This is a genomic window from Mesorhizobium sp. WSM4847, from assembly GCF_055811335.1.
In genome coordinates this window covers 112890-226071 of the sequence record NZ_JBVVPY010000008.1, presented here as the reverse complement: position 1 = coordinate 226071, position 113182 = coordinate 112890, and the positions used below count along the sequence as shown (strand labels likewise).

The window sequence follows — 113182 nt, the reverse complement described above, 5'->3', positions numbered from 1 at the left end:
GCCGGACGGACCCATGATGGCGACGAATTCGCCGCTGCGGATGGCAAGATCGACGCCAGCCAGCGCATGGACCGTGGCCTCGCCCTGGCCATAGCTCTTCCAGACCTTGTGGAAGGTGATGAGCAGCGAGCCTGACATTGATTTTCAGCTCCGCTGCTGCGCTGCGGTGATGACTTGCGCACCTTCTGCGAGACCGGAGGTGATCTCGGTCACTTCGCCATCGGTGGAGCCGACCTTGACGTTGACCGGCCGAGGCCGGCCATTCTCCAGGACGTAGAGCGTGCGCGAGCCGTCGGTGGGCTGTGCCGTCGCCTGGCGCTGGCGGTTGCCGCGTGGACGGCCCATGCGGCCCGTGAACAGGTCGCTCAGGCTCCACGCTCGGGCAGCAGATGCCGCCGGCCGGTAACGGAAAGCTGTCGACGGCACGGTGAGCACGCCCTTGGCCTCTCTGGTGACGACCGAAACGGTGGCAGTCATGCCGGGCCGCAACAGAAGCTCGTTGTTGTCGACCTCGAACCGCGCGTCGTAGGTGACGACGCCGTCGGTGGTGACCGAAGCATAGGAGATGTCGCGGATCTCGGCATCGAACGGCCGCTCGGGAAAGGCGTCGACGGTGAAGCGGGCATGCTGGCCGGGCTTGACCGCGCCGATGTCGGCCTCGTCGACCGCTGCCTTCAACTCCATGTTCCTCAGGTCGGCGGCGATGACGAACAGCACCGGCGCTTGCAGCGAGGAGGCAACCGTCTGGCCGGGATCGACCGAGCGCGTCAGAACGATGCCGTCGATGGGCGCATAGATGGTGCTTTTGGCGAAGTCCGTCTGCTGCGCCTTGAGATCGGCATTGGCGATGGCCAGATTGGCTTTGGCGCTGTCGAGCGCTGCCTTTGAGCGGTCGCGCGTCGCTGTCGCCGCTTCAAGCGACTGGTCAGTCGCCATGCCGCGCTTGGCGAGCGCCGCCGCGCGCGCAACCGCCCTTTCGTTTTCGGTGAGGGTTACGGTGGCGGTCTCGACATTGGCAGCCGCCGCCTTGGCGGAAGCCTCGGCGCGCTCGATCTGCACCTCCAGCTTGGCCGTATCGAGCGCCGCCAGCACATCGCCCTTCTTCACCTGCTGGTTCTCGTTGACCGCGACCGAGCGGACGACGCCGGACAGTTCGCTCGAAATGTCGACCTGGGTGAGCGGCTGCAGCGTGCCGGTCGCCGATACTTCGACCGTGAGGTCGGCGACAGCGGCCGGCACGGTGGTATAGTCGATCTTGGCGGGAGACGCGGCATACCATTGGTACCCCGCCAGGCTTGCGGCGACGACGACCAGCACAAGCAGGCCATAAAGCCAGCCGCGACGCCGTTTCTTCTTCAGACCCAGGCGGTCGAGCCCGAGTGCCGTCTTTATGTCGGAAGTGGATTCCGTCTTTGGCAGATTGACAATCTGGTCCACGCCGGACCCCTATAATACCAGTGATGTCCCAACCGGTGCACTGATCAGGCCGAATGGTTCAAATATCAAATTAAATTTCGCCCATGTTTGGGCCCCTGTTGGGATTGAGGCAGAAGGCTTTCTACAATGCTGACCCGGAATTACTTACTTTACGACGTGTTCACCACCGAGCGGCTGGGCGGCAATCCGCTGGCCGTCGTGCTTGACAGCAAGGGACTGGACACTGCCGCGATGCAGGCTATCGCGGGCGAGTTCAACCTGTCGGAAACCGTTTTCGTGCTGCCGCCCGACAATCCCAAGCACCGCGCCCGCATCCGCATCTTCACGCCCGACCATGAGATGCCGTTCGCCGGCCATCCGACGGTGGGCGCTGCGATTGCGCTTGCCGAAATGGCTGGCGATGGCGACACTGCCGGCATCTTCGTGCTGGAGGAAAACATCGGCCCGGTGCGCTGCGCCGTCAGCAAGCACGATGGCGCCATCTTTGCCGAGTTCGACCTGGCCAAGCTGCCGGAGCGGCTGGAATTGTCCGCCGACCCGGAAGCGATCGGGGCGGCACTTGGCCTGGGGCCGCACGAAGTCGGCTTCGAAAACCACCGCGTCTCGTTCTGGTCGGCCGGCGTGCCCTACGTGACCATTCCGGTCGCCGATCTGGAGGCGGCGGCCCGGATAAGGCTGGACAACCAGGCGTGGTCGGAACTGGCGCCCCGCAAGAGCGATTGGGCCCTCGCCAGCCCGTATGTCTATTGCCGCGAGACGGTGAACCACGACAGCGCCTTTCATGTCCGCATGATCGTGCCGGCCAATCCATCCTATGAAGATCCGGCGACCGGTTCGGCGGCCGCCGCCTTCGCCGGCGCGATCATGCATTTCGATGGTCCGACAGAGGGTGTTTCCCAGCGTTGGATCGAACAAGGGCTGGAGATGGGGCGGCCTTCGCGCATTCGCCTCGAACTGAATGTCGAAGGCGGCAAACTGGCCGCCGCCCGCATCGGCGGCCATGCCGTCAAGGTGGCGGAAGGCAAGCTGTTCGTCTGATCGCGATCGGCTCGAGCCGATTTGTCGGGAAATGAATCCGGCAGGGCTGGACATGGCGGATGGCGGCGGCTATATGCCCGCCGACGCTGGTTTTACCGGCGAGTGGGTGCGTAGCTCAGTTGGTAGAGCAGCTGACTCTTAATCAGCGGGTCACAGGTTCGATCCCTGTCGCACCCACCATTTAATCCGTTGATATTACTCGCTTTCTCGCTGCCTGAAAGAGTGTCGCGAACATAGCGGTTCCAAATCTGACGGTTGGTTTCCAATTCGCGTTCGGTTCCAGTTGCAGCCTCAGCCTTTGGGCGGCTTGGACACGTCTTCTTCCGACATGGGCTTTTCTGGTCCGGCGTTCTCGCCAATACCGGACTTGTGGGCAAAACTATAGAGAAGGCCTGCCGCGACCAGCACCAAAAGCGTGCCGAGTGCCGCCACTTGCCACAGACCGAGCCCGCAGGCCACGCCGATTGCCCCGGAGAGCCACATGCCAGCCCCGGTCGTCAGCCCGTGAACCTCGCCCTTCGAAAACAAAATCGTTCCGGCAGCAAGGAACGCGACGCCGGCGGTGACCGCTTCGACAACGCGAATCGGATCGACCCTTACGGAATCCTGCTGAAACATCGGCGCGTGAATAATTTCAATCGTCAGAATACCGAAGGTAGCCGCCGCCACGCAGACCAGGATATGGGTGCGAAGCCCGGCAGGCCGATTTCGCCATTCGCGTTCGAAGCCGATCGCCGCACCGAAGATCGACGCCAAGAGAAGCCTCGCCGCAATAACGGGGAACGGGACGTATGTCGGATGGCCGAATTCCTGGAAAAGCTGTTGCATGCGTAACCCGGGCTGACCGGCCACAACGTGCTCGGGCCGGCCAGGTTCCCCGATGCTGCCGTGATCCATCGAGCAATCGGTCAAGACTTGATCAGTTTGACGAGATTACTTCTCCGAAACACCGGCCTCGGCAAAGCTTGCCATGCGGGCATGGCATTCGAGCGCGGAGCGGACGATGTTGACGGCGAGGCAGGCGCCGGAGCCTTCGCCGAGCCGCATGCCGAGGTCGAGCAGCGGCGGCAGGCCGAGCGCCTCGAGCAGCCGGCGATGGCCGGATTCGGCCGAGACATGGGCGGCAAGCGTGTGGGCGAGGCCGGCGGGGTGCAACCTTGCCAAGGGCGCGGCGGCGGCGGTGCAGACGAAGCCGTCGAGCAGCACCGGCACGCCTGAATGGCGCGCCGCCAGCGTCGCGCCAAGGATGGCGGCGAGTTCGCGCCCGCCGAGGGCTGCTGCGATCCCCAGCGGGTCGGCAAGGGCCTCGGCGTGGCGCTTGAGGCCGGCCTCGATGGCGGTGATCTTGCGCACCAGGCCGGCATCGTCGACGCCGGTGCCGCGACCGGTCCATTTTTCCGCGCCGCCGCCGAAAAGGGCGGCCGAAATGGCTGCTGCCGGCGTGGTGTTGCCGATGCCCATTTCGCCGAAACAGACGAGGTCGAGATCTCTGGTCACCGCGCCATAGCCGGCCGAGACGGCAGCGAGGAAGGCTTCGCCGTCCATTGCCGGCACTTGCGTGAAATCGCCGGTCGGACGGTCGAGGTCGAGCGGAATAACGTCGAGTTCGGCGCCGGCGATGCGGGCGAGCTGGTTGATGGCGGCGCCGCCGCCGGCGAAATTCGCCACCATCTGCACGGTGACCTCCGACGGGAAGGCCGACACGCCCTGTGCGGTGACGCCGTGGTTGCCGGCAAAGACGAACACTTTGACGCGGTCGAGCTGCGGCATGTCGCGGCCCTGCCAGCGGGCCAGCCATGCGGCTATGGCTTCCAATCGGCCAAGGCTGCCTTGCGGCTTGGTCAGCGTGTCCTGGCGGCGGGCGACAGCATCTGCCGCGGCTTCGCTGCCGGCAGGCAGATCGAGGCAGGCCGCGCGCAATTCATCAAGCGATTTGAAAGGCATGGGGGAAAAATCTCCGAAACAGAGTCAGGAAAGGAAAACGGAAGCAACGAGCAGGATTGCGATCTCGCCAGACTGCTGCAGCGCGCCGACCGTATCGCCGGTATGGCCGCCGATCTGGCTGCGGCACAGCTCGCGGAAGGCGGCAAACAACAGGCCGAGCAGGATAAGCGCGGCGACCGCGCCACCGAACCCTAGCGCCGGCAGCGCGACGGTGCCGAGCGCGGCGCCGGCAATGGCGGTTTCGGCCGAGACGGGGCCTGCATCGACCGAGAGGCCGTCGCTGCGCGCCGCCGGCAAAAGATGCATGAAAGCGCCGAACAAGCCGCGCGAGGCGGCATGCGCGGCAATCAGAGCCCAGAACATCTGGGCCGGGCCGGCGAATTCCGAAAGCACGCTCCAGCGGATAAGCAGCGACAGGGCGAGCGCGCAGGCGCCATAGGCGCCGATGCGGCTGTCGCGCATGATCTCCAGTTTTTTCTCGCGCGTTTTGCCGCCGCCAAAGCCGTCGGCGACATCCGAAAGCCCGTCTTCATGCATGCAGCCGGTGGCGAGCAAGGTCGCGGCAAGGGCAAGTGCCGCTGCCGGGCCGGCGGCAAGGCCGAGCCAGGTCCCGACCGCGTAAACCAGGGCGCCAATCAGAGCGACGGCGAGGCCGGCAACGGGCGCTGCCCAGATCGCGGCAGCAAGGCTGCGGTCCCGAAAATCGACGACCGGCAGCGGCAGCCGGGTGAAGAAGACGACGCAGAGCGCGATGTCATCGAGCGCCTGGCGAAGCGAAGGGGGCATGTTCTCGAGTTTGAGCATCATCTATTCCGAAAACCGGTTCCCACTTTTCGCTGGCGCGGACCTCCGGTTCGGGATCATGCTCTAGCCTCTCGCGATGGCATGGAAGAACGTGCCGCTGACATGGCCGCGCCGGTAACCGGAGGCGCCGAGCGGATTGCCTTGGCCGTCAGCGAGGTCGGCCAGCGGTTCGTCACTGCCGATGGCAATCATCTGCGCATAGTGGAATTCGTGGCCGCGGATCAGCGCGCCTTGGGCTCCCAGCGGACAATCGGCGCGCAACCGCGCCTCGCGGTAGCCGAGGTTCATCTTTCGCTTGGCAAAGCTGGTCGAGTGGCCGAGCAGGCCGAGCATCGCGTGCGTCTCGCCCGATGCGTCCTCCAGCGCTTCGCCGAGCACCATGAAGCCGCCGCACTCGCCATGCACCGGCCGTGTTGCCGCAAACGCCTCGATGCCGGCCCTGAACGTCGCAGCCGCCGCGAGGCGGCCGGCGTGAAGCTCGGGATAGCCGCCGGGCAGCCAGCAGACATCGCAATTTTCGCCGGGCGCTTCGTCGGCAAGCGGCGAGAAGCGGATGATTTCAGCCCCTGCCTTGTGCCAATGCGCGGCGACATGCGGATAGAGGAAGGTGAAGGCGGCATCCTCTGCCAGTGCGATGCGTTGTCCGGGCGGTGGCAGCGCGTCGTCGAAACTGCCGGGAGTGGGCGCGAATGGCGCCGCCAGCGCCATGATGGCGTCGAGGTCGAGCGAGCGTTCGACCATGTCGGCCAACCGGTCGAGATGCGCCAATAAATTCTCATATTCGCCGGCCTGGACGAGGCCGAGATGCCGCTCCGGCAGGTTGAGCGAAGGATCGCGCAGGATCGCGCCGACCACCGGCAGGCCGACCGCCTCGATCGCGTCGCTGCAGAGACGGCGGTGGCGCTCGCTGCCCAGCCGGTTGAGCACGACGCCGGCCATGCGTACATCAGGGTCATAGCTGGCAAACCCCTTGGCGACGGCTGCCGCCGTGGTCGACTGTCCGGAAACGTCGAGCACCAGCAGCACCGGCAGGCCGTAGAGCCGTGCGAGATCGGCCGCCGAGCCGGTGCGGCCCGGAGCAGCCGGAATCCCGTCGAACAGGCCCATGGCGCTTTCCAGGAAGATGAAATCGGCATCTTCAGTTGCGTCGCCGGCCAGCGCGTTGAGCAAAGCAGGCGGCATCGCCCAGCTGTCGAGGTTGACGCCGGAAAGGCCTGTCGCGGCGGTGTGAAAACCTGGGTCGATATAATCGGGGCCGGATTTGGCGCCGCGCACCTTGAGGCCGCGCCGGGCGAGCGCGCGCAATATACCAATGGTGACGCTGGTCTTGCCCGAGCCTGAGCGCGGCGCGCCGATGATGATCGCGCGGGTCACGGCTCGCCCGCCAATGCCGCGCGCATCGCGACGATACCGCCGACGACGATCAGCGCCGGCGCGCTCAACCCGGCGGCGGCCGCCTCATCGGCGATGGTGGCAAGGGTGGCGACGACGATGCGCTCCTGCGGCGTCGTCGCGGCGACGATCACTGCAGCAGGCGTCGAAGGCGGCAGGCCGCCGCCAAGCAGCGAGGCTGATATCAGCGGCAGATTGGCCATGCCCATATAGACGACGACCGGCTGACCGGTGCGGGCGATTGCTGTCCAGTCGAGGTCGTCGTCGGTGCCGGCGGCGTGGCCGGTGGCCAGGATCACCGCCTTGTTGATGCCGCGCATGGTCGCCGGGATGCCGGCTCCGGCAAGCGCGCTGAGGCCCGAAGTCAGGCCGGACAGCACGCGGAACGGGATGTTTTGGCCCGCCAGCGCCAGCGCCTCTTCGCCGCCGCGGCCGAAAATATAAGGGTCGCCGCCTTTCAGCCTGACGACGCGGCGGCCTTCTCGCGCCAGCCGCACCAGCAAAGCGGTGATGTCGTCCTGCTTCATCGACGGTTGGCCGCCACGCTTGCCGGCGTAAAAAAGCTCGGCGCCCGACGCCACTGCCACGACATCGGGAGAGACCAGTGCGTCGTAGACGAGGGCATCGCACTGCCCAAGTGCGGCCAGCACTTCCAGCGTCAGGCAGCCGGGATCGCCAGGGCCGGCGCCGGCCAGCCAGACATGGCCCGGCTCAAGCTGGCGCGGCTTGAAGTTCAGCCGGGCCAAAGCCTGTTCGATCGTGGTGTTTCCGCTGTTGTTTCCGGTGCCGTCGTTCACAGTCCGTCCCGTCCGCGAAAGCGCCGCTGGTAGTGGGCGTCGTAAAGTGAGCTCTCGCCAAAGTTTTCCGCTGCCAGCGAGCGGCCGACGAAGATGATGGCCGTGCGCTCCATCGGATCGGCGGCCAGTTGCGCCTCGATCGTCGCCAGCGTGCCGGTCAGCACGCGCTCGTCCGGCCAGGAGGCACGGAAGACGACCGCTACCGGGCAATCGGCGCCATAGAACGGCGTCAGCTCGGCGACGATGCGGTCGACGGCGTGGATGGCAAGGTGGATGGCCAGCGTCGCGCCGGTGCGGCCGAAGCCTGCCAGCGTCTCGCCGGGCGGCATTTTGGACGCGCGGCCGGAGATGCGGGTCAGCACCAGGCTTTGCGCGACTTCGGGAATGGTCAGTTCGCGGCGGAGCGCTGCCGCGGCAGCCGCGAAGGAGGGCACGCCCGGCGTCAGCGTATAGGCGATGCCGTGCTTCTCCAGCCGGCGGATCTGCTCGGCGACGGCGCTCCACACCGACAGGTCGCCGGAATGCAGGCGGGAGACATCGTGGCCGGCCTGGTGGGCCGCCACATATTCCGCTTCGATCTCGTCGAGCGACATCGGCGCGGTGTCGATCAGCTTCGTGCCCGGGGCGCAGTGCTGCAACAGTTCCGGGGCGACGATCGAGCCGGCATAGAGGCAGACCGGGCAGCTTGCCAGCAGCCGGCTGCCGCGCAAGGTGATGAGGTCGGCCGCGCCCGGTCCGGCGCCGATGAAGTGGACGGTCATGCGGCGTCTCCGCTGATGGCGATGGCGCAGGTGACCGGGCCAAGCACGGTGCGCGGCCCGAGCAGTTTTGCGCCTTTGCCCGCGGCAGCAAGCGCCGAGGCTTCGGAAACCGACGGCGTGCCGGCACGCGCCTGCGACAGGTCGGAACGGCTGATTGCGCGCGGCGACGCGGCCTCGAGCGCAACGTCCTCGACAACGATCACTGGAAGAGCGAGTTCGCGGCCCGCAGAGAAGATTGCCTGCTCGTCCTGCTTCTGAGAAGCGGTGGCGAGCGCCGAAAGCGCCGTCATCGCCAGCCCATGTGCTTCCAGAGCGGTTTCTATGGCGGCAAGCACATCCCTTGCGCTGACGCCCTTGCGGCTGCCGATGCCCGCGACCATCATGGCTTGACCCAGCTCCATTGGGTGACCGGCATGGCCGGCCGCCAGGCCTGCATCGAGCCAACCGGCGAAGCGCGGGATAGTGCGATGCGGGTGAGATCGCCGCCGAGCGACGCGTGACGGGCGAGAAGCAGCGCCTCCATCTCCAGCGTCACCGCATTGGCAACCAGCCGGCCGCCAACACGCAGGGCCTTGATGGCCGCGCCCAGCACGCCGGTATCGCTGCCGCCGCCGCCGATGAAGATCGCATCGGGCGTGCCTAGGTTGGCAAGCGCCTTTGGTGCCGAACCTTCGACGACGACAAGGCCGGGCACGCCGCAGTGTGAAGCATTGCGGTGGATGCGGGCGGCGCGGCTTGGATCGGCCTCGATGGCAATGGCGCGCATCGACGGATGGGCGAGCATCCATTCGATGCCGATCGAGCCGGAGCCCGCGCCGATGTCCCACAGCAACTCGCCGCGCCTGGGGGCGAGGGCCGACAGGGTGATGGCGCGCACTTCGCGCTTGGTGATCTGGCCGTCATGCTCGAACAAATGATCGGCAAGGCCCGATGTCAGCGGCAGGATGCGTGCTTCCGAAGTTGAGTCGACTTCGACCGCCAGCACGTTGAGCGGATTGATCTTTTCGATGTCGAAGGCGTCCGCGCGCGCCAAGCGCAACCTTTCGTTCGGGCCGCCCAGCGCCTCAAGTGACGTCAGCTGCGAGGCACCGAAGCCGAGCTCGGTCAGCAGGCGCGCAATCGCCGCCGGTGCATCGCCGTCCGAGGTCAGCGCAAGGATGCGGCTGCCCGGATGCAGCAGCGGCCGGATCAGGTCGAGCGGGCGGCCGTGCAGCGAAATGGTCTCGATATCCTGCAGCGCCCAGCCGAGGCGGGCGGCGGCCAGCGAGAAGGCAGAAGCGGCTGAAATCACCTGCATCTCCTGGGCAGGAATTTTGCGAGCAAGGGTGACGCCGACGCCATGGAAGAACGGATCGCCCGACGCCAGCACGCAGACTCGCCTGCCGGAAAGCGCCAGCACGTCGCGCATCTCGGCCTCGAAAGGGGTCGGCCAGGCACGGGCTTCGCCTTTGGCGAGCGACACGACGAGCGCAAGGTGGCGCGTGCCGCCGAAGACGAATTCGGCCTCGGCGATCAGCCGCTTGGCCTCGTCGCCGAGACCCGCTACACCGTCCTCGCCGATGCCGACGATTGTGAGCCATTTTGGTGTTGGCTGTTTATTGTTTGACATGCCGCGCCGCCCCTCATCCGCCTGCCGGCACCTTCTCCCCGTATAGTGACGGGGAGAAGGGAACTGGCCGCAACGCTGGCGTCCCCCTCTCCCCGTCCTTCACGGGGAGAGGGTAAGGGTGAGGGGCAGCTCGGCGTGGCCTGACGTGGTGCCAATGAAGCGCATTCTGATCCTCGGCGGAACCACCGAAGCCCGGCAACTGGCGGGAAAGCTGGCCGCGCGTGCCGATCTTGCGATCACATTGTCGCTGGCCGGCCGCACCGGAAATCCCGTCGCGCAAGGCGTACCGACGAGGGTGGGCGGTTTTGGCGGCGCCGACGGGCTGTCGGCGTTTCTTCGCGACACCCGTATCAAGCTGCTGGTCGACGCCACGCATCCCTATGCGGCGCAGATCTCCGCCAATGCGGCGGCAGCGGCGCGAGAGGCCGGCGTGCCGATCGTCGCGCTCAGGCGCCCGGGCTGGGAGCCTGCCGAAGGCGACCGCTGGACGCTGGTCGACAGCGTTGCCAGCGCGGTGACGGCGCTGGCCGCTGCGCCACGCCGCGTTTTCCTGGCGCTTGGCCGGCAGGAGGTCGCCGCCTTCGAGGCGGCGCCCCAGCATCATTATCTGATCCGCAGCGTCGATCCGGTCGAGCCAAGGCTCGCTGTGCCCGACGCGACCTATCTCCTGGCGCGCGGGCCGTTCCAGGAAGCCGACGAACATGCACTGCTTCTGGAACACCGCATCGATGTCGTCGTGTCCAAGAACAGCGGCGGCGAGGCGACCTACGGCAAGATCGCCGCAGCGCGGGCGCTCGGCGTCGAGGTGGTCATGATCCGCAGGCCGACGCTGCCGGACGTTGCGTCGGCCGAAACCGTCGAAGCCCTTGCCGCGATGGTCGATCATTTTCTTGGGCCCGCCGCCGAACGCGGCGTGTAGACCAGCGCCGGTCTTTCGCCGCGCTTGATGATCCTGGTTTCCGGCGAGCCGATGATGATGCAGGTCGCCATGTCGGCCTTTTCCGCGTCGGCGTCCGCCAGCAGAAAAATCTCGATGCGCTCGTCGGGACGGCCGGCGGCACGGCCGAAGACGACCGGTGTGGTGCCCGGCAGGATCGCAGTCAGGCATTCGAAGGCGCGGCCAAGCTGCCAGGGGCGCGCCTTGCTGATCGGATTGTAGAGCGCGATGACGAAGCCAGCGCCGGCCGCAGCCAGCAGCCGCAATTCGATGAGCTCCCATGGCTTTAGATTGTCGGACAACGAGATGGCGCAGAAATCATGGCCGAGCGGTGCGCCGATGCGGGCCGCGACCGCGAGCATGGCGGTGATGCCGGGCAGCATCGAAACGTCAACGGCACGCCATTCGGCCGGGCCGGCCTCGATCGCCTCGCAGACGGCTGCCGCCATGGCAAAGACGCCGGGGTCGCCGCCCGAGACAACGGCGACATTGTGGCCCTGCGCAGCCATTGCCAGCGCGTCCTTCGCGCGGGACAGCTCCTCGCGATTGTCGGAGGCGACGCGGGTCTGGTCCGGGCGCAGGTCGAGCCGGTCGAGATACGGCTTGTAGCCGTAGAAGAATCTTGCCTCGGCGACGGCGCGGCTTGCCTCCGGCGTCACCTGGTCGGCATTGCCGGGTCCGAGGCCGACAACGGTCAGGCGGCCGCTCATGTTTCGGCTCCCAATGCGGCGGCCCGGCCTGACCAGCCGGCGACCAGCACGATGGCGAAGTAGGGCGCGTTGTCGTCCTGCTTGTCGGCCAGCCGCATCGAAACGCCGCCCGGCATGGTGCCGCGCTCGACATAGATGGCACGCGCCAGCTTGTCGGTCGCCTGCAGCGCGCGCCTGATCTTGGGCAGGTTGCGGCCAACCTTCATGATGACGGCAGCATCGGTGTCGGCGAGGCGGCGGGTCAGCTCGAATTCGCTCATCGTGCCCGGCAGCACGGTCAATACATCGTCGCCCTGGACGATCGGGGTTCCGGTGGCCGACCAGCAGCCGGACATGGCAGTGACGCCGGGAATGACCTCTGTTGGAAAGCGGTGCGCCAGCCTGACATGCAGGTGCATGTAGGAGCCGTAGAACAGCGGGTCGCCTTCCGAAAGCACCGCGACCATCCTGCCGGCGCTGAGATGCTCGGCGACCTTTTCGGCCGACTCCTCGTAGAAATCCGCTATCTGCGACCGATAATCGCTGTGATCCTTGTCGATTTCGGTGGTGACGGGATAGAGCAGCGGCAACTCGATCAAATCAGGACGAAAATGCGCGCCGACGATGGCGCGCGCGTTGCTGTTGTTGCCGCGCTTGGCGAAATGCGCCACCACGTCGGCCTCGGCCAGCGCGCGCACGGCCTTGAGCGTCAGCAGCTCGGGGTCGCCGGGACCGGTGCCGACGCCGACAAGCCTGCCTTTTACAATCGCGTTCACAGGCCCGGCCTCGCCAATGCGTTGAGCGCGGCGGCGGTCATGGCGCTGCCGCCCAGCCTGCCGCGCACAATCGCGTAGGGCACGCCGTAAGAATTCTCGGCCAGCGCGTCCTTCGATTCGGCAGCACCGACGAAACCGACCGGCATGCCGATGATAACAGCCGGTTTCGGCGCACCGTCGCGCAATCTCTCCAGCAGGTAGAAAAGTGCGGTCGGCGCATTGCCGATGGCGACGACCGAGCCGGCCATGCGCTCGCCCCACAGGTCAATGGCTGCGGCCGAACGGGTGTTGCCGATCCTTTTCGCTATGTCGGACGTCCGCGGGTCGCGCAGCGTGCAGATCACCTCGTTGCCGGCCGGCAACCGGGCGCGGGTGATGCCGTGCGAGACCATCTCGGCGTCGCAGAAGATCGGCGCGCCGGCCGCCAGTGCCGCGCGGGCGGCGGCAACAAAAGCTTGCGAAAAAACAAAGTTCTCCGCGGCCTCGACCTGGCCGCAGGCATGGATCATGCGGATGGCAACATCGGCTTCGGCATCGGAAAACCGCGACAGGTCGGCCTCGGCGCGAATGATGGCGAAGGAGCGCTCATAGATCGCCGTGCCGTCATGGATGTAGTCGTAGGGGGCGGGCATGTTCAATCCTGTCGGTAGAGTTCGGTGACACCGGCCGCGCCAAGCCTTGTCAGGCAGGCGGCGGTGGTCTCACCTCGAAATCGTTCTTCGCGGATCGCTGCGGCAATGCGGCCAACGCCGCGCGCGGCGTCATAGCCTGGCCTGTATCCGGCGGGAAGGGCCTTCGCCGTCCCGTCCACGACAAGTCCGGCCCCGTTTTCGCCGCCGACCAGTGTCAGCGCCGCCCGGCCGGGATGGGCACAGCCCTTGGCGCAGCCGGAAATATGGAGGGTGACGGAGGCATCGAGAAGGTCGCGGTTTTCTGCGGCGATGGTCTCGGCGATGTCGCGCGTCGCGATCCGGCCGGAAGCGCAGGCCGGCGCACCGGGGCAAGCGGCGATTTTTGTGCGCGGGTCGGCAGCGTCAATAACGAAGCCGAGGGTGGCGGCGGCCTGCTGGAGCGCGTGGCAGGCGGTCGGGGAGAGGCCGATGAAAAGCAGCGCGCGTCGTGGCGCCAGGCGGATTTCGGCCGCGCCAAGGGTGAGGGCGTGTTGCGTGAGGCCGATGAGTTTTTGCGCCGGCATGCTGCCGAAGGGCAGGCCGATGCCGAGGGCGGTGCCGGCTGTCAGATCGAAAACGCCAATGGGGAAGCGAGCCGCCACAGGAAGGCGCTCCACGGCGCCCCCCTCTGTCCTGCCGGACATCTCCCCCACTTGGGGGGAGATTGCGCTCTGATCTCTGTTTTCGCCAATCTCCGACGCTGCGGAGGAAGAGCCAACGACGAAACCGCCGATCTCCCCCCTTGAGGGGGAGATGTCCGGCAGGACAGAGGGGGGTAAGACGCGCCAACTTGCGAGAGATCTTAGCTGCCGGCGCGTCAAATCCCTTGCATGGGCTTCACGGCCCTTTTCGGCGACCATCCTCAGGATCGCTATGGCGATATCACGGGCAGCATCTTCCTCGACGATAACGAGCGGCTTCGCACTCTGACCGTCTCCGGCAACGGACATCTTCCACTGAATTGCCGCGTCCATCCGCGTTGCAACCAGCCGCACATCGGCTGTTACCGCATCCATAGCCAACTGTCCGCCGCCGTCGACGATCACTGAAACCTTCGGGCCAAAGGGTGGCGGAAAGCCTGCCTCCTCGATCGCAGCACGAATCCGCTCCGCCAACGGGCGCGGATCTGCGATCTCCTGCGGGTCCAGCCCCGCCAGCGGTCCGGTCTCGACCGGCACGCCGGTGCGCACTGCGATGCCGAGCGCGTCGACCTCCATTGCCAGCAGCCGGGCGCTTGCCGATGTCAGGCCGCGGATCTGCAGGCTGCCACGCGCGGTCACTTCCATGATGCCGTTGCCGTGCCGCAAGGCGGATTCACCGAGCCCGATCAAGGATTTCGGCGAGAGTCCTCCAGCGACCGGGTTGAGCCGCACCAGAAGCCCGTCGCCGGTCTGCATCGGCGCGGACAAAGCAGGGCAGGCGCCGCGTCGGGAGAAGGCGTTCATGCCGCCACCCCCAGCGCCTGGGCCTCGGCGATCAGTGCGGCGAGATCGTCATCGATGGAATTGCGCAGCGGATGCCAGAGACCGCGCCGCCGCGCCGACAAAAAACGCTCGGCGATGATTTTCGCGGCCGCCGGGTTTTCGCGCAGGATGAAGGCGCGCACCTCGGGATCGCCGAGATAGGCGTCGTGCACGGCCTCGATCAGCGTGCCCGGTATGGCATGGGTGGTCTCGGCGAAACCGACGAGACGGTCGACCGTCTCGGCGAATTCCGAAGCGCCGCGCGGTCCGTGCCGCATCTGGCCGGCAATGAAGCGCGGGTTGACGGCGCGGGCGCGAACCACCCGAGATACGGCTTCTCCAAGCGAGCGCGGCTTCGGCTTTTGCGGATCCGTGGTGTCGAGGACGATGACGTCGGCGTTCTTGCCAAGCGCTGCAAGCGCTGCCGAAAAACCGCCGATGAAGGCGACATCGGCGGAGCCTTCCAAAATGTCGCGGCCGGGGTCGTCTCCGGTATGGACGAGGAGGTCGGCCTCGGCGACGCGACCCTCGAACGCGCCGGGCGACGAAATCCCTTCGCCGTCAGCGTCGCCATAGGCATGCGAGGTGGCGTCGAGATAGGCGCGACCGATTTCTTCGCGCGCCGCCCAGTCGCCGCTCGACAGCAACGCCTCGATACCGGCGCCGTAGGTGCCGGGCGAGGTGCCGAAAATGCGCGGGCTGACCTTGCCATCGGCGCGGGTTTTTGCCGCAAGCGGATTTTCCAACGCATCCTCGTCGCGGGCGGCGACGGCGTTGGCGGCCGCATCGATCAGGGCGATCTGGGTCGGGAACATGTCGCGGAACAGGCCTGAAATGCGCCAGGTGACATCGACGCGCGGGCGGCCAAGGGTGGCCGGCGGCAGCACCTCGATGCCGGTGACGCGGCCGGTGGCGCAATCCCATTGCGGCCGGCAGCCCATCAGCGCCAGGCCTTGCGCGATCTCTTCGCCACCGGTGCGCAGCGAGGCCGAGCCCCAGAGGTCGATGACCAGCGAGCGCGGCCAGTCGCCATGCGCCTGCATGTAGCTGCGCAAGACCTCGTCGGACGCCGCCCTGCCGAGATCGAAGGATGTCGGCGTCGGCATGGTGCGTGGATCCGATGTGAACAGGTTGCGGCCAGTCGGTAGGACATCGCGCCGGCCACGCGCCGGCGCGCCGGCAGGACCGGCAGGGACATGGCGGCCGTCGAGGGCCGCGATCAATGCTGATTTCTCGGCCGCCGCACTTTGCTCGCGCAGCTGATCGGCCTCGCCCTCGGCTGAGCGGCCGTAGATGTGCAGCCCGTCCTTGATGGCGAAGTCCTTGAGGTCGCAGAGCCAGGCGTCGATGCGGCGCAGCGCTTCGTCGGGCGCGTCGGTTCCGGCGACGCCGGCCTCGTAGGCGAGCCCGGTCTTTTCAGCGGTTTCGACAATCAGCCTCGCCAGGCGGTCGCGGCGGCGGCGGTCGAGCCCGTCGGCCTGGGCATATTCGTCGACCAGCCGCTCAAGCTGGTGCTGGTTCTCGTCCAGCCCGGCGCCGGTCAGAGGCGGCGGCAGATGGCCGAGGGTGACGGCGGCAATGCGCCGCTTGGCCTGCGCTGCCTCTCCCGGGTTGGAGACGATGAAGGGATAGATGACGGGCAGGGGCCCGGTGACGATCTCGGGAAAACAGGTTTCGCTGAGCGCCACTGTCTTGCCGGGCAGCCATTCCAGCGTGCCATGGGCGCCGACATGGACGAGGGCATGGACATCGAGCGCCTTGCGCAGCCACAGGCCAAAGGCGATCAGCGCATGGCGCGGCGGCAGCGTCGGGTCGTGATAGTCGGCGCGACGGTCGACTGAACGCCCGCGGTCAGGGGCGAGCGCCACGGTGATGTTGCCGAAGCTGGTGGCGCGGAAGGGGAATTGTTTGCTGTTTGCCAGACTCGAAGGTTGGTGCTCCGTCGCGCCCCCCTCTGTCCTGCCGGACATGTCCGGCAGGATAGAGGGGGGTGCCTCGCACCAACCTGTCTCATCTTCAGCATTCCCCCATGCGGCCTCTACCACAGCCATTGCCTCAGCAGGCAATTCCTTCGAGAAGGTCAGATACTCCTTCAATGCCAACCCTTGATCGACCGACTCCAGCATCCCCAGCAATGCACGCGGCGTTTGCGGAATCCCTTCAACGACATAGCCCTGTTCGCTCAGGTCGTGCAGCATCGCCAGCACGCTGGACGGCACGTCGAGGCCGACGGCGTAGCCGGTGCGGCCGGGGGCGCTCGGATAGTCGGGGATCAGGATGGCGAGCTTGCGCTTTTCGCGCGGCGTGCGCTGCAGGCGCACGAACGCCTCGACACGGTTCGCCACCTGGGCGACGCGGTCCGGCTCCGGCCGGTTGGCGAAGGCGCGGAAAGCCAATGCGGGATCGACCTCGCTTTCGCCCTTGAAGGAAACGGCGCCCGCAAGGATGCGGCCGTCGAGTTCAGGCAGGACGACATGCATGGCGAGGTCGGCGGGCGCCAAGCCGCGCTGGTTGTCTTGCCAGATATCGCGGCGTGTCGTCGCGACGATGACCTGGAAGACAGGAACGCCGGCGCGGTCAAACAGGGTTTCGACGCCGGGCTCGGCACCCGAGGCGAAGGCGGTCGCGGTGATGATGGCGGCCGGCTTCAGCGTGGCAAGCGCGGTTTCGACAAAGGCGAGCGAGGCCGGGTCCTTGAGGCTGGAGACGAAGATCGGCACGGGGGCGATGCCGCGCTGCCGCAGCGCGTCAAACAATGCGTCGATCGGCGCGACGTCGGCGGCGAGCAGCATCGAGCGGTAGAAGAGAATGGGCACGACGTCCCCCTCCCCCTCGAGGGGAGGGTGGCCCGCAGGGCCGGGCGGGGTCGTTGCGGCAGTGCTCGACGTTGTTTGCTGTTGGCGCACTTCAGAGTGTTGGCGCACTTCACAGGCGACCCCACCCCCGGCCTGCGGCCGGACCCTCCCCTCGAGGGGGAGGGGGACGTCGCGCTCGACGACCCCCAGTCCCGGTTGATAGTAGCCGGCTTTTGGCACGCTGACAGGTTCAGCGACCGCCACATCTGATCCGGCGAGACTTGCCAACCTCTGCACCAGCGCCGTCATATTCTCCGGGCCGCCTTCGCGAAAATAGCCGAGCAGGCCGTCGAGCTCCTGGCGCGGCAGCGTCGAGCCTTCGATCAGACGCAAATCCTCGTCGCGGCATTCGCCGGGCAGCAGCGCCAGTTTTATGCCGTGCGCGCGGGCGGTCGAGGCGAGCTGATCGCAGCCGTAGCGCCACCAGTCGTAACCGCCGAGGATGCGAACCAGAACAACCCTGGCGTGCCGGGCGACGCTGTCGATCCACAGGTCGACGGACATCGGATGGCGCAGATCGCGCAAGGCGGCCAACCGCATCGACGGCAGGCGATCCGCGTCCGCCTGCCACGCCGCCGCCAGCCCGGCCAGATCGCTGTCGGTGAAGGACAGCGCCACGACATCCGCAGGCGTCTGCCTGAGATCGACAGGCTCGGCAAGATCGTCGAGCGAGGCGGATGTGGTGGTGAGGATGTGCATCGCGGCTCGTGCCTGAGGTCAGCCGGCGAGGATACGCTCGATCGCCGGGCGGTTCAGCCCTTTCAGGCCGATGACGACGAGGCGGGAGCGGCGATCGTCGGCGGCGGTCCAGGCGCGGTCGTAATAGTGGTTGACGCGCGGCCCGACTGCCTGCAGCAACAGCCGCATCGGCTTGCCGCCGACCTCGACGAAGCCTTTTACGCGCAGTACGTTTTCTTCTTCCGCCGCCGTGGCGACACGCAAAGCCAGCTCTTCGGGATTGGCAATCGACGGAATGTCGATGACGAACGAGTCAAAATCGTCATGCTCGTGATCGAGCTCGTCATCGTGGTGGGTCTTGCGGTTCTCGATGTCGTCCTCGACGGCAAGGCCGAGGCCGAGCAGCACGGAGGGATCGACCTTGCCCTGCGAGGCCGGCACGATCTTCACCGCGCGGGCGGCGTGCTTGCCGATGACGGCATTGGCGCGGGCCGAGCCGGCGGCGTCCATCAGGTCGCTCTTCGACAATATGATCAGGTCGGCGCAGGCGAGCTGGTCCTCGAACACCTCCTCGACCGGATCGTCGTGGTCGAGCGTCGCGTCCTGCGCGCGCTGCGCCTGCAGGGCGTCCATGTCGTTGGCAACGCGGCCTTCGGCCAGCGCCGGTCCGTCGACCACGGCAATGACGCCGTCGACCGTCACCCGGCTCTTCACCGTCGGCCACTGGAAGGCCTGGACCAGCGGCTTGGGCAGGGCCAGCCCGGAGGTTTCGATCAGGATATGGTCGACCCTGGGCGTCAGCGACAGGATCTGGTCGAGCGCCGGGACGAAATCGTCGGCGACGGTGCAGCAGATGCAGCCATTGGCCAGCTCGACGATGTTTTCCTCAGGGCAGGTGTCGATGCCGCATCCCTTAAGAATCTCGCCATCGATGCCGATGTCGCCGAACTCGTTGACGATGATGGCCAGCCGCTTGCCGCCAGCGTTTTCGAGCAGATGGCGGATCAGCGTCGTCTTGCCGGCGCCGAGGAAGCCTGTGACGACGGTGCAGGGCACGCGCGATGCGGAAGTGGTCATATCTGGTCCTTCAAAAGGTCGAGGGGAGGGATGCGGGCAACGAGGCCGCGCTTCAGGCAATCGGGGCGGCCGCGCCATGGCATGAGGCCGTCGGTCGAGGTGGCGAAGAGTTTTGCGCCGGTGATGAGATCGGCGCCGCTGGTCGCGGTCAGGTCGCCGAAGACATAGCTCCAGCAGCCGTCGCGCAGGATAGCGGCGCTGAGGCGGCGCTTGCAGTTGCCGAGGCATTCGACGCTGCGGATACGGATGTTTTCGCCAGAGGCGGCGCGGCGCGAGTCTTCGGCCAACAATTCGCCGGCGCGAGGATGGCCGTCGGAGCCGGTCTCGTCACGGCAGGAGGCGCAGACGATCACGGTGACGTCGGCCAGAGCATCATCATCGCCGGACAATACGCCCGCTGTCTCAGCCGAAAAACTGCTGTCGCGTTCCAAATCAGGCTCCTTGCCCGGAAAACCCGCCAGGCGATCGGATTCTTAAGTCCTAGACGGCAGGTCTCCTGGCTCGCGGGTCATCGCCTTCGTGCCGCCTTCCCGGGATTTTTCCCAGTGGTTATCGGCCTTGGCTCGTCGCTTACAGTTGCGGGGACAGCCGCGGATTTGAAATCGAGATTTCGCACCGCATTCCCTCTTGGCTCCTCCCTTTGCCGAGAGGAGACCGTCTGAACCGGATTTAGGCTTGTGGAGGCAGTCGTGTCAACGCATGCTTCCGACACGGCGAGGGAAACGCTTCAGAGCAATTTTCGATGTCGGCGCTGCCCCTCATTGCCCTGCCGGGCATTTCTCCCCGTATGGTGACGGGGAGAAAGAACTGGCCGCAACCGCGGCGCCCCCTCCTGCAACGCTGGCGATTGGCGAAACCATCGATGACAGCGTCCCTCTCCCCGTCTCTATACGGGGAGAGGATGCCGGCAGGCAGGTGAGGGGCGGCGCCGACATCGGCAATCCCTTACGAAACCGCGACTTCCGCCAGCGCCTGGCCCAGATCCCCTGCAGGCGTCACCTCGATGCGTTCGAGCCCGAGCCAGCCCTGCATCAGCTTCAATTCCTCAAAAAGTTCGGCGGCGGTTTGCGGCGGCGCGCCGGGTTCGGCATAGGCGGCATGGACGCGCAGCACGCCGGCCGGGCGGTCGGCCTTAAGGTCGATGCGCGCCACGATCCTTTCGCCGAGCAGGAACGGCAGCACATAATAGCCGTATTGGCGCTTTTCGGCAGGGGTGTAGATCTCGATGCGATAGCGGAAGTCGAACAGTCTTTCCGTACGCGCCCGCTCGAAGACTACCGGATCGAAGGGAGCGAGCAAGGCGCGCGCCTCGATCTTGCGCGGAAAACGGGCATTCCTGTGAAGATAGGCGGGCTTGCTCCAGCCTTCGACGGTCACCGGCAAGAGGTCGCCGGCGTCGACCAGTTCCTCAATGCGGCCTTTGATGTCGGCGGGGGAGAGGCGGAAATAGTCGCGCAGGTCGCCAGTTGTCGCGACGCCGTGGGCGCGGGCGGAAATGCGCAGCAATTCGCGGTGCGCATCCTCAGGCGAGGGCACAGGCAAGGCAAGTACTGCCGGCGGCAGCACGCGCTCCGGCAGATCATAAAGCCGCTCGAAGCCACGACGTGACGCCGTGGTTATGCGGCCGGCCCAGAACAGCCATTCGAAAGCGTGCTTGGCGTCGCTCCAGCCCCACCAGCCGCCTGAGCCTTTCTGGCCTTCCAGGGCGGAAGCGGCGATCGGGCCGCGTTCGACGACCTCGCGAAAGATGTCTTCAATGTAGGCGGTGCGCTCGCGGCCCCACTTGGCCAGCCCGTTATACATTTCCTCCCCACGTTCGGCCCGTTCCATGCGCCAGCGCATCAGCGGATAGGTTTCGACCGGCAGAAAGGAGGCTTCGTGCGCCCAATATTCGAAGACTTTGCGCTTGCGCGTCACGGCGGCGTTGTCGAGCAGAGCGAGCGGGTAGGGGCCAAGCCGCGAATAGAGCGGCATATAATGGGCACGCACCACCGCGCTGACGGAATCGATCTGCAGCAGACCGGTCCGGGCAAGCACACGGGCCAGATGGCGGCGATCGGGCGTGCCGTTAGGGCGAGGATCGGCAAACCCCTGTGCGGCAAGCGCGATGCGCCGGGCCATGGCGAGCGAGATTTTTTCCTTCATGCAGACGGCACTCTGTCGGCGTTTGACCAAAGGTGGGAGCGATGATTCCGCGCCATGCTAGCAGGGTTTTGGCGGCATCCATGTCAGGAGAGAAAAGTGGAGTGAACAGTGAAGGAAATCAAACAGGAGCGGATCGGACCAGTTTTTCCGGATATGCCGTCGAGCACCGTGTTTTGAACAAGGTTTGACTTGCTTCACCGAAAGCCCTGCGCTAACCCTCGCCGCGTTGCAGCATAGAGCCCCCTAAAACGGTTCAGTGGTTAAACTGTCACGCTTCCGCAAGTGGGTCCGGTGCTGTAATCAGAGTGGATTGGCCGCCAACGGAAAGCTGCAGCATGAACGCATTGTTGAGTTCGTACCTGCCCATCGTCCTGTTCATCGGCGTGGCGCTGGTCGTCGGCCTGGCGCTGCTTGCAGCACCCTTCCTGGTGGCCTACCGCAATCCCGATCCAGAAAAGCTTTCCGCCTATGAATGCGGCTTCAACTCGTTTGACGATGCCCGCATGAAGTTCGACATTCGCTTCTACCTGGTGTCGATCCTGTTCATCATCTTCGATCTGGAAGTGGCCTTCCTGTTTCCGTGGGCAGTGTCTTTCGGCCAGATCGGCATGCTCGGCTTCTGGTCGATGATGGTGTTTCTGGCGGTGCTGACCATCGGCTTTGCCTATGAATGGAAGAAAGGAGCGCTGGAATGGGATTGAGCGACAATTCCGGCACGCTCGTCGCGCCGAAGCCAAAAGGCATTCTCGACCCCAGCACCGGAAAGCCGGTGGGGGCGAATGATCCCTTTTTCCTCGAGATCAACGACGAGCTTGCCGACAAGGGCTTTCTCGTCACCTCGACCGAGGCGCTGATCACCTGGGCGCGCAGCGGCTCGCTGATGTTCATGACTTTCGGTCTTGCCTGCTGCGCGGTCGAGATGATCCATACCTCGATGCCGCGCTATGACTCGGAGAGGTTCGGCGTTGCGCCGCGCGCTTCGCCGCGCCAGTCCGATATCATGATCGTCGCCGGCACGCTGACCAACAAGATGGCGCCGGCGCTGCGCAAGGTCTACGACCAGATGCCGGAGCCGCGCTACGTCATCTCGATGGGCTCCTGCGCCAATGGCGGCGGCTACTACCACTATTCCTATTCGGTGGTGCGCGGCTGCGATCGCGTCGTGCCGGTCGACATCTATGTGCCCGGCTGTCCGCCGAGCGCGGAAGCGCTGCTCTACGGCATCCTTCTGTTGCAAAAGAAGATCCGCCGCACCGGCACGATCGAGCGGTGAGCGCGATGATGAGCCTGAATGAACTCTCGACCTATCTCGGCGAGAAGCTGAGCGGCCGGATCGGCGATGCGGTGCTTGCCTATGGCGAACTCACCATCTCGGTCGAGCCGCAGGATCTGATCGAGGTTGTGAGCTTCCTGCGCGACGATCCAAAATGCCAGTTCATCTCGATCATCGACGTCTGCGGCGCCGATTATCCATCGCGGGCCAAGCGCTTCGATGTCGTCTATCACCTGCTGTCGCCGAAGCAGAATATTCGCATCCGCATCAAGGTCCAGGCCGACGAGGAGACGGTGGTGCCGTCGATCACCGGTGTGTTTCCGGGCGCCGACTGGTTCGAGCGCGAAACCTACGATCTCTATGGCGTGCTGTTCTCGGGCCATCCCGATCTCAGGCGAATCCTGACCGATTACGGCTTCGAAGGCCATCCGCTGCGCAAGGATTTCCCGCTGACCGGTTTCGTCGAGGTGCGCTACGACGACGAAGCCAAGCGCGTCATCTACGAGCCGGTGGAATTGAAACAGGAATTCCGCAATTTCGATTTTCTCAGCCCTTGGGAGGGGACGGATTACGTCCTTCCAGGCGACGAAAAAGCCAAGACGAATTGAGACGCCAGAATGGCTGAAACCTCCGTCCGCAACTTCAACATCAATTTCGGCCCGCAACATCCGGCGGCGCATGGTGTTTTGCGTCTTGTGCTAGAACTCGATGGCGAAGTCGTCGATCGCGTCGATCCGCATATCGGGCTGTTGCATCGCGGCACCGAGAAGCTGATCGAAGCCAAGACCTATTTGCAGGCCGTGCCCTATCTCGACCGGCTCGACTATTGCGCTCCGATGAACCAGGAGCATGCCTTCGCGCTTGCCGCCGAGCGGCTGCTCGGCATCGAGGTGCCGAAGCGCGGCCAATTGATCCGCGTGCTTTATTGCGAAATCGGCCGCATCATGTCGCACATCCTCAATGTGACGACACAGGCAATGGATGTCGGCGCGCTGACGCCGCCGCTGTGGGGTTTTGTCGAGCGCGAAAAACTGATGGTGTTCTATGAGCGGGCCAGCGGCTCGCGCATGCATGCAGCCTATTTCCGGCCCGGCGGCGTCCACCAGGACCTGCCGCAGCAGCTGGTCGAGGATATCGGCACATGGATCGATCCGTTCCTGAGATCGCTCGACGACCTCGACGCACTGCTGACCGGCAACCGCATCTTCAAACAGCGCAACGTCGACATCGGCATCGTCTCGCTGGCCGATGCCTGGGCCTGGGGTTTTTCGGGCGTCATGGTGCGTGGATCCGGCGTCGCCTGGGATCTGCGCAAGTCTCAGCCCTATGAATGCTATGCCGAGATGGATTTCGACATTCCGATCGGCAAGAACGGCGACTGCTACGACCGTTATCTCGTGCGCATGGAAGAGATGCGCCAGTCGGCGAAAATCATGCGCCAGTGCGTCGACCTGCTGCTCGGCAAGGAAGGCAGCGGGCCGGTGTCGAACCTCGACGGCAAGGTGGTGCCGCCGAAGCGCGCGGCGATGAAGCGCTCGATGGAGGCGCTGATCCATCACTTCAAGCTCTACACCGAAGGCTATCGCGTGCCGGCCGGCGAGGTCTATGCGGCGGTCGAAGCCCCAAAAGGCGAGTTCGGCGTCTATCTGGTCTCGGACGGCACCAACAAACCCTATCGCTGCAAGCTGCGCGCGCCCGGCTTCGCGCATCTGCAGGCCATGGACTTTTTGTGCCGCGGCCACATGCTGGCCGACGTCACCGCCGTTCTCGGCTCCCTCGACATCGTGTTTGGTGAGGTCGATCGATAAATGTCAGTCCGCCGTCTCGCAGAAGCCAGCCTCCAGCCAGCCTCCTTCGCCTTCAACCGGGCGAATGCGGCTGCGGCCAAGCAATGGATCAACAAATATCCGAAGGGCCGCGAGCAGTCGGCGATCATCCCGTTGCTGATGTTGGCGCAGGAGCAGGAAGGCTGGGTGACAAAGGCGGCGATCGAGACGATCTCCGACATGCTCGGCATGCCCTACATCAGAGGGCTCGAGGTCGCGACCTTCTACACGCAGTACCAGCTCAACCCGGTCGGCACCCGCGCGCATATCCAGATCTGCGGCACCACGCCCTGCATGCTGCGCGGCTCGGAAGCGCTGATGGATTTGTGCCGCTCGAAAATCCATCACGACCAGTTCCACACCAACGATAAGGGCACGCTGTCGTGGGAAGAGGTCGAATGCCTTGGCGCCTGCGTCAACGCGCCGATGGTGATGATTTTCAAGGATACTTTCGAGGATCTGACGCCGGAGCGGCTTGCCGAGATCATCGACCTCTATGATGCCGGCAAGGGCGCCTCGGTGAAGCCGGGGCCGCAGAACGGCCGCATCACCTCCGAGCCGATCACCGGCCTGACGACGCTGAAGAGCGAAAAGGCAATCCTGAAGACCACCCGCGACAGGGAAGCCAAGGCGGCTGCCAAGGCCGCCAGGGCGGCTGCACCAGCGGCAATTGTCGCGACGCCAGCGGCTCCGGCCGTACAGGCACCGGCGGCCCCCGTTGCGCCGTCGAAAGCCAGCAAGCCGAAGACCGATGCGCCCGAAACCAGCCCGGCGCTGGAGACGCCTTCCCCGGCAAAGGTCGCACCAGAGACGGAAAAGGCGGCGAGCGTCAGAGCACCGCGGCATTCGGCGGCCAATGCCAACAAGGCCGCGCCGCAAGTCGAAAAAGTTTTGAAACAGCGCAGCGGTCCCAAGACCAAGGCTGAGCCGACGGCTGCTTTCAAGGCGCCGGAGTTGAAGGAAGCGCCGATCGGCGCTGCCGGCAAAAAACCCGTCAAGACGACCAGTGCCAAGACGGGCAAGCCTTCGCTCGAGGACAAGAACCGTCCGGCCGGCATCGCCAGGCCGGCACTGGTCGACGATCTCAAGCTGATCTCGGGCGTCGGCCCGAATATCGAAGGCACCCTGCATTCACTTGGTATCTTCACCTATGTGCAAGTCGCGTCATGGACCAAGGCCGAGCGCGCGTGGGTCGACGGCTATCTCAGCCTGCGGGGCCGCATCGAGCGCAAAGATTGGGTCAAGCAGGCCAAGGCGCTGGCCAAGGGCGGGGTCGCCGAATATATCCGCGTCTTCGGCAAGAAGCCGGTCTGAGGGACGAACAATGCTTCAGGACAGAGACCGCATCTTCAATAACATCTACGGCCGCTTCGACAAGTCGCTGGCCGGTGCGATGGCGCGCGGCGCCTGGGACAACACGCCCGGCATCATCGCCAAGGGGCGCGACTGGATCGTCAACGAGATGAAGGCATCAGGCCTGCGCGGCCGCGGCGGCGCCGGCTTCCCGACCGGGCTAAAATGGTCGTTCATGCCCAAGCAGAGCGACGGCCGGCCGAGCTATCTCGTCGTCAACGCCGACGAATCCGAGCCCGGCACCTGCAAGGACCGCGACATATTGCGCCACGATCCGCATACGCTGGTCGAGGGCTGCCTGATCGCCGGCTTCGCCATGGGCGCGATCGCCGCCTATATCTATGTCCGCGGCGAGTTCATCCGCGAGCGCGAGGCGCTGCAGCGCGCCATCGACGAGGCCTATGCGGCCAAGCTGATCGGCAAGAATAACACGTCCGGCTACGATTTCGACATCTACATGCACCATGGCGCCGGCGCCTATATCTGCGGCGAGGAAACGGCACTGCTCGAAAGCCTCGAAGGCAAGAAGGGCCAGCCGCGGCTGAAACCGCCGTTTCCGGCCAATGTCGGCCTCTATGGCTGCCCGACGACCGTCAACAATGTCGAGTCGATCGCGGTGGCGCCGACCATTTTGCGCCGCGGCGCGGCGTGGTTCTCGTCGTTCGGCCGGCCCAACAACGTCGGCACCAAGCTGTTCTGCGTTTCGGGCCACGTCAACACGCCGTGCACCGTCGAAGAGGCGATGTCGATCCCGTTCCGCGAGCTGATCGAGACGCATTGCGGCGGCATTCGCGGCGGCTGGGACAATCTGCTGGCGGTCATTCCGGGCGGCGCTTCGGTGCCGCTGGTGCCGGCGGATCAGATCATCGATGCACCGATGGATTTCGATGCGCTGCGCGACCTGAAATCGGGTCTCGGCACGGCGGCTGTCATCGTCATGAACAAATCGACCGATATCGTGAAGGCAATCGCCCGGCTTTCCTACTTCTACAAGCACGAGAGCTGCGGCCAGTGCACACCGTGCCGCGAAGGCACCGGCTGGATGTGGCGGGTGATGGAGCGGCTGGTGCGCGGCGAGGCGCAGAAGCGCGAGATCGACATGCTGCTCGACGTGACCAAACAGGTCGAAGGCCACACGATCTGCGCGCTGGGCGATGCGGCGGCGTGGCCGATCCAGGGCCTGATGCGGCATTTCCGCGGCGAGGTGGAGCGGCGTATCGACGAGTTTTCGCGCAATGCGCACCGGGCAGAGCCGGTGATGGTGGCGGCGGAATAGACGAGAGTTGAAAGACGGGCGAATGCCCGATTTGAGATACGGGCAAGAGCCCGATCTGAAATACGGGCGAATGCCCGATCTGAAATACGGGCAAGTGCCCGATTTGAGGAAACAGGCCGGGGCATACGGAAGAAACGACCAGGAGACTACCTATGTCGCTGAATTCGAGACCCGAACATTTGATGCCAGATTTGGACCCGTTCGAGAAGATGAACCAGGACCTGGCCAGGATGATGCCGAAGGAGATGGCCAGCGCCGTCAATCTCCTGGCGCACCCTGTCGCGGGTGCGGCAGCGATGTCGGCGCTCGGCATCGGGCTTGCCAATCATGCCTTTGGGTTGTGGATGGGCGTGCTCTCGGGCGCCGCCGAGGCCTCGCAGCGGCTCTTCCAGCCGATCGTCGACGATTTCGATGCCAGGGTAGAACGCTTTTCGCAGACAGGGACAAGCTCCTCGACCAAGGCGCGCGCGGCGACGAAAACCTTGATCGCCGAGGCGCAGTCCTTCGCCAGGAACGTGAATGACATAGCCGCGAACAGCATGGATGATGCACGCAGCGTGGTGGATGCGGCTGCCGCACCGGCCGGGTTGATGCCGGAGGATTTCAAGCAGCCCAAGGCAATGGATCGTCCGGAAAACCCGGCAGACCTCAAGGCAATATCGGGCATCGGGCCGAAGCTGGAACAGGTGCTGAACGGCTTGGGCATCTGGACCTACGGCCAGATCGCGACATGGACGCCGGAAGAGATCGCCTGGGTCGACGATTATCTGTCGTTCAAGGGCCGCATCGGTCGCGACAACTGGCTTGGCCAGGCAGCGGCGCTGGCCGCCAAGGCCGAGAGGTAGGCGACGCGATGGAGGTCCACGACAGGCGCGATGTTCTCGACGTGCGCAACGCCATCGTCAGCAATTCCAGTTTCGATGACGTCAACATGTCGAACACCCGGTTTCACGACGTCAACCTGTCGGCGGCCAGGATCCACCGCACCAACCTGAGCAACACCAAGGTGGAAGACGCCAATCTTTCAAACGCGTATTTCACCAACGTAAACATGAGCAACGTGAAGATAGAAAACGCGCAGGTTGCGGGCATGATGATCAACGGCATCAGCCTTGAAGACCTGTTCCAGGCATATGAGACGGCGAAGACCGCCGGGGGCAATTGATGGCAAAGCTCAAGGTCGACGGGAAAGAGATTACTGTACCCGACCACTACACGCTGCTGCAGGCAGCCGAGGACGCCGGCGCCGAAGTGCCGCGCTTCTGCTTCCATGAGCGGCTGTCGATCGCCGGCAATTGCCGCATGTGCCTGATCGAGGTGAAGGGCGGGCCGCCCAAGCCGCAGGCGTCCTGCGCCATGGGCGTGCGCGATCTGCGTCCGGGGCCAAATGGCGAAACGCCGGAAATTTTCACCAACACGCCGATGGTCAAGAAGGCCCGGGAAGGCGTGATGGAATTCCTGCTGATCAACCATCCGCTCGATTGCCCGATCTGCGACCAGGGCGGCGAGTGCGACCTGCAGGATCAGGCGATGGCGTTCGGCGTCGATTCCTCGCGCTATCACGAGAACAAGCGGGCGGTCGAAGACAAGTATATCGGGCCGCTGGTCAAGACGATCATGAACCGCTGCATCCATTGCACGCGCTGCGTCCGCTTCACCACCGAAATTGCCGGCATTTCCGAGCTCGGCCTGATCGGCCGCGGCGAGGACGCCGAAATCACCACCTATCTCGAAAGCGCGATGACATCGGAACTGCAGGGCAACGTCATCGACCTTTGCCCGGTCGGCGCGCTGACCTCCAAGCCCTACGCCTTCCAGGCGCGGCCGTGGGAACTGACCAAGACCGAATCCATCGACGTGATGGACGCAGTCGGCTCGGCGATCCGCGTCGATTCCAGAGGCCGCGAGGTGATGCGCATCCTGCCGCGCACCAACGAGGCGGTGAACGAGGAGTGGATTTCCGACAAGACCCGCTTCATCTGGGACGGCTTGCGCACCCAGCGCCTCGACCGGCCATATGTCCGCAAGAACGGCAAGCTGGCCCCGGCAAGCTGGGCCGAGGCTTTTTCCGCGATCAAGGAAGCGGTGTCGAGCACCGCGCCCGACAAGATCGGCGCCATATCAGGCGATCTCGCCACCGTCGAGGAGATCTATGCGCTGAAGCTGCTGATGGCCTCGCTCGGCTCGAAGAACACCGACTGCCGCCAGGATGGCGCCGCGCTCGATCCGTCGCTCGGCCGGGCAAGCTATCTCTTCAACCCGACCATCGAGGGCATCGAGCAGGCCGACGCGGTGCTGATCATCGGCGCCAATCCGCGCTTCGAGGCTTCCTTGCTCAACGCCCGCATCCGCAAGCGCTGGCGGCTCGGCAACCTGCCGGTCGGCGTCATCGGCGATGTCGGCGATACGCGCTACGACTATGAGCAGCTCGGCGCCGGACCGGAATCGCTGAAGGATTTGGCCGACGGCAACGGCAAATTCTTCCAGGTGCTGAAGCAGGCGACGCATCCGCTTGTCATCGTCGGTCAGGGCGCGCTGTCGCGCTCGGACGGCGCGGCCGTGCTCGGCCAGGCGGCGAAGCTCAGCCTGGCCGTCAATGCCGCGAGAGCCGACTGGAACGGCTTTGCCGTGCTGCACACTGCGGCGGCGCGTGTCGGCGGTCTCGATGTCGGCTTCGTGCCGGGCGAGGGCGGCAAGAACGTCGCCGGCATGCTGGGCGATATGGAGGTGCTGTTCCTGCTCGGCGCCGACGAGATCGACATGACCAGGACCGGCGGCGCCTTCGTCGTCTATATCGGCACGCATGGCGACCACGGCGCGCACCGCGCCGACGTCATCCTGCCGGGCGCCGCCTATACCGAAAAATCGGGCACCTACGTCAACACCGAGGGACGGGTGCAACAGACCAACCGCGCCGGCTTCGCGCCGGGCGATGCGCGCGAGGACTGGGCGATCCTGCGGGCGCTGTCGGATGTGCTGGGCAAGAGATTGTCGTTCGATTCGCTGCCGCAGCTGCGCGCAAAACTCTATGGCGAATACCCGCATCTTGCCCGCATCGACCAGGTCGCGGCCGGCAATGCTGACGATATCGCCAAAGTGGCGAAGCTTGGCGGGCGGCTTGGCAAGGGCAGCTTCACCTCGCCGGTCAAGGATTTCTACCTGACCAACCCGATCGCGCGGGCTTCCGCAGTGATGGCGGAGTGCTCGGCGCTGGCGAAAAACGGTTTTAGGCAGGCGGCGGAATAGCATGGACACCTTCTTCTCCTTCTACGTGCTGCCGGCGCTGCTCATCCTGCTGAAGTCAGTCGTGCTGATCGTCGTGCTATTGATCTTCGTCGCCTACATCCTGTACGCGGACCGCAAGATCTGGGCGGCGGTGCAGCTGCGCCGCGGCCCGAACGTCGTCGGCCCATGGGGCACGCTGCAGGCTTTCGCCGACCTTCTGAAGTTCGTGTTCAAGGAGCCGGTGATTCCGTCCGGCGCCAACAAGGGCGTTTTTCTGCTGGCGCCCTTGGTTTCGGCGGTTCTGGCGATCTCGGCCTGGGCGGTGATCCCGGTCAATGAGGGCTGGGCGATCGCCAACGTCAATGTCGGCATCCTCTATGTCTTCGCCATCTCCTCGCTCGAGGTCTATGGCGTGATCATGGGCGGCTGGGCGTCCAACTCGAAATATCCGTTCCTCGGCGCGCTGCGCTCGGCGGCGCAGATGGTGTCCTACGAGGTCTCGATCGGTTTCGTCATCGTCACAGTGCTGCTTTGCGTCGGCTCGCTCAACCTGTCCGACATCGTGCTGTCGCAGCAGGACGGCTTGGGCACAAGGGTTGGCCTGCCCAACACCTTCCTCGACTGGCATTGGCTGTCGCTGTTCCCGATGTTCGTCATCTTCTTCATCTCGGCGCTGGCCGAGACCAACCGCCCGCCCTTCGACCTGGTGGAAGCCGAATCGGAACTCGTCGCCGGCCATATGGTCGAATATTCGTCGACGCCGTTCCTGCTGTTCTTCCTCGGCGAGTATGTCGCCATCGTCTTGATGTGCGCGCTGGCCACCATCCTGTTCCTCGGCGGCTGGCTGCCGCCCTTCGACTTCGCTCCCTTCACCTGGGTGCCGGGGCTGATCTGGTTCGTGCTCAAGGTCTGCCTGGTGTTCTTCATGATCTCGATGGTGAAGGCCTTCGTGCCGCGCTACCGCTACGACCAGCTGATGCGGCTCGGCTGGAAGGTCTTCCTGCCGATCTCGCTGGCGATGGTGGTGATTGTCGCCGCGTTCCTCAAGATCACGGGGTTTGCGTGATGTCTGCTCTAGCCCAAGCCGCAAAATCCCTGCTGCTGCAGGATTTCGTCAGCGCCTTCTTCCTGTCGATGCGCCAGTTCTTCGCGCCGAAGGAGACGATCAACTATCCGCACGAAAAGGGGCCGACCAGCCCGCGCTTCCGCGGCGAGCATGCGCTGCGCCGCTACCCGAACGGCGAGGAGCGCTGCATCGCCTGCAAATTGTGCGAGGCGATCTGTCCGGCGCAGGCGATCACCATCGAGGCCGGTCCGCGCCGCAACGACGGCACCCGCCGCACGGTGCGCTATGATATCGATATGGTGAAGTGCATCTATTGCGGCTTCTGCCAGGAAGCCTGCCCGGTCGACGCCATCGTCGAGGGGCCGAATTTCGAGTTCGCGACCGAGACGCGCGAGGAACTTTATTACGACAAGGACAAGCTCTTGGCCAATGGCGACCGCTGGGAGCGCGAACTGGCGCGCAACATCTCGCTGGACGCGCCGTACCGCTGACATTTGACGCATGGACGGGGCGAGAGGCCTCGTTTAAGGAACACGCGGCTTCGGCACCGGAGGCGGAGCCAAGCCACACATCGAACAGGACGAACGTCCTGTTCGGACAGGAACCCGGGGGAACCCATGCTGAATGGACTAGAGGCGGCCTTTTTCTACCTCTTCGCCTTTGTCGCGGTGGCGTCGGCGTTCATGGTCATTTCGGCGCGTAATCCCGTGCATTCTGTGCTGTTCCTGATCCTGACCTTCTTCAATGCCGCTGGCCTGTTCATGCTGACCGGCGCCGAGTTCCTGGCGATGATCCTGCTCGTCGTCTATGTCGGCGCGGTCATGGTGCTGTTCCTGTTCGTCGTCATGATGCTCGACGTCGATTTCGCCGAGATGAAGGAAGGCGCCCTGCAATACGCGCCGATCGGCGCGCTGGTCGGGCTGATCCTGGCGGCTGAGCTGATCGTCGTGCTTGGCGGCTATACGTTCGCGCCGCAACTGGCGGCGACGGTTGCAAAACCCACTCCGGACCTTGCCGCCCGCTCGAACACGGCAGCGCTCGGCGACATCCTCTATACCGACTACCTCTATTATTTCCAGATTGCCGGCCTTGTGCTGCTGGTCGCCATGATCGGCGCCATCGTGCTGACGCTGCGCCACAAGCCGGGCATCAAACGGCAGTCGATCGCCGCACAGGTCGGCCGCACGCCGGCAACGGGGATGGAAATCCGCAAGGTCAAGACGGGCGAAGGAATCTGAGATGGTCGTCGGCATCGCACATTATCTGACCGTATCGGCTATCCTGTTCACGCTCGGCGTGTTCGGCATTTTTCTCAACCGCAGGAATATCATCGTCATCCTGATGTCGATCGAGCTGATCCTGCTCGCGGTCAACATCAATTTCGTCGCCTTCTCAGCAGCACTCGGCGATCTCGTCGGACAGGTGTTCGCGCTGTTCGTGCTGACGGTCGCAGCGGCTGAAGCGGCGATCGGCCTCGCCATTCTCGTCGTCTTCTTCCGCAACCGCGGCTCGATCGCGGTCGAAGACGTGAACATGATGAAGGGTTGACGGAAACCACCATGTATCAGGCCATCGTCTTCCTTCCTCTGCTCGGCTTCCTGATCGTCGGCCTGTTCGGCACGTCGCTCGGCGCCAAGGCGTCCGAATACATCACCTCCGGCTTCCTGGTGATATCAGCCGTGCTGTCGTGGGTCGCCTTCTTCGCCGTCGGCTTCGGCGAGGGCGAGGTGTTCACCGTGCCGGTGCTGCGCTGGATCCAGTCGGGCGGGCTAGAGGCGGCATGGGCGCTGCGCATCGACACGCTGACGGTGGTGATGCTGGTCGTCGTCAACACGGTGTCGGCGCTGGTCCACATCTACTCGATCGGCTACATGCATCACGACCCGAACCGGCCGCGCTTCTTCGCCTATCTGTCGCTGTTCACCTTCGCCATGCTGATGCTGGTGACGGCTGACAACCTCGTGCAGATGTTCTTCGGCTGGGAAGGCGTCGGCCTCGCCTCCTATCTGCTGATCGGCTTCTGGTACAAGAAACCGTCGGCCAATGCCGCCGCGATCAAGGCCTTCGTCGTCAACCGCGTCGGCGATTTCGGTTTCGCGCTCGGCATCTTCGGCGTGTTCGTGCTGTTCGGCTCGGTCAATCTCGGCACCATCTTCGCCAATGCGGCGACGTTCATTCCGGCCGAAGGCGCGCCGGAGGGCGCTGCCGTGCTGACCTTCCTCGGCTATGCGCTCGACAAGCAGGCTGCGATGACCGTCGTCTGCCTCTTGCTGTTCATGGGCGCCATGGGCAAGTCGGCGCAGGTGCCGCTGCACACCTGGCTGCCGGACGCCATGGAAGGCCCGACGCCGGTTTCGGCGCTCATCCATGCCGCCACGATGGTGACGGCCGGCGTGTTCATGCTGGCGCGGCTGTCGCCGCTGTTCGAACTGTCGCATTCGGCGCTGATCGTGGTCACCTTCATCGGCGCCTTCACCGCCTTCTTCGCGGCGACCGTCGGCCTCGTCCAGAACGACATCAAGCGCGTCATCGCCTATTCGACCTGCTCGCAGCTCGGCTACATGTTCGTGGCGCTCGGCGTCGGCGCCTATGGCGCGGCGATCTTCCATCTGTTCACGCATGCCTTCTTCAAGGCGCTGCTGTTCCTCGGCTCGGGCTCGGTGATCCACGCCGTCTCTGATGAGCAGGACATGCGCAGGATGGGCGGCCTCAGAACGCTCATTCCGAAGACCTACTGGATGATGGTGATCGGCACGCTGGCGCTGACCGGCGTCGGCATTCCGGTGACGGTCATCGGCACCGCCGGCTTCTTCTCCAAGGACGCGATCATCGAAAGCGCCTTTGCCGCGCACAATCCGGTCGCCGGCCTTGCCTTCGTGCTGCTGGTCGTCGCCGCCTGCTTCACCAGCTTCTATTCCTGGCGGCTGATCTTCATGACCTTCCACGGCCAGCCGCGGGCGAGCCACGAGGTCATGCACCACGTCCATGAATCGCCGCCGGTCATGCTGGTGCCGCTGTACATCCTGGCGGCCGGCGCGCTGTTGGCCGGCGTGATCTTCCATGGCGCCTTCATCGGCGAGGGCTATGCCGAGTTCTGGAAGGCGTCGCTGTTCACGCTGCCGGACAACCACATCCTGCACGATATCCACGAAGTGCCGTTTTGGGTGAAGCTGGCGCCGTTCGTCGCCATGCTGATCGGCTTTGCGATTGCCTGGCAATTCTACATCCGCGCGCCGGAGATGCCGAAGAACCTCGCGGCGCAGCATCGCGGGCTCTACGCCTTCCTGCTCAACAAGTGGTATTTCGACGAGCTTTTCGACTTCCTGTTCGTGCGGCCGGCAAAACGCCTCGGCCATTTTCTGTGGAAGACCGGCGACGGCACCGTGATCGACGGACTTGGTCCTGACGGGGTTTCGGCGCGCGTCGTCGACGTCACCAACCGGGTCGTCAAGCTGCAGACCGGCTACCTTTATCACTATGCCTTCGCCATGCTGATCGGCGTTGCCGCATTCGTCACCTGGATGATGCTCTGATGACCGCCTGGCCGATCCTCTCGCTGGTCACCTTCCTGCCGCTGGTTGGTGTGCTGTTCATTCTGCTGATCAATGACGACAGCGAGAATGCCCGCCGCAACATCCGCGCCATTGCCTTGTGGACGACTGGTATCACCTTCATCATCTCGCTGTTCATCTGGACCGGCTTCGACAATGCGGAGCCCGGCTTCCAGTTCGTCGAGAAGTTTGCCTGGCTGGATTCCGGCATCTCCTACCATATGGGCGTCGACGGCATCTCCATGCTGTTCGTCATCCTGACCACCTTCCTGATGCCGCTCTGCATCCTGGCTTCGTGGGAATCGATCGAGAAGCGCGTCAAGGCCTACATGATCGCTTTCCTGCTGCTGGAGACGCTGATGATCGGCGTGTTCTGCGCGCTCGACATCGTCTTGTTCTATGTTTTCTTCGAGGCCGGCCTGATCCCGATGTTCATCATCATCGGCGTGTGGGGCGGCAAGCGGCGCGTCTACGCCTCGTTCAAGTTCTTCCTCTACACGCTGGCCGGCTCGGTGCTGATGCTGCTTGCCATCATGGCGATGTTCTTCCAGTCCGGCACCACCGACATCCCGACGCTCCTGACGCACAACTTCCCGGCCTCCATGCAGACCTGGCTATGGCTCGCCTTCTTCGCGTCTTTCGCCGTGAAGATGCCGATGTGGCCGGTGCACACCTGGCTGCCGGACGCGCATGTCGAGGCGCCGACGGCCGGTTCGGTGATCCTGGCCGCCATCCTGCTTAAGATGGGCGGATATGGCTTCCTGCGCTTCTCCCTGCCGATGTTTCCGATCGCCTCGGAGATGTTTGCGCCGCTGGTCTTCGCGCTGTCCGTCGTCGCCATCATCTACACCTCGCTGGTGGCGCTGATGCAGGAGGACATGAAGAAGCTGATCGCCTATTCGTCGGTCGCCCATATGGGCTTCGTCACCATGGGCATCTTCGCGATGAACCAGGAAGGCGTCCAGGGGGCGATCTTCCAGATGCTGTCGCACGGCCTGGTCTCCGGCGCGCTGTTCCTGTGCGTCGGCGTCATCTACGACCGCATGCACACGCGCGACATCGACGCCTATGGCGGGCTGGTCAACAACATGCCGAAATACGCCACCGTGTTCATGATCTTCACCATGGCCAATGTCGGCCTGCCCGGCACCAGCGGCTTCGTCGGCGAGTTCCTGACCATGCTCGGCGTGTTCCGGGTCAACACCTGGGTGGCGTTCTTCGCCGCCACCGGCGTCATCCTGTCGGCGGCCTATGCGCTGTGGCTGTATCGCCGGGTGATCTTCGGCGCGCTGACCAAGGACAGCCTGAAAGGCCTGCTCGACCTGTCGACGCGCGAGAAGGTGATCATCTACCCGCTGGCCGTGCTGGTCATCTTCTTCGGCGTCTACCCGGCGCCGGTCTTCGACGCGACCGCCGCATCGGTCAAGGCGCTCGTCACCAATGTCACCGCATCCATCGACACCGCGCAGACCGCGGCGGCGAACTGACCCGAGAGGTTTGCGAACCATGACGCCGGACCTTCTCTCCAGCCTGTCGCTGTCGACGCCAGAGCTGATCCTCGCCGTCGGCGCCCTGGCGCTGCTGATGCTCGGCGCCTATTCGCGCGCCAACACCACCACCACGGTCAGCGGCCTTGCCGTCGCCGTCCTGGTGGTTGCCGGCCTCTGGACGATCCTTTCCACCGGGCAGGGCAACGCTTACGGCGAAGCCTTCGTCCAGGATCCCTTCGCCCGCTTCATGAAGGTGCTGGCGCTGATCGGGTCGGCGGTGACGCTGGTCATGTCGATGCGCTTCGCCAAGGCGGAGCATTTCGACAAGTTCGAGTATCCGGTGCTGATCCTGCTGTGCACGCTCGGCATGATGCTGATGATCTCGGCCAACGGCATGATCGGGCTTTATCTCGGCCTCGAACTGCAGTCGCTGGCGATCTACGTGCTGGCGGCGATCAACCGGGACAATCTGCGCTCGACCGAGGCGGGGTTGAAATATTTCGTTCTCGGCGCGCTGTCGTCGGGCATGCTGCTCTACGGCATCAGCCTCGTCTACGGCTACACCGGCAACACCGGCTTCCAGGAGATCGCCGCAGCACTTGGCGGCGGCGAGCGGCAGCTTGGCCTGGTCTTCGGCCTGGTCTTCGTGCTGGCCGGCCTTGCCTTCAAGATATCGGCGGTGCCGTTCCACATGTGGACGCCCGACGTCTATGAAGGCGCGCCGACGCCGGTGACGGCCTTCCTCGCTGCGGCGCCGAAGATGGCGGCGATGGCGCTGATCGTGCGCGTCACCATGGACGCCTTCCAGCCGATCGCCGCCGACTGGCAGCAGATCATCGTCTTCATCTCGATCGCCTCGATGCTGCTCGGCGCCTTTGCGGCTATCGGCCAGACCAACATCAAGCGGCTGATGGCCTATTCCTCGATCGGCCATATGGGCTACGCCCTGGTCGGCCTCGCCGCCAACAGCCAGGCCGGCGTGCGCGGCGTCGCCATCTACATGCTGATCTATCTGGTGATGACGCTCGGCACCTTCGCCTTCATCCTCGCCATGCGGCGCAAGGAAGGCAATGTCGAACAGATCGGCGATCTCGCCGGGCTGTCATCGACCAATCCGATCATGGCGACGATCCTGACCATCCTGATGTTCTCGCTGGCCGGCATTCCGCCGCTCGCCGGCTTCTGGGGGAAATGGTACGTGTTCCTTGCCGCCATCAACGCCAACCTCTACGCGCTGGCGATCATCGGCGTGCTGGCCTCGGTGGTGGGCGCTTATTATTATCTGCGGATCATCAAGATCATGTGGTTCGACGAACCGGTCGGCGGCTTCGTGCCGATGGCGACCGAGCTTCGCATCGTGCTTGGCGTCTGCGGCGCCTTCGTGCTGTTCTATGTGCTGATCGGCGGGCCGATCGGCACCTATGCCGAAGCCGCCGCCAAGACATTCTTCTGACGGGATGGCGTTTCGGCTGGCTCCAACAGCGGCCTCGGAAGGGTTCCGGCTCGAGGCACATGACACGGTCGGTTCGACCAATGCGCTGGCGCTCGACCGTGCGCGGGCGGGAGATCCGGGCAAGCTCTGGGTCGTTTCGAAAAAACAGGAAAGCGGGCGTGGCCGGCGCGGCCGGGTCTGGGCGACGCCCGAGGGCAATCTGGCGGCGACCCTGCTGGTGGTCACCAATGCCGAGCTTCGCTTGGCCGCGACGCTCGGCTTCGTCGCCGGGCTGGCGCTGGCCGATGCGCTCGACGCCGTCGTGCCGAAGGGCAGGATCGCAATCGGCCTCGACGGCGGCAGCGATGGAAAAAACCGTTTCGAGCTGAAATGGCCGAACGATGTGCTTGCCTCCGGCGCCAAGCTTGCCGGCATCCTGCTGGAATCGGCGATACTCGAAGGCGATCGCTTTGCGGTGGCGGTCGGCATCGGTGTCAATGTGGTGGCATACCCCAAGGATTTGCCTTATCCCGCGACATCGCTTGGCGCGCTGGGCGCTGCTTGCGATGCCGAGACATTGTTTCTGGCGCTGTCGGATGCCTGGAGCGAGAATGCGCGGCTGTGGAACGATGGGCGCGGGCTGGCCGCCGTCAGGCGGCGCTGGCTGGCGCGTGCGGCAGGGCTTGGCGGGCAGGTTGCTGTCAGAATTGACGGTAATGTGGTGCGTGGCACGTTCGAGACCATTGACGAGGACTGCCGTTTCGTGATCCGCGACGATGAGGGTTCGGTTCTGACGATCGCCGCCGGCGACGTGCATTTCGGTGCGGTCGCGTCGGCCCAGGTTTGACAGGCCCCCCAGGTTTGGCAGGCCAAGGTTTTGACAGGCCAAGTTTTTTACGGGCTCAGGTTTGACTGGCCCCAGAGTTTGACGGGCTTGGGTTGACCGGCCAGGAAAGGAATGATCATGGCGACAGCGGAAAACGCCGAACTCGTCTTCGTGCCGCTTGGCGGCGTCGGCGAGATCGGCATGAACTTCGCCCTCTATGGCTACGGGCCGGCCAATGCGCGCGACTGGATCGTCGTCGATGTCGGCGTGACCTTTCCCGATGCCAGCCTGCCTGGCGTCGACCTGGTGCTGCCTGACACGCGCTTCATCGAGGAGAACATCGCCAATCTGCGTGGCATCGTCATCACGCACGCGCATGAGGACCACTACGGCGCGCTGCTCGACACATGGCCGAAGCTCAAGGCGCCGGTCTGGATGACGCCGTTCGGCGCTGGATTGCTGGAAGCCAAGCGGCAGGGCGAGCAGGGCGCACCAAAGATCCCGGTGACGATCTACCGCGCCGGTGAAAAGTTCAGCGTCGGCCCGTTCGAGATCGAGGCCATCCCGGTCGCGCATTCGATTCCCGAGCCGATGTCGCTGGCGATCACCTCGCCGGCCGGCACCGTCATCCACACCGGTGATTGGAAGATCGATCCGGCGCCGACGATCGGTCCGCTGACCGACGAGGCGCGCTTTCGCGCCTATGGCGACAAGGGCGTGCTGGCGTTGATCTGTGATTCCACCAATGCGCTGCGGGAAGGGGTGTCGCCGTCGGAAGTCGCGGTTGGCGAGGGCCTCAAGGGCGTCATCCAGAGCGCCAAGGGCCGCGTTGCGGTCACCACCTTTTCCTCCAATGTCGGACGCATCGTCTCCATTGCCAAGGCGGCACGCGATGCCGGCCGGCAGTGCCTGGTGCTCGGCCGCTCGCTGAAGCGGGTCATCGATGTTGCCGGCGAACTCGGCTACATGGATGGGCTGCCCGAATTCATCGCCGAGGAGGACTTTGGCTTCATCCCGCGCGAAAACCTCGTCATCATCTGCACCGGCAGCCAGGGCGAGCCGCTTGCGGCGCTGGCGAAACTGTCGCGCGAGGAGATGAAATCGGTGTCGCTGACGGCAGGCGATACGGTGGTGTTTTCCTCGCGTACCATTCCCGGCAACGAGAAGGGTATCCTTGAGATCAAGAACCGTCTGATCGATCTCGGTGTCAAGATCATCGAGGACGGTGATGCGCTGGTGCATGTCTCGGGCCATCCGCGCCGCAGCGAGCTGCGCAAGATGTATGAATGGGTGCGGCCGCAGATCGGCGTTCCCGTGCATGGCGAGGCGGCGCATCTGGTGGCGCAGGGATCGCTGATGTCGGTGTCCGGCATCGGCCAGGTGGCGCAGGTGCGCAACGGCGACATGCTGCGGCTCTATCCCGGTGCGGCGGCGATCATCGACCAGGTGCCGTTCGGCCGCATCTACAAGGACGGCAGGCTGATCGGCACCGACCAGGCGATGGGCATTCGCGACCGGCGCAAGCTGTCTTTCGCCGGCCATGTCGCGGTCAATGTCGTGCTCGACGACAAATATGAGCTCGCCGGCGATCCCGATCTGGTCGCCATCGGCGTCGCCGAGGCCGATGGCCGCGGCGAGAGCCTGGAGGACCTGATGATGGATGCGGCAATCGGCGCCGTGGACTCCATCCCCCGTCAGCGCCGAAGAGATCTCGACCTCGTGCAGGAGGCAGTGCGCCGCGCCGTCCGTGGCGCCGCCAATGAAGCCTGGGGCAAGAAGCCGCTGGTGACGGTGTTCGTCACAAGGTAAGGGAATAGGGGAGTAGGGCAGTACGGCAGTAGGGGGAGAAAGTCGTTTTTCCCTACTCCCATATTGCCTTACTGCCCTGAGGAAAACCAATGCTTGGACGCCTGAACCATGTCGCGCTTGCCGTGCCGGATCTGGCTGCGGCGACAGCGGCTTATCGCGACACGCTCGGCGCCCGGGTGACCGCGCCGCAGGCGCTGCCGGAGCATGGCGTGACGGTGGTGTTCGTCGATGTCGGAAATACCAAGATCGAATTGCTGGAGCCGCTTGGTGAGGGTTCGCCGATCGCGGCATTCCTCGAGAAGAACCCATCGGGCGGCATGCATCATCTGTGCTATGAGGTCGACGACATTCTTGCCGCGCGAGATCACCTCAAGGCCAGCGGCGCCCGTGTCCTCGGCGACGGCAACCCGAAGACCGGCGCGCATGGCAAGCCGGTGCTGTTCCTGCATCCCAAGGATTTCTTCGGCACGCTGGTCGAACTGGAGCAAGCATGAGCTGGGTTTCATTTCTCGCCCTGTTCTTCGTCACATGGTGGGTGGTGCTGTTCGCCATCCTGCCGTTCAGCCTGAGGACGCAGGACGAGGATGAGGACGTGACGCTGGGCACGGTATCCAGCGCGCCGCGCGGACCGCATATGCTGCGCGCGGTGCTGCGGACGACGATCGTCACGCTGGTTCTACTTGGCATCTTTTATGGCATGACGCGGGGGCTCGGCCTCGGCATCGACGACATCCCGCACATCGTGCCGGATTTCAGCCGGAGTCCCGAAAACTAGACCGCCGGGTACGGCTGGCCACATCTTGCATGCGAGCACCAATCCGGGCTGGAAGCCGATGCAGGTTCCGAACCGGCTGTGCTGGCGCCAGGTAAAGCGGTTTAGCAATTTGTCGTGCTAACCAAATGATTGCACAAAAAAAATGCAAGGCACGAGGCCTTGCAATTAAACGCGTCCGATCTGTTTCCGGTATCCGGCGGCAGCGAGTAACCGCGCCTAGATCGCATCCTCCCAAGACTTTGACCGCGTAGGAGAGCAGATTTCTTTCCGCCCTCTCGTTTATCGGCGCACATTAGACCAAGCCGGGTGAAAATGTCACGCAGAATTTTGCCCGGAAATAAGCAATCTCGTGCTGCACTGCACAATAGTATGGCAGGCGTTGCTTGCGAAACGACCAGCAAGGCGAACGCGGCACTGCGGCGCCTTTGCGACGCCCCATCGGGCGCCCAGTTGCGCGGGGGCGGGTTTCCATTCCGTCATGAAATGGCTATGAAGCCGGGGCAAGCAAGCCTGCGCTGCGCCGATTCCGGTGCGGCAATCCTCTCTCTCACGGACCGGTCCATGCGTTTGTCGCGCTATTTCCTGCCTATCCTTAAAGAAAATCCGCGCGAGGCCGAAATCGTCTCGCACCGGCTGATGCTGCGCGCCGGCATGATCCGCCAGCAGGGGCAAGGCAGTTTTTCCTGGCTGCCGCTCGGCAAGAGGGTGCTGGACAAGGTCTGCCGGATCGTTCGCGAGGAGCAGGACCGGGCCGGCGCGCTTGAGATCCTGATGCCGACCATCCAGTCGGCCGAGCTGTGGCGCGAAAGCGGCCGCTATGACGATTATGGCAAGGAGATGCTGCGCATCAAGGACCGGCAGGATCGGGACATGCTCTATGGACCGACCAACGAGGAGGTGGTCACCGAGATTTTCCGCGCCTATGTGAAGTCCTACAAGGATCTGCCGCTCAATCTCTATCACATCCAGTGGAAATTCCGCGACGAGGTGCGGCCGCGCTTCGGCGTCATGCGCAGCAGAGAGTTCCTGATGAAGGACGCCTATTCCTTCGATCTCGACTTCGAAAGCGCCAGGGCGGCCTATAACAGGATGTTCGTGTCCTATCTCAGGACGTTCACGCGCATGGGGCTGCAGGCAATCCCGATGCGTGCCGATACCGGGCCGATCGGCGGCGACCTCAGCCACGAATTCATCATCCTGGCCGAAACCGGCGAGAGCCAGGTCTATTGCCATCGCGACTATCTCGCACTTGATGTGCCGGGGGCGGACACGGACTTCTCCAACGATGCCGAGATCGGCGACATCGTCAAGAAATGGACGACGCCTTATGCGGCGACCGACGAGATGCACGACGAGGCGGCGTGGGAGAAGGTCGCGACAAGCGACCGGGTCTCGGCGCGCGGCATCGAGGTCGGCCACATCTTCCATTTCGGCGACAAATATTCGAAGCCGATGGGCGCCAAGGTGACCGGGCCCGACGGCAAGGATCATTTTGCTTCCGGAGGTTCCTACGGCATCGGCCCGACGCGGCTGGTCGCGGCGATCATCGAGGCCAGCCACGACGACAACGGCATCATCTGGCCGGAGGCGGTGGCGCCTTTCGACATCGGCCTGATCAATATGAAAGCCGGCGACGCCGACTGCGACCGCATCTGCGATGAACTCTATGCAGCGTTTGTCGCCGTCGGCAAGGACGTGCTTTACGACGACACCGATCAGCGGCCGGGCGGCAAGTTCGCCACAGCCGACCTGATCGGGCTGCCGTGGCAGGTGATCGTCGGGCCGCGCGGCGTGGCCGCCGGCGAGGTCGAGATCAAGAACCGCAGGAACGGCGAGCGTGAGACGCTGCCGATCGAAGACGTGAAGAAACGCTTCGGTTTTGCCGGATGAGTGGAGCGGCAGCAGCTAAACCCATGGCCGCCGGAGCTTTTTCCGTGTTTGAACGCATGGTCGCGTGGCGCTATCTGCGCTCGCGCCGCAAGGAGACGGTGATCTCCGTCATTGCCTCGATCTCGTTCCTCGGCATCATGCTGGGCGTCGCCACGCTGATCGTCGTGATGGCTGTCATGAACGGCTTTCGCGCCGAGCTTCTGACGCGCATCCTCGGCGTCAACGGCCATCTGATCGTGCAGCCGCTCGACATGCCGCTGGAGGACTATGCGCAGATCGCCGGCCGCATCAACGGCGTGCCCGGCGTCCAATACGCCATTCCGCTGATCGACGGCCAGGTGCTGGCGCAAGGCAATGTCGGCGGCGGGTCGGGGGCGCTGGTGCGCGGCATACGCGGCGAGGACCTGGGCAAGATTTCAATCGTCGCCAACAATATCCAGCAGGGCTCGATCGCCGGCTTCGACACAGGCGAGGGCGTCGCCATCGGCAGCCGCATGGCCGACAATCTTGGTCTTGTGCTCGGCGACACCATCACGCTTATCGCCCCCGACGGCGATGTCACGCCGCTCGGCACGACACCGCGCATGAAGGGTTACCCGATCACGGCGATCTTCGAGGTCGGCATGTCGGAATATGACAGCTCCATCGTCTACATGCCGTTTTCGGAAGCGCAGCTCTATTTCAACATGGATGGCCGGGCCCAGGCGATCGAGATCTATGTCGACAATCCCGACAATGTCGACGCGCTGAAGCCGAAGGTCGAGGAGGCATCGCAGCGGCCGATAACCATGGTCGACTGGCGAGAACGAAACCGGACATTCTTCGATGCGCTGCAAGTGGAGCGCAACGTCATGTTCATGATCCTGACGCTGATCGTGCTGGTTGCCGCGCTCAACATCATTTCGGGGCTGATCATGCTGGTCAAGGACAAGGGCCACGATATCGCCATCCTGCGCACCATGGGCGCCACGCGCGGCGCGATCCTGCGCATCTTCCTGATGACGGGGGCGGCGATCGGCGTGGTGGGCACCCTCGCCGGCGTCCTGCTCGGCGTCGTCATCTGCCTGAACGTCGAGCGCATTCGCCAGTTCTTCTCCTGGCTGGCCGGCGAAAGGCTGTTCAATCCCGAGCTCTATTTCCTGAGCCAGTTGCCTGCCCGCATGGACGCCAGCGAGACGATCTCGGTGGTGCTGATGGCGCTGGTGCTGTCGTTCCTGGCGACGCTGTTTCCGGCATGGCGCGCGGCCAGGCTCGATCCGGTCGAAGCGCTGAGGTACGAATGATGGCCGATGCCATTATCGAGCTGAAGAGCGTCGAGCGGCATTATGTCCAGGGGCCGCGCAAGCTGACCATCCTCAACGGCGCCGATTTTTCGTTGAAGCGCGGGGAGATCGTGGCGCTGGTGGCGCCTTCGGGCACCGGCAAATCGACGCTGTTGCACACCGCCGGACTGCTGGAGCGGCCGGACGCCGGCGATGTCATTCTGGCCGGCCGCGCCTGCGGGCGGCTTTCCGACGACGAGCGAACGGCGATCCGCCGCAACGATGTCGGCTTCGTCTATCAGTTCCATCACCTGCTGCCCGAGTTCACGGCGCTGGAAAACATCATGATGCCGCAACTGATAAAAGGGCTGACGCGCAAGGAGGCTGCCGAGCGGTCGGCGCAACTGCTCGACTACATGCAGATCGGCAAACGCGCGCAGCACCGGCCGTCCGAACTGTCCGGCGGCGAGCAACAGCGCGTCGCCATCGCCCGCGCCGTCGCCAATGCGCCGCTGGTGCTGCTGGCCGACGAGCCGACAGGCAACCTCGACCCGGTCACCGCCTCCTATGTGTTCGAGGCACTGGGGGCGTTGGTCCGGCAGTCGGGCCTGGCGGCGCTGATCGCCACCCACAATCACGAGCTTGCCTCGCGCATGGACCGTCGCGTCACGCTGGCCGACGGCAAGGTTGTTCCGCTCTAGGTGTGCTGTCTGGCTGCATCTCCCCACGCGCAGCCAGCGCGGAAACAGTGAAATCCGATCTCAACCTTTCCTTAACCGTGCCGAACTGAGCGCCCGAATTTCGCGACACGCTCTGACTGAGGCCGTTGACATTCGAACAAAATCAGAACAAAATGCGAACATACTGAAAACAGGAGAGCGTTATGACCGGTCTTGTTCAGGATGTCGTGTCACTGGTGTGCATGAGCACGTTTCTCATTTCCATGGCGATCTGGATCGGAGCGATGTGAGGCAGCGCGCCCGTTCTTCACGGGTGAGGGGCTGCGTCGGAGCTCTGCGGTTCAGCGCCGCCTTGTCAGCCGGCCTTGCGGGCCGTTTCGACAAGCGGAACTGCGGTGGGTCCGAAGACATCCTCGAAGGCGGATTTCAGCGCGAGATCAAGATCGGCCATTGCCAGGGGAAGGCCGAGGTCGACGAGGCTGGTGACGCCGTGGTCCTGCACACCGCACGGCACGATGCCGCTGAAGTGGCTGAGATCCGGCTCGACATTGATGGCGATGCCGTGAAAGCTCACCCAGCGCCTCAGCCTGATGCCGATGGCGGCGATCTTGTCCTCGGCGAGCGATCCGTCGGGCAGGGCGGGGCGATCCGGCCGCACCACCCAGACGCCGACACGGTTCTCGCGCCGTTCGCCGCGCACGTTGAAAGCGGCCAGCGTGCCGATGATCCATTGTTCAAGTGCCGCGACGAAGGCGCGGACATCCTCGCGCCGCCGCTTCAGGTCGAGCATCACATAAGCGACCCGCTGGCCCGGCCCATGATAGGTATATTCGCCGCCGCGTCCCGCCGCGAACACCGGAAAACGTTCGGGCTCGATCAGGTCCTCGATGCGGGCGCTGGTGCCGGCGGTGTAGAGCGGCGGGTGCTCGACCAGCCAGACCATCTCGCCGGCGGCGCCGCCTCGGATCGCTTCGGCACGCGCCTCCATCACGGCAAGCGCATCCGGATAGGCGGTGAGGCCGGGTTCGATCCGCCATTCGACCGGCGCCGAACCGGGCAGGGGCAGGAACGACGTGGCGATCTGGCTGCGTTCTGTCATGGTGTGTCTCGTGTCGCCTCACATATGGCGGCAATCGGGTGAAACGTCCAGTTGCGAGCGCGTTTCAGCTCTTTGGAGGGTTATGCCGAAGCCCGGGCAATTATTGCGCGACGCGCCCTTGTTTCGCTGGAAACGATTTGCTACACGCCGCGAGCCGGTTCGTTCCGGCTCCTACCACGTGCGGTCGTGGCGGAATTGGTAGACGCGCAGCGTTGAGGTCGCTGTGGGGCAACCCGTGGAAGTTCGAGTCTTCTCGACCGCACCAGCTTTATCCAATAAGCTGTTATTTTTATTGTGCGTTTTTTGTTTCCCTGCAGTCCTTCCAAGACTGCTTGTGCAAACTGAACACTGCGCGAACCCGTTGCTGTTTGGATGCGGAATGCCGCGCCCTGACCGCGTGGTTTGACCCGCCATCATATGCCAGCTGCTTCAAAGACCGAACCGTGCCGCGAAACGGACACGTGGGAATGCTCGGCGAAAAATGCGCTTTCCACGCAAGCGGCTGTATATTGATGTGATTGCGCGGCAAAATAGCCCGCTAGTGCATTATCTCAAGGCTTGTTTGCGGACGCGACTTTCCAGCCGCATGAGCAAATAATCGACCTCTTGTCTGGCCGCCGCCGACAATGCACTGCCCGGCTTGCGCTGGGCGTCCGACGCGATGGCGCCGCGCTTCATCATCACATATTTTCGTACCGCAAGCCCCACGCCGGGTTGCTGCTCATAGCGCAGATAGGGCAGGTGGGCGTCGAAAAGATCGTGCGCCTTGTCGCGCTCGCCGGCGGCGGACAGTTTCACCATGTCGACCAGCATATCGGGGAAGGCATAGCCGGTCATCGCGCCGTCGGCGCCGCGCTCCATCTCGAAGTCGAGAAAGAGGCCGCCATTACCGGTAAGGATCGACAGCGGCCGCAGCGAGCCGTCCTTCTGGAAGTCGCGCAGCGCGCTGATCTTCTCCAGGCCCGGCCAGTCCTCGTGCTTGAGCATGAAGCAGGCCGGGTTGTCGGTGACGATGCGGCGGATGACGGCCGGCGTCATGATCACCGAGAGGGTCAGCGGATAATCCTGCAGGACGAAAGGAACATCCTCGCCGACCGCTTCGGATGCGTTGCGGAAGTAGGTGACGATCTGGTCGTCGGTGCGCAGCGCCGGCGGCGGCGCGATCATCACGCCCTGCGCGCCAAGCTCCATCGCGGCGCGCGCAAGGCTGCGCATGGCGGCGAAGCCAGGGGCGGAGACGCCGACGATGACCGGCAGCCTAGTGCGCGCCACGACACGTTTGACGATCTCGATCGATTCGCCGGCGTCGAGCTTCGGGGCCTCACCCATGATGCCGAGGATTGTCATCCCATCGACGCCGCAGCGCTCGTAGAAATCGACCATCGAATCAAGCGATTCCCAGTCGATCTTGCCATCCGCCTCGAACGGCGTCGGGGCAATGGTGTAGACGCCTTTGGTGTCAGCGCCGATGGCCATGAGCTCCTCCTAAATCCAGCTTTCAATCATAGCGCAGGACCGACGGTCCGATCCAACCCGGCAGTCGGTCCGGACGGGCGGGGTCCCGTTCGTCGTTCCATCGTATGCGGACAACTGGTTGGCCGATCTGGACAATGGCTGCACGGGATTGCGCCGCGGGTCGAAACCCGCGGAAAAGAGAAGGTGTTGCGCCGTCGGACAATGCAATCATGCTCTGCGAGCCGTCAACCTTATTACGCCGCGAGTTCAGCAGTTGCAGGCGGCGATCCGTGCGGCGATTGACCTCAAGGACTGTCGATCCTGGGGAATGACTTTGCCAAAGTCAAAATCCAGCCTTAACCTTCTGCAATGCATTCCAGGTCGAGCATCCGGTTTTGCCTGGGAAGGCCGCACGCAACGGAGCCCTATTTATGAGTGACAGCCAGGTAAGGATTGCGGCCGGGAACACCATTCGAAGCCTGCATGCCGATCTGCCGGTCAACGCCACCTTCCATATCTGGCTCAAGGCGACCAGGCCGGACGTTCCAGGCTCGCTGTCGTTTTCCAACGTTCGCGGCAAGTTCGGCGAGGTGAGCGTCGCGAACGCCGAAGAGCATGAATTCAGAATTTTTCACGTCTTCGGCGGCGGGAGTGTCGAACTGGATTACGATGCGGATCAGACCTCGGTTTCGGTTGCCTACTGGTTCGCATTGGCCGACGTGCTGGAGACAGGCATTACAGTTCTCCACACCAATCCGGGAAATGCCCCACCGAACATCCCCGACAGCTATCATTTTCGTCCGCCGTTCGGCTGGATGAACGATCCGAACGGATTTGGCCGGTTTGGAGGCCGCCCACATCTGTTCTATCAGCATTATTCGCATGGCCTTCGCTGGAACACGATGCATTGGGGGCACGCCGTCTCTTCGGATTATTTGCGGTGGCGTCACATGCCAATCTTCCTGTTTCCGTCGGAAGATCTCACCGCCAGGCCCGACAAACGGGGCGGCGCCTATTCCGGCTCGGCCATCCCGCTTGCCGATGGCCCGGGCATTCGCGTCTTTTTCACCGAGCAGGTACAGGACCGTATCCCGGAACAGCAGATCCAACTCACGGCCACTTCCAGCGACCTCATCATGGCGGGAGACGCGCACGTCATCCTGCCATACCGCCCGCTTGACCAGGGATTGACAGCGGATTTTCGTGACCCATACGTCTTCAGGGGACCGGATGGCCTTTGGAAAATGCTGCTGGGCAGCCAGAGCGATGAAGGCGGCGTTGTCCTGCTCTACGAAACCCGTGACCATACGGCCGCCACCGGCTGGACGTATGTCGGCAAGCTTCTGGTCGAGAAACACTATCGGACGACGGCGATCGAATGTCCCTGTCTGCTGCCGCTCGACGGGCCTGCGACCGACCCAGCGACGCGCTGGATCCTGATTCTCGGGCTGATGAACAGTGAAGACCAGTCGACCCGGCGCAAGAACCTGACAATGGCCATTGTCGGCTGGTTCGATGGTCGGACCTTTGCCAAGGAATTCGAACAGGAACTGGACTTCGGGACGGATAATTACGCCTTCCAGGCCTTCGCCGACGGCGATGCCATTGTTGGTATAGGCTGGCTTGCCAACTGGGCCGACACCGGGCCGGCAATCGATTTCCCCACAGCCATGACATTGCCTCGCAATATCCATCTGTCTGCAGGCGAGTTGCACACCCCGCCCATCGGCGCTGCCGAGAGCCTGCGGAGCCATATTCTGGACCGGACACGCCTCGCAGCCGGAGAGCAGGTAAGCTTTATCAACGGCGCCGTCGAAATCCTGTTCGAGCTGGAAAACCCGGGTGCCCATTTCCACTTGAAGCTGCAACATCCAACCGTCCGGCTCGAGGTTGTCGTCGATGACGAGGGACTTGCCATTCGTCATGGAGACGACGCAGCGGCATCCCCTCACTATATTGCCAAGGGAGCCCGTCCAAAACGGCTGCGGATATTCCTCGACTACGGATCGATCGAGGTTTTTGCGGATCGCGGTCGTTGGGCCGGCACGAAACGGATCAGCGGGTTTGAGCCGGTGCAATCGGCACGTCTCATCGCCGAAACTGGCGCCATTCTACACGCGACGGTGTGGGCCCTCAAACCGTGACAACGAGATAAATATTTCCAGCTCAGGATCGGGCGTCCGCAAACACCGACCAATGAACGAGGCCTTCGACGACGCCAAGGGCGAACTGTCCCTTGGCGCTGTAGATCAGCGGGTTGGCCCGCGCCATGTCAAGCAGTTCGGGAAGGGCATTGGCAACGACAATCCCGCGCGCACCGGGCAGCTCGAACATGCTGCGATCATTGTTGGTATCGCCGGCGACGACCACCTCATCGAGGCCGATGCCGAGCTCATTGCAGAGCCAGGCCAGCGCCTGGCCCTTGTCTGCTGAGCGCGGCAGGATGTCGAGATCGCGTCCGCTCGAATAAACCATCGTCACCGACAGGCCGGCCTCGGCCAAAGCACGCTCGATGCTGGCAAGGGCTTCCGGACTTGCGTCGAGCAGGTACCAGCTCGATTTGAAGGCGTGCTGATAGCCGTCGGGTTGGCGGACGGTGTCTTTGAGCGACCCGAGCACCGCATCGATCTTTTCAAGCGACCAGCCTTCCGAAAATCTTTGGGTAAAATGCCCCAAATCAGTAAAGTGTGCGGGGAGCGAGGTGTGCCGCGGACCGGCGAGCATCGTGCCGACACCGCCGATCACATAGTCCGGCGCCGGCAGGGCGACTTCGTCGACGAAGTTCAAGATATCGTCGGCCAGGCGACCGCTGTTGTAAACGAGAACCGGCCGGTGCTCGGGATCGAGCGCCTCCCATTTCAACCGAAAGCGTGACGTCGCCGGCGCATCGCCAGCCAGGGTCCCGTCGAGATCACTCGACAAAAGCGCGATCGGTTTCAATCGCCGTCGTTCCACGGCTCGTCCCAATCATGGTCGTCGACCGCCTTCAGCACCGGACGTCCTTCGACAAGGCTGACCAGTTGCTGCGCGATGCCTGTCCAGGTGAACAGGCTGCGCGCCTTGTGCGCGCCCATGCGGCCCAGACGGCCGTAGAGGCGCTGGTGCTTCATCGGCTTGACGATGGTGATGCCGAGATCTTCCTTGTCGAACGGATCGCCAAAAAGCGCATGCCGGCCATAGCTGATCCCGCGATAGAGGCCGCCATGGATCGTAACCACGGTCGGCGTTCCGCAAGCCATTGCCTCGATCGCGGTCATGCCGAACGGCTCGTAGCGGCTCGACAGGACGAACATGTCCGCCGCCCGATAGGTGTCGGCCAGGTCCTCGTCGGCAACATAGCCGGAGAAGACGACACGATCCTGCAAGCCTAGCTGTTCGACCTGTTGCTTGAGCTGGTTGAGGATCTTCTGTTCCTGCTCGTCCATGTTCTCGCCGCCGACAGCGAGCCTCAGGACCGCATCCGGCACACGCGGCGCCACCACGGAAAACGCATCGATCAGCAGGTCGTAGCCCTTGTTGGTGGCGAGCCGGCCGAGCGCTAGGACCGTTCGCCCTTCGAAGCCGAGCCGATGGCGGATCAACCGACGAGACGCCTCGCTGACGGGGAAGAACCGGTTGTCGTCGTAACCGGGCGGGATCATGTGCACGCGGTCGCGCTCGAGGCTGTAGTCCTCGACCAGCATGTCGACCTGCGGCGGCGTTGTTGCGATCACCATGGCGCAGCTTCGATAGATGATCGTCTCGTGCTTTATGCGCTCGCTGAAATTGAACTCGGCCTCGAACGTATCGGCCTTGTCAGGGTAGTCGGTCTTCATCTGGCGCTGCTTCCATATGCCAAGCGAATGCGGCGTATGGATGTGCGGGATATTGAGCGCTTCGGACAGCCGCTGCCCCGCCACGCCGGCATCCCAGTAGTGACTGTTGATGAAGTCGTAGGAGAGATTTTCCCGGCGAATCAGGCGCAGCGCGTTTTCACACCACTCGAGAAGGTGGCGGTGGAGATATTCCTTCGGAATAAAATTGGGTCCGCCACAGGCGACACGCAGGACGCGAACCCCGTCGGCCACTTCATCGACAGGAGGCTGGTCTTCAAATCGTCGCGTCCAGATATCGACGGCATAACCCAACTGGGCCAGCTTTTTGGCAAGTTCCAGGACATAGACCACCTGTCCGCCGGTATCGGCCGCGCCCAGTGGCGGGTTGGCTGCTACGTAGCCGTGGGTTGAAATGAGAGCAATTCGAGGTATCGCCGCATCCGAGTCCGGCATCTGTATCCTTCTCTACGATTGATCTGCGCACGCCGCAGCATGCACAAGTTGGGTTATATAAGGTTTCCAGCCGCCATCCGCAAATGTCGAAAGCGCCAGGCGGCCGCCAGGCTGGTGGCACGTCGGTGAGAATATTGACTCCGCCCGCAATGGTAGCCCCCAGAGACGCCGATAGGGAACATACCGAGGAGCCTCGGCGCGACGCTTATGGGAGAGCCGAAGACGTTGTGCGATTGGTGGATGATTGCGCCGGCTGACATCGACTTCGAAATCTGACAGACGCTGTAGCAATTTGACGCTGCTCATGATCCTTTCTGGAAATCGATTCCGATTTTCATAGTCATGCGCTAGACCTGACACGCAGCTTTTCCGGAATTCTGAATGGCGGGAGGCGCTTGTGGAAGGCCAGGACGAACAGACGACCGGCGCCAGGACCGCTGAGGACAGCGCCGACATCTATGGCGAGGACGGCGCCATTCTATCGTCGTTCCTTGCCCAGATCGGTGCCGCGATCGCCGATCGCGACACGCTGACGCTAAAGCGTGAAGTCGACGACCTGCACCAATCGGAACTCGGCGACCTGATCGAGGCGCTTCATCCAGAACAGCGCCGCGCGCTGGTCGAATTGTTGGGCGCCGACTTCGATTTTTCCGCGCTGACCGAGGTCGACGAGGCTATCCGCCGCGACATCGTCGACAGCCTGCCCAACGCCAAGATTGCCCAGGGGGTCCAGGACCTCGATTCCGACGACGCGGTCTACATTCTCGAGGATCTCGAAAAGGAAGACCAGGACGAGATCCTGTCGCAACTGCCGTTCACCGAGCGGATCAGGCTGCGCCGCTCGCTCGACTATCCCGAAGAGACTGCCGGTCGCCGCATGCAGACCGAGTTCGTCGCGGTGCCGCCATTCTGGACGATCGGCCAGACCATCGACTACATGCGCGAGGACAACAACCTTCCCGACCGCTTCAGCCAGATTTTCGTCATCGATCCGAGCTTTAAGCTGCTCGGCGCCATCGACCTCGACCAGATCCTGCGCACCAAGCGCTCGATCAAGGTCGAAGAGGTCATGCATGAGACCAGGCACGCCATTCCGGCGACGATGGACCAGGAGGAGGCGGCGCGCGAATTCGAACAATACGACCTTCTCTCCGCTGCCGTCGTCGACGAGAACGAGCGGCTGGTCGGCGTGCTGACCATCGACGACGTGGTCGACGTCATCCAGCAGGAAGCCGAGGAGGATCTGCTGCGCATGGGCGGTGTCGGCGACGAAGAATTGTCGGACAGCATCCTTTCGACCTCGCGCTCGCGCGTTCCGTGGCTGCTCGTCAACCTTTTGACGGCGTTCCTGGCGGCCTCGGTGATCGGCCTGTTCGACCGCACGATCGAGCACATCGTGGCGCTGGCCGTGCTGATGCCGATCGTGGCGGGCATGGGCGGCAATGCCGGCTCGCAGACCATGACGGTCACGGTGCGGGCGCTGGCGACCAGGGACCTCGACATCTACAATGCCGGCCGCATCATTCGCCGCGAGATGGGGGTGGGCTTCATCAACGGCATCATCTTCGCCATCCTGATCGGCATCGTCGCCGCCGCCTGGTTCCGCGATCCCAACCTGGGCGGCATCATCGCCGCGGCGATGATCATCAACATGTTCGTGGCCGCACTTGCCGGCATCCTGATCCCGCTGCTGCTCGACCGGTTCAAGATCGACCCGGCCGTGGCTTCGGCGGTTTTCGTCACGACGGTCACCGACGTCGTCGGCTTCTTTGCCTTTCTCGGCCTCGCCACATGGTGGTTCGGCGTGTGAGCGACGCCCGCTCAATTGACTTTTACGTAAATGCCATGCGAGATTTGGACCAGCCTCTGGCCGATTCTGACACGCGTGCGGATAGCGAGGCCGCATGGTTGGAACTCGCAGCGCGGCCGGGCATTTGGAGTGATGATGCGGGAATATTATTCGATAACCGAACTGACCCGCGAATTCGATGTTTCGACGCGGACGCTGCGCTTCTACGAGGACGAGGGGCTGGTGCAGCCGGTGCGGCGCGGCCGCACGCGGCTGTTTCGCCCGTCGGACCGGCATCTCATCCGCCAGATCATGCGCGGCAAGAGGCTCGGCTTTTCGATCAACGAGATCCGCGAAATCATCCAGATGTACAAGGAGCCGCCCGGCGAGGTCGGTCAGCTCAATCTGATGATCAAGCGCATCGAGGAAAAGCGCGAGGATCTGCGCCAGAAGCGCCGCGATCTCGAAGAGACCCTGGCCGAACTCGACCAGGCCGAAGAGTCCTGCGTCGAGCGGCTGGTGGAGCTTGGCGTCAACACCTGATCGGCCTTTTTGATAATTCTACTCTGGCGGCCAGCCAGCGTGGCTTTCTGCGCTTCTGATGCTCACCTACTCAAGTGTACGCTCCGCTCCGGTTGCCGCCTCAAATCCAGCGGCGCACCCTTTTTGCGTAATCCCGGTATTTCTTGCCGAATTTCGTTGCTAGAACTTTTTCCTCGCCCTCGATCGCCATTTTCTGCGTTGCGAAGGCGGCGATGATCGCCAGCGGCAGGAACCATACGTTCCCCGAGATAAGGGCAACGCCGATCATCAGCAGCGTGTTGGCCAGATAGATCGGATTGCGGCTGACGGCGAAGGGGCCCGATGTAACCAGATGGTCCGGCACGGCGTTCGGGTGGAGCGTCGTCTTTGCCCGGATCATGATGCGGATCGCCGTGAACCAGAGTGCGACGACGCCGAACAATGCCACCCAGCCGGCCGCGAACAGGATGTCGCCCAAAAGGCCGCCGATCCATGGCAGCGGATAAAGCAAGCCAAGCGCGATGCTGACGGCGATGGCCGCGACATAGATCAGCGGCGGCCACGGTATAAACCCCGGTTTTTGCTGTCCCGGTTTCTGTTGGCCCGGTTTCTGCTGATGGTCGGTCATTGTGCTCCTCCCTCCATCAAAGTGCCGTCGGCCTTGGCAGTGCAGGCGCCGGCGAGCTCGTCGAGATGCGCCTTCCATTCCGCAGCCTGGTCGTTGCGGTAGAGCCGATCAAGCGTGGCCTCGCCCTCGAGCGTATCGAGCATGCAGACACAATAGCTGCTGCAGAACTCCGTGTCGCGCGATTGCTCGCACGATGCCTGGCATTCTTTCAGGAAGGTGACCTGCCTGGTTTCGACGGCTGCCGGCATGACTTGCGAAATCAGCCAGACCGAGCCGATCAGCACCGGCTGGTGGATCAGATAGAAGGCGAGGCTGTGCCGGCCGATAAAGACCAGCGGATTAGTCCAGCGGCCGGGCGTTAGGCCCGCCAGCCGCGTCAGCATGCCGGAGGCGAAGGCAAGCTTTGCCGCTGCGATGCCGGCAAGCACAGCGCCGAACCATGGAAACAGCGGGACATAATCGTTGGAGCGCGGGTTGGTTGCCGACAGGCCGACCCACCACAGGGCCGGATGATCGAAGATCTCGGACCTGAGGTAGAGCGGCGCGGTGATGACGAAAGCTGCGACAACCAGCGTCAGCAGCGCCGGCAGCCGCAGAAACGCCAGGCCGAGCAGGCTGGCGAGCGCGATCTCGTGCAGGATGCCGAAGAAGATGAAACTGTCGGGTGTGGCAAGCCTGGTGGCGGCCGATATGGCGAGCGCCGCCCCGCCGACCATGGCGAAGCGTTTCCAGAAGCCGTTCCAGCGGATTTGCTTGCCATGGGCGAGGAACAGGCTGACGCCGACCAGGAACAGGAAGGTCGAAGCGATGCAGCGCGCGTAGAATTTCCACCAGCCAAAGGCGGTCAGGCCGGGATCGGTGTAGCCGAAGAATTCGAGATCCCAGGTGAAATGGTAGCTCGCCATGGCAAGCAAAGCGATGCCGCGGGCTACGTCGATGGCGATGATGCGCCTGGATCGGTCCTGAACGGCCGGCGTAGGAATGGTCATGGTCTCGCAATTCTGATTCAGTGCTGCAAGACGACTATCATGGTTGCCCCGGACAAAAGAAGACAGGGCCCATTGATGCCCAGGGCTTAGGCTAAAGCGCCGTATGCCGCTCGCAGCCAGTGGTCGAGGCCGGCGCCGCCCCTCATTGCCCTGCCGGGCATTTCTCCCCGTAAACGGGGCGAAAGAAGCTGGCCGCAACGCCGGCGCCCTTCTTGCAACGCTGGTGATTGGCGAAACCATCGATGACAGCGCCCCGGGGCAGCGCGGACGATCGGCTTTCAACCTGTCAAGATCGCGGCGTCGAGGAACCAAGCTGGTCTGCCGGCACGGCGCATTCGCGCTGCTAGCTGGCGGAATTTGGTTTGCCGGGCGCGGCGATTCTGCCTATAGTCGCAGCCGTCGTCGGTTCCGTTTTGGAACCAAGAGGGAATGCGGTAGGGGCAAAATTCGCCCGATGCCGTGGCTGCCCCCGCAACTGTGTGCGGTAGTCCTCTCCATATGCCACTGAAGATTTTCTTCGGGAAGAGCTTCTTCGGGAAGGTGGGGAAGGGCGCTGATCCGCGAGCCAGGAGACCTGCCGGCGACAGGAGAACTGACTTCTATGCCCTCGGGTGGAGGGCGAAAGGACAAGACATGAATACCGCTTCCGTCTCGCTCGGCGCTTCCGTCTCCTCGCAGTCGCGCTTTGTGCAGTTGGCGCTTGCTGCATTTCTCGGCGTTTTCGTCATGGGCTTTGTCGGCTTCTCGCATATCGATGCGGTCCACAATGCCGCTCACGACTATCGCCATTCGATGGGCTTTCCCTGCCACTGACGAGGGGCTGACACCATGACACTGTTTCGCAACGTCGTGTTCATCGCGGCGATCGCAGGGCTAGTGGCCGGCGTCGTTCTGGCCTGCATGCAGGCCTACGCCACCGTGCCACTCATCCTCAAGGCAGAAGTCTACGAACAGGCCGGCGGTGGTCACACGCATGACCATGGTTTGGCGCCGGCCGCAGCAGGCAGCAATGCCATGAGCAGCGCCGTGCCGGCTGAAGCAGCCACCGCGGAAGAGGAAGGCTGGGCGCCGGCCGATGGCTTCGAGCGCTTCGCTTTCAACGTCGTTGCCAACGTCGTCACCGGCATCGGCTTTGCGCTGATCCTGGTCGCCGCTTCGGAATTCGCCGGCGGCATCGGCAATTGGCGACAGGGCCTGTTCTGGGGCCTTGCCGGCTTCGCCGTGTTCACGCTGGCCCCGAACCTCGGCCTGCCGCCCGAACTGCCGGCGATGCCGGCGGCCGATTTCGCCCAGCGCCAGATCTGGTGGACGGCGACCGTGGTGGCGACGGCTGCCGGTCTCGGGCTGCTCGCCTTTCGCAAATCGCTGCCGCTGGCCCTTCTTGCCGTAGCGTTGATCGTCGCGCCGCATATTGTCGGCGCGCCGCAGCCCGACAGTTTCGAATCGCCCATCCCGGAAGGCCTGCACCACCAGTTCGTGGTGGCGGTGACGCTGACCAATCTGGTGTTCTGGCTGGTGCTCGGCGCTGTCGTCGGCTTGGTGCGCGGCCGCTTGACCGGCACCGCAACCGGCCTGCGCGATAGCCTTGCCTGATCGCGCTGCTCCAGGCAGCAAGCTGACCTTGGTCGTCGGCGGTGCACGCTCGGGAAAGAGCGCGCATGCCGAAAGCCTGGTGACGGCCTGTCCAGCGCCGTGGACCTACATCGCCACGGCGCAAGCCTATGACGACGAGATGCACGAACGCATCGCGCTGCACCGGGCGCGGCGTTGCGACGGCTGGACGACGATCGATGCGCCGCTCGATCTCGTCGGCGCGATCGGGGCGCTGCCTGACGGCCGGCCTGTCCTGATCGACTGCCTGACGCTGTGGCTGTCCAACCATATGCTGGCCGAACGCGACATTGAGGCCGAATGCCGAGGGCTGGCGGATGTGCTGTCGCGGCCGCGCGGCCCGTGGTTCGTGGTTTCCAACGAGGTCGGCCAGGGCATCGTGCCTGACAATGCGCTTGCCCGCCGGTTTCGCGATGCCGCCGGCCGGCTCAACCAGCAGGTCGCCGCCGTCGCCGGCACGGTGCTGCTGATGGTGGCGGGACTGCCGCTCAAGGTGAAGTGATATGACCGATATCGATGACAGGGACGAGCAACGCCACCGCGCCAAGATGGCCAAGCGCAAGGCGGTGCAGGACGCCGAGGTCGCGGCCAAGACGGTCGAGAAGGGACTGCTGATCGTCAACACCGGGCCCGGCAAGGGCAAGACCACTGCCGCCTTCGGGCTGGCGCTGAGGATGCTCGGCTACGGCAGGCGCGTCGGCGTCGTCCAGTTCATCAAGGGCAAATGGCATACCGGCGAGAAGGACGCCTTTGCCGCTTTCGGCGACCGGGTCGTCTGGCACACGATGGGCGAGGGTTTTACCTGGGAAACGCAGGATTTGAAGCGCGACATCGCCGCCGCCGAGGCTGCCTGGGCCAAGGTGCTCGAGCTGATGGCCGATCCATCGATTAGCCTTCTGGTGCTCGACGAGTTGAACATCGCGCTGCGCTACGACTATCTCGATCTCGACACGGTGGTGGCGGCGCTGAAGGGCCGGCGCGAAAACCTGCATATCGTCGTCACCGGCCGCAACGCCAAGCCGGCGCTGGTCGAGGCGGCCGATTTGGTCACCGAGATGGGAGTTACGAAGCATCACTTTTCCGCCGGCGTGAAAGCGCAGCAGGGCATAGAGTTCTGAAAGGTTTGCCCGCGCGAGGGGCAACGCAATGCTTCGGGCAGATGATGCATCCAACTCATGTTGAAATGGCTAATCGTCGATCTCTGCGCCGCCCCTCATTGCCCTGCCGGGCATTTCTCCCCGTATAGTGACGGGGAGAAAGGACGACTTCGCAGAGGATTTCGCCAATCTCCAGCGTTGCGTAAAGGGTGCTGAGGGTCGCGGCAAGCCCCTTCTCCCCGTCACTATACGGGGAGAAGGTGCCGGCAGGCGGATGAGGGGCGGCGCCAACCTGAAGCGATTGCCCTGAAGCAGCACATATTTGTTCGACGTCACGCAACGATGACGATCACCGACAGCAAGCCGAACAGTCCCATCAGCAGAAAGTCGGCAACCTGATAGAGTCTTAGCGCTCGTCTGATGTCCACGCTCTCGACATCGCGGCGGCCGCCTTCGCCCATGAACGCGTCGTCGACCATGACGCCGTCGTAGGAGCGCGGCCCGGCCAGGGCCAGGCCGAGCGCGCCGGCCATCGCTGCTTCAGGCCAGCCGGCATTGGGCGAGCGGTGCTTTTTCGCGTCGCGCCGCACGGTGCGCCAGGCGTTGCCGGCATCGGCGTCTTTGACGAGGAAGGCGGCCAGCACGATGAGCAGCGCGGTCAGCCGCGACGCCGGCAGGTTGATCAGATCGTCGAAGCGCGCCGCCGCCCGGCCGAAAGCCTCATGGCGCGGCGTGCGGTGGCCGATCATCGAATCGGCGGTGTTGGCGGCCTTGTAGGCGACGCCGCCGGCCAGCCCGCCGACGCCGATCCAGAAGACCGGCGCGACGACGCCGTCGGAAAAATTTTCGGCCAGGCTTTCGATCGCCGCGCGGCAGACACCGGCTCTGTCGAGCTTTTCCGGATCGCGGCCGACGATCTGCGAGACGGCAACACGACCGATGTCGAGTCCGCCATTGTCGAGTCCGTCAGCCACCGCCTCGACATGCTCGGCCAGGCTCTTCTGCGACAGCAGCGATGTCGCCAGGAGCGCGGTGAGGATCAATCCGGCTGGAATGCCCGCAAGCATGGTTTCCACCGCGAAAGCGATGGTGGCCGGCACCAGCACGATGATCAGCAGCGCATGAACACCGCGCCGGCGGCGCAGGGCGTCGGAATCAGTATCGCGGTTGAGCCTGCGGTCGAGAAAGGATATCAGCCTGCCGAACCAGGTGACGGGATGGCCGATGGCGCCGAGCAGCCAGCTGGGATAGCCGACAGCGAATTCAACAAGCAGTGACAGGAAAGCGATCAGGATCGACATGAAGTCTCTTGATGGAGCGGCGGCGGTGGTGGATCACGGCGGAAGCCTTGGCCGGGCGAGGGCGCTTTTTCCGCATGCGCCGCAGCCCTTCGTCGACCTCTCGACCGGTATCAATCCGCACTCCTATCCGTTTTTCGAGCTGCCCGCCACCGCCCTATCGAGATTGCCGGAAGCTGCGCGGGTCCGTGATCTGGCCGATGTCGCGGCAAGCGCCTATGGCGCGCCGTCGGCGGCCAATGTGGTGGCAGCGCCGGGCACGCAGATCCTGTTGCCGCGCGTCGCTTCGCTGGTCAGCCCCGGCAAGGCGCTAGTACTCGGGCCGACCTATGCCGAACATCAGCGGGCAGCGGCAATCGCCGGCCATGCGGTGACGGAGATCGACGATTTCGAGGCCCTGGCAGGAGCCGACCTTGCCATCGTCGTCAACCCCAACAATCCGGACGGTCGCATCGTCGAGCGCAAGAAGCTGCTTGCGCTTGCCGAACGATTGCGCGCCAGAGGCGGGCTGCTGGTCGTCGACGAGGCGTTCATGGATGTCGGCCCGCTTGGCGAGAGCCTGGCCGGCGATGTCGAGCATGGCGGCATCGTCGTGCTGCGCTCCTTCGGCAAGTTTTTTGGCCTTGCCGGCCTGCGGCTCGGCTTTGCATTGGCCGACGCACTGACGGTCGAACGGCTGGAGGCGCAGTTCGGGCCGTGGGCGGTTGCCGGTCCGGCGCTCGAATATGGCATCCGTGCGATTGCCGACAGCGGCTGGCAGGTCGAGATGCGGCACCGTCTGGCCAGGGATGCAGCGCGGCTCGATGCGCTGTTCGGCCGCTTCGGCGTTGCTGTTGCCGGCGGCACCACCCTGTTCCGCTATGTCAGGCTGGCGGACGCCGCCGGTCTGTTTTCGGCGCTTGGCGAGCGCGGCATCCTGCTTCGGCATTTTCCCGGCCGGCCGGAGGTGCTGCGCGCCGGGCTGCCGGGACCTGACGAGGAATGGCGGCGGCTCAAATCGGCTCTTGCCGACTGGTCGCAACAGCGCGACGATGGAGCCTAAAGCGCGTCGCAATTGAACGGACTCATGCGACGCGCTTTAAGTTCTTGTTTTTATGCATGTCGTTATCGCAAAACCGCTGCGCACTTTTGCGCGACATGCACTGGGAGCTCAACCAATGATCCATGTCTGTTCGCTGTCGAAAATCGAGGAAACCGTCGCGAAGACCGGGGCCGAGCGGCTGCTTTCGCTGCTGGCTGCCGGCACCGAGGTGACGCGGCCGGCGTCGATCGCCCGGGAGAACCATCTGCACCTGGTCATGCACGATATCGCGGTGGCGCAGGAGGGCATGACCATGCCGGGTGAGGAGCATGTTCGCAACCTGCTCGATTTCGCGCGCCGATGGGATCGTGCAAGGCCGCTGGTCGTGCATTGCTATGCCGGTATCAGCCGGTCGACGGCCTCGGCCTACATCATCGCGGCGGCATTGGCGCCGCAGCGCTGCGAGGTCGAGTTGGCTCAGACGCTGCGTGCACTGTCGCCCACGGCCACACCCAACCCGCGGCTGATCGCGGTCGCCGACGCGCTGCTCGATCGCAACGGCCGCATGACCGGTGCGATCCGGGCGATCGGGCGCGGCGCCGAGGCCTTCGAAGGCACGCCTTTCGAGTTGAAGATCGACGGCTGATTCCTAGTCTTGAGGACAGTTGTTTATCCATCAAGCCACCAAGCAACCTACTCGTGCTGTGATCGCTGCAGGTATTGGCGACGTCGGCGCTGCCCCTCATCTGCCTGCCGGCATCTTCTCCCCGTATAGTGATGGGGAGAAGGGGCTGGCCGCAGCGCTGGCGCTTTTTTTGCAATGCCGGCGATTGGCGAAAACATTGATGAGGGCGCCCCTCGCCCCGTTTACGGGGAGAGGATGCCGGCAGGCAGGTGAGGGGCGGCGCGGCGCTGGCGAAAAGCCTCCTAGGCCAGCCAATCTGCAAGCTTGGCCTTGCGCAGGTCCTTCAACAGGCTGATGAATCCGTCGGCTTGATGGTTGGCGGTCAGCCGGCCCTTTTCGGCCGTTGCAATGCTGGCGTCGCCGACCACGCCGTTCGGGTTGAGATCGGTGGCGATCCAGGCGAAGGCGTGCGTTCCGGTGTGGCGCAGCAGCGAAAATTGCTTTTCGGCGCGGGCGACGTTGGACACGAAATTGTCGGCCTTTGCCATGTCGACGAGATCCGGCCGGAAATGCAGCATCAGCGAGGTCTCGACATCGCCGCCATGGATGCCGTGGCTATCCTCAAGCTCGGTGTACAAGCCGGCCGGCCGGCCAAAGCGCTGCCAGCTCGTCTTCACCGCCAGCATCTTTGCCCGCACGCGCAATTCTCGCGTCATGATGCCCATGATCTCCTCGTTGCCGCCATGCGAGTTGACGACGATCAGCTTCCTTAACCCGGCCCGTGCGACCGACAGGCCAAGCTCGGTCCAGGCCTCGATCAAGGTCGCCGCCGGCAATGTAAGGGTTCCCGGCGCATGCAGGTGCTCGTTCGACTTGCCCACCGCCTGGACCGGCAGGATGCGGATGTCGAGATCGCCAGGCAGGCGCGCGATCACCGTTTCGAGCATGCCGTTCATGATCGAGGTGTCAGTCGAAACCGGCAGATGCGGCCCGTGCTGTTCGATCGCCGCCACCGGCAGAACTGCGATTGTCGCCTCCGGGTCGATGGTGGCGTATTCTGTGGTCCGATAGTCGCCCCACCACACGCGTTTCGTTGCAACGGTCATTTTGAAACCTCGAGCAAACTGGCGGCGTTGGCGCTGCCCCTCACCCGTACCCTCTCCCCGTATAGAGACGGGGAGAGGGGGGCGCCAGCGTTGGAGCGCTTCCCTTCTCCCCGTCATTATACGCGGAGAAGGTGCCGGCAGGCGGATGAGGGGCAGCACCAGCCTTTGTCGTGTAACTGGAGATCAACGGCCTGTCGATTCCAGCCGGCTCCTCACCCTGCCGCGACGACCTCGATCTCGACCTTGAATTCCGGCCGCGCGAAGCCGGACACGATCATTAGCGTCGATGCCGGCGCCGGGCTGGTGAACAGGCGATCGCGAACGTTCATATAGGGTTTCAGAAAGACGCGATCGGTGACATAGGCGTTGATGCGCACGATGTCGGAAAGTCCAAGCCCGGCGTCGCCGAGAATCGCTGCGATGTTTTGAAAACAGAGCTCGGCCTGCGCGCCGGCATCCTCCGGGATCTGATCGTCCACAGTGATGGCGACCTGGCCAGAACACAGCACCAGCCGCTTGCCGGGCGGCACCTCGACGCCATGGCTGTAGCGGGCAAAGGGCGGCTTGATCGACTTCGGCGTCAGGAATTTGAACATGAAAATCTCCGGTCTGACTGCCAGCGTAAAGCCGGATCAGGCGAGCCTTCAAGATGCAGTGCATACTATCAGGGCGATTATGGACAGGCGTTCAAAAAATAGGCACGATGCCCCCGGTACGGCATGACCCGTCCGGCTTTCGCGCCCCACTGTTGCGCAAGGCGGGCGGTCCGGGCGATGGCATGTGTCTTGCTTCTTCGATCGATGGTGTCGAGCCCGGCGCGCGGCGCGCCGGAGTCAACTGAGGGTGGTGTGAATGGACGGAAAACTCAAGATTTCGGCTGGCGCGATCGTGCTGCTTGCCGCAAGCACGCTGAACGCGGCAGCAAACGAGAAGATCACCTTCGGCACCAACTGGCTCGCCCAGGCCGAGCACGGCGGCTATTATCAGGCGGTGGCTGATGGCACCTATGCCGCCTGCGGGCTCGACGTGACGATCATGCAAGGTGGACCGCAGGTCAGCGGCCGGCCGCTGCTGCTTGCCGGCAAGATCGACTTCTACATGGGCGGCAACATGCTGCAGGCCTTCGATGCCGTGCAGCAGGAGATTCCGCTGCGCGTCGTCGCCGCCTCGTTCCAGAAAGAGCCGCAGGTGATCATGAGCCATCCGGGTCAGGGGCTCGACAGATGGGAGGATCTGAAGAATGCGGACCAGTACATTATTGGCGACGAAGGTGCACAGAGCTACTTCCAGTGGATGATCACGGAGTTCGGCTTCGATCCGGCCAAGCGCGTGCCCTATACGTTCAACCCCGCACCTTTCATCGCCAATCCGAAGTCGATCCAGCAAGGCTACGTGACCTCGGAGCCCTTCGCCGTCGCCAAGGAAGGCGGCTTCCAGCCCAATCTGTTCCTGCTCGCCGACTACGGCTTCGACACCTATGCGACGACGATCGAGACCATGCAGGCAACGATCGACAAGCGGCCGGAGGTGGTTCAATGCTTTGTCGATGGCTCGGCCAAGGGCTGGTACAACTATCTCTACGGCGACAACGCTGCCGCCAACGCGGCGATCAAGAAGGACAACCCCGACATCAGCGACGAGCAGATCGCGTTCTCGATCGAGCAGATGAAGAAATTCGGCATCGTCGATTCCGGCGATACGGAAAAACTCGGCATCGGCGCGATGACCGACGCGCGCATCCAGAGCTTCTACGACAAGATGGTCAAGGCCAAGGTCGTGCCGGCCGACGTCGACATCAAAAAGTCCTACACACTGGCCTTCGTCAACAAGGGCGTCGGGATCGACCTGAAGAAATAGCACCCGGGCATGATGCAGGAGAAAGTGGCGCAAGCGCCGGCAAGCGCATCGGGCAAAGGTCCGATGCTGCTGGCGCTGCGCGGCGTCGGCAAAGTCTTTTCCAACGGCGTGACAGCGCTCAGCGACGTCGACCTGACGATCCGGGAAGGCGACTTCCTCAGCCTTCTCGGCCCGTCCGGCTGTGGCAAGTCAACGGCCTTGCGCCTCATCGCCGGTCTTGCAACGCCGACCTCCGGCCTGCTCGACTGGCGCGGCAGCAGCGCTGCCGATCGCTCTGACATCGGCTTCGTCTTCCAGGAACCGACGCTGCTGCCGTGGGCCGACGTCTTCGACAATGTCTGGCTGCCGCTCAGGCTGAAGGGCATGTCGCGGGCCAAGGCTGCGCCTGTCGTGATGGAGATGCTGGCGCGGGTTCATCTGACCGGCTTCGAGAAAGCCGTGCCGCGCGAATTGTCCGGCGGCATGAAGATGCGCGTCTCGATCGCCCGCGCCATGGTGACCAAGCCGCGCGTGCTTTTGATGGACGAGCCATTTGCGGCATTGGACGAGATCACCCGCTTCAAGCTCAACAACGATCTTCTGGAACTGTGGCAGGACGAGCGTTTTACCGTCGTCTTCGTCACCCACAGCGTCTTCGAAAGCGTTTTCCTCTCCAGCCGCGTCGTCGTCATGGCGGCGCGGCCGGGCAGGGTCTTCAAAGAACTCGCCATCGATGCGTCCTATCCGCGCAACGAAGCCTTCCGCACCTCGCCCGCCTATGCCGCGCTCTGCCGCCAGGCGTCCGATGTGCTGATCGGCGCCATCAACTCAACCGCCGGACCGCATCATGACGGCCATTGATCATACTGCCGTAACCCTGGATCCAGAGGAGGCGCGTCGCGTGCGCCAGGAGCGGCTCGAGCGGATCGGCCGATGGCTGCTGCCGCTGGCGATCATGGTCCTGGCGATCTGGCTGTGGGACCGCATCTGCGTCTGGAACGACATCCCGAAATATATCCTGCCGCGCCCCGCTGTGGTGCTGCAAACGCTGTTCGACGATGCCGGGCTGCTGTTCTCCTCGCTGCTGGTGACGCTCAGGATCACCTTTCTCAGCCTGCTTCTGGCCGTCATCGGCGGTGTCGGGCTGGCGGTGCTGTTTACGCAATCGAAATGGGTCGAGATGTCGTTCTTCCCGTTTGCGATCGTGCTGCAGGTGACGCCGATCGTCGCGATCTTCCCGCTGATCAACATCTATGTCGACAACCAGACGACGAAGCTTCTGCTGTGTGCCTGGATCGTCGCCTTCTTCCCGATTCTGTCCAACACGACGCTCGGCCTCAACTCCGTCGACCGCAACCTGCGCGACATGTTCAAGCTCAACGGCGCAACCCGCTGGCAGCAATTGCGCTATCTGCGCCTGCCGGCGGCGATGCCGTATTTCCTCGGCGGGCTGAAGATCGCCGGCGGCCTGTCGCTGATCGGCGCGGTGGTGGCGGAGTTCGTCGCCGGGGCCCAGGGACAGTCGTCAGGGCTGGCTTCGCGCATCATCGAGGCCGGTTACCGGCTCAACGCACCGCGGCTGTTTGCGGCGCTGATCCTGATCTCGTTCACCGGCATTTTGATCTTCCTGGTGCTGTCGCTGATCTCGCACCTGATCCTGCGACGCTGGCACGAGAGTGCGCTGAAGCAGGAGCGATGATGATGTTGTGTGTTCAAGGCAAAAACTGCCTGGCGTCCTTTTCGTCGTTGGCGCTGCCCCTCATCGCCCTGCCGGGCACTTCTCCCCGTATAGAGACGGGGAGAAGGGCGCTTTCATCGGCGGTTTCGCCAACCACCAGCGTCGCAGAACGAGCGTCAAGGCTGCCGTCAGCCCCCTTCTCCCCGTTCACGGGGAGAAGATGCCGGCAGGCAGATGAGGGGCAGCGATGACCTCAGAAATTATTCCCGAAACCGGCCAATTCGTACTTTCCAACGTCCGGCTTCATTCATCTTTGACGCCGGACCTTGCCGCTGCCTATGACAGCGACGGCTTTGCACTCGCCGACATCGCCGTCGCCGACGGCAGGATTGCCAGCATCGTCGCGAATCGCCGGTCCAATACACCCGCAGGCGCCGTCGACCTCGGCGGCCGTATCGTCATGCCGTGCTTCGTCGACTGCCACACCCATATCGACAAAGGCCATATCTGGCCTCGAAAACCCAATCCGGACGGCACCTTCATGGGTGCGCTGAACGCCACCGGCGCCGACCGTGCTGCCCGCTGGAGCCCCGAGGACGTCGCTCGCCGCATGGATTTTTCGCTGCGCTGCGCCTACGCGCACGGCACCAGGGCTTTGCGCACCCATCTCGACAGCGTCGCACCGCAGGAGGAGATCTCCTGGCCGGTGTTCGAGACGGTACGGGAGAAATGGCGTGGCCGCATCGAGCTGCAGGCCGCCTGCCTGCTCGGCATCGAAGGCGTACGCGACAAGAAATGGTTCGAGAGCCTGGCCAAACGCGTCGCTGCGGCCAACGGCGTGCTTGGCGTCGTCACCTATATGCTGCCGGACCTGGAAGAGCTTCTCGATCGGGTTTTCGCGCAGGCGATCAAGCATGGCCTCGACCTCGATTTCCATGCCGACGAGACCGACGACATCTCGGCGATCTCGCTGAAGAAGATCGCCGAGGCGGCGCTGTGGAACGGGTTTGAGGGAAACATCCTCGTCGGCCACTGCTGCTCGCTGGCACGCCAGCCCGATCTCGACGTGCTCGACACGCTGGACAAGATGGCGAAGGCGGGGCTCGCCGTGGTGTCGCTGCCGATGTGCAATCTCTATCTGCAGGACCGGCGCGGCGACAACACCACGCCGCGCTGGCGCGGCGTGACGCTGCTGCACGAGATGAAAGCGCGCGGCATTCCCGTCGCCGTCGCCTCCGACAACACCCGCGATCCGTTCTACGCCTATGGCGATCTCGACGTGCTGGAGGTCTATCGCATGGCGACGCGTATCCTGCATTTCGATCACCCGGTCGGCGACTGGCCGCAAGTGGTGACTTCGACGCCGGCCAGGGTGATGCGGCTCGACGGTTTCGGCACCCTTGCCGCCGGCGGTGGTGCCGACTTCGTCGTCTTCAGGGGGCGGAACTGGACGGAACTGCTGTCGCGACCCGAATCGGATCGCATCGTGGTGCGGGATGGTCGCGCCATCGAGCGCCAATTGCCCGACTATGCTGAACTCGACGATCTGATGGAGAAATGATGGACATTTCGGCACTGAAGCGCGACCTCGACGGTCTGAAGATCGACGACCATCCGGCGATCATCCAGCAGAAGAGCCGCGATTTCTACTGGTACAGCCCGGTGCTGAAGCAACAGCTCGACCATGTCACCGGCGACCTGATCGTGACGCCAAAGACCGAAGTCGAGGTGATCCGCGTGCTTGCCGCGTGCCACCGGCATGGCATTCCGGTGACGCCGCGCGGCAGTGGCACCGGCAATTACGGTCAGGCGATGCCCTTGTCCGGCGGCGTCGTGCTCAATCTCGCCGAGATGAACGCAATCAAGGCGATCGCGCCCGGCCGCGTCGTGACCGGTCCCGGTGCCGTCCTCGCCGACATCGACAGGGCGACGCGCGCCCATTCCGGCCAGGAGCTTCGGATGTCGCCGTCGACCTATAACACCGCTTCGATCGGCGGCTTCGTCGCCGGCGGCTCGGGCGGCATCGGCTCGATCCGCTGGGGCGGGCTGCGCGACCTCGGCAACGTCATCCGGCTCAGGACCGTGACCATGGAGGCGGAGCCTCGCATCATGGATCTTGCCGGTGAGGAGGTGCTGAAGGTGATGCATGCCTACGGCACCAACGGCATCATCACCGAGGTCGAGATGCCGCTGACCGCAGCTTATGACTGGATCGACGTCATCGTCGGCTTCGACGATTTCATGGATGCGGCCGGCTTCGGCAACGATCTCGCCATCCAGGACGGCATCCTGGCGAAGCTGATCACGCCGATCGCCGCGCCGATCCCTTACGACTATTTCAAGCGGCACCAGCGGTTTTTCAGGCGCGAGCAAAGCATCGTCGTCTGCATGATCGTACCGCAGGCGATGGACGCCTTTGTCGCCCTCACGGCGCGCAGCAAGGGCGAGATCGTCTTCCGCGCCGACAAGGAGGCCGATCTCAAGGGCTTGCCGCCGGCCTATGAGCTGACCTGGAACCACACGACGCTGCGCGCCATCAGGGTCGACCCTGATATTACCTATCTGCAGACCCGCTATCCCTCGCCGGATCACCTCGCTTACGTCAAGGCGATGATCGACCGCTTCGGCGACGAGGTGCCGGTTCATCTCGAATTCATTCGCTTCGACGGCGCGATCGGCGTCGCCGGACTGCCGTTGGTCCGCTTCACCACGGCCGAGCGGCTCGATGAGATCATCCGCATCCACGAGGACAATGGCTGCTGGGTCTTCAATCCGCACCGCTACACGCTGGAAGAGGGCGGCATGAAGCAGACGGACGAGGTGCAGCTCGCCTTCAAGCGCGAAACCGATCCGCAAGGGCTGCTCAACCCCGGCAAGATGATCGCCTGGGAAAACCCGGACTATGACTATCGCTCGGGCAAGTCGTTCCTGTTCAAGGGGTTGCAGAAGGCGGGGTGAATGATGACGAGCGTGTGGCGCTGTCGCGCTGACCTGCGAGGTCTTCGGTGAAAATCCTCGTGCTCTATGCCCACCCGGTCGAAACCAGCTTCAACGCCGGTCTGCACCGGACGATCGTCGAGCGGCTGACGGCCGCTGGTCACGCCGTCGACGACTGCGATCTCTATACCGAGGATTTCGACCCGCGGCTGACACGGGCCGAGCGGCTCGGTTATCACGACGAGCGCGGCGCCGGTGATCCGGCAGCGCCCTATGTCGAGCGCCTGCTGCGGGCAGAGGCGCTGGTGCTGTCGTTTCCGGTGTGGAACTACGGCTATCCGGCGATCCTGAAAGGCTTTTTCGACCGCGTCTTCCTGCCCGGCGTCTCCTTCAAGCTGGCCAATGGCAAGGTGCAGCCGTCGCTGCACAACATCCGCAAGCTGGCGGCGGTCACCACCTATGGTGGCAGCCGGCTCCACGCCATGCTGATGGGCGACCCGCCGCGTAAGCTGGTCAAGCGTGTGTTGCGCGCGACGGTCAAGCCAGGCGCCTCGGTGTCGTATCTTGCGCATTATTCGATGAACCTGTCGACCGATGAAACGCGGAAGGGATTTACGGCGAAGGTCGCCGCCAGCATGGATGCCTTCTGATGCGGGTCCTGGTGGTTTATTGCCATCCGGTTCCGGAAAGCTTTTGCGCCGCGATCCGGGATAGTGCCATCGAGGTGCTGAAGGCGAGAGGCTGGGAGGTGCGGCTGCTCGACCTCTATGCGGAAAATTTCGATCCGGTCATGGGCTGCGACGAGCGACGCTTCTATAACGAGCACGCCCCGCAGGATCCGGCGCTCAAGCCGCATTTCGAAAATCTCAACTGGGCCCAGGCAATCCTCTTCATCTATCCGACATGGTGGTACGGGTTGCCGGCAATGCTGAAGGGCTGGCTCGACCGGGTGTGGGCGACCGACGTCGCCTTCCGACTGCCGGCCGGCAAGGGACGGATCCATTCGCTGGTGAGGCATGTGACGAAGATCGGGGTGATCACGACCTGCGGCGCACCGACCTGGTGGAGCGTCGTCGTCGGCCAGCCGGGACGCAAGACAATCCTGCGCGGCATGCGGGCGCTCTGCGCCACCCGCTGCAGGACATTCTTTCTGGCGCACTACCTGATGGATGCGTCGACACCCCGGAGCCGGGCTGCTTTCCTTGCGAAAGTGCGGGCGAAACTGGAGCGGTTTTGAGCTGGCGGAGATCTCCTTCTCCCCCTGTGGGAGAAGGTGGATCGGCGCGCAGCGCCGAGACGGATGAGGGGTGCTCGACGGAGTGCGGGGGTGCCAAGCTGGAACACCCCTCATCCGACCGAGCTTCGCTCGGCCACCTTCTCCCACAAGGGGAGAAGGGAAGGGCGCCCTAGATCCGCACCCGTTCCGCCTTCGGATCATACATCGGCTTCAGCGACACTTCCGCGGCGAAGCGCTCGCCGGCGACCTCGATCTCGTAGGAAGACGACAGCACATCCGCCTCGCTCTCGCCCTGGCAAGGCACGTAGCCGAGGCCGATAGCGCCGCCGAGATGATGGCCGTAATTGCCCGAGGTGACCGGGCCGACAATCTTGCCGTCGCGCAGGATCGCTTCGTTGTGGAAGAGCAAGGGTTGCGTGTCTTTCAGGCGGAATTGCACCAGCCGCCGGTTCAATCCGGTTTCTTTTTTTCTCAGCACGGCATCGCGGCCAAGAAAATCGCCCTTGGCAGTCTTCACTGCGAATCCAAGGCCTGCCTCCAGCACATTGTCCTCGTCGGTGATGTCGTGGCCGAAATGCCGGAAGGCCTTTTCGATGCGGCAGGAATCCAGCGTGTGCAGGCCGCAAAGCTTCAGGCCGACATCGGCGCCGGCCGCCTCGATCGCCTCGAACACGTGTGCGGCCTGGTCGGTCGAGACGTAAAGCTCCCAGCCGAGTTCGCCGACATAGGTCACCCGATGGGCGCGGGCCAGCCCCATGCCGATTTCTATCTCCTGAAACGTTCCGAACGGATTGGTTTCGTTGGAGAAATCGTTCGGGCTCAGCTTTTGAATCAGCTTCCTCGAATCCGGGCCCATCAGGCAGAGCACGGCCTCGGCCGCGGTGACATCGGTGATGACGACGAATTCATCGGCGAGATGTTTTTTCAACCAGGCGAGATCACGCTGTAGCGTGGCGCCCGGCACGACGAGGAAGTAAGCCGTTTCCGATAGCCGCGAGACGGTAAGGTCGCTCTCGATGCCGCCGCGCTTGTTGAGCATCTGGGAGTAGACGATCTTGCCCGGCGCCACGTCGATGTCGTTGGCGCAAAGCCTCTGCAGGAAGGCGCAGGCATCGCGGCCCTCGACACGGATCTTGCCGAACGAGGTCATGTCGAACAGGCCGACGCCGTTTCGGACCGCCAGATGTTCGTCGCGATGGTTGTCGAACCAGTTCTGCCGTTTCCAGGAATAGCGGTACTCGCGCTCCTGGTCCTCACGCGCGAACCAGTTGGCCCGCTCCCAGCCGGCAACCTCGCCGAACACCGCGCCGCGTGCCTTCAGATGTTCATGGAGCGGGGAGCGCCTGACGTTCCGAGAGGTCGCCATCTGCCGGTAGGGAAAATGGTCGGCATAGAGCAGGCCGAGCGTCTCGGAGACGCGCTCTCTGAGATAGCGGCGGTTCTTCTGGAACGGCTGGGCGCGGCGGATGTCGACCTCCCACAGATCGAAGGGTGCTTCGCCATCATTGATCCATTGCGCCAGCGCCATGCCGGCGCCGCCTGAGGAGACGATGCCGATGGAGTTGTAGCCGGTCGCCATCCAGTAGCCGGAAAGCTCCGGCGCCTCGCCGAGATAATAGCGATCATCAGGCGTAAAACTCTCGGGGCCGTTGAAGAAAGTGTGGATGCCGGCGCTGGCCAGCATCGGCATGCGGTTGACGCCCATTTCGAGGATGGGCTCGAAATGTTCGAAATCCTCGGGCAACTGGTCGAAGCAGAAATCTTCGCTTATGCCGTCCATGCCCCACGGCTTGGCCACCGGCTCGAAGGCGCCGAGCATCATCTTGCCGGCATCTTCCTTGTAGTAGGCGCACTCGTCCGGCACGCGCAGCACGGGCAGCCGGGTCAGGCCGGGGATCGGTTCGGTGACGAGATAAAAATGCTCGCAGGCATGCAGCGGGATGCTGACGCCGTTCTGGGCGCCAAGCTCGCGTGCCCACATGCCGGCGCAATTGACGACGACATCGGCCTCGATCGTGCCTTGCTCGTCGCCCTGCATCCAGGAAACGCCGGTGACGCAAGCATTCCTGGTGTGAACCTTGGTGACCTTCACATTCTCGACGATCGTCGCACCGCGCTGGCGCGCACCCTTGGCCAGCGCCATGGCGATATTGGCCGGGTCGCATTGGCCGTCGAGCGGCAGATGCACGGCGCCGACCACATCGGAAACTTAAGATGCGGGTACATCTGCTTGACTTCGTTTGGCGAAATCTCGCGCACGTCGATATCGAACGCGCGGGCGAGCGACGCCTGCCTATAAATCTCGTGCTTGCGTTCCTCGGTCAGCGCCACGGTGATCGAACCGACCTGGCGCATGCCGGTGCCGACATCGGTCTCGGCTTCCAGCCTGACGTAGAGGTCGGCCGAATATTTCGCCAGCCGTGTCATGTTCTGCGAACCGCGCAACTGGCCGATCAGGCCGGCGGCGTGCCATGTCGTGCCCGATGTCAGCTGCTTGCGCTCGAGCAGCACGATGTCGGTCCAGCCGAGCTTGGCCAGATGGTAGGCGACCGAGCAGCCTGAAACACCGCCGCCGATGATGACGGCCCTCGCCTTGGGAGGAATGGTTTTGGCAGACGGGACGGTCATGCGGCCTCGCGGCGGTAGCTGGACGCGAAGCGGCGCAAGCGAAGGGTTGCTTCCAGAAGCACCGCCTCGGGCTGGCAGAGGCTGACGCGAATATGGCCGGCGGCGGCCTCGCCGAAGCTCGAGCCGGGCATGACGCCGACCTTTTCCTTGTCGAGCAGAGCCCAGGCGAATTTCTCGTCGTCCGGCTCGAGAGCCGAGATATCGAGCATGACATACATGCCGCCTTCGGAGCCGCGCACGGTGATGTTGTTCATGCCGCGCATGGCATCGAGGACGACGCTGCGCCGTGCGGCATAGCGTTCGGCGATCTCCTTGACGCCGTAGCCGTTTTCCAGCGCCTCGGCGCAAGCGAGGCTGATGAACGCCGGCAGGCCGTAGGTGGTCACCAGATTGAGGTTGGTCAGCAGCGAGATCATCTGTTCGGGCCCGCTCAGCCAGCCCATCCGCCAGCCGGTCATGCCGTGGCTCTTCGACATGGAATTGATGACCAGCGTGCGTTCCGCCATGCCTGGCAGTGAACGCGGCGAGACGTGCTCGCCGCCGCCCAGCGTCCAATAGACCTCGTCCGACAGCAGCCAGAGGTCATGCTCCCGGCAGATCTGCGCCAGCTCTTCCAGCCGCTGGCGCGAATAGACGGCACCCGTCGGGTTGTTCGGCGTGTTGATCAGGATGGCGCGGGTGTTCGGCCGAAGTCCTGCGCGAATGTCGGCGGCGCGCGGCTGGAAACCATCCTCGGCGGGTGTCTCGACCACGGTGAAATCGGCGCCCGCCGCACTGAAGGTGTTGGGGTAGGTCGCGTAATAGGGCGCCACCACAATGGCATGGTCGCCCTGGTCGAGAACGGCCTGCACCGCCGCGTAAAGTGCCGCCTGCCCGCCCGGTGTGGCGATGACCTGGTCGGGGTTGGTCGTAACGCCGGTGCAGGCGGTCGAGGCCGCCGCCATGGCCTGGCGCAGGCGCGGAATGCCGGCAAGCGGGGTATAGTGGTGATTGCTGGCGCGAACCGCGGTCACGCAGGCTTCGATCGTCTGCGTCGGCGTGTCGAAATCATGGTCGCCGACCGACAGCATGATGATGTCCTCGCCGGCCTGCTTGCGCGTCCAGGCGGCGAAATGGACCTCCCAGCCGTCCTTGCCGGAAGGCACGATGCCGGAAATGCGCGATGACGGTCTGGGCATTATGCTACTCCCGAAATTTCGTAGCCGGCGTGTTCGAGCCGGTCGCGCAGGGCCGCGATATGAGGCGGCCCGACTTCGCAGCAGCCGCCGACGATGTCGGCGCCGGCCTCGACCCAGCCGACCGCCTGGTCGGCATAGGCATCCGGATCGAGGTCGTGGCGGGCGTGCAGCACTTCCACCGTTCCGCCATGCTTGAGCGCCTCGACCGAGGTGAAGCCGTTGGCATAGGCGCCAACCGGCCCGCCGAGAGCGATCAGTTCGGGCAGCGCTGCAGCAATGGCTTCGGGCCGGCAGCAATTGATCAGCCTGGCTGCGACCGGCAGGCCGTCGAGAGCTCTTGCTGCCGCCGCTATGGTTTCGCCGCTGCGCAGCCGCGGCGCGCCGTGATCGGCGAGCGTCCACGACACCCACACCGGCTTGCCGCTTTCCGACGCGGCGGTGACAGCCGCGCGCGCCTCCTCGGCCGACGCCATGGTCTCGCACAGGAACAGATCGACACCGTCGGCCTGCTCGGCAACGATGCGGCGGTAGATGTCGAGCGTATCCTCGAAGGATATCGTCAGGGCCGGTGCGTAGCTGCCGAACAGCGGCGACAGGCAGCCGGCGATTGCCGCGTCGCCGGCCTGGTCGCGCGCTTGCCTTGCCAGTTCTATGCCGCGCTGCTGCAGCGGCTTGAACAGCTCTTCCGCGCCCTCGCGCGCCAGCCGCTCGGGGGTTGCGGAATAGGTGTTGATGGTGATGACGCGGGCGCCGGCCCGAATGAACTCCGCATGCAGGTCGCGCACCAGGTCCGGTTCGTCGATCAGCACCCTGGCCGACCATAGCGGGGTGGGATCGGAGCTGCTGCGGCGGACCAGTTCCTGGCCCATGCCGCCGTCGGTGAGAATGACTGAATTCATGCGCGCAACCTCTCGTTGTTTGGATCCCACAGCGGTTCGTCCTTCTGCACGACCGCCTTGAAGCGCTCGCCGAAGATCTCGACCTCGACCGCAGTTCCCGGCTCAGTCAGGTCGGCGCGCAGCACGCCGAGCGCGATCGACTTGTCGATCCGATGACCCCAGCCGCCGGACGTCGTCTCGCCGACGATCCGGCCGTCATGCCACAGCGTCGACATGGTTGGCGCGTCGCAGTCGCCGGGGTTTTCGACGACCAGCGTGACAAAGCGCTTCTTCACGCCCTGCTGCTTCTCGTTTTGCAGCGCCGCCTTGCCACGGAAATCCGGCTTGTCCCATTTCACGAAACGCTCCAGCCCACCCTGCAGGATCGAATAGTCGGTCGACAGGTCGCCTTTCCAGGCGCGATAGGATTTTTCAAGCCGCAATGAATCCAGTGCGTACATGCCGAACGGCTTCAGCCCATGCTTCTGCCCTGCCGCCCAGACGGCGTCGAACACGGTGGAGGTATCGTCGATCCTGGTGTGGATTTCCCAGCCGAGTTCGCCGGCGAAGGACACACGCAACAGCCTTGCCCAACGGCCGGCAATTGTCGTCTCCTGGTGGGTCAGCCAGGGCAGAGCAAGGTCGGCGGCGCAGACATCGGCGAGGATTTTTCGCGAATTGGGCCCGGCGAGGATCTGCGTGGCGTATTCCTCGGTCCGGTCGACCAGCCTGAACGAGGCGTCCTTCGGCATGCGCCATTTCAGCCATTCAAAATCGTGCCATTGCGCCACCGCGGCGGTGATCAGCGTCATCAAATTCTCGTCGTGGCGAACGGCAGACATTTCGGTGACGATGCGGCCCTTGTCGTCGGCAAAATAGACGAGGCCGATGCGGCCGGGTTTCGGCACCAGGCCGGTGATCTGTTGGCTCAACCAGTCGGCCGCGCCCGGACCGTCGAGATTGAAGCGGGAGAACCCTTGCAGGTCCAAAATGCCGGCGGCATCGCGCACGGCAAGGCATTCTTCGCGCACGCGATGCTGCCACGGCCCGTCGCGGCGGAAGGTCAGCGTCGCGGTTTCCGAGACGTCGTCGCCGGCCTGCGCGTACCAGGTGGCGCGCTCCCAGCCATTATAGGCGTCGAAGCAAGCGCCGAGCGCCTTGATGCGATCATGGATCGGCGACAGTTTGCGGTCGCGGCCTGCCGGCCAGGCATGGCGCGGGAACTGGATGGCGTATTCGTTGCCGTAGATTTCCATGCCCTTGGCGACGCAGTAATCCGGGGCCGAGGCAAAGCTGGTGAAGCGGCGTGGATCGCAGGACCACATGTCCCATTCGGTTTGGCCTTCAGTCACCCATTCGGCCAGCACCTTGCCGGCGCCGCCGCCCTGGGCGATGCCGAAGGTGAAGACGCAGGCCTCGAAGGCGTTCGGCACGCCGGGCATCGGGCCGATCAGCGGGTTGCCGTCCGGCGCGTAGGGGATCGGACCGTTGATGACCTTGGACAGGCCGGCAGTGCCGAGAATCGGCACCCGGGCGACGGCATCGGCCAGATAGTCCTCGAGCCGGTCGAGATCGTCGGGGAACAGCTGGAACGAAAAATCGTCTGGCATCGGATCGTTGTGGCCGACCCAATGGGCACGGCAATTGCGCTCATAGGGGCCGAGATTCATGCCGTTCTTTTCCTGGCGCAGATAATAGGAGGTGTCGACGTCGCGCAGCAGCGGCAGTTTCTTGCCCTGCTCCTTCGACCACGCGGCCAGTTCGGGGATTTCCTCGAACAGGATATATTGATGGCTCATCACCATCATCGGCACGTCGCGGCCGAACATCCTGCCGACTTCGGCCGCACGGTAGCCGGCGGCGTTGACGACGATCTCGCAGCGGATCTCGCCCTGAGCGGTCTCGACCACCCACTCGTCCTTGTCGCGGCGCACGCCGGTGACCGGACAGAAGCGAATGATCTTCGCACCCAGGTCGCGGGCGCCCTTGGCCAGCGCCTGGGTCAACTGCGCCGGGTCGATGTCGCCGTCGCTCGGATCGTAGAGCGCGCCCTTCAATTCATGCGTTTCGATGAACGGGTAGCGGCGCTTGATCTCGTCGAGCCCGACCACATCGATGTCCATGCCCTGGTAGCGGCCCATGCCCTTGGCGCGCTGAAACTCCTGCATGCGCTGGGCTGTATGGGCCAGCCTGAGCGAGCCGGTGACATGGTAGTTCATGGGATAGCCGACCGCGTCGGCCAGCCCGCGATAGAGCTCGGTCGAATAGCGCTGCATGTTCATCAGCGACCATGACGAGGAGAAGGTCGGCACGTTGCCGGCCGCATGCCAGGTCGAGCCGGAGGTGAGCTCGTTCTTTTCGAGGAGCACGCAGTCGGTCCAGCCCGCCTTTGCGAGATGGTAGAGCGCCGACGCACCCACGACACCGCCTCCGATGATCACCACACGTGCCGTGGTCGGCAAACCGGCCATATTCTTCTCCAGACCTCTAGTAGACAGGTGGCGAAACCACCCAGATGACCACCGCCGGCTCCGCACCGGGATTGCGCCAGCGGAACGGCTTGCCGTCGAAGCGAAAGGAGTCGCCTTCGCCAAGCCGGTGCCAGACGCCTGATATCTCGATGTCGAAGCTGCCGGAAGCGACATATCCGGCTTCCTCCGTCGGCCGGCGGGCTTCGGTCTTCAGTTCAGCACCCGGCGCGAAGACCGAACGCAGCATCTCGAAGCTACCGCCGAGATCGGGCGAAAGAAGCTCCTCCACCAGGCCGGAATCGCTTGTGCCAAGCGTGCGGCGGCTGCCGGCGCGGACGACCACGCCGCGCTCGTTCTCGACGGGCACGTCGTGGCTGAAGAACAGGCTGACCGGCACGCCGAACAATTCCGCGAAGCCTCTGAGATCGCTAAGCGACGGTATCGACAGGCCGCGCTCGACCTGACTGACCCAGCCGACCGAGCGGCCGAGCTTCAGGCCGGTCTCGGCAAGCGTCAGCCCGCGCGCCCTGCGCAGCGCCCTGATATCGCCGGCCAGCAGCCGTTCGCGGTTTTCCTGCTCCGATCTGACGGCGGTTGAGGTCAAAGCTTTTTTCTCGGTAAAAATCTGTCTGGTGAAATTGGTGAAAAATTGAGGGCAAATTTCATCAGGGGTCAGGTTCGTGAAAAAATCAAGAGAATTTTCATGAGGGCCAAAGATTTGCTTGCGCCGTTTTGACGGTTCAGGCAAAGGCTTGGCCTCGAACGGCCAGTGAGGGCGTCCGGTCGAGGCTTGCGTTAGAGCGCCATGCGTCAAATTGGACCGCAATGGTGCTCTCTCATTTCTAGACGGCGCATGTATCCTTTCCGGAATCGATTCCGGTTTCCGTGGCACGCGCAAAGGGACGCCCATGCTGGAAAACAGGACTAAGATTACGGATGGCGCGGCGATCGTCGACGAGGCGATCACGTCGCGCCGTTCGGTGCGGGCGTTCCTGCCCGACATGGTCGACGACGAGACGATCCGCGCCATACTCGCCGTTGCCGCGCGGGCGCCTTCGGGCACCAACATGCAGCCCTGGCGGGTCTACGTGACCAGGGGCGAGGTCAAGCAGCGGATCACCGACGCCATCCTCAACTCCGGCATCCGTGCCGAAAAGGCCGAGTGGGACGAGTATCGCTACTATCCCGACCAGTTCTTCGAGCCCTATCTGACCCGGCGGCGAGCCAACGGTTTCGGCCTCTACAGCGTGCTCGGCATCGGCCGGCGTGAGGTCGACAGGATGCGCGCGCAGCACGACCGCAACTTCGTCTTCTTCGACGCACCGGTCGGCATGATCTTCACCGTTGACCGGCGGCTGAACAAGGGCTCGTGGATCGATTACGGCATGTTCCTGCAGAACATCATGGTGGCGGCGCGGGGCAGGGGTCTGCACACCTGCCCGCAGGCGGCCTTTGCACCCTATCACAAGCAGATCAGGCCGGTGCTCAACATTCCCGACGAGGAGATCGTCGTCTGTGGCATGGCGCTTGGCCGTGAGGACACATCCAAGCCCGAAAACGCGTTCCGCACCGACCGCGCGCCGCTGGAAGAGTGGGTGACGTTCGCCACGTGAGGTGACGACGCGCGGCGTCGGTCTACTGCACTTCGTAGCCGACTTCCTCGCTGGCGTGACAGAGCGCCTTCCAGAACGAGCGCGCAAACGAGCGGAACACATAGATGTCGAACTGGTCGGCGCCGGTGCGCTGGATCTGGGCGAAGACGTCATGATGCATGGTCGAGCGGCCGGCACCGACCGGGAAGGCCGGCAGCGCGAAGTCGATGGCGAAGAACTTTGCCAGCACCCATTCGGCCCTCGGTCCGGCGATGCGGATCGCGGTGCGGCCATGCGACAGGTCAGTCACCGTGCCGATATCAGGGGTGACGACATTGGCAAAGGCCGATGCCAGGCCCTCGGCCTCGTCGACCACGGTGAATTTTCCCGGCGCAAAACCGAACACCGACCTCACGCCGTCGGTGCTGCCGGCGCCGGCGCCATCGGGCAGCGCAAGGCCGGTAACGGTGCGAATGCCTGCTATCAACGCCTTCTCCTGGCCCGGCCAGGCAGCGAGCTGCAGGATCGATCCCGGCCTGGTTTCGGAGAGGATGACCTCGATGCCGTGTTCGAAATCGCCATGCGAGCCGGTGCGCAGCTCCAGCTCAAGCGGGGATTGGCGCTCAACCATGCATGCGGCTCCCGTCCGGATCAAAGAAGTGGTTGGAGACGATCTCGACCGGGCCGAACCGGTTGCGCAGAGGATCGGAGATATGGGCGCGCGTGCCGCGCCGTGCCTTGCCGTCCTTGACCAGAGCGAGCGCGATGTACTTGCCGAGCGCCGGCGAATAACAGCAAGCGGTGATGTGGCCGATGGAATCGTGCGGATTGGCTTCGTCAAGCGCTTCGACGATGTGCGCGCCGCCGTTGAGCGGCTGGTTGTCCAGCGAAATCAGGCCGACGAGTTCCAGGCGGCCAGGCGCGATCAGGCCCTCGCGATCCATCATCGCCGAGCCGATGAAGGGCTTCTTCCTGGACAGCATCCAGTCGAGATGCAGGTCGCGTGCGGTGGTGCGGCCGTCGATCTCGGCGCCGGTGACGTGGCCTTTCTCGATGCGCAACGTGCCAAGCGCCTCAAGCCCGTAGGTCACCAGTCCGAACGGCTTGCCGGCTTCGATCAAGGCTTCCCAGACAAGTGCGCCGTAGCCGGCGCCGGAGTAGACTTCGAAGGCCATTTCGCCGGAGAAGGAAAGCCGGCAGATCATCACCGGCACGCCTGATGTCTTGCCGTGCACGATGCCCATGAAAGGCAGGGTTGCGTTGTCGACGGCGGTGCCGGTGACGCAAGCAGCAAGGATCTCTCTCGCCCTAGGCCCGCCGATCGCCGCACCCGCCCATTCGTCGGTCACCGAGGTGACATGGACCTTCAACGCCGGCCAGATGACGTCGAGGAAATACTCCAGATGCTGCATCACCTTGCCGGCATTGGCGGTGGTGGTGGTCATCAGGAAGTCCTGTTCGCCGAGCCGCCACGTCGTGCCGTCGTCGAAGGCGAGGCCGTCCTCGCGCAGCATCAGCCCGTAGCGGGCCTTGCCGACGGCCAATGTCGAGAACATGTTGGTGTAAACCCGGTCGAGGAATTCCGCCGCGTCCGGGCCCTGCACGGCGATCTTGCCCAGCGTCGAGACATCGACGATGCCGGCGCTCTCCCGCGTCGCCCTGGCTTCGCGCACATAGGCCTGCTCGATCGTCTCGCCGGGATGGCCATAAATCATCGGGCGATACCAGAGGCCGGCTGAATACATGGTCGCGCCGTTGGCGACGTGCCAGTCATGCATCGGCGTCAGTCGTTCGGGCCTCAAGTCGCCGAAACGCTCCGCGGCCAGTGAGCCGATCGACACGGCCGAAAAAGGTGGGCGAAAGCGTGTCGTGCCGACTTCGGGAATCGGCTTGCCCAGCGCCTCGGCCATGATGGCGAGGCCGGGTATGTTGGAGCTCTTGCCCTGGTCGGTCGCCATGCCGAGCGTGGTGTAGCGCTTCAAATGCTCGACCGAGACAAAGCCTTCGCGATGCGCCAGCCGTACATCCTCCGCCGTCACGTCGTGCTGGAAATCGACGAAGCTTTTTCCATCGGCCCTGATCTCGAACACCGGGGCCGGGTCGGGACCGCCGGGTGCGGCTTCGACGACCGGCAGGGCCGTTGGCGCACCTGTTCCACCTGCCGCCGAAAGCCCGGCGGCGCGGCCTTCGGCGATTGCCTCGGCGGTGGAAAAGCTGCCGGTGAAAGCGCCGGCGCCAATCCATTGCTGTGTTGGCCATCGCTGTGTTGGCCATTGCTGGGTTGGCTTCGGTGGCAGGAAGGCTTGTCTGGCGGCATTCCATTCCGCCTTGGCGCCGGCCTGGCTGGCCAGATGGATGGTCGGCGACCAGCCTCCCGACATCAGCAGGCAGTCGGCTTGAATGCTGCGCGCCTCGCCGGCAAGCGCGCCGTTGACCATGTCGAAGCGCTGCACCTTGACGCCGGACAGCGCCTTGCCGCCTTCGGTGGCGACCACGGCGTGACCGAAAAGGATCTTGGCTTCCGCTTCATCGGCGAGTTCGCGCATCCTGCTCGAAAGCTCCGACCGCACGTCGACGATGGCGACAATCGCCGCACCGGCCTTCTTCAGCGTCAGGGCGGAGCGATAGGCGCTGTCATTGTTGGTGAACAGTGCGATCCTGTTGCCCGCCAACACGCCGTACTCGTTGGCGTAGCGTTCGGCGGCATGCGCCAGCATCACTCCCGGCCGATCGTTGCCCGGAAACACCAGCGGCCGCTCGAAGGAGCCGGTGGCCAGCACCACCGACTTGGCGCGAATGATCCAGTAGCGATGGCGTGGTTCGCCCTTGCCGGGCCTCTCCTTGTGGTCGGCAACCCGTTCAAGCGCGGCGAGCGTGTTGCCGTCGTAATAGCCCCAGACCGTGGTGCGTGGCAGCAGGCGGACATTGTCATAGCCTTCGAGCTGGCCGGCGGCTCGCGCTGCCCAGTCGGCCCCGGGCATCCCGTCGATCGTCTCGCCCGACCAGTTGGCCGAGCCGCCGAAATGCGGTTCGAGCTCGCTGAGGATGACACGCGCGCCCTGATCGGCGGCTGCCCTGGCGGCCATCAGTCCGGCCGGACCGGAACCGACCACCAGCACATCGCAGAAGGCGTTCATGCGCTCGTAACGCGCCGCGTCGGCAGCCGTCCCGGCGCGGCCGAGACCGGCGGCGCGGCGGATGAAATGCTCGCAGAACATCCAGAAACGCGTGCTCTTCAGCGGGCCGATCGCCGGCCCCATGAAGGTCTTGTAATAGAAGCCGGCGGACAGAAGCTTGCCGCCGAGCTGGTTGGCGGCGCTGACATCCCAGGCCAGCGATGGAAAGCGGTTCTGGCTGACGGCGGTCAGCCCATCATAGATCTCGGCCATGGTCGCGGCGATGTTGGGCTCGCGAACCTCGCCCCGCAACACCGTCACCAGGGCATTCGGTTCCTCGACGCCTGCCGTCAGCACCCCGCGAGGACGGTGATATTTGAACGAGCGTCCGAACAGGGTGACGCCATTGGCCAGCAGCGCTGAGGCAAGGGTGTCGCCGGCATGGCCGGTGTAAGGCGCGCCGTCGAAGGTGAACCGGATGGTTCGCAGCCGGTCGATCCGGCCACCGGCATCGGTGCGGCGCGGGCTCATGACTTGGCCTCCGCCTTGTGCCGGGCAGCCACTTTGTGGTCGCCGCGCGTGAACGCGACGCTGGAGATCTCGTGTGTCAGCGTGTTGCGCACGACCCTGAGATGGGCGCGGCAGCCGCCGGAATGCTGCCAGATCTCGTTGTGGTCACCCGCCGGGTTCAATCGGTCATAGACATAGGCATTCCAGGTATCGAGGTCCTGCGAGGCAGGCTGAGGGCGCTCGCGGTTGCCGTCATCCTGATAGGTGAACTCGATGACGTCGCGCGGGCCGCAATAGGGGCAGGTAATCAGCATGCGATTGTATCTTCTCGTTTGACCATGATCTTGGCCGAAAACCGGTTTCCACTCTTGGTTACGCCGACCTGCGGTTCGGGATCATGGTCTAATGCAGCCGCGGCGTCGCGCCCTGGCCCTTGTCGTCGATCACCAGGCCGCGATGGAAGCGATCCAGGGTGAAGGGCGCGTTGATGTCGTGCGGTTCATCCTTGGCTATGGTCCACGCAAAGCACCAGCCGGAGGCCGGCGTCGCCTTGAATCCGCCGTAGCACCAGCCGCAGTTGAGATACATGCCCGGCAGCGGGCCGGTGGTGATGATGGGAGAACCGTCCATCGACATGTCGCAGACGCCGCCCCAGGAGCGCAGCATGCGAACTCGGGCGAGACCCGGAAACAGCGCCAGCATCTCGCTCATCACCTCATCGACAACAGGCAAACTGCCGCGCTGGGCGTAGCTGTTGTAGCCGTCGAGATCGCCGCCATAGACAAGGCCGCCCTTGTCCGACTGCGACATGTAGAAATGGCCCATGCCGAAAGTCAGGACTGTGTTGATGAACGGCTTCAGCGATTCCGTCACAAAAGCCTGCAGCACGTGGCTCTCGATCGGCATCGTATCGATGCCGGCGAGCCGCATGACTTGCCCGGTGCTGCCGGCCACCGCGACCGCCACCTTCCTGGCGCGGATATCTCCGCGCGACGTCGAGACGCCTGATATGCGGTCGCCGTCGCGCAGGAAGCCGGTGACCTCGCAATTCTCGATGATATCGACACCGCGGCGGTCGGCGCCGCGCGCATAGCCCCAGGCGACGGCATCGTGGCGGGCGGTGCCGGCGCGCCGCTGCATCAGCCCGCCGACGATTGGGAAGCGCGCCGTGGCGGAGACGTCCAGCGCCGGCACCAGGCGCGCGATCTCGGCCGTGGTCATCAGTTCGGCGTCGACGCCGAGATGGCGCATGGCGTTGCCGCGGCGGGCAAAATCGTCGAGCTGGGCGGGCGTGTGCGCGAGGTTGAGGCAGCCGCGCTGCGAGAACATGACGTTGTAGTTGAGGTCGTGCGACAGGTTCTCCCACAGCTTCATCGAATGTTCGTAGAAGCGCGTGTTGGCAGGCAGCAGGTAGTTGGAGCGGACGGCTGTCGTGTTGCGGCCGACATTGCCGGAGCCGAGCCAGCCCTTTTCCAGCACTGCGACGTTGGTGATGCCGTGCTCCTTGGCGAGATAATAGGCGGTCGACAGGCCATGGCCGCCACCGCCGATGACGATCACGTCGTAGGACGCCTTCGGGTCCGGCTTGCGCCAGGCCGGTTTCCAGTCCTTGTTGCCGGTCAGCGCATTTTTGAGAAGCGAGAAGGCCGAATATTCCGCCATTCTTTTTGTTGTCCGTTCTGGCTTTTCGTCAGCCGTTTTGGGCGATGCGGCACATTATAGAGCAGGCCGCTGCCGCAAAGCCAATATTGCGCCATCGCTTTTCGACTGGCCGACTCCGAAGGGCGGCAGGGCGGGACGGCTTGCTCCCCGGTATCAGCGTCTTTATCAAGGGCAAGCTTTAGAACGCCTTACCGCCTGTGAGTCGCCAAACGATCATGCTTTTCCGACTGCTCCGCTTCGTACTGGTCCTGGCGACCGTCGCCTCGGCGCCGCTGTCGCTTGATGCGGCGGCGCAGGGGCTTGAGCAGGCTGCCTCTGGAGTGGTCGCCGACCAGCAGAAAATCCTGCAGGACCTGACGACGAGGACCGACAATCTCGAAAAGAAAATCCAGGAGGACGGTGACGACGACGCCAGCCTTGTCGACATCCGCCTGCAGCTCGAGGAAATGTCGCGAGGTGCGCTGGACAGCGCGCTTGTCTTCCGCCCGCGCCTTTCGGAGATCAACGCAAGGCTCGATCAGCTCGCGGCGCCGCCGGCCGCGGGCCAGCCACCCGAACCCGACATCGTGACCAGCGAACGCCAGGCGCTGGCGTCCGAAAAGGCCGAGATCAATGCTGTCATCGCCGCGGCGCAAAACCTGTCGATCCGAATCAGCGGCCTCATCGCCAAGATCGCCAATATGCGCAGCGAGCTGTTTCGCAATCTGCTCACCAAGCGCTACGTGCTGTCCGACGCGTTGAGCCCTGAAGTCATTTCCGATGCCAATGGTGAATTTACCGGCTTCAACAAGGCAGTGTCGTCGTGGCTGGCCTTTGTCTTCAAGTTCAAGTTCCAGGCCGTGCTGGCCGCGACCTTGACGGCGCTTTCCCTGGCGGCGGTGCTTTTTGTCGGTGGGCGGCGTTTGTTCGGGCGTATCTTCGAAGCGGACCCGTCGGTCGAAGATCCGTCCTATCTCAGCCGGTTGTCGGTGGCGTTCTGGTCGACATTGCTGCCGACGCTGGCGGTCGGCGTCTTCCTGGTCTCGACCGTGTTCTTTTTCAACTATTACAATGTGTTGCGCGGCGACATTGGCGTTTTCCTGAAGGCGCTGGTCGGGGTCATCGCGGTGGTGTTCTGCGTCAACCGACTGGCCAATGCGACGCTGGAGCCGCGGCTGCCGAACTGGCGGCTCATCCCCGTTGAATCAGGCCCGGCACGCTGGCTGGTGCGGCTGACGACCGCCATGGCGGTGGTGATCGGCGTCAACTATTTCCTGTCGGTGGTCAACGACACGATGGGCTCGCCGCTGTCTCTGACCATCGCCAGAAGTTTTGTCGCCACCGTCATCGTCGGCATCATCCTGATCCTGATGGCGCTGCTGAAGCCGTTCAAGGCCACCGACGGAAGCTGGCGCCCCTGGCCGGCTTGGCTGCGCTACACCGCTGTCGCGCTAGGCCTTTTCACCATTGCCACGGCGCTGCTCGGCTATATCGGCCTTGCCATCTTCGTCTCGCTGCAGGTCGTGGTCACCGGTACCATTCTGGTGACCGCCTATATCGGCTTCCTGTCAGCGCGGGCGATCAGCGAGGAAGGTGGCTTTGCCAACACGTCGATCGGGCGCTGGCTATCGACCAATTCCAGTTATGAGGAGTCCGCGCTCGACCAGCTCGGCCTGGTCGTCAGCGTCGCCATCAACCTGATGATCGTGCTGGTGTTCCTGCCGCTGATCCTGTTGATGTGGGGCTTCCAGCCCGGCGACATCGAGGCCTGGGCCTACAAGCTGGCGACGGGCCTCACCGTCGGCTCCGTGACGATCTCGGTGACCGGCATCCTCACCGGCATCGTCGTCTTCATCATCGGCTATTTCCTGACGCGCTGGTTCCAGGGCTGGCTCGACGGCTCGGTGATGGCGCGCGGCAAGGTCGATACCGGCGTGCGCAACTCGATCCGGCTGGCGGTCGGCTATGCCGGCGTCGCGCTCGCAGCCCTCGTCGGCGTCTCGGCGGCGGGCATCGATCTCTCCAACCTGGCGCTTGTCGCCGGCGCCCTGTCGCTCGGTATCGGCTTTGGCCTGCAGAATGTCGTCTCCAACTTCGTCTCCGGCCTGATCCTCTTGGCCGAGCGGCCGTTCAAGGTCGGCGACTGGATCGTCGCCGGTGAGATCAGCGGCACGGTCAAGAAGATCAGCGTGCGCGCTACCGAGATCGAAACGTTCCAGCGGCAGTCGGTGATCCTGCCCAATTCAAACCTGATCAACAATGCGGTCGGCAACTGGACGCACCGCAACAAGCTCGGTCGCATCGACATCAAGGTCGGCGTCGCCTACGGCAGCGACGTCAAGCAGGCCCATGCTGTGCTGTTGGAGATTGCGCGCGGCCATCCGCTGGTGCTGAAAAATCCGGAACCCTTCGTGCTGTTCACCAATTTCGGGGCGGCCGCTCTCGAATTCGAAATCCGTGTGTTCCTGGCCGACGTGATGAACGGCAACATCGTGCAGAACGACATTCGGTTTGCCGTCCTCGACGAGTTCGCCGATCAGCATATCGAAATTCCGTCGGCGCCGCGCGCCGTCGTCGAGACCAAGAAGCATGAGGCGTGGCCGATCGATGACGACAAGATCGAAGTCGATTTTGCCGAACAGGAGCAAGCAAAGGCGGAAGCCGTGGCCGAGACGAAACGCCTGGCCAGATCCGGGCGCAAGACCCGCAAGCCGGATCCCGATTAGGGTTTATTGATATTCAGCCGGCCTGCGAACGGCTGATACCTGCGCTTCCGACGCAGCCAAAGCAATTGCGGCATGAATGCGGCATTCAGTTGCCGTTCAGCTTGCATCTCATATAAGCTCACGTGCAAAGGGCGGGAAGGCCTTGCGAAATGCAACAGAGGCGGTGGCAACACCGATACTGCAAATGTGGAAGTCGCTCGTCGCCGCCATCGCTTTTCTTGCCGTGGGCGGTTCAGCCTTTGCCGCCAGCGCCACCAACAAGGACGCCGAGACCCGCACACTCGTCGTCACCGAAGGCGGTGGCAAGACGGAGCTGGCGCTGGCCGCCGGCGAAACCGCTGAATTCTGCCCGACCGGCTGTTTCGTTACCATGCCGAATGGCGACCTCGAAGCGCTGACCGGTTCGGAAACAATCGAAATCTCTGGCGGCGTCGCCCGCATCAAGTAACCGCGTCAAAAAACGTTGACTAGTTTTTAGAAGGCCGGGCAAATGCCCGGCCTTTGATCGTTTCGAGTTATCGAAACTTAACGATGAAAGGGAAAATACCGTCACGCAAGCCAGGCCGGGCCGGACGCTTTAACGATCGCTGCGCTGTTGCCCGCTATATCGGGCCGAAGACGCCGAAGCATGGGGTTTTGGATCGGCGCCTGATCCTTTCCGAAAGGTCGGCTTTCGGGATCATGCGCTTTTAGGCAGGGCAACGAAGAATGGATGTGCGGTCGGACAGGAACGCAATCCCGCTTGCTGTCGATCTCGACGGCACGCTGATCGCGACGGACCTGTTGTGGGAAGGTCTGTTCATCCTTCTCAAGAAGAATCCGCTCTATGTTTTCCTGGTGCCGTTCTGGCTCGCCGGCGGGCCGGCCCGGTTGAAGCAGGCCATCGCTCAACGCATCGACATCGATCCTGCGTCGCTGCCCTACCGCGAGGCGCTGCTTCAGCGCCTTCGCACCGAACATGGCGAAGGCCGCAAGATCGTGCTGGCGACCGGGACGCCGCGTAAATTCGCCGAGGCGATCGCCGCACATGTCGGCATATTCGATCGCGTCCTGGCGACTGACGGCCCCCACAACATGACGTCAGGCAGAAAGCGCGCCTCGCTTGTCGCCGCCTATGGCGATGGCGGCTTCGACTATGCCGGCAACAGTCGGCACGACCTTAAGGTATTCGATGCCGCGCGCACGGCAATCGTCGTCGCCCCCGACCGTCATGCCGCGCGCTGGCAGGCCGTGCACAGTGCTGAAATCATGCCGGCGCCGAAACCGACATTCAGAACCATCGTCACGATGCTGCGCGTTCATCAGTGGCTGAAAAACTCGCTGATCGCAGTGCCGATGGTGCTGTCGCACGAATACTTCAACGCCGACATGATCTGGGAATGCCTGCTGGCATTCGTCTCGTTCAGCGCAGTCGCTTCCGCCATCTACATCCTCAATGATTTCTTCGATCTCGCGCTCGACCGCAAACACCCGACCAAGCGCAACCGGCCATTCGCCAGCGGCGCGCTGTCGATCCCGTTCGGCCTCGGTTCAATGATGGTGCTGCTCGCAACAGGCGTTGCTGCAGGGCTTCTGCTGCCGATCGAATTCCTCGGCGTGCTCGGTGGCTACATGGTCATCACCACCGGCTATTCGCTGTCGTTCAAGCGCATGCTTCTGATCGACGTGCTGACATTGGCCGGTCTCTACACGATCCGCGTTCTGGCTGGCGCCGCGGCGACCGGCGTCGACGTCTCTTTCTGGCTGCTGGCCTTCTCGATCTTCTTTTTCCTGTCGCTGGCGCTGGTCAAGCGGTTTGTCGAGCTGCGCACCACCGCCATTCCGGCCGGCGAGCGCATTGCCGGCCGCGGCTACCGCACCGAAGACCAGGAGATCGTCGCCCAGGCGGGCATGGCGTCGGCCTTTTCCTCGGCGCTGGTGCTGGCGCTCTATATGGACAGCGCTGCGGTGCGCGAACTTTATCCGCATCCTTGGCTGGTCTGGCCGCTGGCGCCGATCGTGCTTTACCTGACCATGCGCGTCTGGATTCTCGCCCGCCGCGACCAGATGCATGACGATCCGGTCGTCTTCATCATCCGCGACTGGCGCAGCCAGATCGTCGTGCTCATCGGCGCTGTGTCTCTGGTCGTCGGAGGCTGGTAGGCTTGGGGCAGGAGCGGTTCCAGAGCTTCGGTCTTGCCACGCCACCGGCACTCAATGTGATCCCGGCGGACGACGCTGTTGCGTTGCTGAAGAGCGGCAAGGCGACAAGAAACGCTTTGCTCGCCTACGGCAACGGCCGCTCCTATGGCGATTCCTGCCAGAATGGGGCCGGCACGATCATCGATATGCGGCCGCTGAACAGGATCCGCGCCTTCAATGCCGAGACCGGCGTGATCGAGGCCGAGGCCGGCGTGCTTCTGTCCGACATCATCGCCCATGCCGCGCCATACGGCTTCTTTCCCGCCGTCGTTCCGGGCACGCAGTTCGTCACGCTCGGCGGCGCCATCGCCAACGACGTTCACGGCAAGAACCATCACCGGCGCGGCACCTTCGGCTGCCACGTCGACTCCTTGACGCTGCTCAGATCGGACGGACAGGCCCATTACTGCTCGGCCACCGAGAATGAACGCCAGTTCGCGGCGACGATCGGCGGCATGGGGCTGACTGGGCTGATACTGTCCGCATCGATCCGGCTGATGCGGGTGTCATCGCTCGACATCATCGAGAAGGTGACGCCGTTCCGTGGTCTCGGCGAGTTCTTCGAACTTGCAGAAGCGGCCGATCAGGCCAACGAATACGTCGTCGCCTGGATCGACCAACTTGCCGGCGGCCAAAGTCGCGGGCGCGGGCTGCTGTTCACCGGCAATCACGCCGAGCATGGCTCCCATGTGGCCTTGCGGGCCGGTGGAAATCTTTCTGTGCCGTTCCAGCCGCCGTTCAACGTGCTCAACCGGCCGTTCCTGACTGCCTTCAATGCCGCCTACCGGTGGAAGAAAGGCCGGTCGACGGCGCCGCGCCAGGTCGGCTACCAGGGTTTCTTCTTTCCGCTCGACGGCGTCGGCAACTGGAACCGGCTCTATGGACCGAATGGGCTTTTCCAGCACCAGAGCGTGATGCCGCAAGACGTCGCGCGCCGAGTTGTGCCGGCGTTGCTTGCGGCGGCAAAACGGGCCGGGCAGGGCTCGTTCCTCACCGTCCTGAAGCGCTTCGGCGGGGTCCGCTCGCCGGCACTGCTGTCGTTCCCGCGGTCGGGTTTCACGTTGACGCTGGATTTCCCCAACCGTGGCCGGGCGACGCTGGCGCTGCTGAAGGAGCTCGACCAAATGACGGTCGAGGCCGGTGGCGCGGTCAATCCCTACAAGGACGCCCGCATGGGCGACGACGTTTTCGCAGCCTCCTTTCCGGAATGGCAACGCCTCGAAGCGATCCGTGATCCCGCCTTCATGTCGAGTTTCTGGGCGCGAACGGCGAAAAAGCTCGAGGCGCGACACGGAACCGCCGAAGCCGCGGAATAGATAACATTCGAATAGGTTGTGGTTAATGCGTCGATAACTCAAGCTTTCCTCAAGGCTTTTTGTGCTTCACGAAATGTTTGGAAGTTTTCAATAGAACAGGGAAGGCTTTATGGGAAAAACATGAAATACATCGTCTTCATTCTGTTCACGGTCATGACCAACGCCGCCGCGCAACTCATGCTGAAGCAGGGCATGATGTCACTTGGTTCGATTTCCTTCGAGGGCAGCAATCCGTTGCTTAAGCTGTTGCAGATTGTCTTCAGCCCGTGGGTTTTCCTCGGCCTGTGCACCTTCGTCATCTCGATGGCGTCACACCTCTATGTGCTGTCCAAGGTAGAGCTCAGCTTCGCCTATCCGTTCCTCAGTCTCGCCTATGTCGCCGTTGCGATCTTCGCCTATTTCATCTTCCGCGAAGACCTCAATGGCTGGCGCATCGCCGGCATCGCTTTCATCTGCGTCGGCACGGTGCTGATCGCCCAAAGTGGCCGGGATTTGGCTGGTCTCGGGCATGACGAGGAAACGGCATCCCTTTCGTCCGACAAGATTCACAGTGGGATCGTTCGATGAGACATGTGATCTTCGGCGGTGACGGTTTCGTCGGCCGCCACCTTGCCCCGAAACTCCTGGCCGATGGCGAGGAGGTGGTCGTCGCCGATATCGCTAAAAGCGACCTGCCGCATTACCGCTCGGTCCGATATGTCGGGTGCGACGTCACCGATCCGGCGTCGGTGGCTTCGGTCGGTCTGAAGGCCGACGACATGGTCTACAATCTGTCGGCGAAAATGCTGTCGCCGATCCAGGTGCGCGCCAGGCGCCACGAATTCTTCTTTCCGGTGAATTTCCACGGCACCGAGCACATCATGCAGGCGATGGACAGAGCCGGCGCGCCCAAGCTCGTCCATTACACGACCGACATGATCTACGGCCACACGGTCACGCAACCGATGACCGAGGAACACCCGGTTGCGCCGCTCGGCGAGTATGGCTGGTCGAAGCAGAAGACCGAGGAACTGGCCGTCGAATGGCGCAAGCGCGGCATGTCGATCTCGCTGTTTCGGCCGCGCCTGATCATCGGCCCCGGCCGCCTCGGCATCCTCGAAAAACTGTTCAAGCTGATCGACTGGAACCTTCCGGTGCCGATGATCGGCTCGGGCAAGAACCCGTATCAGTTCATCTCGGTGTTCGACTGCGCCGAGGCGGCGCGCGCCGCGTGGAAGGCCGGCGTGCCTGATGATGCCTATAATCTCGGCTCGCTCAACCCGCCGCCGGTCCGGAAATTGCTCGGCGACCTGATCAGGCATGCCGGCTCGAAATCGATCCTGATCCCGACCCCGGGCTGGGCAGTCAAGCGAACGCTCGACCTGCTCGACCTCTTGAACATGCCGATCATGGATCCGGAGCAGTATCTGATCGCCGACGAGGACTGCGTGCTCGACGTGTCCAAGGCCGAACGCCAGCTCGGCTGGGTGCCGCAATATCGCGACGAGGACATGCTGATCGCCGCCTACAGCGAATATCGCGCCGAGAAAGACGGCCATGCCGTCGCCGCCAAACATGTGCCCGCCGAGTGAAGGGCCAGCAGGAGCCTCTTGAGATGACCGTCATGACCAAGCCAGACCACACGACTGCGCGCGCCACGGTCAGCGTGCCGGCGCTTTCGCCCGCCACCACCGCCAAGCCCGATCTGATCAGTGTCGAGCAGGCCAAGGCGATGGACGTCGCGCGCATGACCGACCTGTTCAAGGCGCATCTCAACCCCGGCCAGCTGCATTTCATGAAGCTGCTCGGCTTCCACAAGATCAAGGTCGAGCGCGCCGAAGGCATGTTCTACATCGACCAGAACGGCCGCAAGATCCTCGATTTCTTCGGCGGCTTCGGCTCGCTGGCCTTCGGCCACAATCATCCGCGCCTTCTCGAGGCGCGCAAAAAGTTCCAGGAGGAGAAGCGGCAGGAGATCGCCATCGCCTTCATGTCGCAATATGCGGCGGCGCTGGCGCACAATCTCGCCAAATGCTCGCCCGGCGACCTCGACATGGTGTTTCTGGGCTCTTCCGGCTCCGAAGCCATGGAGGCGGCGGTGAAGCTCGCCGAGCGCGCCGCCGGCCCGAAGCGGCCGAAAATCGTCTATGCCGAGAATTCCTTCCACGGCAAGACCAAGGGCGTGCTGGCGATCACCGACGGCTCGCTCTATCGCGCCGACTTCAAGATGGCCGACAATGTAATGCGCATTCCGTTCGGCGACGTCGAAGCGGTCGAGCGCACGTTCCGCTCCGATCCCGAGGTCGGCGTCATCGTGCTCGAAACCATCCAGGGCGGCGGCGGCATCATCCAGGCGCCTGCCGAATACTGGCAGAAGCTGCGTGCGCTATGCGACCAATACGGTGTTCTGTGGGTCGCCGACGAGGTGCAGTGCGGCTATGGCCGCTCCGGCCGCTTCTATGCCTTCGAGCACTACGGCGTCGTTCCGGACGTGACGGCACTGGCAAAGTCGCTCGGTGGCGGCAAGGCGGCGGTCGGCGCGATGATCGCCAGGCGCGAGGTCTATTTGAAGGCCTATGGCACGCCGAAGACGGCGATGATCCACGCCATGGCCACTTTCGGCGGCATGGGCGAGGCCTGCGTCACCTCGATCGAGGCGCTCAACGTGCTTTACGACGAGGGGCTGATCGACAACGCCGCGGTCACCGGCGACTATCTGCTGCAACGCCTGCAGACGTTGCGGGAAAAATACCCGAAGATCATCAAGGAGGTCCGCGGCAAAGGCCTTATGGTCGGGCTGGAATTCCACGACTTTTCGCAGACCTTGCCGATGGTGCTGCGGCCTGTGGTCAGCGTGCTTGACGACAAGCTGAAGGGATCCTTGTCCGGTTTTGTTGGTGCTTTGCTGCTGCGTGACTACGACGTGCTCGTTGCCTTCACCGAATACAACCGCAACGTCATCCGTCTCGAACCGCCGCTGATCTGCCAGCGCGAACATGTCGACCGCTTCGTCGAGGCGCTCGACAGCCTGTTGTCGCGCGGCATCGTGTCGATCGTGAAGGATTTCGTCAAAAGCCAGGTTCGTTAGCCAGGTGCGCCGAGCGAGACCATGCTGAGCAAGTCTGCGGCTCCGACAAACCTGCTCGACCGGCTGACCAAGGCCAGTCTGGCATGGGGCGAGGGCACCTATGCGCGTCTTGCCGCACCGATCGGCGCGGCTGCCTTCGCGCTCTACATCCTGCTGACCGCGGCGACGGCATGGTTCATGCCTGACGCCAATTGGGACATGCTGCCCTACCTTGCGATCGCCGAGGAGGGCACCTATCGCGATGTGCAGGCGCTGCACGATTATGCCTATGGCACGGTCAGGGACGGCCTGTCGGCGAGCGACTACAAGGCGCTGACCGATGATGGCGGCGGCTTCCGCAGTCATATGGCCGGGAATGCCGCCGATTTCCATTCGCTGCTCGGCATGTACCGGATCAAGTTCCTTTACGCCGAGATCCTGTCGACGATGAGCTCGGCGATGTCGCCGGTCGCGGCGATGCGGCTGCTGCAGGTGTTCTCGGTATTGCTGTTCGGCGCGATCGCGCTGCTCTGGCTGCGCTCTGAGGGCGCGCTGGCGCTGACGCCGGTTCTCGGCGCGGTGCTGATCATGGCCGATTTCGGTGACGCGGCGCGGGCGTTGACGCCTGATCTGCTGTGCTCGGCGCTGTTCCTCGGCGGGCTCTTTGCCTATAGGCGCGGTCGTGAAGTGGCCACCGCGATCCTGCTTTTCCTCGCTTTCATGGCTCGGCCCGACAATATTGTTTTCCTTGCTATTTTTGCCGTGTTGCTGGTCGCCTTCCGGCAGAGGGCGTGGGGCGCGCTGGCCGGCTTTGCCGCCTCGCTCGTCGCCTATTTCGCCATCTCGCACTGGGCGCAGCATCCCGGCTGGTGGCCGCATCTGTGGTTCTCCTCGATCGAGCAGCACTACAATATGGCCGGCTTCGATCCGCCGTTCTCGGCTGTCGCCTACCTCCGGGCTTTTGCCGTCTCCGTGGTCCGTGCCGTCGGCCTGAACAACTGGGTCGGCGTCTCGGTGCTGGCGCTGGCGGGGTGGTATGCCTCAAGCCGTGCCGGCTTCAAGTTCGACCGCCGCGCCGGCATTCTGTTTGCGGCGTTGGTGCTCGGCGTATCGGCCAAATTCACGGTCTTCCCGATCCACGACACCCGCATCTATTTTCCCAATCTGATCCCGCCGTTCCTGCTGCTCGCCGGGCCATTCATGGCGTTGTGGGCATCAGCGAGCACCAAAGGGCGCGGCGCCGCGCCATTGCACGTCATTCCTGGAGACAAGTCATGAGTTCCGTTTCCAGCCTGGCGCGCATCGCGCTGTCGCTCGGCCTCCCCGCTGGCACCTCGATCGCGGGCCGTCGCTGCGCGGTACGAAGTTCCTGGCGAAGGCCGCGCTGAAGGCGCGCCTCAGTGGGGCAAAAAGGCGGTTCCAGATGGTCAATGTCGGCGCCTGCGATGGCGTGTTGTTCGACGATGTGACGCCGTGGCTGCACCGCATCCCGCACGCTCGCGCCGTACTGGTCGAGCCGATCCCGCACAACCAGAAGCGCTTGCACGCCAACTATACCGATACGGGCCGCTTCGTCATCGAGCCGGTCGCAGTGACGAAGACCAAGGGAACGATCACGGTCCACACCTTCGATGCCGCCGCACTCGAGGCTGGCACGCTGCCGATCGAGTTCATCGGCTGCTCGTCGGTGACCGACACCAATTTGATGTCGGGCAAGAATGCCTGGGGCCAGGCCGATGCCAACTTCAACAAATTCGCGCCGCACCTCAGGGATATCGAAGTGCCGTCGGAGACATTGCAGACGCTGCTCGACCGCAACGGCATCACCCATATCGACCCTTCCTTGTCGATTGCGAAGGCGCCGACTGGATCGTCTTCGAGCAGCTCGACCTAGAGCGCTACCGTCCCGGCATGATCAAGGTCGAGGTTGGTGCGTTGCCGGCGGCCGAGATCGGCCAGGTCGTGGTCAAGTTGAAGACCGCTGGCTACCAGGTCGGCTTCCAGGCCGAGGACATCTGGGCCTTCGCCTGAGGGATAGCCCCGGGCCCGAAAGCAGCTGACCCTTTCGGGTCGCGTCGCATCTGCAGCGTGTCGCAAACAGGCGGTAGCATGGCGGCTGCCGCCTGCATATTGTGCGCCGATCAAACGGGCGCCGGTGCCCGCTTTACCACTTTGGAGTCGCGGGCAATGGCAGGGTTTCCGGAAAAGGCGAAGGTCGTCATCGTCGGGCTGGGCGGTATTGTCGGCGCATCGATCGCCCATCACCTGATCGAGCGCGGATGGGACGACATCGTCGGCATCGACAAGTCAGGGATCCCGACCGATATCGGCTCGACAGCGCACGCCTCCGACTTCTGCTACACCACCAGCCATGATTTCCTGTCCTGCTGGACGACGCTCTACTCCATCGATTTTTACGAAAAGATGGGTCACTACGCCCGTATCGGCGGCCTCGAGGTTGCCCGCGTCGGCGACGACGATCGCATGGCGGAGATCAAGCGCAAGATCGCCTCGGCAAAGGCTTTCGGAACGCGTGCCCGCCTGATCGAGCCGGCCGAGATCAAGCAGAAATTCCCGCTGATCGAAGAAGAGATGGTGCAGGGCGGCCTGTGGGATCCCGATGCCGGTCTTGTCATCCCGCGCTCGCAAACGGTCGCCGGCAAGCTGGTCGACCAGGCGGAAGCCTCCGGAAAACTCAAATCCTTCGCCAACACGCCGGCCAGGTCGCTCGTCGTGGAGAACGGTCGCATCAAGGGCGTGGTGACCGATCGCGGCACCATCGAAGCCGACTACGTGATCGTTTGCGCCGGTATCTGGGGCCGGCTGATCGCGGAAATGGTGGGTGAGGACCTGCCGGTCATGCCGATCGACCATCCGCTCACCTTCTTCGGGCCCTATACCGAGTTCGCCGGCACCGGCAAGGAGATCGGCTGGCCGCTGCTGCGCGACCAGGGCAACTCGGCTTACATGCGCGACACCGGCGATCCCAAGACCGCCGAAGGCGGGCAGATCGAGTGGGGCTACTACGAAGAGACCAATCCGCGCCTTTGCCATCCGCGCGACCTTCTGGAGAAGGACCAGGCCCGTCTATCGCCCTCGCAGCGCGACCTCGACATGGAACAGATCCTGGCGCCGCTCGAGCGCGCCATGGAACTGACGCCGATCCTGGGCGAACTGGGCTACAATGAGAGCCATTCCTTCAACGGGCTTCTGCAGGTGACGGCAGACGGCGGCCCCTCCATGGGCGAGAGCCAGAAGGTGCGGGGCCTTTGGTATGCCGTCGCGATCTGGGTCAAGGACGGCCCCGGCATGGGCAAGCTCATCGCCGACTGGATGACGGACGGCCGGACGTCGATCGACCACCACGCCATCGACTATTCGCGCTTCTATCCGCACCAGACGCTAGAGCAGTTCATCTGGGACCGCTGCACCGAAACGGCGATGAAGGTCTACAATCCGGCCGTCCATCCGCGCGAGCCCTTCTCCAAGGCTCGCGACGTGCGCCGCTCGCCCTTCTGGGAGCGCGAGAAGGAACTCGGCGGCTATTTCATGGAACTCGGCGGCTGGGAGCGCGCCCATGGCTATGCCGCCAACGAGCACCTGCTCGAGAAATATGGCAACCGCGTGCCGGTGCGCGAAAACGAGTGGGACAACCGCCATTTCTGGCGCGTCTCCAATGCCGAGCATCTCGCCATGAGCGAGGATTGCGGCATCGTCAACCTGTCGCATTTCGCAATGTACGACGTGGAAGGCCCTGATCATGTCGCGCTGATGGAGTGGCTGTGCGCGGCCAGGATCAGCGGCGACGGCAATATCGGCAAAGGCATCTACACCCATTTCCTCGACGATGAGGGCATGGTGCGCGCCGACCTGACCGTCATCCGCATGGCCGACCGCTGCCGTGTCATCGACGGCGCAGATGCCGGTCCGCGCGACTTCCACTACATGCGGCGGACGGCAGAAGACAAAGGGTTCGATGTCGCCATCACCGACGTGACCGAAAAATACGTGACCGTCGGTATCTGGGGTCCGAACGCCCGGGCAACATTGAGCAAGGTCGTGGAAGACCCGGACGGCCTGACGCCGGAGAATTTCCCCTTTGCGGCGATCAAGCCTGTCAGGATCGCCGGCAAGGACGTGACCGCTTTCCGGATCTCCTATGTCGGCGAGCAGGGCTGGGAACTGCACATGCGATACGAAGACGGCCTGGCAGTATGGGATGCTTTGCGTTCGACCCGCGTGATGGCTTTTGGCGTCGAGACCTATGCCAACAGCCGCCGCATGGAGAAGAGCCTGCGCCTGCAGAATGCGGATCTTTTGACCGAGTACAATCTGCTGGAGGCCGATCTTGCCCGCCCAAAGGTCAAGGAGGCCGATTTCAGTGGCAAGGCAAAGCATCTGGACTATCGCGCCCGCGCGCATCAGCCGGCCATGCTCTGCACACTTGTCATGACGGATAATGTCGATTCCAACGGCGTTGCCCGTTATCCCGTCGGCACGCTGCCGGTGATGGACCCGCAAACGGGTGAAACGCTGGTCGATGAACTCGGCCGCCGATCGTTCACGACCTCGGTCGCCTACGGCCCGACCATCGGCAAGAACATTGCGCTCGCCTATCTGCCGTGGACGTATTGCCAGGAGGGCCGCAAGCTGGATGTCGAATATTTCGGCGAGAAATACCCGGTCGAAGTGGCCGCCGTCGGCTACAGGCCGCTCTACGACCCGGAGAATCTCAAGCCACGAAGCTGAGCCTCCCACAAAAGAGGTGAGGGGCGGACTCGCAAAAATGTGAATGCAAGGACTTAAGGCGCGTCACGTTTTGTGGGGTCATGCGGCAGCGCCTTAAGTTCTCGTTTTTATGCAAGTCGTTGCCCAAACCCGCTGCGCATCCTTGGTTCAAGCCCGAGGGCATGCTTTTGGACGACATGCATTAGCCCGGGGCTAGGCTTTTCGCTTTGTGGCGCGACGATTTTCGCTTACCTTGCGGCATGTCTGCTTTTCCCCGCGCAGGACATCTCCTCTCAGGCGCCGCCGCGCTGGCGCTGACGTTCGTCCAGGCGCCGGAATCCCGCGCTGCCGATCCCGTTGACGTCGAACTGGTGCTGGCGGTCGACGTTTCGCTGTCGATGTCGCCGGCCGAACTCGAAATCCAGCGTCGCGGCTATGTCGCGGCACTGACGCATGACACGGTACTGCAGGCCATCGCCGACGGCGCCTACGGCAAGATTGCCGTCACCTATGTCGAATGGGCCGGCACGACCTGGCAGCACATCATCGTGCCGTGGACGGTGATCGCCAATCGTGCCGACGCCGAGCGGGTGGTCGAGCAACTCTCCGCCCATGCGCCCAACAGCGCGCGGCGCACCTCGATTTCCGGTGCCTTGCAATTCAGCAGCGATCTCTTCGCCGAGAGCGGCTTTCAGGGCGTCAAGCGTGTCATCGACATTTCAGGCGATGGCCCCAACAATCAAGGTGCCCCCGTCGACATCATCCGTGACGAACTGGTCAGGCAAGGCATTACCATCAACGGCCTGCCGCTGATGACCCGGGGCGGCTTCACCAGCGTCTACGACGTCAACTATCTCGACCGCTATTACACAGACTGCGTCATCGGCGGGCCCGGCGCGTTCATGATCCCGGTCAACGAGTGGACGCAATTTCCCGAAGCGATCCGCCGCAAGCTGGTGCTTGAGCTTGCCGGGCCTGCCTCACCGCAATGGGCGGGGGAAGAAGCGGCGCATCCGCCGGTGGTGCTGGCGCAGGACAAGCCGGCCACCGACTGCCTGGTCGGCGAGAAAATGTGGCGCGACCGAAGCTGGATGTTCGACACCCGCTAGACTTCAATCGCCATCCGCCAGAGGTACGCGTGCAAAATATTGCCTTGCCTTGTCTACGCGGCCAGCAACTGCTTGCGATCGACGCGCTCCTGCTGCGGCGAGCGCGCATAGAGCTCGCGGTAGCATTTGGAGAAATGCGAGGCGGAGACGAAGCCGCAAGCGACCGCCACTTCGACCACCGGCAGCGATGATTGGATCAGCAAGTGCCGAGCCCGGTCGAGGCGGATCTCCAAATAGTAGCGGGCAGGGGATCGTCCCATCTCGGTGCGGAACAGGCGCTCGATCTGCCGGCGTGACAGGTCGACATGGTCGGCGATCTCGATCAACGACAGCGGCTCGGACAGGTTTGCTTCCATCAATTCGATGATGGTCAGCACCTTGGAGTTCTGCACGCCAAGGCGTGCGCGCAGCGGCAGGCGCTGGCGATCGGTCGGGCTGCGCACGCGGTCAGTCAAGACCTGCTCGCAGACCCGGTTAACGAGATTGTCGTCGAAATCGTCGCCGATCAGCTTCAGCATCATATCGAGCGCCGCGGTGCCGCCGGCGCAGGTGTAGATGTTCTGGTCGATCTCGAAGAGGTCGGCAAAGACATTGGCCTTCGGGAACGCTTCGGAAAAGCCCGGCAGGTTCTCCCAATGAATGGCGCAGCGCTTGTTGGACAACAGGCCGGCGGCGGCCAGTATATGAGCGCCAGTGCACAGGCCGCCGATGGCGACGCCGCGATTGTATTCCTCGCGCAGCCAGGCGAAGGCCGATTTGTTCTGGTAGCGCTCGACATTGATGCCGCTGCAAACGACCGCCATGTTCGGCCGTTCGGAGCCGGACATCTTCTTGCGTTCGTCCTCCAGCGAGGTGTCGACGGCGCATTCGACGCCGTTCGAGGCGCGCACCGGCTTGCCGTCGATGCTGGCGAGCCGCCAGCGGTAGGCTTCGTAGCCGAGCATCCGGTTGGCCGAGCGCAACGGATCGAGCGCCGTTGCAAAGGCGATCATGGTGAAATCGGGGACCAGGAAGAATACAAACGATCGCCTGATCGGATGATTTACGACGTTCACAGGGTAACCCTCACGCTGCAATGGCGCGAACAGGATGTCGCGATCAGCATAGCGACATCAGGAAAAATCTTTCCTGTCAATCGGCTAGGCGGCAACGAAAAGACTTTATTTGCGACATGGGTCGCAAATGGGCAATCGCTATGCGATGTCGACCCAACCTGCTGCCGGATTGAGCATAGGCCGCATGTGGTCGGGGCATGACCAGGCACGCCGCCTCGGCAAACCGAAGCGGCGTTGTGATCAAACTTTGAAGCAGCGAGCGCCGCTTGCGAGCTTGGCAGATCAGGCGACGAAGCCGAGGCGCGCGGCGGCCACGGCGCCGGTCTGGCCAGGCATTGTGTTGGCAAGGCGCTGGCGCTCGAGCGCGGTCGTCAGGCTCATTTCACGGCGAGCAAAAAGGCGGGCAAAAAGCTTCATCATCATCTCCATTCGGTTGCTCAGACGGGTCGCCTTCGCGTGATGGAGTGGGGCAGCTCGTTGGCTGGCGCTGATATAGGCTTACGTGAAGGGAAACTAAATCACAAAAGCGAAGCACTTGACATGAAAAGCGACATGGCATGCGATAAGTTTGGGCAGTCTGCCCGAGATTTGTGAATATGTACAAGGCGTTAGGCAGGAATCCGCTGCTATGCGGCGTATTCATATGCGTCATGCAACGGCGACATGGCTCTAAAAGAACATTTGATCAACAAATAAAAGGCCTGCCGGACATGGTCTGTGCGGCAGGCCCTCAGCTTTTGATACACACGATCTATTTTGCTCCGCCAGCCCAGGATCCAACGCCGTGGCGAGTGCCGGTCTTGGTGTCGGCGGCTTCAGGCCAGCCGATATCCTTCTGCAGTTCGATCGGCAGAGAGCGGATGGCGCGTTCGGTCTGGTAGCGGGCGCGGGCCGCGCTGAATTCGGTCGCGATGCGGCCGATGGATGACAGGACAGACATTTCAATTCTCCTTTAGGGTTGGGCCGGGTGCCGGTGCTGGCGGACCAAGCGCTACATCCGGTTTGTTTCAGCTTCATTTCGTGTCGATTGCAGATCAGTGTAATCGCCGTCTGCCTTCGATGGAGTTGACTATCCTCCCAAAGTGATGTTCAATCAAACGAAATGGAATGATAGTTTGCATCAGAAAAATTGAAGGTCGATCCCGATGAACGCCCCACTCAATCATCCGTTGCCGCTGCTCGATCTCGACGTCTTGCGCACCTTCGTGGCGATCGCCGAGACCGGCAGTTTCACCACCGCTGCCAGTGCCGTCTTCCGCACGCCGTCGGCCGTCTCCATGCAGATCAAGAAGCTAGAGGACATTCTCGGTCGCTCGGTGTTTGCGCGCGACGCGCGCTCGGTGACGCTGACCACGGATGGCGAGATGCTGCTCGGCTACGCCCGCCGGCTGTTGTCGATCAACCGCGAGGTGGTGTCGAAGTTCATCATCCCCGACATTGTCGGGGTGGTGCGGCTCGGCTCGCCCGACGACTATGGCGAGCGCGTGCTGCCGCACGTGCTGAAGCGTTTTGCACAGTCGCATCCTTCGATCGCCGTCGACGTGACCATCGACCAGAGCGTCAATCTGCGTCGGCGCATGGACGACCGGGCGCTCGACATCACGCTTCTCACCAATTCATACAAGACCAGCGCGCTCGGCGCCGAAGTGCTGCTCACCGAACCGATCGTCTGGGCCGGCGCGAAGGGCGGCTGCGCGCATCTGCGCGAACCGCTGCCGGTGTCATTGTGGGAAGAGGGCTGCGCCTGGCGGGCCGGGGCGCTCGAAGCGCTTGGGCGTGAGGGCCGCAACTACCGCGTCGCCTATATGAGTGCGCACACCGCCGGCCAGCGCGCCGCAATCATGTCCGACCTCGCGGTGGCGCCGCTGCCGAAATCGTTCCTCGGCAGCGACATGGTCGAGCTTTGCCCGAAGGACGGCATGCCCGATATCGGCACCTACAATCTGGCCATGGTCGTGGCGCCGGACGCCAGCGCGCCAGTGAAAGCCGTTGCCGATCACATCCGCGCGACCTTCGAAGTGTTCAAAGAAACCGGAAAGTTTTGATTCAGGACTTCGACGGCGTAGACAGGTTGTGAGTGGGGACTTCACGACCTGTCCTTTGCAGTGCCAATTCGCCGGCCTTGGCATGATAGCTTTCGGTGTCGCTGGCTAAAAACGTCACGATGCTGTCCCGCGCGCGCCGCGCTTCTGGCATGTCGATCAGCGGCCAAGCATGGAACATGCCTTGCTCGTGCACAACCTCTATCGCGACACCGGCGGCACGGGCCTTTTGCGCGAAGATCAGATTGTCGGGGGTCAGCATGTCGCGCGAACCGGTCAAAAGCAGCGTTTTCGGCAACACCGAGAGGTCACCGTAAAGCGGACTGATGCGCCAGTCGCTGGGATCTATGCCGGCACTGTAGAGCCGGACTGCCTCCAGCCCGCCAGGAATTCCCAGCCACGGATCGTAGCGTTCCGCCTCGAACACTTCGGGGTTGGCGAGCGACAGATCGAGCCCGGGCGAAATCAGCACATGGCGCGACGGCAATGGCAGGTCGGCTTCCGCGGCCATCATGGTCAGCACCACGGCCATGTTGCCGCCGGCGGAATCGCCAATGAAGACGATGTCCTGCGCTTCCGTTTCGTCGAGCATCTGACGGTAGACCTCGCCGACCATGCCGAACATGGCGTGGAAATCGTGTTCGGGAGCAATGGGGTAGATCGGCACGGTGATGCCGAAGCCCAGCCGGTCGGCCATATCGGCGATCAATCCCCAGTGATAAGACGTGATTTGAAAGACATAGGCGCCGCCATGCAGGTAGAGGATCCGCTTTCGCTCGCCGGTCTTCGGCGCGATCTCGTACACGGGAAAGCCGTCCACGCTGCGCGTCGCGATCTCGAAACGCTGATGCAGCGATGCGGGCGGCTGATGGTTCTCCGTCTTGCGGGCGTAGGCGATCCAGCGCTGCAGGTTTTCCGGGCTGGAAAAGGCTTTCTTGCGGCTATACCTGAGCACGAAGGAAACGACGTGGCTTTTGATACTGGGCATGCGGACACACGGACTTCGGCTGAGCCGACTAAGAGAACCCCTCGCAATCGAAGATCGTGCCTTCGCCCAGAATGTCAAGATTTGCGCGGTCTCAACACGGCCCTGTGATCTGGCTGGCAATCAAGGCCAGCGCAGCATCGCTCAGCGCCTGGGCAGCAGTACGGCGCGCAGCCGACGGTCGCTTGCTGCCGGAGCCGGATGACGGTTCCGGCGCTTGGCCAGCAGCTTGCATTTGTCGGCGAAGGTCATCAGCGCGCCGAACCCAGAAGCAGGGCCGAGAAGGTGACCTGCGGGTCGTTGCGCGGCGACACGGGCCAGCCGATATCCTTCTGAATTTCGGGCGGCAGGCTGTTCATGGCCCGGACCGACCTGTTCCTGTTGTGCGCATCCTTGATGGCCGTACCAAAGCGGCCGAGGCTTTCGAACATCGACATCTTCATCTCCCTTGGAGTGCTGCGGCGGCTGAAAGTTATTTCCTGCCTGCCGTTCGATGCCGGTTAAATGCGCCGCGTGTGTATCGGGTGGATTTCGCGAAAACAGCGCCTTGTTTCTGTTTGGGCTGATCCGGAAACATATGCATGCAAATGAGAATGAGGGTGAGTGCAGCTTTTAGCAGCGGGATGCTACCCCCGGCCGCGCCGGGCGGCGTGGCCTTCGCGCGAACGACGCCGTGGGGCGGCATCGCCGGCAATGCCGTCCTCGCTCACGGTCTTGCGCGGCGGCAGCTTCACCGCCGCCGATAGTTTTGGGAACGGGTCGATCTTGTTCGGCAGCGCCATGGCATAGACGAAATGCTCCTGGAATCTCGGCTCCAGCGCCGTCTCGATCTTCTCGATCCGGCTCACCGTTTCCTCGATCTCGCGGCGATAGCCGCGATTGAGCAGCGCCATGCGCGCACCGGCACCGGCGGCGTTGCCGACGGCCGAGACCTTGTCGAGATCGCAGTCGGGGATCAGTCCCAGCACCATGGCGTATTTCGGATCGATGAAGGAGCCGAAGGCGCCGGCGAAGTGGATGCGGTCGACATGATCGGTGTGCTGCTTTTCCATCAACAGCTTGGTGCCGGCATAGAGTGCTGCCTTGGCGAGCTGGATGGCGCGCACGTCGGTCTGGGTGATGGTGATCCTCGGCTCACCCTCCTTCAGCACGTAGGAGAAGGTGCGGCCACTGGCGGTGACGCGCGGCGAGCGGGCGCAGAGCCCACCGTCGACGACGCCGTCCTCGGAGATGATGCCGGCCAGGTACATCTCGGCGACCACCTCGATGATGCCGGAGCCGCAGATGCCGGTGACGCCGGTTGCCTGGACGCTGTCGAGGAAGCCGGGCTCGTCGGACCACAGTTCCGAGCCGATGACGCGGTATTTCGGCTCCAGCGTGTCGGGATCGATGCGGACGCGCTCGATGGCGCCGGGCGCAGCGCGCTGGCCGCCGGAGATTTCCGCGCCCTCGAAGGCCGGACCGGTGGGCGACGAGGCCGCCACGACCCGCTGGCGATTGCCGAGCACGATCTCGGCATTGGTGCCGACATCGACGATCAGCATCATCTCGTCCTGGCGGTGCGGGCCTTCCGACAGCGTCACCGCAGCCGCGTCGGCGCCGACATGGCCGGCGATGCAAGGCAGCATGTACAGCCTAGCGCCCTGGTTGAGCTTCAGGCCGATATCCGACGCCTTGATGTGCACGGCGCCCGAGACAGCCAGCGCGAAGGGCGCGCCGCCGAGTTCGGTCGGGTCGATGCCGAGGAACAGATGGTGCATGATCGGATTGCCGACGAAGACGCAATCCAGGATGTCGTTGCGCTGGACGTTGCCTTCCGCGCAAACCTTGTCGACGAGACCCGAGATCGCCTCGCGCACCGCGACCGTCATGCCTTCGCGGCCGTCCGGGTTCATCATCACATAGGAAACGCGGCTCATCAGATCCTCGCCGAAGCGGATCTGCGGGTTCGACGTGCCTGACGAGGCGGCGACGCGGCCCGACAGCAGCGACACCAGATGCATGGCGATGGTGGTCGAGCCGATATCGCAGGCAAGCCCGTAGGCCTCGTTCTTGAGGCCGGGCCACAACGAGATGACCCGAGCGGTCTCGCTGTCGGCATCCTTGTGGATGGCGGCGGTCGCGGTCCAGTTGCCTTTGCGCAGGATGACTTGCACCTGCGGCAGCAGATGGAAATCGAAATCGAGGCTGTTGAGCCCCCAGTCCTTCATCAGCGCGATCTTCAGGCGATCGAGATCGCCTGATGGATTGTGCATGTCGGGCTCTTCGATCTCGACATAGCACATGTGGATTGCCGAATCGCGGGCAATGACCCTGGTGTCGGCATCCTTGCGAATGGTCTGGGCGTTGATGACCGTGTCCTGCGGCACATCCACGACGAGATCGCCCAGGATCTGCGCCGAGCAGGACAGGCGGCGCCGTTCGGGAAGGCCGCGCACGCGTTCGTAGCGTTCCTCCTTGGCGCCCTTGGGCGAGATGTGGTCGTTGGAAGAGACGATCTTGTGCTTGGCGAAATTGCCTTCCTGCACCTCGACCTGGCAGCGCCCGCAGGTGGCGCGTCCACCGCACACGCTCTCGACATAGACGCCGAGCTGGCGTGCGGCATCGAGCACCGGCGTGCCGACCGGAAACCGCCCGCGCTTGCCGGACGGCATGAACAGCACGAGTGGATCGGTGATGTTGGCAGGAGAGTTCACGATTGCGCGCTTATCCTCGGGCCATACGGGCTTCACGACCCCCGCGCCGGCGACCGCCATTGCCATTGCCTTCGCCCGGCGCATTGACCTGCGTGGGCGCCGCGATCGCTTGGCCGCCTTCGGCCGGCTTGTAGTCCTTGTAGGTCCTGATCCAGTTGGTGCAGTTCTCGTCGGTGCCGTTCAGCACATTGGCGCCGCGCACCGCTTCCATCTCCTGCGGCCGCACCGGGTTCATGATCGCCGAGGTCATGCCGGCGCCGATCACCATCGGGATGAAGGCGGCGTTGATGCCGTGGCGGTGCGGCAGGCCGAACGAGATGTTTGACAGGCCGCAGGTGGTGTTGACCTTGAGCTCTTCACGCAGCCGGCGCAGCAGGGCAAAGACCTGGCGGCCGGCGTCGCCGAGCGCGCCGATCGGCATGACCAGCGGGTCGACGACCACGTCATGCGCCGGAATGCCGAAATCGGCGCAGCGCTCGACGATCTTCTTGGCGACGGCGAAGCGCACATCCGGATCCATCGAAATGCCTGTCTCGTCGTTGGAGATGGCAACCACCGGGACATTGTATTTCTTGACCAGCGGCAGGATGGCTTCGAGCTTTTCTTCCTCGCCGGTGACGGAGTTGACCAGCGGCCGGCCCTTGGCGACCCTGAGCGCCGCCTCGATCGCCGCGGTCACCGAACTGTCGATCGACAGCGGCAGGTCGACCAGCCCCTGCACGATCTCCAGCGTCTGCACCAGCAGGCCGGGTTCTGTCTCGTTCGGGTTGACCGAGGTGACGCCGGCATTGACGTCGAGCATGGTCGCGCCGCAGGCGGCCTGTTCCAGCGCGTCCCTGATGACGGTATCGAAATTGCCTGCGATCATCTCGGCCGCGAGCTTCTTGCGCCCGGTTGGATTGATGCGCTCACCGATCACGCAGAAGGGCTGGTCGAAGCCGATGATGATTTCTCGTGTCGCCGAGGCGACGATCGTCCGGGTCATGCAATCTCTCCCTCGTGATATAAAGACTTCTTTATATCGTTTCTGTTTTCGATCAAGCGAATGGTGGCGTCCGCGCCATCAATGCGCGGTCTTGACCATGTCGACCTGCGTTTCGGTGATCTCGTCGTGCAAAATGTGGTCGAGCCGGTCGGCGACGAGCTGATCGTCGCGGCGGATTTCGCGTTTCCAGGGCTGGCGCCCCTTCAGCACGCCCGATTCATCGACGATCTCGGCGACATATTCCTCCTGGCGATAGGCCATCACATGGACGCCGCAGACGCCGGGAATTTCTTTCACCTCGTTGATGATATCGATGCAGAGCTGCTTGCCTTCCTTCTTCTGGTCCTGGGCGCCTTCCAGCCGCTTGACGATCGAATCGGGGATATGAATGCCCGGCACGTTTGAGCGGATCCATTTGGCGGTCTTGGCCGAGGCCAGCGGTCCGACGCCGCACAGGATGAAGCATTTTTCCGTAAAACCGAGATCGCGGACCTGCTGCATGTAGGTGCGGAACATCGGCACGTCGAAGCAGTACTGGCTCTGCACGAATTGCGCGCCGGCGGCGATTTTCTTGCCCAGCCGGTAGGGGCGGAAATCGATCGGCGGCGCGAAAGGGTTGATCGCCGCGCCGAGGAAAAGCTGCGGCGGCGTCGTCAGCTTGCGGCCGGACAGGAACTTGCCGTTGTCGCGCATGATGCGGCAGGTTTCCAGCAGTGACATGCAGTCGAGATCGAATACCGGCTTGGCGCCTGGCTGGTCGCCGGCCTGCACGCCGTCGCCGGTCAGGCACAGCATGTTGGCGACGCCCATCGCCGCCCCGCCCAGCACGTCGCCCTGGATGGCGATGCGGTTCCTGTCGCGGCAGGCGATCTGCATGATCGGGGCATAACCCATGCGGGTCAGCAGCGCACAGATGCCGACCGACGACATGTGGCAGTTGGCGCCCGAGGCGTCGACGGCGTTGATGGCGTCGACCCAGCCGTCGAAGATTTTGGCGCGGTTGTAGACGTCTTCCGGATCGGCGCTGTCCGGCGGGTTGAGCTCGGTGGTCACCGCGAATTCGCCGCGCCTCAGGACGCGCTCCAGCCGGCCGCGCGAGGTGTGGCCGGGCAGGGGGTCGAGCGGCAGATGGATGCCGGCCGGGTTCTCGTCGGGCTGGCGGCCGATCATGCCGGTGCCCCAGGTTTTGGAACGTTGCGCGCGGCTTCGCGGGCGGCGGCGGCCTGCGCGGTCACCCGCAGCCATGCCGAGGTCTCGCGCAGCGACTGGTCGACCGGCTTCTGCACGTCGAGGATCTTGTCGCCATGCACCATATTGCGTGAACCTTCCCAGGCCTTGACCCAGACGCACGGCATATCAGGCTCGACCTCGCAATTGCCGTTGGCGCGCACACCGCCGCAAGGGCCGTTGCGCAATTGCTTGGGGCAATTCATCGGGCACGACATGCCGGTAGAAGAAAGGACGCACTGGCCGCACATGCGGCAGTCGAACATAAAACCCTTGACGCGTTTTTCGACGAATTTGATCGGACCTTCGACGCGGCCGTAACCGATGCGCTTCCACAGCGGATGGAGGAGCAAAAACATGTCGGAGAATCTGGCGTAGAACCATTCGAGCAGTCGCGAGTGGCGGACGGACCACAGCCTGACAGCGAAGGAGCGCTGCACGCGCCGCTGCGGCGACACGTCGGCCGGCTTGTAGTCGGATTTCGGCGCTGCCTTCTTGACCAGAGTGGCCTGGGTAATCGCCGGGGTGGTTTCAGACATCTTCTTTTCCGCCCGCCTTGACCAGAGCGACCAGCCGCTCGCGGTCGTATTTCGCGTCGATGTCCTGAAAGGCTTTTTCCACCTCGCCTTCAAGATCGTCGCTGACCGACACGGGGTCGGCCTTGCGCCATTCGGCAAGGTAGTCGTCGGTGCCGCCGGCGCCGGTGCGCATCGCGCACATGTCGATCGCCTCGGTAAAGCGCAGCGGCAGTTCGCGCTTGGCGTTCTGCCGGCCCTTCTTGACGATGACCTGGGCGGGGATGTCGCGCCAGTAGACGACGATCAGATCGGCCATGAATTTCCTACTCCTCGCGCATGACCCCGAAAATCGGCATCGAATTTGGAAAGGATCATGCGCCGACTTAAAGTGCTACAGCGTCCATTGCGCGTCCAATAGGACGCGCGGCGCTGCAGTGAGTGCGAGCATTGCCGGAAGCGCTGTCGGGCTGCTTGTTATGGGACGACGCGCGCGCATTCAAAAGCGACGCAATTGGCAGCCGCAACGGAAACGCGAAAATATTCGATGCTTGGCCTGGTTTTGATCAGCCGGCGCGACGATCGAAGCTGCCGACAAGCTTCCTGTGGAAGCGGATATAGCCTCGCTCGGTCGTGCGCAGATGTTCGGCGACAATTTGGTGGAAACGCGGCAGGCGGTGAAAGGGAACGGCCGGATAAGAATGGTGCTCGGAGTGGTAAGGCATGTTCCACGCCACGAAGCGTACCAGCCTTGTGGTAAAGGTGGTGCGGGTGTTTTCGAGCATGTTGGCGACATGCGGGCAGAGCGCGTGCTCGGCCAACAGATAGGCCCGCAAGAAGGGCTGGCCGACGAGCACCGGCACGATCCACACCCACAGCAGAAGCGCCGACTGCACGGCCAGCGAGGCCGCCAGCAGCACTGCATAGACGAACAGGAACCAACGCGCTTGCGACGTCACCTTGTCGCGGCCTTTTTCCGGCACGAAGCCGTCGCGGTTGCGGCCGGCGGCGTTGACGACGATCACGCGCGCCATGCCGCTCCAATAGGGGATCCCGGAGAGATAGCGCACATACTGGCCGATGGTCTCCGGTTTCGGAGCCATCAGTTCGGGGTCGTTGTCCGGATCGTGCGTGTGGCGATGGTGCGCGAAATGGAAATAACGGAACCATGCCGGCGGCAGCAGGATCAGGAAGCCGGTCACGGCGGCGATGGCGCGATTGAGCCACGGCGTCCTGAAGGCCGTTTCGTGGATCGTCTCGTGCAACAGCGTGAAGAAAAAGACGATCAGGATCCCCTGCGGCAGCACGAGAACCGGCCAGAACGGGATGCGGGCGGCGATCAGCGCACCCAGCACGACAACCAGCCCGCCGTGAACGGCCAGCCGGACAATGCCAGGCCTGTCCAGTTTGGCGGTGAGGTCGCGACGATCATGGACCGAAAGGCTGGCGATGATGGTGCGGTGGTCGATTTCGCTCATAACGGCGCAAGCTTATCGCCAGGGCGCTGTCCGGTAAATCGGCGCTCGTTGCCAGACGCCGGTTTTTGCGCCGGTCCAGAAATAGACCCAGATCGTCGGATGGTACCATTGTTTCCAAGACAGGCCGCGGCGCGCCGCCCGCAAAGACATAGTGCTAGTCGTGAAAATCTGACGGTTGATACCCAAATCGAATTGCATCGATGGGCGGTTAACTGCCTTCCGTGTCGCCGATTGGAACGCACAGGCAGCGCCATATCAAGACCTTCGTGGTCTCACTTGCGAAATCGTGATCCGCACTCAATCCAGACATCTAGTGATTGGACTTGACGCGCTACTTCGGGACGAGCGACCCGGCGCGGCTTCCTGGGGTTGGATGAATCGCGCCGTTTCGGCCGGGGTCGTTATGTGGCTCATTCGAGCGCAATAGAGCGCGACTCGCGATCACTCTAGGCTGGTCTTGCCGAGCTGAGTGTACCAAGTAGCGTTGTCCCAAAAGCTCGTGATCTTGATGATCCGGCCTTCCTCGTTAGTTTCCAGAATGAACAGATGGCGCAACCAATACTCCTTGCCTTTGTTTGTGATTCCAAACGCGTCCTTAGTCTGCTTTCCGCCGATGTGAACATCCACGAAGGCAACGTCACCGCTCTTGTCCTCCCAGATTGTGCTAACCTCGTTGCGCAGGTCAGGGAAAGCATCGATCAGCGTCCGCCAGACCGGCACGCCATCTTTGAGGACATTGCCGGAACCAGAGTCACCGAAAGGCACGTAGACGAACGTGGCATTCTCGGTAAAAAGAGTGGTCATGGCGTCTACCTTCCGATCGCGGTAAGCGTCGAAGAATTTCTTTGCCGCTTCCGCTGCATTTGCCGCTTCCGCCGCAGCGACCGCGAAGGCAGACAAGGTGATTGCGATCAGCACCGCCGCCGAAATCCGAGCTGGGTGTAATTTTTCCCGTGTCCTGAGTGAATGGAACGTCATCATCTCCTCCCTGAGATTGTTGACTGCAGCAGATTGTCCAAAACGGCAGATCAGGATTCTACTAGATCGAGGAACGTCCTCGCTTCCTTGATGTCCGGCGTCGCGAAGCCCTCTGTGAACCAGCCGCAAACCGGTGCGAGAAGGTCGTGGGCCCTTTGCCGCTCGTTTCCCTGGACCCAGAGTCGGGCAAGAGATGTGGCGGCTCGCAGCTCCCAAAGCTTGGCGCGTTGATGTTGGGCCACGGTAAGCGCGTGCAGGAAGGAAGCCTCGGCCTTCTCGTCCGCCTTCAAGTCCAGGAGCAGTTCGCCCTTGCGGAGGTGCAACTCAGTCTCGTTCCACCGCTCGTTGGTCTCGGTGATCAATGCGAGCCCTTCCTCGATCCTGTCGAGTGCCGCGCGTGGGTTGCCAAGCCTGCTGAGGGCGCTGGCGAGCATGAGCAGCCAGCGTGGCACAAAAAGCTTAGCGTCGTGCCCACGCCATTCGACTATGCCGTCACGCATTTGAGCAAGACCGCTATCCGACTCACCCGCCTGGATCAGAACCCAACCCTTGAGAATGACCCCTGCTGTACGCCAAAGTGAGAAACCGTGCTCCGTACTGATTGAGATCAGTTCATCGACAATGGCCTCATCCGCACCAAAGTTGCTGTCGCGCTTATACGCGCCGAGATCTCTCGAATAAGTGCAAAACAGGGCCGATTGGAACAGGCCGAACGCCGCGGATGGGCTGTGCCGGTGGTGTCTTATAGCCTGTAACAACTCGGTGTATTTTTCGAATGCTTGATCGGGATAACCGAGGTGCAGCAGCGCGTGGGCGATATAGCAAAGGTTTGCGATACGGGGATCATAGGCGAATCGATAGGCAAGCGCAGCGTGCTCGTTCGGATCGTACAGCGCCAACGACGCCTCCATATGCTTGCGTCCGGCATCAAAATCTCCCCGGTGCACCGACGTGATGCCGACGCACCGGTGTGCGATCATGATTGTGGCCCGATCGCAGTCGCATTCGGCCCTGCGCAGCATCGATGTCGTCGTTGCCAGCGCAGCATCGAGTTGACCACGCAGGAGGTAGACGAGATACCGGCCGTAATCGGCCACGCTGCGCAGAGTGATGTCGTCCACTCGCTCGCACAACTCCTCGGCTCGCGCGAACGCCGCTGCGGTGGCCGGCGACGACCAACCTTTGGCCGCCATAAAGGCGGTGCCCAACGCCACCTGCATATCCAGCTCCAGGCGGACGCGCTCCTGAGTGTCAGGTAGCGTGCGGACAAGTCTTAGCCCATTTTCCAGGTGCGCGATCGACTCCAAAATTGCAGAGCGCTGGATCGCCGATTGCGCGGCTTGCCACCAGTAGCTGACTGCCCGCTCGATAAGGCCTGCCTCGGTGCAGTGATGGGCAATGATCTCCGGCAAAGCCTCGGAACCCGCTGCCACACGCTCTTCGAGAGCCGCGGCGATGCGCGCGTGCATCTGCTGCCGCCGAGTTTTAAGAAGGCTGGAATACGCCGCATCCTGCACAAGCGCATGCTTGAAGCTGTAGGTCGCTTCCGGCGGCGCACCGCGGCAATAGATCAGCTCGGACCTGCAGAGCTGGGCCAAAGCGTCCTGCAGTTTGCCTTCGTCGTGCGGCGCCACGGCGGCCAGCAGATCGTGCGAGAATTCGCGGCCGATTACAGCCCCGATCTGCGCCACCTCCTTGACCGGCGCCAGGTGATCGAGGCGAGCCATTAGCGAGTCGTGCAGTGTAGCCGGGATCGCCAGCGGCGGGAGAGTTCCGGTCAACTCGAAATGATTGCCGACGTCCCGCAAAAGGCCTGACTCCAGGACTGTCTTGGTCAGTTCCTCAACGAATAGCGGAACCCCGTCAGTTCGCGCCATGATCTGGTCCAGAACCTCGCGCGGTAGCGCCTTGCCGCCGGTGACGCGGAGAGCCACGGCTGCGCCGTGCCGTCGCGTGAGACGAGAAAGCGAGAGCTGGGTCACATGGGCATGGCTGGTCCAGGGTGGGCTGAATTCCGGCCGGAAGGTGATCAGAACCAGTGCCGGGAGACGCTGGACCCGCTCAATTACCAGGCCCAGCAGCTCTAGTGTCGAAGGGT

General features: G+C 63.5%; 101 protein-coding genes, 2 tRNA genes, 2 pseudogenes and 2 riboswitches (2 of these 107 only partly in view). Of the genes and pseudogenes, 56 read left to right on the top strand and 49 right to left on the bottom strand.

Annotation, left to right across the window (positions count from 1 at the left end; all coding sequences use genetic code 11):
• Positions 1 to 138 carry the beginning of an ABC transporter ATP-binding protein gene (locus AC0L28_RS14350; protein WP_473478179.1) on the bottom strand. It extends 567 nt beyond the left edge of the window, so the window shows 138 of its 705 coding nt (coding positions 1-138); it begins with the start codon at positions 136 to 138; the stop codon falls past the left edge of the window.
• A gap of 6 nt (positions 139 to 144) precedes the next feature.
• Positions 145 to 1437, bottom strand: coding sequence for an efflux RND transporter periplasmic adaptor subunit (locus AC0L28_RS14345; protein WP_473478176.1), 1293 nt, complete (start codon positions 1435 to 1437; stop codon positions 145 to 147).
• 126 nt (positions 1438 to 1563) lie between these two features.
• Between AC0L28_RS14345 and AC0L28_RS14340 the strand changes: the two genes are divergently transcribed.
• Positions 1564 to 2475, top strand: a complete 912-nt coding sequence (locus AC0L28_RS14340) for a PhzF family phenazine biosynthesis protein (protein WP_473478174.1) — start codon at positions 1564 to 1566, stop codon at positions 2473 to 2475.
• 104 nt (positions 2476 to 2579) lie between these two features.
• Positions 2580 to 2655 (top strand) — tRNA-Lys (locus AC0L28_RS14335).
• A 111-nt stretch (positions 2656 to 2766) separates the two neighbouring features.
• Here AC0L28_RS14335 and AC0L28_RS14330 read toward each other — a convergent pair.
• The 8 genes from AC0L28_RS14330 to cbiE form a co-directional block, all read right to left on the bottom strand.
• A complete protein-coding gene (locus AC0L28_RS14330; RefSeq protein ID WP_128173903.1) occupies positions 2767 to 3303 on the bottom strand; it encodes an MgtC/SapB family protein in 537 nt (178 codons plus the stop codon).
• A 105-nt stretch (positions 3304 to 3408) separates the two neighbouring features.
• The gene (gene cobT / locus AC0L28_RS14325; protein ID WP_473478172.1) at positions 3409 to 4419 is read right to left on the bottom strand and encodes a nicotinate-nucleotide--dimethylbenzimidazole phosphoribosyltransferase; all 1011 of its coding nucleotides are present in this window, start codon (positions 4417 to 4419) and stop codon (positions 3409 to 3411) included.
• A 24-nt stretch (positions 4420 to 4443) separates the two neighbouring features.
• A complete protein-coding gene (locus AC0L28_RS14320) occupies positions 4444 to 5223 on the bottom strand; it encodes an adenosylcobinamide-GDP ribazoletransferase (protein ID WP_473478170.1) in 780 nt (259 codons plus the stop codon).
• A 63-nt stretch (positions 5224 to 5286) separates the two neighbouring features.
• Positions 5287 to 6597, bottom strand: coding sequence for a cobyrinate a,c-diamide synthase (locus AC0L28_RS14315; RefSeq protein WP_473478167.1), 1311 nt, complete (start codon positions 6595 to 6597; stop codon positions 5287 to 5289).
• The gene (cobA, locus tag AC0L28_RS14310) at positions 6594 to 7412 is read right to left on the bottom strand and encodes a uroporphyrinogen-III C-methyltransferase (RefSeq protein WP_473478165.1); all 819 of its coding nucleotides are present in this window, start codon (positions 7410 to 7412) and stop codon (positions 6594 to 6596) included. The genes AC0L28_RS14315 and cobA overlap by 4 nt, the downstream gene beginning before the upstream one ends.
• Entirely contained in the window at positions 7409 to 8173 is a 765-nt protein-coding gene (gene cobM / locus AC0L28_RS14305) for a precorrin-4 C(11)-methyltransferase (RefSeq protein ID WP_287192454.1), read from the bottom strand. Before cobM ends, cobA begins: the two co-directional genes overlap by 4 nt.
• The gene (locus AC0L28_RS14300) at positions 8170 to 8556 is read right to left on the bottom strand and encodes a cobalamin biosynthesis protein (RefSeq protein WP_473478162.1); all 387 of its coding nucleotides are present in this window, start codon (positions 8554 to 8556) and stop codon (positions 8170 to 8172) included. Before AC0L28_RS14300 ends, cobM begins: the two co-directional genes overlap by 4 nt.
• Positions 8553 to 9782, bottom strand: a complete 1230-nt coding sequence (gene cbiE / locus AC0L28_RS14295) for a precorrin-6y C5,15-methyltransferase (decarboxylating) subunit CbiE (RefSeq protein WP_473478159.1) — start codon at positions 9780 to 9782, stop codon at positions 8553 to 8555. Before cbiE ends, AC0L28_RS14300 begins: the two co-directional genes overlap by 4 nt.
• 154 nt (positions 9783 to 9936) lie before the next feature.
• Between cbiE and AC0L28_RS14290 the strand changes: the two genes are divergently transcribed.
• Positions 9937 to 10701 (top strand): cobalt-precorrin-6A reductase, encoded by a 765-nt coding sequence (locus AC0L28_RS14290; protein ID WP_473478158.1) that lies wholly within the window; start codon positions 9937 to 9939, stop codon positions 10699 to 10701.
• On the opposite strand, the gene AC0L28_RS14285 is transcribed toward AC0L28_RS14290, so the two are convergent.
• The 8 genes from AC0L28_RS14285 to AC0L28_RS14250 all read right to left on the bottom strand — a co-directional run bounded on the left by AC0L28_RS14285 (position 10665) and on the right by AC0L28_RS14250 (position 21073).
• The gene (locus tag AC0L28_RS14285) at positions 10665 to 11429 is read right to left on the bottom strand and encodes a precorrin-3B C(17)-methyltransferase (RefSeq protein WP_473478155.1); all 765 of its coding nucleotides are present in this window, start codon (positions 11427 to 11429) and stop codon (positions 10665 to 10667) included. The two genes, AC0L28_RS14290 and AC0L28_RS14285, sit on opposite strands and share 37 nt — an antisense overlap.
• Positions 11426 to 12184 carry a precorrin-2 C(20)-methyltransferase gene (locus tag AC0L28_RS14280; protein ID WP_473478152.1) on the bottom strand — a complete coding sequence of 253 codons (759 nt, stop codon included), beginning with the start codon at positions 12182 to 12184 and terminating at the stop codon, positions 11426 to 11428. Before AC0L28_RS14280 ends, AC0L28_RS14285 begins: the two co-directional genes overlap by 4 nt.
• A complete protein-coding gene (locus AC0L28_RS14275) occupies positions 12181 to 12816 on the bottom strand; it encodes a precorrin-8X methylmutase (RefSeq protein ID WP_473478149.1) in 636 nt (211 codons plus the stop codon). The genes AC0L28_RS14280 and AC0L28_RS14275 overlap by 4 nt, the downstream gene beginning before the upstream one ends.
• Positions 12817 to 12818: 2 nt before the next feature.
• A complete protein-coding gene (gene cobG / locus AC0L28_RS14270; protein WP_473478147.1) occupies positions 12819 to 14300 on the bottom strand; it encodes a precorrin-3B synthase in 1482 nt (493 codons plus the stop codon).
• Positions 14297 to 17872 carry a cobaltochelatase subunit CobN gene (gene cobN, locus AC0L28_RS14265; protein ID WP_473478144.1) on the bottom strand — a complete coding sequence of 1192 codons (3576 nt, stop codon included), beginning with the start codon at positions 17870 to 17872 and terminating at the stop codon, positions 14297 to 14299. The genes cobG and cobN overlap by 4 nt, the downstream gene beginning before the upstream one ends.
• Positions 17873 to 17890: 18 nt before the next feature.
• Positions 17891 to 18928 carry a cobalamin biosynthesis protein CobW gene (gene cobW / locus AC0L28_RS14260; RefSeq protein WP_473478141.1) on the bottom strand — a complete coding sequence of 346 codons (1038 nt, stop codon included), beginning with the start codon at positions 18926 to 18928 and terminating at the stop codon, positions 17891 to 17893.
• Positions 18925 to 19359 (bottom strand): DUF1636 family protein, encoded by a 435-nt coding sequence (locus tag AC0L28_RS14255; RefSeq protein WP_473478138.1) that lies wholly within the window; start codon positions 19357 to 19359, stop codon positions 18925 to 18927. Before AC0L28_RS14255 ends, cobW begins: the two co-directional genes overlap by 4 nt.
• 38 nt (positions 19360 to 19397) lie before the next feature.
• A riboswitch (cobalamin riboswitch) is annotated at positions 19398 to 19602 on the bottom strand.
• 271 nt (positions 19603 to 19873) lie between these two features.
• Positions 19874 to 21073 (bottom strand): winged helix-turn-helix domain-containing protein, encoded by a 1200-nt coding sequence (locus tag AC0L28_RS14250; RefSeq protein WP_473478135.1) that lies wholly within the window; start codon positions 21071 to 21073, stop codon positions 19874 to 19876.
• A gap of 335 nt (positions 21074 to 21408) precedes the next feature.
• On the opposite strand from AC0L28_RS14250, the gene AC0L28_RS14245 reads away from it, so the two are divergent.
• The 23 genes from AC0L28_RS14245 (at position 21409) to AC0L28_RS14135 (ending at position 44828) form a co-directional block, all read left to right on the top strand.
• Positions 21409 to 21774 (top strand): NADH-quinone oxidoreductase subunit A, encoded by a 366-nt coding sequence (locus AC0L28_RS14245; protein ID WP_128166995.1) that lies wholly within the window; start codon positions 21409 to 21411, stop codon positions 21772 to 21774.
• Positions 21765 to 22346: a NuoB/complex I 20 kDa subunit family protein gene (locus tag AC0L28_RS14240; protein WP_023798851.1), complete on the top strand. Its 582-nt coding sequence runs from the start codon at positions 21765 to 21767 to the stop codon at positions 22344 to 22346. Before AC0L28_RS14245 ends, AC0L28_RS14240 begins: the two co-directional genes overlap by 10 nt.
• Before the next feature lie 5 nt (positions 22347 to 22351).
• A complete protein-coding gene (locus AC0L28_RS14235) occupies positions 22352 to 22954 on the top strand; it encodes an NADH-quinone oxidoreductase subunit C (RefSeq protein ID WP_128166993.1) in 603 nt (200 codons plus the stop codon).
• Positions 22955 to 22963: 9 nt separating this feature from the next.
• Positions 22964 to 24154, top strand: coding sequence for an NADH-quinone oxidoreductase subunit D (locus AC0L28_RS14230; protein WP_473478132.1), 1191 nt, complete (start codon positions 22964 to 22966; stop codon positions 24152 to 24154).
• Entirely contained in the window at positions 24155 to 25486 is a 1332-nt protein-coding gene (locus AC0L28_RS14225; protein ID WP_473478129.1) for an NADH-quinone oxidoreductase subunit E, read from the top strand.
• Positions 25487 to 25496: 10 nt separating this feature from the next.
• Complete coding sequence (nuoF, locus tag AC0L28_RS14220) at positions 25497 to 26801, top strand: NADH-quinone oxidoreductase subunit NuoF (RefSeq protein ID WP_473478126.1); 1305 nt, start codon at positions 25497 to 25499, stop codon at positions 26799 to 26801.
• 152 nt (positions 26802 to 26953) lie between these two features.
• Positions 26954 to 27646 (top strand): NADH-ubiquinone dehydrogenase, encoded by a 693-nt coding sequence (locus AC0L28_RS14215; protein ID WP_473478124.1) that lies wholly within the window; start codon positions 26954 to 26956, stop codon positions 27644 to 27646.
• An 8-nt stretch (positions 27647 to 27654) separates the two neighbouring features.
• Positions 27655 to 27966: a pentapeptide repeat-containing protein gene (locus AC0L28_RS14210; protein WP_128180400.1), complete on the top strand. Its 312-nt coding sequence runs from the start codon at positions 27655 to 27657 to the stop codon at positions 27964 to 27966.
• A complete protein-coding gene (gene nuoG / locus AC0L28_RS14205; protein WP_473478120.1) occupies positions 27966 to 30047 on the top strand; it encodes an NADH-quinone oxidoreductase subunit NuoG in 2082 nt (693 codons plus the stop codon). Before AC0L28_RS14210 ends, nuoG begins: the two co-directional genes overlap by 1 nt.
• Before the next feature lies 1 nt (position 30048).
• Entirely contained in the window at positions 30049 to 31092 is a 1044-nt protein-coding gene (gene nuoH, locus AC0L28_RS14200; protein WP_023798860.1) for an NADH-quinone oxidoreductase subunit NuoH, read from the top strand.
• Complete coding sequence (nuoI, locus tag AC0L28_RS14195) at positions 31092 to 31583, top strand: NADH-quinone oxidoreductase subunit NuoI (protein ID WP_023798861.1); 492 nt, start codon at positions 31092 to 31094, stop codon at positions 31581 to 31583. Before nuoH ends, nuoI begins: the two co-directional genes overlap by 1 nt.
• Before the next feature lie 126 nt (positions 31584 to 31709).
• Positions 31710 to 32330: an NADH-quinone oxidoreductase subunit J gene (locus tag AC0L28_RS14190; RefSeq protein WP_023798862.1), complete on the top strand. Its 621-nt coding sequence runs from the start codon at positions 31710 to 31712 to the stop codon at positions 32328 to 32330.
• Position 32331: 1 nt separating this feature from the next.
• On the top strand, positions 32332 to 32640 hold the full coding sequence (gene nuoK / locus AC0L28_RS14185) for an NADH-quinone oxidoreductase subunit NuoK (protein ID WP_023798863.1): 309 nt from the start codon (positions 32332 to 32334) through the stop codon (positions 32638 to 32640).
• An 11-nt stretch (positions 32641 to 32651) separates the two neighbouring features.
• On the top strand, positions 32652 to 34625 hold the full coding sequence (nuoL, locus tag AC0L28_RS14180; protein WP_023798864.1) for an NADH-quinone oxidoreductase subunit L: 1974 nt from the start codon (positions 32652 to 32654) through the stop codon (positions 34623 to 34625).
• Positions 34625 to 36130 (top strand): NADH-quinone oxidoreductase subunit M, encoded by a 1506-nt coding sequence (locus AC0L28_RS14175; protein WP_023798865.1) that lies wholly within the window; start codon positions 34625 to 34627, stop codon positions 36128 to 36130. The genes nuoL and AC0L28_RS14175 overlap by 1 nt, the downstream gene beginning before the upstream one ends.
• A 19-nt stretch (positions 36131 to 36149) precedes the next feature.
• On the top strand, positions 36150 to 37586 hold the full coding sequence (nuoN, locus tag AC0L28_RS14170) for an NADH-quinone oxidoreductase subunit NuoN (RefSeq protein ID WP_023798866.1): 1437 nt from the start codon (positions 36150 to 36152) through the stop codon (positions 37584 to 37586).
• A gap of 4 nt (positions 37587 to 37590) precedes the next feature.
• Complete coding sequence (locus AC0L28_RS14165) at positions 37591 to 38412, top strand: biotin--[acetyl-CoA-carboxylase] ligase (RefSeq protein ID WP_128173882.1); 822 nt, start codon at positions 37591 to 37593, stop codon at positions 38410 to 38412.
• Positions 38413 to 38529: 117 nt separating this feature from the next.
• Positions 38530 to 40200 carry a ribonuclease J gene (locus tag AC0L28_RS14160; RefSeq protein WP_473478116.1) on the top strand — a complete coding sequence of 557 codons (1671 nt, stop codon included), beginning with the start codon at positions 38530 to 38532 and terminating at the stop codon, positions 40198 to 40200.
• A gap of 89 nt (positions 40201 to 40289) precedes the next feature.
• Complete coding sequence (mce, locus tag AC0L28_RS14155; protein ID WP_023798869.1) at positions 40290 to 40694, top strand: methylmalonyl-CoA epimerase; 405 nt, start codon at positions 40290 to 40292, stop codon at positions 40692 to 40694.
• Positions 40691 to 40975 carry a DUF1467 family protein gene (locus AC0L28_RS14150; RefSeq protein WP_473478113.1) on the top strand — a complete coding sequence of 95 codons (285 nt, stop codon included), beginning with the start codon at positions 40691 to 40693 and terminating at the stop codon, positions 40973 to 40975. The genes mce and AC0L28_RS14150 overlap by 4 nt, the downstream gene beginning before the upstream one ends.
• A gap of 561 nt (positions 40976 to 41536) precedes the next feature.
• Positions 41537 to 42865, top strand: a complete 1329-nt coding sequence (gene proS, locus AC0L28_RS14145) for a proline--tRNA ligase (RefSeq protein ID WP_473478111.1) — start codon at positions 41537 to 41539, stop codon at positions 42863 to 42865.
• Positions 42862 to 44148, top strand: coding sequence for a lipoprotein-releasing ABC transporter permease subunit (locus tag AC0L28_RS14140; protein WP_023798872.1), 1287 nt, complete (start codon positions 42862 to 42864; stop codon positions 44146 to 44148). Before proS ends, AC0L28_RS14140 begins: the two co-directional genes overlap by 4 nt.
• On the top strand, positions 44148 to 44828 hold the full coding sequence (locus tag AC0L28_RS14135) for an ABC transporter ATP-binding protein (RefSeq protein ID WP_036269595.1): 681 nt from the start codon (positions 44148 to 44150) through the stop codon (positions 44826 to 44828). Before AC0L28_RS14140 ends, AC0L28_RS14135 begins: the two co-directional genes overlap by 1 nt.
• Positions 44829 to 45162: 334 nt before the next feature.
• Here the strand turns inward: AC0L28_RS14135 and lipB are convergent, their stop codons facing one another.
• A complete protein-coding gene (gene lipB / locus AC0L28_RS14130; protein WP_473478108.1) occupies positions 45163 to 45906 on the bottom strand; it encodes a lipoyl(octanoyl) transferase LipB in 744 nt (247 codons plus the stop codon).
• 180 nt (positions 45907 to 46086) lie between these two features.
• On the opposite strand from lipB, the gene AC0L28_RS14125 reads away from it, so the two are divergent.
• Positions 46087 to 46171: transfer RNA gene (locus tag AC0L28_RS14125), tRNA-Leu, on the top strand.
• Positions 46172 to 46452: 281 nt separating this feature from the next.
• Here AC0L28_RS14125 and AC0L28_RS14120 read toward each other — a convergent pair.
• Entirely contained in the window at positions 46453 to 47382 is a 930-nt protein-coding gene (locus AC0L28_RS14120) for a dihydrodipicolinate synthase family protein (protein ID WP_128246485.1), read from the bottom strand.
• A gap of 410 nt (positions 47383 to 47792) precedes the next feature.
• Here AC0L28_RS14120 and AC0L28_RS14115 point away from each other — a divergent pair, with 410 nt between their 5' ends.
• On the top strand, positions 47793 to 49505 hold the full coding sequence (locus AC0L28_RS14115; RefSeq protein WP_473478106.1) for a GH32 C-terminal domain-containing protein: 1713 nt from the start codon (positions 47793 to 47795) through the stop codon (positions 49503 to 49505).
• A gap of 22 nt (positions 49506 to 49527) precedes the next feature.
• Here AC0L28_RS14115 and AC0L28_RS14110 read toward each other — a convergent pair whose 3' ends face one another.
• Together AC0L28_RS14110 and AC0L28_RS14105 are read right to left on the bottom strand one after the other, a co-directional pair.
• Positions 49528 to 50301: an HAD-IIB family hydrolase gene (locus AC0L28_RS14110; RefSeq protein ID WP_128173875.1), complete on the bottom strand. Its 774-nt coding sequence runs from the start codon at positions 50299 to 50301 to the stop codon at positions 49528 to 49530.
• On the bottom strand, positions 50298 to 51629 hold the full coding sequence (locus AC0L28_RS14105; RefSeq protein ID WP_473478104.1) for a glycosyltransferase family 4 protein: 1332 nt from the start codon (positions 51627 to 51629) through the stop codon (positions 50298 to 50300). Before AC0L28_RS14105 ends, AC0L28_RS14110 begins: the two co-directional genes overlap by 4 nt.
• A gap of 397 nt (positions 51630 to 52026) precedes the next feature.
• Between AC0L28_RS14105 and mgtE the strand changes: the two genes are divergently transcribed.
• Positions 52027 to 53439, top strand: coding sequence for a magnesium transporter (mgtE, locus tag AC0L28_RS14100; RefSeq protein ID WP_473478102.1), 1413 nt, complete (start codon positions 52027 to 52029; stop codon positions 53437 to 53439).
• Between the two features lie 135 nt (positions 53440 to 53574).
• The gene (locus tag AC0L28_RS14095) at positions 53575 to 53961 is read left to right on the top strand and encodes a MerR family transcriptional regulator (protein WP_023685221.1); all 387 of its coding nucleotides are present in this window, start codon (positions 53575 to 53577) and stop codon (positions 53959 to 53961) included.
• Positions 53962 to 54061: 100 nt separating this feature from the next.
• On the opposite strand, the gene AC0L28_RS14090 is transcribed toward AC0L28_RS14095, so the two are convergent.
• Both AC0L28_RS14090 and AC0L28_RS14085 read right to left on the bottom strand, forming a co-directional pair.
• Entirely contained in the window at positions 54062 to 54568 is a 507-nt protein-coding gene (locus AC0L28_RS14090; protein WP_051407790.1) for a methyltransferase family protein, read from the bottom strand.
• Positions 54565 to 55557 carry a heparan-alpha-glucosaminide N-acetyltransferase gene (locus AC0L28_RS14085; RefSeq protein WP_128166963.1) on the bottom strand — a complete coding sequence of 331 codons (993 nt, stop codon included), beginning with the start codon at positions 55555 to 55557 and terminating at the stop codon, positions 54565 to 54567. The genes AC0L28_RS14090 and AC0L28_RS14085 overlap by 4 nt, the downstream gene beginning before the upstream one ends.
• A 386-nt stretch (positions 55558 to 55943) precedes the next feature.
• A riboswitch (cobalamin riboswitch) is annotated at positions 55944 to 56153 on the top strand.
• A gap of 37 nt (positions 56154 to 56190) precedes the next feature.
• Between AC0L28_RS14085 and AC0L28_RS14080 the strand changes: the two genes are divergently transcribed.
• The 4 genes from AC0L28_RS14080 to cobO are packed head-to-tail and all read left to right on the top strand — an operon-like array spanning position 56191 to position 58286.
• Positions 56191 to 56370: a CbtB domain-containing protein gene (locus AC0L28_RS14080; protein WP_023798882.1), complete on the top strand. Its 180-nt coding sequence runs from the start codon at positions 56191 to 56193 to the stop codon at positions 56368 to 56370.
• Positions 56371 to 56385: 15 nt separating this feature from the next.
• Positions 56386 to 57150, top strand: a complete 765-nt coding sequence (locus tag AC0L28_RS14075; protein WP_473478098.1) for a CbtA family protein — start codon at positions 56386 to 56388, stop codon at positions 57148 to 57150.
• Positions 57151 to 57172: 22 nt separating this feature from the next.
• A complete protein-coding gene (gene cobU / locus AC0L28_RS14070) occupies positions 57173 to 57670 on the top strand; it encodes a bifunctional adenosylcobinamide kinase/adenosylcobinamide-phosphate guanylyltransferase (RefSeq protein WP_156942580.1) in 498 nt (165 codons plus the stop codon).
• 1 nt (position 57671) lies between these two features.
• Positions 57672 to 58286, top strand: a complete 615-nt coding sequence (gene cobO, locus AC0L28_RS14065) for a cob(I)yrinic acid a,c-diamide adenosyltransferase (protein ID WP_023798885.1) — start codon at positions 57672 to 57674, stop codon at positions 58284 to 58286.
• 311 nt (positions 58287 to 58597) lie between these two features.
• Here the strand turns inward: cobO and cbiB are convergent, their stop codons facing one another.
• Positions 58598 to 59566, bottom strand: a complete 969-nt coding sequence (cbiB, locus tag AC0L28_RS14060; RefSeq protein WP_473478096.1) for an adenosylcobinamide-phosphate synthase CbiB — start codon at positions 59564 to 59566, stop codon at positions 58598 to 58600.
• Here cbiB and cobD point away from each other — a divergent pair.
• Positions 59565 to 60605, top strand: coding sequence for a threonine-phosphate decarboxylase CobD (gene cobD / locus AC0L28_RS14055; protein WP_473478094.1), 1041 nt, complete (start codon positions 59565 to 59567; stop codon positions 60603 to 60605). The genes cbiB and cobD overlap by 2 nt on opposite strands.
• A 115-nt stretch (positions 60606 to 60720) precedes the next feature.
• On the top strand, positions 60721 to 61230 hold the full coding sequence (locus tag AC0L28_RS14050) for a tyrosine phosphatase family protein (RefSeq protein ID WP_128246493.1): 510 nt from the start codon (positions 60721 to 60723) through the stop codon (positions 61228 to 61230).
• 281 nt (positions 61231 to 61511) lie between these two features.
• Here the strand turns inward: AC0L28_RS14050 and AC0L28_RS14045 are convergent, their stop codons facing one another.
• Positions 61512 to 62315: a creatininase family protein gene (locus AC0L28_RS14045; protein ID WP_473478091.1), complete on the bottom strand. Its 804-nt coding sequence runs from the start codon at positions 62313 to 62315 to the stop codon at positions 61512 to 61514.
• 212 nt (positions 62316 to 62527) lie between these two features.
• Positions 62528 to 62911 (bottom strand): RidA family protein, encoded by a 384-nt coding sequence (locus tag AC0L28_RS14040; protein ID WP_023798891.1) that lies wholly within the window; start codon positions 62909 to 62911, stop codon positions 62528 to 62530.
• 256 nt (positions 62912 to 63167) lie between these two features.
• On the opposite strand from AC0L28_RS14040, the gene AC0L28_RS14035 reads away from it, so the two are divergent.
• The 7 genes from AC0L28_RS14035 to AC0L28_RS14005 all read left to right on the top strand — a co-directional run bounded on the left by AC0L28_RS14035 (position 63168) and on the right by AC0L28_RS14005 (position 70003).
• Complete coding sequence (locus AC0L28_RS14035) at positions 63168 to 64172, top strand: ABC transporter substrate-binding protein (protein WP_023798892.1); 1005 nt, start codon at positions 63168 to 63170, stop codon at positions 64170 to 64172.
• Between the two features lie 9 nt (positions 64173 to 64181).
• Positions 64182 to 65012: an ABC transporter ATP-binding protein gene (locus tag AC0L28_RS14030; protein WP_128166950.1), complete on the top strand. Its 831-nt coding sequence runs from the start codon at positions 64182 to 64184 to the stop codon at positions 65010 to 65012.
• Positions 64999 to 65850 (top strand): ABC transporter permease, encoded by an 852-nt coding sequence (locus AC0L28_RS14025; protein ID WP_023798894.1) that lies wholly within the window; start codon positions 64999 to 65001, stop codon positions 65848 to 65850. Before AC0L28_RS14030 ends, AC0L28_RS14025 begins: the two co-directional genes overlap by 14 nt.
• Positions 65851 to 66076: 226 nt before the next feature.
• Positions 66077 to 67390 (top strand): cytosine deaminase, encoded by a 1314-nt coding sequence (locus AC0L28_RS14020; RefSeq protein ID WP_419693687.1) that lies wholly within the window; start codon positions 66077 to 66079, stop codon positions 67388 to 67390.
• A complete protein-coding gene (locus AC0L28_RS14015; RefSeq protein WP_473478088.1) occupies positions 67387 to 68787 on the top strand; it encodes an FAD-binding oxidoreductase in 1401 nt (466 codons plus the stop codon). Before AC0L28_RS14020 ends, AC0L28_RS14015 begins: the two co-directional genes overlap by 4 nt.
• Positions 68788 to 68834: 47 nt before the next feature.
• Positions 68835 to 69416, top strand: coding sequence for an NAD(P)H-dependent oxidoreductase (locus AC0L28_RS14010; protein ID WP_128173865.1), 582 nt, complete (start codon positions 68835 to 68837; stop codon positions 69414 to 69416).
• Positions 69416 to 70003 carry an NAD(P)H-dependent oxidoreductase gene (locus AC0L28_RS14005; RefSeq protein WP_023798898.1) on the top strand — a complete coding sequence of 196 codons (588 nt, stop codon included), beginning with the start codon at positions 69416 to 69418 and terminating at the stop codon, positions 70001 to 70003. The genes AC0L28_RS14010 and AC0L28_RS14005 overlap by 1 nt, the downstream gene beginning before the upstream one ends.
• 169 nt (positions 70004 to 70172) lie before the next feature.
• Here AC0L28_RS14005 and AC0L28_RS14000 read toward each other — a convergent pair.
• From AC0L28_RS14000 to AC0L28_RS13980, 5 genes and pseudogenes are all read right to left on the bottom strand, one after another.
• Positions 70173 to 72631, bottom strand: a pseudogene (locus AC0L28_RS14000) (GcvT family protein).
• On the bottom strand, positions 72628 to 73809 hold the full coding sequence (locus tag AC0L28_RS13995) for a pyridoxal phosphate-dependent aminotransferase (RefSeq protein ID WP_023798900.1): 1182 nt from the start codon (positions 73807 to 73809) through the stop codon (positions 72628 to 72630). Before AC0L28_RS13995 ends, AC0L28_RS14000 begins: the two are co-directional and overlap by 4 nt.
• Positions 73809 to 74708 carry a homocysteine S-methyltransferase family protein gene (locus tag AC0L28_RS13990; RefSeq protein ID WP_023798901.1) on the bottom strand — a complete coding sequence of 300 codons (900 nt, stop codon included), beginning with the start codon at positions 74706 to 74708 and terminating at the stop codon, positions 73809 to 73811. The genes AC0L28_RS13995 and AC0L28_RS13990 overlap by 1 nt, the downstream gene beginning before the upstream one ends.
• On the bottom strand, positions 74705 to 77158 hold the full coding sequence (locus tag AC0L28_RS13985; protein ID WP_473478084.1) for a GcvT family protein: 2454 nt from the start codon (positions 77156 to 77158) through the stop codon (positions 74705 to 74707). The genes AC0L28_RS13990 and AC0L28_RS13985 overlap by 4 nt, the downstream gene beginning before the upstream one ends.
• A 16-nt stretch (positions 77159 to 77174) precedes the next feature.
• Entirely contained in the window at positions 77175 to 77762 is a 588-nt protein-coding gene (locus AC0L28_RS13980; RefSeq protein WP_031254773.1) for a helix-turn-helix domain-containing protein, read from the bottom strand.
• Positions 77763 to 78066: 304 nt separating this feature from the next.
• Between AC0L28_RS13980 and AC0L28_RS13975 the strand changes: the two genes are divergently transcribed.
• A complete protein-coding gene (locus AC0L28_RS13975) occupies positions 78067 to 78771 on the top strand; it encodes a nitroreductase (RefSeq protein ID WP_091594418.1) in 705 nt (234 codons plus the stop codon).
• A 22-nt stretch (positions 78772 to 78793) separates the two neighbouring features.
• Here AC0L28_RS13975 and AC0L28_RS13970 read toward each other — a convergent pair whose 3' ends face one another.
• The 4 genes from AC0L28_RS13970 to AC0L28_RS13955 all read right to left on the bottom strand — a co-directional run bounded on the left by AC0L28_RS13970 (position 78794) and on the right by AC0L28_RS13955 (position 84038).
• The gene (locus tag AC0L28_RS13970; protein WP_128246499.1) at positions 78794 to 79381 is read right to left on the bottom strand and encodes a sarcosine oxidase subunit gamma; all 588 of its coding nucleotides are present in this window, start codon (positions 79379 to 79381) and stop codon (positions 78794 to 78796) included.
• Positions 79374 to 82397, bottom strand: coding sequence for a sarcosine oxidase subunit alpha (locus AC0L28_RS13965; protein WP_473478082.1), 3024 nt, complete (start codon positions 82395 to 82397; stop codon positions 79374 to 79376). Before AC0L28_RS13965 ends, AC0L28_RS13970 begins: the two co-directional genes overlap by 8 nt.
• Positions 82394 to 82690, bottom strand: a complete 297-nt coding sequence (locus AC0L28_RS13960) for a sarcosine oxidase subunit delta (protein WP_473478080.1) — start codon at positions 82688 to 82690, stop codon at positions 82394 to 82396. The genes AC0L28_RS13965 and AC0L28_RS13960 overlap by 4 nt, the downstream gene beginning before the upstream one ends.
• Before the next feature lie 88 nt (positions 82691 to 82778).
• Positions 82779 to 84038 carry a sarcosine oxidase subunit beta gene (locus tag AC0L28_RS13955; protein ID WP_287208755.1) on the bottom strand — a complete coding sequence of 420 codons (1260 nt, stop codon included), beginning with the start codon at positions 84036 to 84038 and terminating at the stop codon, positions 82779 to 82781.
• Between the two features lie 215 nt (positions 84039 to 84253).
• On the opposite strand from AC0L28_RS13955, the gene AC0L28_RS13950 reads away from it, so the two are divergent.
• The 11 genes and pseudogenes from AC0L28_RS13950 to AC0L28_RS13900 all read left to right on the top strand — a co-directional run bounded on the left by AC0L28_RS13950 (position 84254) and on the right by AC0L28_RS13900 (position 99123).
• Positions 84254 to 86743, top strand: a complete 2490-nt coding sequence (locus tag AC0L28_RS13950) for a mechanosensitive ion channel family protein (protein WP_473478078.1) — start codon at positions 84254 to 84256, stop codon at positions 86741 to 86743.
• A gap of 184 nt (positions 86744 to 86927) precedes the next feature.
• The gene (locus AC0L28_RS13945; RefSeq protein WP_023798910.1) at positions 86928 to 87191 is read left to right on the top strand and encodes a hypothetical protein; all 264 of its coding nucleotides are present in this window, start codon (positions 86928 to 86930) and stop codon (positions 87189 to 87191) included.
• 260 nt (positions 87192 to 87451) lie between these two features.
• Positions 87452 to 88885, top strand: coding sequence for a UbiA family prenyltransferase (locus AC0L28_RS13940; RefSeq protein WP_473478076.1), 1434 nt, complete (start codon positions 87452 to 87454; stop codon positions 88883 to 88885).
• Between the two features lie 2 nt (positions 88886 to 88887).
• Positions 88888 to 90240, top strand: a complete 1353-nt coding sequence (locus tag AC0L28_RS13935; RefSeq protein WP_473478074.1) for an FAD-binding oxidoreductase — start codon at positions 88888 to 88890, stop codon at positions 90238 to 90240.
• Between the two features lie 120 nt (positions 90241 to 90360).
• On the top strand, positions 90361 to 90807 hold the full coding sequence (locus AC0L28_RS13930) for an EamA family transporter (protein ID WP_128246506.1): 447 nt from the start codon (positions 90361 to 90363) through the stop codon (positions 90805 to 90807).
• On the top strand, positions 90804 to 91811 hold the full coding sequence (locus AC0L28_RS13925; RefSeq protein WP_473478072.1) for an NAD-dependent epimerase/dehydratase family protein: 1008 nt from the start codon (positions 90804 to 90806) through the stop codon (positions 91809 to 91811). The genes AC0L28_RS13930 and AC0L28_RS13925 overlap by 4 nt, the downstream gene beginning before the upstream one ends.
• Before the next feature lie 23 nt (positions 91812 to 91834).
• The gene (locus AC0L28_RS13920) at positions 91835 to 93307 is read left to right on the top strand and encodes an aspartate aminotransferase family protein (protein ID WP_473478069.1); all 1473 of its coding nucleotides are present in this window, start codon (positions 91835 to 91837) and stop codon (positions 93305 to 93307) included.
• A 21-nt stretch (positions 93308 to 93328) separates the two neighbouring features.
• On the top strand, positions 93329 to 94564 hold the full coding sequence (locus tag AC0L28_RS13915; protein ID WP_473478067.1) for a hypothetical protein: 1236 nt from the start codon (positions 93329 to 93331) through the stop codon (positions 94562 to 94564).
• A pseudogene (locus AC0L28_RS13910) lies at positions 94561 to 95317 on the top strand (FkbM family methyltransferase). Before AC0L28_RS13915 ends, AC0L28_RS13910 begins: the two are co-directional and overlap by 4 nt.
• Before the next feature lie 156 nt (positions 95318 to 95473).
• Complete coding sequence (locus AC0L28_RS13905; protein WP_473478065.1) at positions 95474 to 98035, top strand: GcvT family protein; 2562 nt, start codon at positions 95474 to 95476, stop codon at positions 98033 to 98035.
• 239 nt (positions 98036 to 98274) lie between these two features.
• Positions 98275 to 99123: a DUF1194 domain-containing protein gene (locus AC0L28_RS13900; protein ID WP_128166906.1), complete on the top strand. Its 849-nt coding sequence runs from the start codon at positions 98275 to 98277 to the stop codon at positions 99121 to 99123.
• A gap of 53 nt (positions 99124 to 99176) precedes the next feature.
• On the opposite strand, the gene AC0L28_RS13895 is transcribed toward AC0L28_RS13900, so the two are convergent.
• The 3 genes from AC0L28_RS13895 to AC0L28_RS13885 all read right to left on the bottom strand — a co-directional run bounded on the left by AC0L28_RS13895 (position 99177) and on the right by AC0L28_RS13885 (position 101118).
• Positions 99177 to 100115, bottom strand: coding sequence for a GlxA family transcriptional regulator (locus AC0L28_RS13895; protein WP_268931722.1), 939 nt, complete (start codon positions 100113 to 100115; stop codon positions 99177 to 99179).
• A gap of 345 nt (positions 100116 to 100460) precedes the next feature.
• Complete coding sequence (locus tag AC0L28_RS13890) at positions 100461 to 100595, bottom strand: hypothetical protein (RefSeq protein ID WP_023798921.1); 135 nt, start codon at positions 100593 to 100595, stop codon at positions 100461 to 100463.
• Between the two features lie 334 nt (positions 100596 to 100929).
• The gene (locus tag AC0L28_RS13885; RefSeq protein ID WP_023798922.1) at positions 100930 to 101118 is read right to left on the bottom strand and encodes a hypothetical protein; all 189 of its coding nucleotides are present in this window, start codon (positions 101116 to 101118) and stop codon (positions 100930 to 100932) included.
• A gap of 205 nt (positions 101119 to 101323) precedes the next feature.
• On the opposite strand from AC0L28_RS13885, the gene AC0L28_RS13880 reads away from it, so the two are divergent.
• The gene (locus tag AC0L28_RS13880) at positions 101324 to 102223 is read left to right on the top strand and encodes a LysR substrate-binding domain-containing protein (RefSeq protein WP_023798923.1); all 900 of its coding nucleotides are present in this window, start codon (positions 101324 to 101326) and stop codon (positions 102221 to 102223) included.
• Position 102224: 1 nt separating this feature from the next.
• Here the strand turns inward: AC0L28_RS13880 and AC0L28_RS13875 are convergent, their stop codons facing one another.
• From AC0L28_RS13875 to AC0L28_RS13830, 10 genes are all read right to left on the bottom strand, one after another.
• On the bottom strand, positions 102225 to 103208 hold the full coding sequence (locus AC0L28_RS13875; RefSeq protein WP_023798924.1) for an alpha/beta hydrolase: 984 nt from the start codon (positions 103206 to 103208) through the stop codon (positions 102225 to 102227).
• 248 nt (positions 103209 to 103456) lie between these two features.
• A complete protein-coding gene (locus AC0L28_RS13870; protein ID WP_473478062.1) occupies positions 103457 to 103642 on the bottom strand; it encodes a hypothetical protein in 186 nt (61 codons plus the stop codon).
• A gap of 189 nt (positions 103643 to 103831) precedes the next feature.
• Positions 103832 to 105961 (bottom strand): ASKHA domain-containing protein, encoded by a 2130-nt coding sequence (locus AC0L28_RS13865; protein WP_128246538.1) that lies wholly within the window; start codon positions 105959 to 105961, stop codon positions 103832 to 103834.
• Positions 105912 to 106886 (bottom strand): methyltetrahydrofolate cobalamin methyltransferase, encoded by a 975-nt coding sequence (locus AC0L28_RS13860; protein WP_023798928.1) that lies wholly within the window; start codon positions 106884 to 106886, stop codon positions 105912 to 105914. Before AC0L28_RS13860 ends, AC0L28_RS13865 begins: the two co-directional genes overlap by 50 nt.
• Positions 106887 to 106964: 78 nt before the next feature.
• Positions 106965 to 108056 carry a methylenetetrahydrofolate reductase gene (locus tag AC0L28_RS13855; RefSeq protein ID WP_027154501.1) on the bottom strand — a complete coding sequence of 364 codons (1092 nt, stop codon included), beginning with the start codon at positions 108054 to 108056 and terminating at the stop codon, positions 106965 to 106967.
• Positions 108053 to 108652 (bottom strand): methylenetetrahydrofolate reductase C-terminal domain-containing protein, encoded by a 600-nt coding sequence (locus AC0L28_RS13850; RefSeq protein WP_027154500.1) that lies wholly within the window; start codon positions 108650 to 108652, stop codon positions 108053 to 108055. Before AC0L28_RS13850 ends, AC0L28_RS13855 begins: the two co-directional genes overlap by 4 nt.
• Positions 108645 to 108947: a virulence factor gene (locus AC0L28_RS13845; protein ID WP_023798930.1), complete on the bottom strand. Its 303-nt coding sequence runs from the start codon at positions 108945 to 108947 to the stop codon at positions 108645 to 108647. The genes AC0L28_RS13850 and AC0L28_RS13845 overlap by 8 nt, the downstream gene beginning before the upstream one ends.
• Before the next feature lie 247 nt (positions 108948 to 109194).
• Positions 109195 to 110106, bottom strand: coding sequence for a fatty acid desaturase (locus AC0L28_RS13840; RefSeq protein WP_245268808.1), 912 nt, complete (start codon positions 110104 to 110106; stop codon positions 109195 to 109197).
• A 441-nt stretch (positions 110107 to 110547) separates the two neighbouring features.
• Entirely contained in the window at positions 110548 to 111084 is a 537-nt protein-coding gene (locus tag AC0L28_RS13835; RefSeq protein WP_287342808.1) for a nuclear transport factor 2 family protein, read from the bottom strand.
• Positions 111085 to 111134: 50 nt separating this feature from the next.
• Positions 111135 to 113182 carry the 3' portion of an AAA family ATPase gene (locus tag AC0L28_RS13830; protein WP_287342806.1) on the bottom strand. The gene runs 1360 nt beyond the window's last position, so 2048 of the gene's 3408 nt are visible here — the last part of the coding sequence; its start codon lies beyond the right edge, outside the window; the stop codon is at positions 111135 to 111137.

What these genes read in the sequence shown, in the direction of transcription:
- AC0L28_RS14245 (WP_128166995.1), top strand. Translation starts at nt 21,409, where the DNA reads ATGAACGCATTGTTGAGTTCGTACCTGCCCATCGTCCTGTTCATCGGC.
- AC0L28_RS14040 (WP_023798891.1), bottom strand. Translation starts at nt 62,911, where the DNA reads ATGTTCAAATTCCTGACGCCGAAGTCGATCAAGCCGCCCTTTGCCCGC.
- cobM (WP_287192454.1), bottom strand. Translation starts at nt 8,173, where the DNA reads ATGACCGTCCACTTCATCGGCGCCGGACCGGGCGCGGCCGACCTCATC.
- AC0L28_RS14075 (WP_473478098.1), top strand. Translation starts at nt 56,386, where the DNA reads ATGACACTGTTTCGCAACGTCGTGTTCATCGCGGCGATCGCAGGGCTA.
- AC0L28_RS13885 (WP_023798922.1), bottom strand. Translation starts at nt 101,118, where the DNA reads ATGTCTGTCCTGTCATCCATCGGCCGCATCGCGACCGAATTCAGCGCG.
- AC0L28_RS14290 (WP_473478158.1), top strand. Translation starts at nt 9,937, where the DNA reads ATGAAGCGCATTCTGATCCTCGGCGGAACCACCGAAGCCCGGCAACTG.
- AC0L28_RS14135 (WP_036269595.1), top strand. Translation starts at nt 44,148, where the DNA reads ATGGCCGATGCCATTATCGAGCTGAAGAGCGTCGAGCGGCATTATGTC.
- AC0L28_RS14300 (WP_473478162.1), bottom strand. Translation starts at nt 8,556, where the DNA reads ATGATGGTCGCGGGCATCGGCAGCCGCAAGGGCGTCAGCGCAAGGGAT.
- AC0L28_RS14230 (WP_473478132.1), top strand. Translation starts at nt 22,964, where the DNA reads ATGGCTGAAACCTCCGTCCGCAACTTCAACATCAATTTCGGCCCGCAA.
- AC0L28_RS13995 (WP_023798900.1), bottom strand. Translation starts at nt 73,809, where the DNA reads ATGCCCAGACCGTCATCGCGCATTTCCGGCATCGTGCCTTCCGGCAAG.
- AC0L28_RS13960 (WP_473478080.1), bottom strand. Translation starts at nt 82,690, where the DNA reads ATGCTGATTACCTGCCCCTATTGCGGCCCGCGCGACGTCATCGAGTTC.
- AC0L28_RS14085 (WP_128166963.1), bottom strand. Translation starts at nt 55,557, where the DNA reads ATGACCATTCCTACGCCGGCCGTTCAGGACCGATCCAGGCGCATCATC.
- cobN (WP_473478144.1), bottom strand. Translation starts at nt 17,872, where the DNA reads ATGCACATCCTCACCACCACATCCGCCTCGCTCGACGATCTTGCCGAG.
- AC0L28_RS14005 (WP_023798898.1), top strand. Translation starts at nt 69,416, where the DNA reads ATGCGGGTCCTGGTGGTTTATTGCCATCCGGTTCCGGAAAGCTTTTGC.
- AC0L28_RS14020 (WP_419693687.1), top strand. Translation starts at nt 66,077, where the DNA reads ATGACCTCAGAAATTATTCCCGAAACCGGCCAATTCGTACTTTCCAAC.
- AC0L28_RS13870 (WP_473478062.1), bottom strand. Translation starts at nt 103,642, where the DNA reads ATGTCGATGTTCGAAAGCCTCGGCCGCTTTGGTACGGCCATCAAGGAT.
- AC0L28_RS13875 (WP_023798924.1), bottom strand. Translation starts at nt 103,208, where the DNA reads ATGCCCAGTATCAAAAGCCACGTCGTTTCCTTCGTGCTCAGGTATAGC.
- AC0L28_RS14340 (WP_473478174.1), top strand. Translation starts at nt 1,564, where the DNA reads ATGCTGACCCGGAATTACTTACTTTACGACGTGTTCACCACCGAGCGG.
- AC0L28_RS13990 (WP_023798901.1), bottom strand. Translation starts at nt 74,708, where the DNA reads ATGAATTCAGTCATTCTCACCGACGGCGGCATGGGCCAGGAACTGGTC.
- AC0L28_RS14015 (WP_473478088.1), top strand. Translation starts at nt 67,387, where the DNA reads ATGATGGACATTTCGGCACTGAAGCGCGACCTCGACGGTCTGAAGATC.
- cbiE (WP_473478159.1), bottom strand. Translation starts at nt 9,782, where the DNA reads ATGTCAAACAATAAACAGCCAACACCAAAATGGCTCACAATCGTCGGC.
- AC0L28_RS14210 (WP_128180400.1), top strand. Translation starts at nt 27,655, where the DNA reads ATGGAGGTCCACGACAGGCGCGATGTTCTCGACGTGCGCAACGCCATC.
- AC0L28_RS13865 (WP_128246538.1), bottom strand. Translation starts at nt 105,961, where the DNA reads ATGGCGGTCGCCGGCGCGGGGGTCGTGAAGCCCGTATGGCCCGAGGAT.
- cobD (WP_473478094.1), top strand. Translation starts at nt 59,565, where the DNA reads ATGAAGTCTCTTGATGGAGCGGCGGCGGTGGTGGATCACGGCGGAAGC.
- AC0L28_RS13840 (WP_245268808.1), bottom strand. Translation starts at nt 110,106, where the DNA reads ATGAGCGAAATCGACCACCGCACCATCATCGCCAGCCTTTCGGTCCAT.
- AC0L28_RS14275 (WP_473478149.1), bottom strand. Translation starts at nt 12,816, where the DNA reads ATGCCCGCCCCCTACGACTACATCCATGACGGCACGGCGATCTATGAG.
- AC0L28_RS13940 (WP_473478076.1), top strand. Translation starts at nt 87,452, where the DNA reads ATGGATGTGCGGTCGGACAGGAACGCAATCCCGCTTGCTGTCGATCTC.
- AC0L28_RS14095 (WP_023685221.1), top strand. Translation starts at nt 53,575, where the DNA reads ATGCGGGAATATTATTCGATAACCGAACTGACCCGCGAATTCGATGTT.
- nuoN (WP_023798866.1), top strand. Translation starts at nt 36,150, where the DNA reads ATGACGCCGGACCTTCTCTCCAGCCTGTCGCTGTCGACGCCAGAGCTG.
- cobO (WP_023798885.1), top strand. Translation starts at nt 57,672, where the DNA reads ATGACCGATATCGATGACAGGGACGAGCAACGCCACCGCGCCAAGATG.
- mce (WP_023798869.1), top strand. Translation starts at nt 40,290, where the DNA reads ATGCTTGGACGCCTGAACCATGTCGCGCTTGCCGTGCCGGATCTGGCT.
- AC0L28_RS14105 (WP_473478104.1), bottom strand. Translation starts at nt 51,629, where the DNA reads ATGCCGGACTCGGATGCGGCGATACCTCGAATTGCTCTCATTTCAACC.
- cobW (WP_473478141.1), bottom strand. Translation starts at nt 18,928, where the DNA reads ATGACCACTTCCGCATCGCGCGTGCCCTGCACCGTCGTCACAGGCTTC.
- AC0L28_RS14035 (WP_023798892.1), top strand. Translation starts at nt 63,168, where the DNA reads ATGGACGGAAAACTCAAGATTTCGGCTGGCGCGATCGTGCTGCTTGCC.
- AC0L28_RS13845 (WP_023798930.1), bottom strand. Translation starts at nt 108,947, where the DNA reads ATGGCCGATCTGATCGTCGTCTACTGGCGCGACATCCCCGCCCAGGTC.
- AC0L28_RS13975 (WP_091594418.1), top strand. Translation starts at nt 78,067, where the DNA reads ATGCTGGAAAACAGGACTAAGATTACGGATGGCGCGGCGATCGTCGAC.
- AC0L28_RS13915 (WP_473478067.1), top strand. Translation starts at nt 93,329, where the DNA reads ATGCTGAGCAAGTCTGCGGCTCCGACAAACCTGCTCGACCGGCTGACC.
- nuoK (WP_023798863.1), top strand. Translation starts at nt 32,332, where the DNA reads ATGGTCGTCGGCATCGCACATTATCTGACCGTATCGGCTATCCTGTTC.
- AC0L28_RS14050 (WP_128246493.1), top strand. Translation starts at nt 60,721, where the DNA reads ATGATCCATGTCTGTTCGCTGTCGAAAATCGAGGAAACCGTCGCGAAG.
- AC0L28_RS14025 (WP_023798894.1), top strand. Translation starts at nt 64,999, where the DNA reads ATGACGGCCATTGATCATACTGCCGTAACCCTGGATCCAGAGGAGGCG.
- AC0L28_RS13895 (WP_268931722.1), bottom strand. Translation starts at nt 100,115, where the DNA reads ATGATCGCCTTTGCAACGGCGCTCGATCCGTTGCGCTCGGCCAACCGG.
- AC0L28_RS14190 (WP_023798862.1), top strand. Translation starts at nt 31,710, where the DNA reads ATGCTGAATGGACTAGAGGCGGCCTTTTTCTACCTCTTCGCCTTTGTC.
- AC0L28_RS14330 (WP_128173903.1), bottom strand. Translation starts at nt 3,303, where the DNA reads ATGCAACAGCTTTTCCAGGAATTCGGCCATCCGACATACGTCCCGTTC.
- AC0L28_RS14140 (WP_023798872.1), top strand. Translation starts at nt 42,862, where the DNA reads ATGAGTGGAGCGGCAGCAGCTAAACCCATGGCCGCCGGAGCTTTTTCC.
- cbiB (WP_473478096.1), bottom strand. Translation starts at nt 59,566, where the DNA reads ATGTCGATCCTGATCGCTTTCCTGTCACTGCTTGTTGAATTCGCTGTC.
- AC0L28_RS13850 (WP_027154500.1), bottom strand. Translation starts at nt 108,652, where the DNA reads ATGTCTGAAACCACCCCGGCGATTACCCAGGCCACTCTGGTCAAGAAG.
- AC0L28_RS13905 (WP_473478065.1), top strand. Translation starts at nt 95,474, where the DNA reads ATGGCAGGGTTTCCGGAAAAGGCGAAGGTCGTCATCGTCGGGCTGGGC.
- AC0L28_RS13900 (WP_128166906.1), top strand. Translation starts at nt 98,275, where the DNA reads ATGTCTGCTTTTCCCCGCGCAGGACATCTCCTCTCAGGCGCCGCCGCG.
- proS (WP_473478111.1), top strand. Translation starts at nt 41,537, where the DNA reads ATGCGTTTGTCGCGCTATTTCCTGCCTATCCTTAAAGAAAATCCGCGC.
- nuoF (WP_473478126.1), top strand. Translation starts at nt 25,497, where the DNA reads ATGCTTCAGGACAGAGACCGCATCTTCAATAACATCTACGGCCGCTTC.
- AC0L28_RS14150 (WP_473478113.1), top strand. Translation starts at nt 40,691, where the DNA reads ATGAGCTGGGTTTCATTTCTCGCCCTGTTCTTCGTCACATGGTGGGTG.
- AC0L28_RS13835 (WP_287342808.1), bottom strand. Translation starts at nt 111,084, where the DNA reads ATGACGTTCCATTCACTCAGGACACGGGAAAAATTACACCCAGCTCGG.
- AC0L28_RS14165 (WP_128173882.1), top strand. Translation starts at nt 37,591, where the DNA reads ATGGCGTTTCGGCTGGCTCCAACAGCGGCCTCGGAAGGGTTCCGGCTC.
- AC0L28_RS13950 (WP_473478078.1), top strand. Translation starts at nt 84,254, where the DNA reads ATGCTTTTCCGACTGCTCCGCTTCGTACTGGTCCTGGCGACCGTCGCC.
- cobG (WP_473478147.1), bottom strand. Translation starts at nt 14,300, where the DNA reads ATGAACGCCTTCTCCCGACGCGGCGCCTGCCCTGCTTTGTCCGCGCCG.
- AC0L28_RS14030 (WP_128166950.1), top strand. Translation starts at nt 64,182, where the DNA reads ATGATGCAGGAGAAAGTGGCGCAAGCGCCGGCAAGCGCATCGGGCAAA.
- nuoL (WP_023798864.1), top strand. Translation starts at nt 32,652, where the DNA reads ATGTATCAGGCCATCGTCTTCCTTCCTCTGCTCGGCTTCCTGATCGTC.
- AC0L28_RS13955 (WP_287208755.1), bottom strand. Translation starts at nt 84,038, where the DNA reads ATGGCGGAATATTCGGCCTTCTCGCTTCTCAAAAATGCGCTGACCGGC.
- AC0L28_RS14235 (WP_128166993.1), top strand. Translation starts at nt 22,352, where the DNA reads ATGATGAGCCTGAATGAACTCTCGACCTATCTCGGCGAGAAGCTGAGC.
- cobT (WP_473478172.1), bottom strand. Translation starts at nt 4,419, where the DNA reads ATGCCTTTCAAATCGCTTGATGAATTGCGCGCGGCCTGCCTCGATCTG.
- AC0L28_RS13920 (WP_473478069.1), top strand. Translation starts at nt 91,835, where the DNA reads ATGACCGTCATGACCAAGCCAGACCACACGACTGCGCGCGCCACGGTC.
- AC0L28_RS14240 (WP_023798851.1), top strand. Translation starts at nt 21,765, where the DNA reads ATGGGATTGAGCGACAATTCCGGCACGCTCGTCGCGCCGAAGCCAAAA.
- AC0L28_RS13930 (WP_128246506.1), top strand. Translation starts at nt 90,361, where the DNA reads ATGAAATACATCGTCTTCATTCTGTTCACGGTCATGACCAACGCCGCC.
- nuoH (WP_023798860.1), top strand. Translation starts at nt 30,049, where the DNA reads ATGGACACCTTCTTCTCCTTCTACGTGCTGCCGGCGCTGCTCATCCTG.
- AC0L28_RS13985 (WP_473478084.1), bottom strand. Translation starts at nt 77,158, where the DNA reads ATGGCCGGTTTGCCGACCACGGCACGTGTGGTGATCATCGGAGGCGGT.
- AC0L28_RS14285 (WP_473478155.1), bottom strand. Translation starts at nt 11,429, where the DNA reads ATGAGCGGCCGCCTGACCGTTGTCGGCCTCGGACCCGGCAATGCCGAC.
- AC0L28_RS14250 (WP_473478135.1), bottom strand. Translation starts at nt 21,073, where the DNA reads ATGAAGGAAAAAATCTCGCTCGCCATGGCCCGGCGCATCGCGCTTGCC.
- lipB (WP_473478108.1), bottom strand. Translation starts at nt 45,906, where the DNA reads ATGACAGAACGCAGCCAGATCGCCACGTCGTTCCTGCCCCTGCCCGGT.
- AC0L28_RS14115 (WP_473478106.1), top strand. Translation starts at nt 47,793, where the DNA reads ATGAGTGACAGCCAGGTAAGGATTGCGGCCGGGAACACCATTCGAAGC.
- AC0L28_RS14160 (WP_473478116.1), top strand. Translation starts at nt 38,530, where the DNA reads ATGGCGACAGCGGAAAACGCCGAACTCGTCTTCGTGCCGCTTGGCGGC.
- AC0L28_RS13880 (WP_023798923.1), top strand. Translation starts at nt 101,324, where the DNA reads ATGAACGCCCCACTCAATCATCCGTTGCCGCTGCTCGATCTCGACGTC.
- AC0L28_RS13855 (WP_027154501.1), bottom strand. Translation starts at nt 108,056, where the DNA reads ATGATCGGCCGCCAGCCCGACGAGAACCCGGCCGGCATCCATCTGCCG.
- AC0L28_RS14215 (WP_473478124.1), top strand. Translation starts at nt 26,954, where the DNA reads ATGTCGCTGAATTCGAGACCCGAACATTTGATGCCAGATTTGGACCCG.
- AC0L28_RS13860 (WP_023798928.1), bottom strand. Translation starts at nt 106,886, where the DNA reads ATGACCCGGACGATCGTCGCCTCGGCGACACGAGAAATCATCATCGGC.
- AC0L28_RS14045 (WP_473478091.1), bottom strand. Translation starts at nt 62,315, where the DNA reads ATGACCGTTGCAACGAAACGCGTGTGGTGGGGCGACTATCGGACCACA.
- AC0L28_RS14175 (WP_023798865.1), top strand. Translation starts at nt 34,625, where the DNA reads ATGACCGCCTGGCCGATCCTCTCGCTGGTCACCTTCCTGCCGCTGGTT.
- AC0L28_RS14225 (WP_473478129.1), top strand. Translation starts at nt 24,155, where the DNA reads ATGTCAGTCCGCCGTCTCGCAGAAGCCAGCCTCCAGCCAGCCTCCTTC.
- nuoI (WP_023798861.1), top strand. Translation starts at nt 31,092, where the DNA reads ATGTCTGCTCTAGCCCAAGCCGCAAAATCCCTGCTGCTGCAGGATTTC.
- AC0L28_RS14080 (WP_023798882.1), top strand. Translation starts at nt 56,191, where the DNA reads ATGAATACCGCTTCCGTCTCGCTCGGCGCTTCCGTCTCCTCGCAGTCG.
- AC0L28_RS13965 (WP_473478082.1), bottom strand. Translation starts at nt 82,397, where the DNA reads ATGAGCCCGCGCCGCACCGATGCCGGTGGCCGGATCGACCGGCTGCGA.
- AC0L28_RS14320 (WP_473478170.1), bottom strand. Translation starts at nt 5,223, where the DNA reads ATGCTCAAACTCGAGAACATGCCCCCTTCGCTTCGCCAGGCGCTCGAT.
- AC0L28_RS13945 (WP_023798910.1), top strand. Translation starts at nt 86,928, where the DNA reads ATGTGGAAGTCGCTCGTCGCCGCCATCGCTTTTCTTGCCGTGGGCGGT.
- nuoG (WP_473478120.1), top strand. Translation starts at nt 27,966, where the DNA reads ATGGCAAAGCTCAAGGTCGACGGGAAAGAGATTACTGTACCCGACCAC.
- AC0L28_RS13890 (WP_023798921.1), bottom strand. Translation starts at nt 100,595, where the DNA reads ATGAAGCTTTTTGCCCGCCTTTTTGCTCGCCGTGAAATGAGCCTGACG.
- AC0L28_RS14090 (WP_051407790.1), bottom strand. Translation starts at nt 54,568, where the DNA reads ATGACCGACCATCAGCAGAAACCGGGCCAACAGAAACCGGGACAGCAA.
- AC0L28_RS13970 (WP_128246499.1), bottom strand. Translation starts at nt 79,381, where the DNA reads ATGGTTGAGCGCCAATCCCCGCTTGAGCTGGAGCTGCGCACCGGCTCG.
- AC0L28_RS14120 (WP_128246485.1), bottom strand. Translation starts at nt 47,382, where the DNA reads ATGGCCATCGGCGCTGACACCAAAGGCGTCTACACCATTGCCCCGACG.
- AC0L28_RS13925 (WP_473478072.1), top strand. Translation starts at nt 90,804, where the DNA reads ATGAGACATGTGATCTTCGGCGGTGACGGTTTCGTCGGCCGCCACCTT.